The organism is Micromonospora sp. CNZ322, assembly GCF_007827755.1.
In genome coordinates this window covers 1-113,368 of record NZ_VITD01000010.1, presented here as the reverse complement: position 1 = coordinate 113,368, position 113,368 = coordinate 1, and the positions used below count along the sequence as shown (strand labels likewise).

Here is a 113,368-nt window from a genome sequence, read left to right as displayed (position 1 = left end):
GCAGCGGGGCGGGCGCCGCCGCGCCGGGGTGCTCGGTGGCGGCGGTGATCAGGACGAGGCCGGCCACCGCCGCGACCAGCGTGCCGAGTCGCAGCGGGCCGGGGAGCCGGCGGGCGTGCGCCGACTCCCAGGCCGCGGCGAGCACCGGGGCCAGGCCCAGGCTGACGATGGTGGCCACGCTGACTCCGGCCCAGGCCACGGCGGCGAAGTAGAGCGCCTGGTAGAGGCCGAGGCCGACGCCGGTGAGCAGCAGCGGTACGGGTGCGGCGCGCACTGTGGTCACGATGGTGCGGAGCCGGCCGGCGGTGCACGCCAGCAGCACGAGCGCGGCGATGGCGAGGCGGTGGAAGCCGATGCTCACCGGGCTGAGCCCGGTGCTCTCGCGCAGGAGTTGCACCGCCACACCTGTGGTGCCCCACAGCACCCCGGTGACGGTGATCTGGATCAGGCCGCTGCGGGCGGCGTGGCCGGCGGCCGAGGCGGCCGGCAGCGCGGTGCGGGTCGTGGACACGGGAGCGCTCCGAAGGGTGAGCCGTTGACGGGGACGACGTCGACGGAGCGCGTACGACAGGGTGGCCGAGCGGGGTCAGGTCACCCGGTCGGCGAGAGGCGCGGCGCTCCGCTCAGGAGCGCGGCGGGGGCAGGACGCCCAGGAACGGCCGCATGGCGACGACCGTACCCCAGCGTGGTGATCCGGTTGGCCCGCGGCCGGGCGGGCGCGGTCAGGCCGGGCGGGCGCCGACGGCGTCGCGGATCTCGGCGCCCACCGCGCCCTCGACGGCGCGGGCGCAGTGTGCGCAGCAGAAGAAGCGGCCGTTGACCTCGACACCGTGCCCGACGATCTTGACCTGGCAGTGCTCGCAGATCGGTGCCATGCGCTGGATCGCGCACTCGAACGAGTCGAAGGTGTGCACGTCGCCGCTGACGGTGTGCACCTCGAACGCCATCCAGTAGTCGTTGCCGCAGACCTCGCAGGTTGCCACCGAAAACCTCCGTTAAGTGGACAAGTACCTACAGAATCTCCCAGGTGGCCCTGACGTGGGGGCGGAACGTCGACGCCTGGCCACGGCGGCGGCGTGTCGGCCTCGGCGTGTTGCCCGTTATGCCGGGTGAACCGCCGCAACCCCCGGAGGATCACCGTGATCAAGCGCAACAAGCTCTTCGGCAACCAGACCCGGGTCACCTTCTGTCTGCCCCGCGACGTCCCACCCGGCCCGGTGAGTGTCGTCGGCTCCTTCAACGGCTGGCAGCCGGGCCGGCACGAGTTGGTGGCCCGCCGCGACGGAACCAGGACGGTGACCGTGAAGCTGCCGCCGGGGGAGCACCGGTTCCGTTACCTCGGCACCGGGGGCGTCTGGTTGGACGACGAGTCGGCCGACCAGGTCGACGACCGGGGCTGCCTGCTCCGGCTCTGAACAAGAAAACTGCCGCCATCGATGGATTTATCGATGAGAGTCTTTACTGTTAACAATGTTTAAATTACCTTGAGGGCACCTCACCGGACCTGGAGAAGGAGCTGCCCCCATGCGTCGAAGAATCACCGTCCCGCTGGTGGCGGCGGGCGCCGTCGCCGCCACCCTCACCGTCGCCGCCCCCGCGCAGGCGCACGGCTACGTCTCCGCCCCACCGAGCCGGCAGGCGCTCTGCGCGCAGGGCCGGGTGCCCGACTGCGGGCAGATCAAGTACGAGCCGCAGAGCGTCGAAGGGCCCAAGGGCCTACGCAGCTGCAACGCCGGAATCGCCCAGTTCGCCGTCCTCAACGACGACAGTCGGGGCTGGCCGGCCACCTCGGTGGGCAGCTCGCTGACCTTCACCTGGGTGAACACCGCCCGGCACGCCACCAGCAACTGGGAGTACTGGATCGGCAACACCCGGGTCGGCGTGGTCAACGGCAACGGCCAGCAGCCGGGCGCCACGGTGTCGCACAACGTCAATCTCGGCGGCTTCTCCGGCCGGCAGAAGATCCTCGCGGTGTGGAACATCTCCGACACGGCGAACGCCTTCTACTCCTGCATCGACGTGCAGATCGGCGGCGGAGGATCGAACCCGACGCCCACCCCCACCACCTCACCCACCCCACGGCCCACCCCGACCACCACGCCGACCACTCCGCCCGCGCCGGGCGGCAGTTGGACGACGGGTCGGGCCTACCAGGTCGGCGACCAGGTCACCTACGGCGGAGCGACGTACCGCTGCCGGCAGGCGCACACCGCGATCCCGGGCTGGGAGCCGCCGAACGTGCCGGCGCTCTGGCTCAAGGTCTGACCGCACACGGGTGCGGCCCCTGGTCGCACCCGTGTCGCGTGCGGCCCCTGGTCGCACCCGTGTCGCCGCCCTCGCGTGAACGGAGCAACCGGCATGCCCCGCCGTACCCCGCTGGCGTCCCTCGTTGCCGCTCTGCTGCTCACCGGAGCCTGCGCCGGATCTCCCACGTCGAGCCCGTCGGCCCTGCCTCAGCCGGCCCCCGCGTCCCCGGCCGGCTCGGCGGCGGCCGGGTCCGCAGGTGCCGGGTCCGCGGGCGTCGGGTCCGCGATCGAGGCGGACGCGATGAGCGGGATCGACGTGGTGTTTCTGAGCACCATGGTCGGGCACAGCGAACGCACCCTGCAGATCGTCCGGCTGGCCCGGGACCGGGTGCGCGACGACGCGCTGCGCACCCTGGCCGCCGCCGTCGAGGCGACCGAGGCCGACGAACTGGCCGCCATGCGCGCCTGGTTGCCCACGACCGGGCCAGGTGCCAGCGCGGCGGTACACCACCACGACGGGCACGGCGACGACGCCGCCCTCGACCGGCTGCGGACCGCGCCGGACGCGGACGTCGACCGAGTGCTGCGCGACGTGCTCGCCGACCACCAGCGATCGGCCGCCGACCTGGCCCGATCCCACGTCGGCGTCGGCCGCAACGAACGGGTCCGCGACCTGGCCCGGCGGATCGAGCAGTCCCGGACCGCCGAGGTCGAGCTGCTCAGGGGTACGGGTACGCCCTGAACACTGTCACGCGGTCACGCCCTGGGTGTCCGGGTCAGCGGGGTTCCAGCTTGATGGAGACCGAGTTGACGCAGTGCCGGGTGTCCTTCGGGGTGAAGCCCTCGCCGTGGAAGACGTGCCCGAGGTGACTGTCGCAGCGGGCGCAGCGGATCTCCGTACGCGCCATGCCGAGGGTGCGGTCCTCGATCTCCTTGACCCGGCCCGGGATGGCGTCGTCGAAGCTCGGCCAGCCGCAGTGCGAGTCGAACTTCGTGTCGCTGGAGAACAGCTCCAGCCCGCAGGCGCGACAGTGGTAGACCCCCTGGGTCTTCGTGTCCACGTACTCGCCCGTCCACGGGCGTTCGGTGCCGGCCTCCCGCAGGACGTGGAACTCCTCGGGGGTCAGTCGGACCCGCCACTCTTCGTCGGTACGGGGCAGCTCGTTGTCGTCAAGACTCACCCCTCAACGGTACGTCGAACGTCGGGGGCGTGGCATAAGGTCGCGGGATGGGTGGCACCAAGGCTGCGGCCGCCGAGGTCGAGGTGGCCGGGCACACCGTCCGGCTGAGCAGTCCGGATCGGGTGATCTTCCCGCAGCGGGGGTTCACCAAGGCGGACGTCTTCCACTACTACCTCGCGGTCGGCGACGGGATCATGCGCGCTCTGCGGGACCGACCGACCACTCTGCAACGCTTCCCCGAGGGTGTCGAGGGCGAGGCGTTCTTCCAGAAGCGGGTGCCCACCCGGGGGGTGCCGCCCTGGGTGACGACCGCGCAGATCACCTTCCCGAGCGGTCGGAACGCGGCGGAGCTCTGCCCGGCCGATCTGGCGCACGTGGCCTGGGCGGCGCAGATGGGCACTATCGTCTTCCACCCGTGGCCTGTGCGGGCCGCCGACGTCGACCGCCCCGACGAGCTGCGCATCGACCTGGACCCGCAGCCCGGCACCGACTTCGCCGACGCGGCGCGGGCCGCCGGCGAGGTCCGCGCGCTCCTCGACGAGCTGGGCGCGACCGGCTGGCCGAAAACCTCCGGCGGTCGGGGCGTGCACGTCTACCTGCGCATCCAACCCCGCTGGACGTTCACCGAGGTGCGCCGGGCCACCATCGCGCTGGCCCGGGAGGTGGAGCGCCGCAACCCCGGCCTGGTCACCACGGCCTGGTGGAAGGAGGAGCGCGGCACCCGGGTCTTCGTCGACTTCAACCAGATGGCGCGCGACCGCACAATCGCCTGCGCCTACTCGCTGCGGGCCAACGCGCGGGCCACCGTCTCGACCCCGGTCAGCTGGGACGAGCTACCCGACGTCGACCCGGACGACTTCGACCTGCGCACCGTGCCGGCCCGGCTCGCCGAGCGAGGTGATCCGCACGCCGGCATCGACGACGCACCGTGGGACATCTCCCCGCTGCTGGAGTGGGCCGAGCGGGACGCCGCCGCCGGTCAGGGCGACCTGCCGTACCCGCCGGACCACCCGAAGATGCCCGGCGAACCCAAGCGGGTGCAGCCGAGCCGCGCCAAGCGATCTCCCGACGAGGAGAACGCCTGAGCGCCGAGCTACCTGTGCTCGCCGAGCATCACAGGCAGGATCCCGGGTCCACCGCCGTGCCGATGATCGCGAAGAGCATCCGGCGGAACACGTCGACCTCGGCCTGATTGAAGCCGGCCATCGCGTTCCGCTCCGCCTCCTCGCTGGCGTGGGCGACCCGCGCCCGTACCTCCTCGCCGGTGGTCGTGATCGCCGGAATGCGCAGCCGGCGGTCGCGGGGATCGGAGTGGCGTACGACGAGATTCTTCTGTTCGAGTCGATCGAGTTGGGTCATCAGCGTGGTCTTGTCGAGCCCGAGGGTCCTGGCCAGCTCGACCTGGGTCAGCCCAGGTGTCTTGTCGAGCGCGCTCAACACGATGTAGTCCCGTAGGTGCAGGCCGTGTCTCTCGGCCTGTTCGCCGGTCACCACGTGCATCCGTTGGGCGGCGCGATGCAACAGCCAGGTGATCTCGGAGTCGAGCGACGGCGCCGGTCCAGCGGTCATCGCGCCGCACCTGACAGCAGCGGGATTCCCTCGTAGGCGCGCCGGTCGTGGGCCGGAACGACCTGCATCAGCTCGGTCAGCGCGGCCGATCGCAGGATGCCCTGTCGCACCTGTTCGGCGTCGCTGTCGGCGAGGGCCCGTAGCAGCCAGGGGCGTTCCACCCGCCGGTGGACTCCGTCCAGTTGCCAGGCCAGGTCCCCGATGAACGCGTAGCGCTGCCCGGACGGAAGGGTCACGAACGCGACCACGGACCCCGTCGTGTGGCCGCCGGCCAACGCCAGCATCAGGGAACCGTCGCCGTGGACGTCGAAGCTCGCGGAAAAGCCGAGGTACGCGGGGCCGTCGAAGGAGTATTCGCGGATCTCGTGGCCGGGCGAGACGGCGCGGAAGACCTTTCCGTCACCGTCGCTGGCGGCGTACTCGAGCTCGCCCCGGTTCATCCAGACCGGAAGGTCGAGCGAGTCCAGGCCGCTCGCGTGGTCCCAGTGCGAGTGCGTCAGGAACACCCCGCGGAGCCTGGTGCGGTCGTAACCGCTGTCATCGAGCTGCTCGTGCACGGTTCGGGCGCTCTGGAAGGGGGCGCGGGCGAACCGCGGCTGCATGGCGACGTGCGCGGCGACGTCGGCCCCGAAGCCGGCATCGATGAGGAAGTCGCCCTTCGGGTGCCGCACGAGGATGGCGGTGGCGGCGAACTGCCGCTTGTCACGGAACGAGCCACCGCGAAGGGCAAATGCCGCTCGCGTCTCGTAGGTGCCCGTGGGGAGTTGATAGATCGCCATGTCGGGTGGCGGTGTCGCCTCGGGAAGGGCAGCCGTCCACGGCTCGGGCGCAGGAAGGGTCTTCACCGCTCGATCGTACGACGTCAGATCGTCTGATGCCAGACGAAATTGCCCTGTCTGAGACTGTCGTACACCTGTTCTAAAGCCTGCCTGTGATCGACGGACGTAGCCAGGTCTAGTCCTCGTCTGACTGTTGCTCGGGCGACCACCGCCCCAGGAGCACTGCCGGTCTGCCATCGACCCCTCCATCGGCGAGCGTCGCGGCGTCGACGAGGACTCTGTGCATGACCGGCACCGGCAGGTGTGGGTTGGCGGCGGCTGCTCCGGCCGTTTCCGGATCGTCGAACAAGTCGAGCACGCGACTCGGCGACAGTCGGGGGTCACCGGCCGTCGAGTTGCGCACCTCTGGACGCGGGTCGTGGCTGAGCCGCTCGATGAGCTGCGGTGCTGCCTCGGGATCGCGGACCACCAGGGCTCGGGCCCATGGGTCCGGCGACTCTGCCAACTGGGTCAGTTCGATCCGCTGGAAGCTGGGGTGGTCGAGCAGGCGGCCTCGGGTCGCCGTCGTAGCCTCCAGGTAGGTGTAGAGCACCGCCTCGTGGGTGACGCCCGAGTGGCGTTCGCACAGCAGGAGCCGCACGGCGAAGTCGTCGTCGTCTTCCAGCACCCGGATGTGGTCGGCGGTTAGGTGGGGGTTGCAGGCGACACTGCGACGGAGCCCGGTGTGCGCCGAGCGCACGCAGCGGCTCTGGATCTCCGGGTCGCGGGTCTTGGTCGCCCAGACGGCCGGTTCGATCCGGTCGTCACGTCCGACGTGGTAGTCGATTGCCGCGCGTTGCTCCTCAGTGAGCTCGGGGCGCATCGACACGGCGAGCCGGACAGTGGGTGACGGGTCCACCGCCAGCCGGGCGACGAGGTCCGCACGCAGGTCGGGATCGGCGGCGGCGGTGCGTCGCACCCATTCGCTGTCGTCGCCGGCCCGCGCCTCGAGCTCCCGACGGTCCGGCGGTGGTTCGTCGGCCGGCGCCGTTCGTGATTCGCCCGGCCACAGCCGGGCACGCAGCTCCTGCGGCACCCACGGCGAATCGACCATGGCCAGGCCCAGCCGTGGATGCCGTTCGAGAAGTCGCTCGTACGCCCAGACAGGTAGCGCCGCCGGTAGCGTCCACGTCGACGCGAGGAGCGAGATCGGTCCCTCGGCGAGCGCCCACAGCACAGACCGTTCCGGGTCCTCAACCAGTGCGGCCCGCTGTTCGGCTGTGACATGCACCGCCTGGGCCAGGATCTTGCGCACCTTGTGGTCGGGGTGGCCGACCAGCGCCTCGAACTGCTCGTCGGTCCATTCCAGACGGAACATCAGGGCGGTTTCCACCTCCTGCAGGTGCTGCTCGACGAGCTGCCGCAACAGGTCGGCGGGGATGGCGGGGTTGCGGGCCAGGCCGCGTAACCGAGCCCGTGCCGGTTTGTTGTGGTGGGCGAGGAACGCGTCGTTGACGTACAGCGGGACCTCCAGGGGTTGGGCCATCAAGGACCTGCGAGAAGCCACCGTAGAAGGAGAACGCGCAGCTCAACAGGGCCGCCCGGCCGAGTGTTCTCGGTCGCTGCCGGCGGTAGGCTCGGATTGGCCAGCTCAACGAGCCGGACAGGCCGACCGGCGGAGCCTCGGGCGTCTGACCCAGCGGTTAGCCTGCCGTCATGGCGAGCACCGAACTGGATGAGTTGATCGTCGCGGACGCCGACGCCCTGCGCGCGTGGTTGTCGGCCAACCACGCCACGTCGCCCGGTGTCTGGCTCGCCCTGACCAGGAAGGGCGGCACGGTCACGACGCTGACCTGGCAGCAGGCGGTCGACGAGGGCCTGTGCGTCGGCTGGATCGACGGGCAGGCGCGCAAGCGGGATGAGGAGTCGTCCTGGATCCGGTTCACCCCGCGTCGGCCCCGCAGTTCCTGGTCTCAGCGCAACGTCGGGCACGTGGCCCGGCTGGAGGAGCAGGGGCGGATGTTGGCGGCTGGCCGCGCCGCTGTGGACGCCGCGAAGGCGGACGGGCGGTGGGCGGCCGCCTACGCCCCGCCGTCGGAGGCGGAGGTGCCGGCCGACCTGCTCGCCGCGGTCGCCGCCGATCCCGCCGCCCAGGCCATGCTCGACGTGCTCACCAAGGCCAACCGGTTCGCTCTCATCCATCGCCTCAATGCCGTGAAGCGGGCGGAGACCCGCGAGCGCAAGATCCGCGAATTCGTCGCCATGCTGGCCCGTCACGAGACGTTCTATCCCCAGAAGGCGAGGCCGTCGCCCGGGCCGACGTCGTCGTGAGCGGGAGTCGACGTTCCGGCAACCGATTGACTTTCGATAGATAACGAGTGAAACTCGATGCATGGTTACGGAGCATCGAGCGGTTGCCGCTCTCAGAGTTTTCCTCGTGGTGCTGTTCGGGGTCCTGGTCCTGTTTCAGACCTTCTCCCTGCCCGGACAGTTCGCCCACATGGCCGCCGAATCGCCGCAGGACGCCTACCTCCGGTGGCCGGCCACGGTCGTGGCGGTGTTCTGGGTGCTGTGCGTCCAGGTCGTCATCGTCGCGACCTGGAAGTTGCTCAGCCTGGTCAAGAGCGACCGCATCTTCACCGAAGCATCCCTGAAGTGGGTGGACGCGATCGTGTGGGCCATCGCCGCCGCGTGGGTGGTGCTCGTGGGTGTCTTCCTCTACGTGGGGTTCAACGCGGACGACCCGGGGCTGCCACTGCTGCTGTTCCTGCTGACGGTGGGCGTCAGCGTGCTGGGGCTTCTCATGGTGGTGATGCGGGCGCTGTTGAGGCAGGCCACCACCCTGCGGGCCGACATGGAAGCGGTGATCTGATGCCCATCGTCGTCCGCATCGACGTGGAGTTGGCCAAGCGCAAGATGAGCGTCGGCGAGTTCGCCGAGCGCGTCGGGCTCACCCCCGCCAACGTGGCGGTGCTGAAGAACGGCCGCGCCAAGGCGGTCCGCTTCAGCACCCTCGAAGCGATGTGCCGAGTGCTCGACTGCCAACCCGGAGACCTGCTGGAGTGGGTCGAGGAGGAAACCCCATGAAGTACGTTCTGACCGTCGCCGCCGTCCTCGTGGTCGCCCTCGGTGTCGCCGGAATCGTGCACGGGGAGGCCGACGACTCGCCGGGCCTTCAACTGCTGGGCGTCGTGCTCGTACTCGGCGCCGTGGTGTTCGGCATCCGCAACCTTAGAGGCGGCAGTTAGCCGCCCAGGCGCGCTGGCCGGCCCGAGCTGACCCCTCCCGCAATAACGATCATGTAACGGGCGCGAACCTTTCCCGGTAGGTGGCCTGTCTTGATGGTCGTCGGCCCGTCAGGGCCAGGGGAGGCGTCGGATGAAGCTGGTGTGGAGGCGGGCCCGCGAGGCGCGAGGGTTGCTGGTCGCGGCGGTGATCGCTGCCCTCGTCGCCGTCGCGTTGGTCACGGGGCTGTCCGACTACAACCGTCGGGCGGTGGACGCCGGGCAGCGGGCACTGGTCGCCGCCTCGCCCGCCGAGGAGCGCGGCCTTCTGGTCAGTGGCTCGGGTGGGCGGGACGCGGCCGAGTTCGCAACCCGGGACAAGGCGGTCCGAGCCGAGTTCGCCACCGGGCTCGGCGGCGTCCCGGTGAGTGTCACCGCCGCCCGTTACGGCACCGGCCGGGAACTGACCGGCGACCTCGGGCAGATCCCGCGTACGGCCGACGAACCGGTCTTCGCGAACCTGGCCACGCTCGCCGACCTCGCCAGCCACGCCGAGCTGACCAGCGGAGCCTGGCCCCGCCCCGGAGCGAACCCCGTCCAGGTGAGCCTGCCCGAGCGGGTCGCCGGCGCCCTCGGCCTGACCGTCGGCGAGCGCGTCCCGGTGCGCGACCGGGCCACCGAACGACGCGGGGAGTTGGTGCTCGCCGGCACCTGGCGGCCCCGCGACCCGTCGGACGCGTACTGGCTGCTGGCCCCCGGCGTGGGGGCGGGCAGTGCCGGTTCCGGCACCTCCTACGGGCCGTTCACGCTCGACCCGGCCGACTTCGCGGCCACCTTCCCGGGCTCGGTGTCGGTGTCCTGGCTGGCCCAACCGGACCTCGGCGCCGTCGACACCGCCGACCTGCCCGCCGTTCGGAAAGCCCTCACCGAGGCGGTCTCGGCCGTGCCCGAGGCTGCCCAACTGGGCAGCTCCGGGCAGACGGTGACCAAGATGCCGCAGTTGCTGGACCGGATCGGTCGCGCCGACCTGGTGGGTCGCTCGTCGCTGGCCACCCCGCTGCTGCTCATTCTGGTGCTCGCCGGGTACGCGCTGGTGCTGGTCGCCGCGCTGCTGCACGAGGACCGCCGCCCGCAGACGGCACTGCTGCGCGCCCGCGGCGCCGCCCGTCGGCAGTTGGCCGGCCTGGCCGCCCGTGAGGCGACACTGGTGGTCGCCCCGGCGGCCGTGCTCGGTCCGTTGATCGCCGGTGAGGCATTGCGGTACATCCGACCCGGCGGGTCGGGCGACCTCTCCACCGCCGGAGGCAACACCACACTGGTCTGGGCGGCGGCAGCGGCCACCGCGGCCGGCTGCCTCGTCGCCATGGTCCTCCCGGCGCTGCGTGGCGCCGGGACGTACGTCGCCGACATGGCTGCCCGATCCCGGCCGAACCGGGCCGCGGGCGTCCAACGCGCCAGCGTCGACCTGGTGCTCGTGGCGCTCGCCGTGCTCGCCTGGGTGCAGCTGCGCCGGTACGCCTCCCCGCTGGCCGGTTCGGGTGGTCAGCTCGGGCTCGATCCGCTGCTGGTCGCCGCCCCGACGCTCGGCGTGCTGGCCGGTGCCGTGCTGGCGTTGCGGGTGCTCCCGCCGCTCACCCGGTTCGCGGAGCGGTTCGTCGACCGACGCCCCTGGACCGCCACCATGTTCGGCATGTGGCAGGCCGGCCGGCGTCCCCACGCCGGCCCGGTGCTGCTGCTCGCCCTCGCCGTCGGCGGCAGCACCCTGGCCTGGTCGCTGATCAGCACCGGCGAGCGGTCCCAGGTCGAGCAGGCCGGCCACACGGTCGGCGCCGACCTCCGGGTGACCGAACGGACCGGGGGCGCCCCACCGACCCGGGCCGGTGAACTCGCCGCGCTGCCGAGCGTCGACCGGGTGCTGCCGGCGTGGCGGGACGAGATCCGGGTCGGGCGGGAGAACCTGCCGGCGACCGTGATCGGTGTCGACCCGGCCAGCGCCCCGGGCGTCGTCCGGCTCGCCGACCGCCTCGGCGACGGGTCGGCGGCGGAGCAGTACCGGAGGATGGTCGGCGCGCGGGGAGAGCCCGCCGGCGTCGAACTGCCCGCCGGGGCGCGTGAGATCACCGGCACGATCCGTACCCCGGTGAGCAACGCCGCCCGGTCGCTGAAGGTCGCTGTGACGCTGCTGGTCACCACCCCCGACGGGCTCGCCCTGCGGCTGCCGGCGGCCAACGCCGACAGCGACGGCCGGGCCACCCCGTTCACCGCGCGACTGCCCGACCTGGGCGGGGCGCGGCTGCGGCTGGCCGGCTTCGAGGCCGACGGTGGGTTGGCCGCCGGCAACTCCTACGAGCTCCAGATGGACGGGCTGACGGTGGTCAAGGGCGACGGCACGAAGCAACCGGCCGAACTGGGCGGCGACTGGGCCGTGACCGCCCTCGGGCAGGAGCCCATGCCGGTACGGACCACCGGCGCCGGGTTCGCCGCAGCGCGCGCGGTCGACGTGATCCCCGGCGGGCAGTTCGCGTACCAGCCGCCCACCCGGTTCGCTGTCGTGCCGGGCGGAGACAACAAGCCCATACCGGTGTTGATGACCCCCGGGGTCCGCAACGCGCTGAGCCTGCGCGTCGGCGACACCGTCGACCTGACCCTCTCCGGGGCGACGCTGCCGGTGCACCTGGTCGGCGAGCTGGACGCCGTGCCGGCCACCACCGGCGAGGGCGTCCTGCTGGACCTGCCGGCCGCGGTCGACGCGATGATCCGGAGCAGCGGCGCGGTGCGACCCGTACCGGAATGGTGGGTCGGCGCCGCCGACGCGAACGCCGCCGCCCAGGCGGTCAGCGCACTCCCGGGCATCACAGTGCTCAACCGGGAGGCGGCCATCGAGGCGGCCGCCGACGACCCGTACTGGCGCGGCTCGCGTACCGGCATGCTCGCCGCCGCGCTCGGCGCGGTGCTGCTCGCCCTCGTCGGCCTGATGGTGGACGTGTGGGCCACCGCGCGGCGTCGGCTCGGCGAGTTCGCGGTCCTGCACACCCTCGGCGCCACGCCCCGGCTGATGGCTCGGGCGCTGCTCGCCGAGCAGACGTTCCTCGCCGGCATCGGCGTGGGCGTCGGGCTGTTACTCGGCACCGCGGTCGGCGCGACGATGGCCCCACTGGTCATCCTCACCCCGGCCGCCGGCCGGCCGACACCCCCGGCGGCGTTCGTGCTGCCCTGGGTGCCAATCGGCCTGACAGCGGTCGGTCTGCTGCTGGCGGCGCTCGCCTTCAGCGCGTTCATCGCCACCGGCATCCGTCAGCGGGTGGCGGCGGTGCAGCTGCGAATCGGGGGAGAACGATGAGCGTCGGGGCGGCCGTCCGGCGGGTCCGGGCGTACGGGGGGCAGTTCCTGCTGCTGGCGGTGCTGACCCTGGTGGTCACGCTGCTGATCAGCGGAGTGCCCCGGCTGGTCAACCGGCTCGCCGAACAGGGGCTGCGAGCGCAACTCAACAGCGAGCCGGCCGCCCGCCGGGACATCTCGTACTCCACCAGCGTTGAGCCCGCGACGTCGCGGCGGACGGCGATGGGCGACGCCGCCGAACGGTTCGACGCCCTGGCCGCGGAGATGCCGCCGCCGGTGCGTTCGGCCGTGACCGAGCGGTGGTACAGCGTCCAGACCGCAGAGGCCCGCGTGGTCGGGCCGGACCTGGCGGCCCGCAACCTGCTGGTCGACATGAGCCTGCGGGCCATGCCCGACATTCAGGGAGCGAGCACCCTCGTCGAGGGGACGTGGCCGAGCGAGACGTACGTTCCCGACCGGCCGATCGAGGTGGCGCTCGACGTCGACGTGGCCCGCAAGCTCAACCTGCGCGCCGGCAGCCAACTGCGCATCGGCAGAACCGATGGCAAGGGCAGACTCATCAACGGTGTCCCGCTGGTGGTGACCGGGCTGTTCCGCCCCGTCGACCGCGCCAACGGCATCTGGGACGGGCTGCCACAGCTGCTGCGGATCATCGAACCGCAGGGCGATGGCCAGCCGTTCGTCATCGTCGGCGTCGTCGCGCAGTCGCCCCTCAATAAGCGGGCCGCCGAGGGCTGGCCGATCCAGTCCAACTGGCGGTACCGACTGGGCGTCGACCGGATCGACGCACGCGAGCTGGACCAGATGATCGACGGCCTGCAGGTGATGCAGCGCAACCTGCCGACGGGGCTCACCCTGACCCAGGGTGTCGACGTTCCGTTGCGCGCGTTCGCCGCCCAGATCGACGCCGTCCGGACCCTGCTCGCGGTGATCGCGGCTGGTGTCCTGGCCACCCTGGCGGGGCTCATCGTGCTTGCGGCCAGCCTTGCCATCAGACGACGTCGCTCGGAGTTCGCGCTGCTGCGCGCCCGAGGGGGTGGGGCCACCGCCGGCGCCCGGCGAAGCCTCGCCGAATCGGTGCTGGTGGTGCCGGTCGCCGCAGTGGTGGGCTGGTGGCTGGGCACCCTGTGCCCCGGTGCCCCGGATCCAACAACGCCTTATGTCATCGGCGTGACCGTGCTGGTCACGCTGGCACTGCCGTTGGCGACACTGGCCGTACCGGCCGGCGGAGCGGGGCGCCGGGACCTGATCCGGGTGCGCCCGTCGGCCCGTCGGCTCACCGTCGAGGTCTCCCTGCTGCTCCTGGCCGGGCTCGCCGCGGTGCTGCTGCGTCGGCGTGGCCTGACGCTCGGGGAGGTGGACCCGCTGCTCGTGTCGGTGCCGGTGCTCCTCGCGATCGCGGCGGCGGTGCTGGCGCTGCGCGCGTACCCCTGGCCGTTGTTGCTGGTCAGCCGGCTGGCCGCGCGGACCCGGGGCAGCGTGGCGTTCCTCGGCACGGCCCGCGCCGGCCGCGCGGCGGTCGCCGCCCCGCTGGTCGTGGTGGTGCTGGCGATCGGCACCGCGGCGTTCTGCGCGGTCGTGGCCGCCGGCATCGACGCGAGCCGGGAACGGGCTGCCGCGCAGATCGTGCCCGCCGACGCGGTGATCCGCGGGGAGCGCTTCGCACCCGACACCATCGACGAGCTGGGCCGTCTGCCGGGGGTCCGGGCCGTCACCCGGGTGCTGTACGAGGACGATGAGCGGTTGGCGTCCGACGAGGTCGGCACCGACGCCTTCATCGGGCAGACGGACGTGCTGCTGGTCGACGGCTCGGGGTTGGACAAGGTGGCCCGCGACTCCCAGGTGGACCTGTCGATTCCGGCCGCGCTGCGCACCGCCGCGCCCGGCCCGGGGCCGCTGCCGGCGATCGTCTCACCGGCGGTCGCCGCCGACCTGGCCAAGGCCGGGCTGGACGACTCCGCCTTCATCTCCGTGCAGGGCCAGCGGTACGAGTTCCGGGTGGCCGGCACCGAGGACAGTTTCCCGATGCTGGCGGCGAACGCCAGCCGGTTCGTGATCCTGCCCTGGCAGGCCCTGCCGACGCGTACCACCACACCCGTGCCGACCAGCCTGCTGATCGCCGGGGATCCGCTGGACGCCGAGGCGCTGCGCGTCGCCGGCGACCAGGGGCAGGAGCGCTACCAGCGGGACGGCACTGTCACCGGTCGGGAACGGATGATCGGAGTCACCGTCGACACCCGGGCGGAGGTCCGCCGGGATCTCGGCGAGGGCGGGGCGAACGGGGTGCTGGCCTTCGGGTTCGTGGCCGGCGCCGTCGGCGGCACCGTGCTCGGGCTGTTGGCCATCGCGTTCACCGTGCTGGCCGGCGCGCGCGCCCGGGGCCAGGTGCTGTCCCGGCTGCGCACCCTCGGCCTGTCCCGCGGGCAGTGGCGAGGGCTGCTGCTGGTCGAGTTGACCCCGCTGGTCGCGGTGTCGGTGCTGACCGGCGCGCTGGTCGGTGCGGTCCTGCCCCTGCTGCTCAACCCGGTGCTCGGCCTGTCCGCGTTCACCAGTGGTGTGCCGGTCCGGGTGGCTTTCGAGCCCAGCCTGGTCGCCGCGGTGCTCGCGCTCGGGGCGGTCGCCCTCGGCTTCGCGGTCGCCGTCGAGGCCCTGAACAACCGCCGGTTGCGCCTCGGAGAGGTGCTTCGGCTCGGAGAGGAGAGCTGAGATGACCGCTACCGCCCAGACTCCACTGGTGCCTGACCTGGCCGCCCTGCAACAGCGGGCAGCGCTTCGCGCCGCCGAGCGGGCCGGCGGGCAGGACCGCCTCCGCGGGCACATCGTCTGCGACGGCTTGGTGCGCATCTTCAAGACCGAGGGGGTGGAGGTGGTCGCCCTGCAGGGGCTCGACCTGGTCATCGACCGGGGTGAGCTGGTGGCGATCGTCGGTGCCTCCGGTTCGGGCAAGTCGACCCTGCTCAACATCCTCTCCGGCCTGGACACCCCGACCGCCGGCATCGCCCGGGTGGCCGACTACGACCTGCTCTCGCTCTCCGCCAAGCGACGGCTGAGCTACCGCCGGCAGCTGGTCGGGTTCGTCTGGCAGCAGACGGGCCGCAACCTGCTGCCGTACCTCAGCGCGCTGGAGAACGTCGAGCTGCCGATGCAGTTGGCCGGCAAGCGCAGCCGCAGGGCCCGCCGGGAGCGGGCCCGGGAACTGCTCGACCTGGTCGGTGTGGGCTACTGCGCCGACCGGCGGCCCGGGCAGCTCAGCGGTGGCGAACAGCAGCGGGTCGCAGTGGCGGTGGCGGTGGCCAACGACCCGGAGGTGCTCTTCGCCGACGAGCCCACCGGTGAGCTGGACGAGGCGACCGGCGCGGAGGTCTTCGCGGCGCTGCGCACCATCAACGCGGAACTGGGCGTGACCATCGTTGTCGTCACCCACGACCACGCCGTGGCCACACAGGTCCGCCGGACCGTCGCGATCCGCGACGGCCGGACCGCCTCCGAGGTACGCCGGACCGCGCGGACCGACGCGGACGGCAACACCGAGCTGGTCAGCGAGGAGTACGCGGTGCTGGACCGCAACGGTCGGATGCAGCTGCCCGCTGCGTTCGTCGACGCGCTCTCGCTGAAGGAGCGGGTCCGGCTCGACCTGGAGCCGGACCATGTGCAGGTACGGCCCGGCAACCGGGCCTCGGACGAGCGGGAGGCGCGGGCATGAGCCGGCAGGACATGGTGGTGACCGGTGCGGCCGGTTTCGGCGGTGTGCCCTCGGCGCACCCCGACGAGGTGGTCCGGGTCAGTGGGGTCAGCCGGACCTTCGGCCGTGGTGAGCACGCCGTGCACGCCGTGCGGGACGTGTCGTTCACGGCCAACCGGGGCGAGTTGGTCGCCATCCGAGGTCGGTCCGGGGCTGGCAAGACGACGCTGCTGAACCTGATCGGTGGGCTGGACCGGCCGGACAGCGGTCAGGTGGTGGTGGCCGGGCACGAGGTCACCTCGGCTGGGGAGGCGGAGCTGCTGCGGCTGCGCCGGGGCACCGTCGGGTTCGTGTTCCAGACCTTCGGGCTGGTGCCGATCCTCTCCGCCGCCGAGAACGTGGGCGTGCCGTTGCGGCTGGCGCAGGTGCCGGCCGCGGAACGGGAGGAGCGCGTCGCGGTGCTGCTGGAACTGGTCGGCCTGGGTGGGCACGCCGCGCAGCGCCCGTACGAACTCTCCGGTGGCCAGCAGCAGCGGGTCGCGGTGGCCCGCGCGTTGGCCAATGAGCCGGACCTGCTCATCGCCGACGAGCCCACGGGTCAGCTTGACTCGGAGACCGGTAGGTCCATCATGGACCTGCTGCGCGCGGTGGTGCACGCCCGGGGCATGACGGCCCTGGTGGCCACGCACGACCCGGCCCTGATCGACCTCGCCGACCGGGTGCTCGTTCTGCGCGACGGCCGCCTGGTCGACGGCTGACCCATCGAACTGCTGCCCGACGCTGTCCCACGCCTGCCGCGTGCGGCGGTTGAGCGGCGGGTGGCTGGGCGGCGGATGGTGGTCCGCGTTCGCTGTGGAGCTGATGTCGTCAACGAATCGCCGGACGGTGACTCGTCTACGACATCAGCTCCACAGCCTTGTACGACGGTGGGGCGAGGGAGTTCCCCTACCGCGTCTGCTTGGGCCGGTCGTGTTTGGGCCGGTCGTTTCTGGGTTCGTCGGTGCACTTCTGGCCGTCAGGAAGGGACCCGGCCAGCGGGATCAGCAGGTAGCCCAGCAGGGCGAGGAGAAGACCGGCGCCCGGCCCGGTCGAGATCAACTCGTGTTTGGCGTAGGGGTCCTCGGCCTCGAAATACCAGTACGTCCCGGTGAGGCTGCCGCAGGCGAGCACGTTGGAGATGAGCATTCCCAGGCTGGCCTGCCGCCAGACCCAGCGGGCCGGGCCGGTGTTGGCGAGCGACAGCACCGCGAACACGGCGGCGGTCACCGCGAACGGTAGCGCCCAGCCGAGCACCCTCGAACCCGCAGTGGTTTCCGTCCGGTCCAGGTAGACGCTGCGCCAGGCGGGCAGCCAGAACGCGACGACGACCAGGAGAACGCCGACCGCCAACAGCGCCGAGCCGGTCCGCCGCCATGGCGGGCGCGACGGTGCGGCGCCGGGCATCGTCGGCCTGCTCATGGCAGCGAACGTAACCCGGTCGGGGCGACTCCCACTGCCCCGCCGGGTGAACGCGACGCCGGGTCAGAGCGCGAGCTTCATGCCCTCGTGGCTGGCCACGAAGCCGAGGCCCAGATAGAAGCGGTGCGCGTCCTCGCGGGTCTTGTCGGTGGTGAGCTGCACCAGCGCGCAGCCACGCTGCCGGGCCTGGTCGACCGCCCAGGTCATCAGGTCCCGGCCCAGCCCCTGGCCACGCCGGTCGGAGCGGACCCGGACCGACTCGATCAGCGAGCGCTCGCTGCCGTGCCGGCCCAGGCCCGGGATGTAGGTGATCTGCAGGCAGCCGACCAGTTCGCCGGCCTGCTCGGCCACGATCAGCTGGTTGCGCGGGTCCGCGTCGATGGCCGCGAACGCCCTCTCGTACGCCTCGTCGACCTCGGTGAAGTCGCGGGCCTTGCCCAGGACGTCGTCGGCGAGCAGGGCGATGACGGCGGGCAGGTCAGCCCGGACCGCCTCCCGGTAGATCACGTCGCTCATGCTGGCGATCCTGGCACAGCGAAACCGGCGAATGGGTCTGTGCCGGTTGCGGGCAGCGGGCAGCATGGGGCGGCATGGAGCTAGTGCTGCTGCCGTTCCGCTGGATATACCGGGCGTTGGTGTGGTTCGCGAACTCACCCCGCACGCTGATCACCTCGTACCTGTTGATGATCGTGGTGGCCGGGGTCATCTACGGGGAGGTCGAGCAGCGCAGCCCGGCCGACGCCGTCTGGTGGGCCGTGGTGACCGCCTCCACCGTCGGGTACGGCGACATCTCGCCGACCACCTGAGCGGGCCGCACATTGGCCGCGCTGCTCATCTCGACCATGGTGCTGCTGGTCATCCCGCTGATCACCGCGCACTTCGCGAGCCGGCTCATCGTCGACGACGACGCCTTCGAGCATGAGGAGCAGGAGCAGCTCAAGGCCGACGTGCGCCGGATGCGGGCGCTGCTGGAGGAGTTGGCCACCCGGCAGGGGATCGATCTGCCCCCGCTGCCACCGGCTCAGCCCGTCAGCGGGCCGGGCAGCGCTTCCCCTCCGGTGGGACGGTCAGGTCGATCAGGTAGGCGTCGACCGCGTCGGTGATGCAGGACGTCTGCGGGTAGGCGGTGTGCCCCTCGCCCTCCCAGGTCAGCACCCGACCGACACCCAGCATCGACGCGAGTCGTGGGGTCTGCTCGTACGGCGTCGCCGGGTCGCCTGTGGTGCCGACCACCACGATCGGCGGTGCGCCGTTCGCCTTCCCGGTCGGGTACGGGTCACGCCCGCCCGGCCATTCGACGCAGCTCAGCATGCCGACCGCCAACGCCGGCCCGAACAGCGGATATTTTCCGCGCCACTCGGACTGCAACCGGCGGATCTGCTCCCGGCTCGGTTTCTCCGTCTCGTCGGCGCAGTTGATGGCCAGGTTGGCGTCGAACAGGTTCGAGTAGTGCCCGTTGTCCTCCCGGCCGGCGTACGCGTCGGCGAGTCGGAACACGTCCTTCGGGTCGCCCTCGGCGAGTTTGTCGATCGCCTGGGCCAACTCCTGCCAGCCGGATTCGGTGTAGAGCGAGGAGATGACGGCGTAGAACACCCAGCCGGCGGTGGCCTCCCGCCCGTCGGCGCCGCGTACCGGGGAGACCTTGGCCTTGTCGATGGCCGAGGTGACCGCGGCGCGGGCGTCCGGGGCGATCGGGCAGCGGCCAGCGTTCGCCGCGCACCAGCGGGTGAAGTTGGTGAAGGCCCGTTCGAAGCCGCGGGCCTGGCTCTCCGAGCCCTCGACCAGCCGCTGCTGCGGGTCGACCGCGCCGTCGAGCACCAGCGCCCGCACCCGCTGGGGGTAGAGCTGGGCGTACGTGGCACCGAGCAGGGTGCCGTACGAGTAGCCCAGGTAGGTGAGCTTGTCGTCGCCCACGGCGGCGCGCACCGCGTCCATGTCGCGGGCGGCCTGCTCGGTGCCGTACAGCGGCAACTGGTCGCCGTAGCGGTCGCCGCAACCGCGCCCGATCCGCTGGCTCAGGCCGACGAAGCCGTCGAATGCCGACTGGCTCGCCGGGTCCGGGTCGAAACCAAAGCTGGCGTCCAGGTCGGCGTCGGAGATGCACTTCACCGGGCTGGACCGGGAGACCCCGCGCGGGTCGAAGCCGACGATGTCGAAGCGCTCGGTGATCGAGGCGGGCAGCCCGCCGAACTGGGGGCCGAAGGAGAGGTAGACGGCGGTGTCGACACCGGAACCGCCCGGACCACCCGGGTTGATCACCAACGAACCCACCCGGTCGCGCTGCTTGGTGGACCGGGCGCGCAGCAGGGCGATCTCGAAGGTCTGCCCGGCGCCCGGGCCGGCGCTCGCCCCGCCGCCGGTGCCCCAGTCACGGGGCACCGCGATCCGGGTGCACTCGTAGCGCATGTTCGGTGCGCTCCGCCCGACCAACTCGTCGGGCACCTCCGGGCAGGGCCGCCAGTTCGGTGCGCTGCCGGTCGGGGCGGCCGCGCCCTCCACCTCGGTGCGCGGCGCGAACGCCGGCAGCGTGCAACCGGCGGTGAGCAGCGCGGCGACGCCGAAGGCGGCCAGAGTGCGACGGACCCGGCGGCTGGTCGCCATCCGAGGCTGGTCGGCGGTGCGGGTCACGTGGTCCTCCGGAATCGAGTCGACGGCCAGGCTACGCCGAGCCGGTGGCGGCTCGGTCCACGGTGGCCCTCGGGTCGCCGCGCAGCACCTGGTCCACGTCGAAGCGGATCGGCCGGTCGAGCTGGTCGTAGCGGCAGGATCGGGGGTCGCGGTCCGGGCGCCACCGAACGAACTGCGCGGTGTGCCGGAACCGTTCGCCCTCCATGGCGTCGTAGCCCACCTCGACCACCAACTCGGGGCGCACCGGCTCCCACTCCAGGTTCTTGGTGCCGGTCCACCGGCTGACCCCACCGGGAATGCGTTGGCCACGCTCGTGGTCGCCGTGCACCCACGGGTGCTCGCCGCCGGTGTCCCGATAGGGCGCCAGCTCGTCGAGCAACTCGGCGCGGCGGGCCATGCTGAACGACGCGCTCACCCCCACGTGGTGCAGGACCCCGGCGTCGTCGTACAGGCCGAGCAGCAGCGAGCCCACCACCGGGCCGGACTTGTGCCAGCGGAAGCCGGCCACCACCGCGTCCGCGGTGCGGGCATGCTTGACCTTGAACATCAGTCGCTTGCCCGGCTCGTACGGCAGGTCGGCCGGCTTGACGATCAGACCGTCCAGCCCGGCGCCCTCGAAGACGTCGAACCAGCGCCGCGCGGTGTCCGGGTCGGTGGTGACCTGGGTGACGTGGACTGGCGGGCGCACCCCGGCCAGCGCCTCGACCAGCCGCTCCCGGCGGCGCGGGTAGGGCTGGTCGAGCAGGGCCTCGTCACCGATCGCCAGCAGGTCGAACGCGACGAAGTCGGCCGGGGTGGTCTCGGCCAGCATCTTCACCCGGGACGCGGCCGGGTGGACGCGCTGGGCCAGCAGCTCGAAATCCAGCCGGGGCTGGCCGCTCGGCCCGTCACGCCGAATCACGATCAACTCCCCGTCGACCGCGCACCGCTCCGGCAGCTGCCGGCGGGCCTGCTCGACCACCTCGGGGAAGTAGCGGGTCATCGACTTGCCGCCCCGGCTGGCCAACTCGACCTCGTCGCCGTCGCGGAACACGATGCACCGGAACCCGTCCCACTTGGGCTCGTAGGTCACCCCTGGCGTGGTGGGCAGCTTGGGAACGCTCTTGGCCAGCATCGGCTCGACCGGCGGGTTGATCGGCAGGTCCACGCCGACCAGTCAATCAGACGGTGCCGACAGTCGTGAGGCAGATCACCGTGGATGGCGGGGCGGCGTGTCCCCCTACGCGCCGCCCGTCCCCACCGGGCGAATCAAATAACCCCAGGTCAGAGCTACTTTCGCGAGGTGTCCGAGTGGGTCTGTGACTGCTGCGGGCGGTGGCGGGTGAGCATCGAGCTGATCCGGGGCCGCTACCGCTTCCGGCTGACCCGCCGCTATCCGGAGCGGTTCGGCGGCGGCCGGAACGTGCTCGGCGAGGTCGGCTCAGTGCCCGAGTTGGAGGAGCTGCTGCGGCGGCGTACCCCGCTCACCCTGGCCGACCTGCGCGAGGCCGCCTGATCCGCGCGGCGGCCGAGGACGGTGTGTGCGGCCGGGAACCACCGGTGCCAGGCCCGGTCCGCCTCCACTGAGGAGGGACGGACGGGATCGAGCACCGGTGTCACAATTCTCCCGACGGCCTCGTCTGCACCCGTGGCGGTGCCGAGCGGCGCCGCCGGGGAGGGGACACCATGCGGTTCGAGGCCGACACCGAGATCGCCGCGGATGCCGAGCAGGTCTGGGCGGTGCTGGTCGACGTGCCCCGCTGGCCCGAGTGGACGGACTCGGTGACCCGGGCCGAGCGAGGGGAGCCGGGGCCGCTCGCCGTCGGCGCGACCGCCCGACTGACCCAGCCGAAGCTGCGGCCGGCGGTGTGGCGGGTCACCGAGCTGACCGAGCGGCGGGAGTTCGTCTGGGTTTCCGACGCGCCGGGTGTGCGGACCACGGCGGAGCACCGGCTGCTGCCGCTGCCCGACGGGCGTACCCGCGTCGAGTTGGCCTTCAGCCAGTCCGGCCCGCTGGCCGGCCTGATCGGCTGGCTGTACGGCGGGCTGTTCCGCCGCTACGTGCGAATGGAGGCCGACGGGCTCAGGCGTCGCTGCGAGCGGGGCTGACGGCCGGCTTCTTCAGCACGGCCAACGAGATGCCGTTCGGGTCCGGGCGGTGCGCCACGATCCGGTAGCCGTGCCGCTGGTACAGCCGCAGGTTGCGCGCGCTGTCCGCGCCGGTGAACAGGGTGAACCGGGCCGCCCGGCCGGCGCAGGCCCGCTCGATGGCGGTGAGCAGTTGCGCGCCGAGACCCCGCCCCTGCTGGTCCGGGGCGACCGAGAGGCGGCCGACGTGCGCGGTGTCCCCGTCCAGGTGGGCCCGCACCGAACCGACCAGACGGTGGCCCAACCTGGCGGCGAGCACGATGCTCGGGCCGGCCAGCACCGCCGCGACCTCGTCCAACGTCTCGGTCAGCGGAGGCAGGAAGGGATCGGTGTAGTGCTGCGCCTCGCTCAGGTACGCGGCCCGCTGCACGGTGAGTATCTCGCCGGCGTCCACGACACCGGCCGGGACGATGCTCGCCTCGGCGTTCATCGGGGCAGCACACCACAGCCGCCGTCGCCATCGACGGGCGGCCCGACCGCACCGGTCGTACCCTGACCCGTGTCCGGTCGAGGTCGAGGGGGCAACGGTGGCCGAGCTGACGTACCCGGAGGTGGGGTCGACCCGGCACGGGCCGCTGCCCGGCGGGTACCACCACCTGCGCCACCGGTATCCGTTGCCGGGCGGTTGCTTCGAGACCGCCGCCGACGCGGTGCTGAGCTGGCGGCTGCACCGTGCCGCCGGCGTCCGGATTCGCACCGAAGCGCCGCGGGCCGTCGCCGGTGTGCTGGTGACCTCCGGCCTCGGGGTCGGTCCGGCCCGCCTCTGGGGGCCGTGCCAGGTGGTCTGGAGCGTGGACTCGCCCACGCTCGCCGGTTTCGGCTACGGCACCCTGCCCGGGCACCCGGAGCGAGGCGAGGAGGCGTTCGAGGTCGTCCGCGACGACACCGGCGCGGTCTGGTTCGAGGTCCGCGCGTTCAGCCTTCCGGACCGTTGGTTCACCCGCACCGGAGGGCCGGCGGTTCGGGCGGTGCAGCACGCGTACGCCTGGTGGCTCGGCCGTACCCTGCGTCGGCTCTGCGTCGGTCGCTGACCGCAGTGGCGCCGGCGGGACTCAGAACCGGGCGAACGAGCGGATCGGGGCGCGCGGGCCGTACTTCGGTGCCCGGATGCCGGCTGCCTCCAGCAGCAGACACACCCGGCCCCGGTGACCTCTGAACGGCTCCAGCAGGGCCATCATCCGGGCGTCGTCGCCCCTCGGTTCGCCGGCGAGCGCCCAGGCCACCGTGTTCGGGATGTGGTAGTCGCCGACGCTGACCGCGTCCGGGTCGCCGTACGCGATCCGGACCACCTCGGCGGCCGTCCACGGCCCGATGCCGGGGATCGCGGTCAGCCGGCGGGTGGCGTCGGTGGCGTCGGTGCTGCGCTCCAGGCGGTCGGCGAGCGCGGCGGCGCGACGGAGTGTGTCGGCTCGGCGCTGCTCCACCCCGAAGGGGTGGAACACCCAGTACGGGGCCGCGGCCACGGAGGCTGCCTCGGGCGGCAGGAGCAGCGGCTGCAACGGGCCGGGAGCCGGCTCCCGGAAGTGCCGCACCATCGCCGCGTACGCCCGGTAGGCCTCCTTGCCGGTGACCTTCTGCTCGAAGACCGCGCGCAGCAGTCGGGGGAAGACCTCCCCGGTGGCGGGCATCCGGAGGCCCCGGTGCTCCCGGGCCAGCCGGGCGACCAGCGGGTGTGCCGCGGCCAGTTCGGTGAAGCCGGTCAGGTCGTCGCGTAGCCCGGCTATCGCGTCGGCGCGGGCGAGGACGTGCTCGGCGCCGGGCCCGTACCCCTCCGCGAGCAACTCGCCGCCAGCCGGTCGCAGCGCGAGCGTTGCCGGACCGTCCGGGGTGCGGGTGGCCCACCAGAAGGTGCCGGCCGCCACCCGGGCGCACGGGTCGTACGGGCTGAAGGTGAGCGCGCGGACCGACGCGGTCAGCCGGTAGCCGACCGGCGGGTGCAGCACCCTGGTAGCGGCGGGTCCGGTCGCGGTCACCCCGCTACTCTGCCAGGTCACGGTGGGGGCTGACGAGCGGCCGTACCGGTCCCGCCCGCGGTTGAGGAGCTTCGCGAGGATACGTTCGGCCGACCGTCCCGGTGTCGTTGAACCACCCGAATGGCCAGGATTATCTTGGCAAACAGGTGCATACCGCCCTTATGTCACTTTAGGCGGTGGGCCAGGTATCGATCATGTGGTTGTTTGATGGCCTGCAGGTAAACGCACTGCCCCGGGCCACCTGCGGCGGCCAACAACTCCCACTCGTGGGAGAACGCGGTCCGGCCCGGAGACCGGTGTCCCGCCGACAGCCGCCACCAGGCGGCCGCGCGGCCGACGCTGGATCGCCACGCAGTGCCAACGGGGGATCTGTGGAAGGGCATGCAGTGATGGCTGCGCGAGTCTGTGTCGAATCATCGCGAGTGGGATCTCACCCCGCTACCCGTCCGCGGGGCTGACGGGTGCCCGCTGACAAGGCGGTCGTAGCGAGCGGACGGCCCAGCGCATGATCGCCCTGAAGGTCTATCGACTCCTGCCGTCGCCGGCACGGCGGCGGCTGCTGCGTCTGCTGCCCGCGCACCGGCGGATCGGCCTGGTTCAGACGCTCTCCCGCCCGCGCGGCGGCGACACAGTGCACCCCCTCGGCGCCCGCGTGGCGGTGACCGACGGTGGCGTTCGAACCCGGGCCGAGATCGTCGCCACGGCGACGCCGTTGGAACAGTGGCACCGCAACCTCACCGCCGTCACCACCGCGCTGCACGCCGCGGGCATCGAATACCACTGCATTCGTAACGACGACCACCTGCGCAGCACCGTCGCGGTCCTCGACGACCAGCGGCCGGCGGTACAACGCCTGATCCGCTCCGCGCCGGCGCTGTCCGGCGCGGACGTCCGGGTGGTGCAGGTCCGGCCCCGTCGGGACCAACCGGACGCCGCCCCGACCGAGGTGATCCAGGTCTGCTTCCCGGTCACCGATGCCCGCGCCGGTGTGGTCCTCGGCGCCCAGTTCGCGTGCGAGATCGAGTTCTGGAGCCGGCACGGGGACATGGTCCGCGCTCCAAGGCGCAACGGGGTCGTCGACGAGGCCCCTGCCCGGGCGCAGCCGGTCCGGGTGGCAGCGGCGCTGATGAGCCACTTCGTGCCCGAGGCCGACGACCACACCTACGGCACCCGCCGGGACCTGGCCGTCCGAGCGCCGGACCGGGTCGGCTTCCCGATCGACGCCGTCTACACCTGGGTGGACGGCTCCGACCCGCAGTGGCTGAAGCGGAAGTCGCTGGCGCTCGGCGCTCCGGACGGCCCGGTGCACGCGGTCGCCGCGAACTCGTCGCGCTACCACAACCGCGACGAGCTGCGGTACTCGTTGCGGTCGTTGCACAGCTTCGCGCCCTGGCTACGGCGGATCTTCCTGATCACCGACAGCCAACTGCCGAGCTGGCTCGACCCGAGCCATCCGATGATCACGGTCATCTCGCACGCCGAGCTCTTCGCCGACCTCGGTGGCCGGTCGTCGTACAACTCGCACGCCATCGAGTCCCGCCTGCACCGCATCGACGGACTGGCCGAACACTTCCTCTACCTCAACGACGACGTGTTCCTCGGTCGCCCGCTGCTGCCGAACCACTTCTTCCACGCCAACGGGATCGCGAAGTTCTTCCCCTCGCCGGCCCAGTTCGGTCTTGGGGAGGCGAAGCCGGAGGACCCGCCGGTGAAGGCCGCCGGAAAGAACAACCGTCGGCACATCCAACGGCAGTTCGGCGTGACCATCACGCAGAAGATGAAGCACACCCCGTTCGCGCTGCGCCGCAGCATCATGCAGCAGATCGAGGGCATGCTGCCGGACGAGGTGACCGCCACCGCGCGGCACCGGTTCCGGCACCACGGCGACCTGTCCATCCCGTCGTCGCTGCACCAGTACTGGGCGTTCCTGACTGCGCAGGCCGTCCCCGGCGACATCGAGTACGAGTACGCCGACCTGGGTCACCCCTCGACCCCGGCCCGGCTGGCCGAGCTGCTGGCCCGCCGGCACCGTGACGTGTTCTGCCTCAACGACACCGACTCCGACCCTCGGTCGTTCGCCGAGCAGGAGCGGATGCTGGCCGACTTCCTGCCGCGCTACCTGCCCTTCCCCGCCCCGTTCGAGCTGCCGGACGACGTGGTGGCGGAGCGGCGGAAAGTGGGCGCGGGGGAGCTGTGGAGGCGCTCGTACCGTCCGGTGCCGGATGCCCGTCGGGGCACCCCGGTCGACGCGCCCACAATGCCCAACAACATGCTCAACACGGTCACCGACTTCAAGGCCGTCCTCGGTTCAAGAGAGCAACCGGGCCGGCGACGATCCGATCCGTCTGGGGAGCGCCATGACATCTGACCGCCGTCCGCGGTCCATGGCGGTCATGGCCCACCAGGACGACGATCTCTACTTCCTGAACCCGCTGCTCGCCAGCCAGCTGCGACACAGCGCGACACACCTGACGGTCTGCCTGACCTCTGGTGAGGCGGATGGACGTAACGCCCCCGGTGGGTCGGCGGCACACGCCGCGCTGCCGGTGGACTTCGAGGGCTTCGCCGCCGCGCGGTTCAACGGGCTCCGCTCGGCGTACGGCGAGATGGTTCTCGGTGACCGGGACGCCAAGTGGCACCGTGCGGCGATCACCCTGGGCTCGACGGCCGAGGCGGACCTTTCGACGCTGGTCGACGCGCCGTGGATCCGGTTGATGTCGCTCAACCTCTGGTGTGCGCCGCCCCCCGGCTCGCCGGTCGGAGCTGGGTCGCTGCCACAGTTGTGGACCGGCGAAGCCACTGTCACGCCCACCATGGTCCCGCTGGGTTCGCCGGTCTCCGGTACCTTCGCCTACTCTCGGGAGGACCTGATCGAGGCGCTGCTGCACCTGCTGCGCGACGTCGAGCCGACGCTGTTGTGGACGATGGACCCGGATCCCGATCGTCAACTGCACGACAAGGCGAACCCACAGCACGCCGACACCGGTAATTACTCCGACCACCTCTCCCACACGATCACCGGGCTGTTCGCACACGAGGCGGCCCAACGATGGTTCGCTGAGGGCGGTGGCAGCGCCACGATCGTCGAGGCGTTCCGCGGCTACTACGTCCGACGGTGGCCGTCCAACCTCAGCCCGGAGGCGCGGGCACTCAAGCAGCGATACAAGGACACCTACGGGTGGGCCGACGGTCGCCCCGCCGACGGACCCGTCGGCCACGGTGACCGCAAGGTCGGCGGCGATGCGATCGGCACCGGGAACGCCTCCGGAACCACGTTGCGCTATCCCGGCTCGCGGACCTGGGCGGTACCGGACCCGAACGGTGAGTTGTCGGCCTTCGCCGTGCGGGGCGGCCAAGTGGTTCACTGGCAGCAGGCTGGCTCGGGCGCGTTCACCCCGAGCCGGGTGGTTCCCGGCAGCGGGCTCCTGCCGTACGTCGCCGCGTTGGCCACCCCGAGCGGCGGCTGGCGGCTCTTCGCGGTGCGGCAAGAACTCACGGCAGTGCCCGATCGGCACGTCCGTGACATCTGGACAACCGTATTGCCCGCCGCCGGCGACGCCAGCGTTCGCTGGGAGTCGCTCGGCAACCCCGCCGGGCGAAATGCCCCGTCGGATCGACGGAACATCGGCATGCCGCACGCTGTCTCCCTGTCTGACGGGGGTGTCCTGTTGCTGGCCCGGAACGCCGGCAAGGGACTGAGCGCCCGGCTGTACGACGGGACGTCCTGGACGCAGTGGCAGGACCTCGGTGGCCGGGACATCCAGGACGGCCTGGCCGCTGTGACGTTGAACGACCACCACGTGGAGGTGCTGGCCGCCGGGCGCACTGGAATCGGACGTTGGCTGGTCTCCGTGCCGGACCTCAGCGCCGAGTACGCCCGGCTGGAGACCGAGGCGCCGGCAGGCCCGCCTGCCGTGACGCGGCTGCCCGACGGCGAGCGACTACTTCTGTTCCGGCGACGGGACTCGGCGTCCGTGCTGTCGTACCGTACGCGCGGCGGCGGCCGGGAATGGGACCTGTCGACGGCCGCTGACCTCGGTGGTCACGGCGGTCCCGGCCCGCTGACCGCTCGGTTCGTGTCCGAAGCGGGCGCGGTCCTGCTGGCGGTCCGAGACGACGCGTCCGGCTCCAGCGTCGCGTGGCTGGACCCGGCCGGCTCGACGCCCTGCCGCTGGCTCCGCGAGTCGACGCCGATTACTGGTGGCCACGCGGTGCAGGTCGACGCGTCCGGCTGCGCCGTCCTCCTGGCCGTGTCGACATCCGGCGGGCTCCTCGCCTCGCGACCGGACCAATTCGGATCGTCCTTGAACCCGATGAAGGAAGTGCCGTGAACAACACGCCGGTGGTACCGCAGCGCGCGGGAGCGCCATCCCGGGCTGCCGACGCGGCCAGGTCCGCGCCGGTGGGGAGCGCAGGGCCAGACCTCCCCGCGCTTCGCGAGGTCCTGGTCGACGGTGGACGTCGTACCGCGCACGTGCACGCCGACCTGACTCCGATCCTGGGGCGTCGGCTGAACGTCGACGCGGTGAGCGGCGCGCTGGACGAGCACGGGGTGGACTACTTCCTTGTCCGCGGCATGGACGACCGGACGCCGGTGATCGGCGTCAGTGAGGTTGATCGGCTTGCCGCGTTGAGCGCCCTGGAGAAGCTGGGCGGGGTCGAGACCTGCTACGTGAGCCAGGTTCTGCCCCGGCCGCCGATCGTCGGCGGCCTCACGGACGCGTCGGAGGCGCCGGCCTGGACCGAGCTGTACGCCGCTCAGGCGATCAAGCTGACCTGGTTCCGCGCCGACCCGACCCTCAAGCTGATCCTGGGCCCGGCGTACGGCTGCGAGATCGAGTTCTGGAAACCCGACCGGGCCGCCGGGCTGCTCCGTTCCCCCCGTCCCAACCGGATGATGCGGGCGGTGGCACTGGAGGGCACGCCGGTGCAGGTGGACGAGCATCGGCTGACCCGCCTCGCCTCGCCGGCGAAATGGCACCCGCCCCGGCGTAGCCGCGCGGAGTTCGACCGCCTGCTCCCGGACGACATCGACTTTCCCATCGACGTGGTCTACACCTGGGTGGACGGCGCGGACCCCCAGTGGCAGCAACGTCGTGCGGGCGTCCGTGGTGAGTCGCTGCACGCCGAGGCGGCGAGTGAGTCGCGGTACATCAACCGCGACGAGTTGAAGTTCTCGTTGCGATCGCTACACCTGAACGCCCCGTGGGTCCGCAACATCTACATCGTGACCGACCACCAGCGTCCGGCCTGGCTGGACCTCAGCGCCGGCAACATCTTCCTTGTCAACCACGACGAGATCTTCGCGGCCCCGGACGCCCTGCCGACCTTCAACTCGTGCGCCATCGAGAGTCAGCTGCACCGCATCGATGGGCTCGCCGAGCACTTCTTGTACCTCAACGACGACATGTTCTTCGGTCGCCCCCTGGCACCGCAGACGTTCTTCCTGGCCAACGGCAACACCAAGTTCTTCCTGTCGCAGAACCGGATTCCGCTCGGCGAGAAAACCGAGCTGGACAGCCCGGTGGACGCAATGATCAAGAACAATCGGGCCCTGATCGAGAAGCGGTTCGGCCGTACCCTCACCCAGGGCTCCCAGCATGTGCCCTATCCGTTGCGGCGCAGCATCCTCGCGGAGATCGAGCGGGAGTTTCCGGTCGAGCACGAGGCCACCATGCGCAGTCGGTTCCGCAGTGCCGACGACCTGACCATCACGTACTCGCTGCACCACTACTACGCGTTCCTGACCGGCCGCGCGCTGCCCGGGCGCGTCAACTACGGCTACGTCCAACTCGCGGTACCCGACCTCGAAGCGCGGCTGCGGCGAGCGGAGGCACGGCGGGACTGGGACACCTTCTGCATCAACGACGCCTACTCGACGTTCGCCCAACTGCAACACCAGATGACCATCCTCGAGCCGTTCATGGAGGCGTACTTCCCGGTCCCGAGCCCCTACGAACTGAGGATCTCCGGGTGAAGTTCGCCTTCCTGATCCACAACATGTACGGCGTTGGTGGCACCAATCGGGCCGTGCTGAACCTGGCCACCGCCCTGGTCGGCCGGGGGCACGGCGTGGAGATCGTCTCCGTGTTCCGCCGCACCGACGAGCCGATGTTCGCCATCGACGACCGGATCGCGCTCGTCCCGCTCCTCGACACCCGACCTGGGCGTCCCGACCGGGCCGATCCCCGGCTCCGGGAGCCGTCCCTGCTGGTGCCGAAGAGCGAGGAGTTCCACACCCAGTACAGCCGGTTGACCGACGAACGGATGATCGACTACCTGCGCTCGACCGGGGCCGACGTGATCGTGGGTACCCGGCCCGGCATCAACATGGTGGTGGCACGGCACGGCCCCGACCACGCGGTCCGCGTGGCGCAGGAGCACATGACGCAGGATCTGATCGACGACGTGCTGAAGGAGGAGATCCGGCTCTCGTACGACCGGATCGACCTGGCCTTCACAGTGACCGAGGCCGACGCCGCCGCGTTCCGATCGGGCAATCCGGTGCCACACACCCGCGTCGTGGCACTGCCGAACAGCGTTCCCCAGCCCACAGTGCCGCTGGCCGACGGGACCAACCGGATCGTGGTCAGTGCGGGGCGGCTCGACCCGATCAAGCGCTACGACCGGCTCATCGCCGCCTTCGCGCGGGTATCCGGCGATCATCCGGGCTGGAAACTGCGGATCTACGGAGATGGCCCACAACGCCCCGCGCTGGTCGCACAGATCCGCGAGTTGGGGATGTCCGACCAGGTCCAACTGATGGGCCGGCGAGAGGACATGTCCACGGAGTGGGTCAAGGGCTCGATCGCGGCGGTCTCCTCGGAGCGAGAATCGTTCGGCATGACCATCGTGGAGGCGATGCGGCTCGGCCTGCCGGTCGTCAGCACCGACTGCCCGGTCGGACCCCGCGAGATCATCCAGCACGGGGTCGATGGTCTGCTGGTCCCGATGGACGACATCGACGCGTACGCCTCGGCGTTGCGGACGCTGATGCACGACGACGATCTCCGGGCCGGCCTGGCCCGGCAGGCGTTGGCGAACGCGGCGCGGTTCGACCCGGATACGCTCGCCGACTCCTTCGCCCGACAGTGTGACGCCGTGCTGGTCGAGCGAGGCCCTGCGCTCGGGCGGCCCGAGAGGGCCGCCCGGTCGGGCAAGGGACCGCGCACCGGTCGTTCGGTGCTGGCTCGTAGCAATGAACTGGTTCGGGAACCCGATCTGGTCCGGCTGTTGGGCGATCCGGTCCTTCGCGGGATCGCGGGTAGTGACCTGGCCCGCCGGGCGAGCCTGGGCGCACTGGTGCGCCTCTCCCGCATTCGGCAGGCCCGCGCCACTTCCGCCCGATTGCAGAAGGCGATCCGGCGGCGGGCCGCCGCACCAGCCGCCGGGCCGACAGTGGACTGTCAGGTGCTGCCGGACCACGGCCTCAGCCTGAGTATCGATGCACCGGACCTCGCTGCGGGCGCGCACCTGTTGCTGCGCGACCGGGACAACGGGCACAAGGTGCGGGTGCCACTGGAAGCGCAGGACGACGGGGTGCGCCAGGTGGCGGTGCTGCCCGCCGACGCGTTGCCGGAGGGCCGCTGGAACGCGTACCTGCAGCCGCTGACGGGGGCCCGCCTCCGACTGTGCCCGGCCCGGATCGACACGCGGGTACTCGCCGGCGGTCACCGACCGGCGGATGATTCGGCCGGTGTGCACGTGGTCCGTTCGCACCTGCCGTACCGCACGGCGGACGGCTTTCTGGCGGTGCGGAGCTGGGTCCGGGCAGAGCACGCCGAGGTGCGGCGGATCGCGCTCAGCGGTGAGCGGGTGTCGATTGAGGCCGTCTGGTGCGGATCCGGCATTCCCGAGCAGGCAGTGCTCCACCGACGGGGTCACCACGAGTGCGCGGTGTCCGTGCCGGTGGTACGGACCCGCAGCGGTCACCTGCGTATCGACGTGGCTGTAGACGAGTTGGCCGCACATCGACTGGGCCGATACGAGGACTGGGATCTGTGGCTGCGGCAGGTCGGCACGGACCGTGAGGTCCGGTTGGGTCTGCTCGTCGACGACATCGTCGACAAGAAACTCGTCTACAACTACCCGGAGATCTACCTGGTGGACGATCCGGGGCTGGATCTCGTGGAGGAGGACCCGGCGCCACTGCTGAGGGTCCGCCCGTACTACACCCGCGACAGCGAACTGTCGATCGTCGTCGTCGATCGCCCATGAGCACGGACACAAGGAGAAACGAGCGGTGACCGAGTCGAAGCCCCCGCCGGGGGAGCCAGCCCGGGCGCTGGCCGAACCCACCGGGTTCGTGGAGGTGTACCGCCGGGTGCTGAGCCCGCAGACCCGGCGTGCCATCGCGACGAAGGTGAGCCCTCGGGCCCGGCACCAGCTGAAGCAGTGGGTCGCCCGGGCCGCGCGCGACGGTCACCTCTCCGAGCGCCGGGGCGAACGGCTGGCCCGCCGCCAGCCGGAGTTGCTGGCTGGCGCGGACCGGGTGGTCGTCACCGCCGACCGGGGACCCCGGGTGGCCCGGATCGGGGCGGTCACCCCCCTGATGGCACGGCTGGACAATCTCACCGCGGTGACGGCGGCGCTCGACGAGGCCGGCGTACCCCACTTCCGGGTACGCGACGAAACCCACCGCTCGTCGGTGGTCGCCGTCGACGCCGCGCACCGCGTGCGGGCGTACGCCGCACTCGCCGCCGCCTGCGGTCGGGTCCCCGGTTACGTCGGCGTGCCGGACGGTACCGGGCAGCCGGCCGCCGGCTTCGAACCAAAGTCCTGGGACCGGCTGGCCGACGCCCCGGTGGTGCGGCTGACCTGGTACTGGACCGACCCCCAGCGGCGGTTGGTGCTGGGGCAGGCGTACGGGTGCGACGTCGAGTTCTGGACCCGGGAGGGTGACACGCTCGTCGCGCCGCGACCCAACGCCGTCGCCGAACAGGTGACGGTGGCGGCGCCGCTGGTCCTCGTACCGGAGTCGCGGTTCACCGGCCTGGCGCCCGCCGCCGCGCCCGCGACCGCCTGGACCCGTCCGGAGTTCGCCGCACCCCGCCCGGACGATGTGCCGTTCCCGGTCGACGTGGTCTACACCTGGGTCGACGGCGCCGACCCGGTCTGGCTACGCCGACGGGCCGAGGTGGCCGGGGTGCCGTACCACGCGGAGGCGGCGAGCGCGGCCCGCTTCCTCAGCCGCGACGAGCTGCGCTACTCGCTCCGGTCGCTGCACATGTTCGCGCCCTGGGTACGACATGTCTACGTGGTGACCGACGACCAGGTGCCGACCTGGCTGGACCCGTCCGCCACCGGGCTGCGGGTGGTCAGCCATCGGGAGATCTTCACCGACCCGACGGTGCTGCCGACGTACAACTCGCACGCCATCGAGAGTCAGCTGCACCACATCGACGGGCTCTCCGAGCACTTTCTGTACTTCAACGATGACGTCTTCCTCGGCACCGAGGTGCTGCCCCAGGACTTCTTCCTGGCCAACGGCATCTCCCGGTTCTTTCCCTCGCCGGCCCTGGTGCCGCCGGGCCCACCCGCCGCCGGGGACATCCCGTCGTCGGCGGCCGGGAAGAACAACCGGGCGTTGATCGCGGAGCGGTTCGGCACCGTGCTGACCCAGAAGATGAAGCACATGCCGCACGCGCTGCGGCGGAGCGTGCTCCAGGAGATCGAGCAGACGTTCCCGCAGCAGTACCGGCGGACCGCGGCGAGTCAGTTCCGCAGCATGGACGACCTGTCGGTCGCCTCGTCGCTGCACCACTACTACGCGTTCCACACCGGTCGCGCGGCACCGGGGAACCTGCGCTACACCATCGCCGAGCTGTCCCACCCGGACACACCCGCCCGGTTGGCGCACCTGCTCGCCCGTCGGGATCGGCAGGTGTTCTGCCTGAACGACGCGTTCTCCGTCGAGGAGGACCTCGACGCGCAGTTGGCGCTGCTCATTCCGTTCCTGGAAACGTACTTCCCGGTGCCGAGCCCGTGGGAACGGACCTGACCCACCCCGGACACGACGGTGGCCGGTCGCGCCCTCCCCGGCGACGACCGACCACCGTGCCCTCATGGGCGACCAGGCTCAGTACGAGTAGCCCGAGCCGCCAGCGTCGTTCGAGCCGCTGTCCGCCGGCGGTGCGACAGCCTTCGGCGTGCCCTTGGGCAGGCAGCTCAGGTTCTTCTTGCCGTCCGGCTGGACCACGAACCAGGTGCCACCGACAGCCTGGCCCTTCCACTGGCCGGGCTTCTTGTCACCGATGTAGCGGTAGACCGGCCAGCCGCCGACGGTGAGCTGACGGGTGCCGTCCTGCCGGGTCACGCTGCCGACCTTGTCGTCGGAGACGCCGGTGAGCTCAGGGTTGCCGTCGGTCAGTGCCGGGGGCCACACCTCGGCGCACTTGTCGACGCAGTTCGACGACGGCGGGTCGGCGGTGTCCTTGTCGAAGCGGTATAGGATCCAGCCGTCCTGGTCGGTGACCACCTTGCCCATCCGGGCGACACTCTTACCGATCAACTTGTCGGTCAGGTCGACGTCCGCGGGCGGGGCGTCGGCGGCGGGCGCCTCCGGGGAGGCCGAGGCCTCAGGTTCAACCGTCGCGGTGGGCTCGGCCGCGGCGACGGCGACCGGCTCGGCCGCGCTCGAGTTCGCCCCGTCGTAACCCGCGGGAGCGCAGGCCGTTAGTGCGACCATCGCGCTCGCGACGATGACGGTCCGCTTCATCTGTGCCACGTGCCCTCCTCATTCTTGACAGTTCACCCATAGGTACGGCGTGCGGGCTGTCAAGGTTGAAGTAGTAACAGTGGTCAATTTCACGTAAACCGATTGAACCGTTTTCCGCCTCCATGCGTACGCCCCCGCGAGGGACCCTTCGCGCAACGACAGATCGGCGCCGGTCATTGTGACAATGACCGGCGCCGATGCGGTAACCGCGCTTACATGGGTACGGTGACCAGCGGACTCGCCACGCCGTTGGCATCCACCGACTGCACCTGGAGCTGCTTGATGTCCTTCGGCAGAGCCGACGTCGAGGCGCTCAGTTCGAGACCCTGCGGCCGGGTGTTGGTGCCATAACCGCCATCCGGCACCGACCAGGTCGAGATGACCTCGGTGGTGGCGTTCTTGCGTACCACCACCAGTCGGCAGATGCGTGGGCCGGGCAGCTTCCGCAGGCTGAAATTGATCCTGGTGCCGTAATCCTTCGTCACCAGGAACATGGTGGTCTGCACACCGGTGGTCGGGTCGGTCGCCTCGACCTGGTCACCCTCCACCTCGGTGCCGCCCACGCCCGGGCCGCTCGGCGCGGCCGTCGGCCCGCTGGTCGGCGGGTCGTTGGGCGCGCTCGGCGTCGACTCGGCGAGCACCCCCGGCGACTGCTGGTTGCCGGTCACGCTGACGAAGCCGTACCCGCTCAGACCGCCGAAGACCACCACCGCGGCGGCCGTGGCGAGCATGTGACGAAACCGGGTACGCCGCCGGTCGGCCCGGACCGCGCCGAGCGTCCGGTCCAGCAGGGCCGGGTCGGTCGCCGTCTGTTCCAGCGCCATCATCGTCTCGCCGTCGATGTCGGAGAGCAGCCCGACCACCGGCACCATCGTCTCCAACTCGGCCGCGCACGCCCAGCAGGTGGCGAGATGCTCCTCGAACCGCTCAGTGTCCTGCTCGTCGAGCACACCGAGCGCGTACGCCGCGACGTCCATGTGGTCCGGCCGGCTCATTCTGTCACCCCCCGCTCCTGCAGAGCCGTGCGCAGCGCGCGCAGCGCGTAATAGACCCTCGACTTGGCGGTGCCGAGCGGCAGGCCCAACTCCTCGGCGGCCTCCGGCACCGTCCGCCCCCGGAAGTACGTCGAGATCAGGATCTCCCGGTGCGACTGACTGAGCGTACGCAGCGCGTCCGCCACCGTCATGGTCCGCAGCACCCGGTCGGTGCTGTCCGCCTCGGCGAACGCGGTGAGGTCCCGGTCGTACGTCTCCGGCGGCCGGGCCTCCTGGCTGCGGTGCTCGTCGATGGCGATGCGGCGGGCCACAGTGACCAACCACGGCCGCAGCGAACCCTGCCCCTGGGTGCCCAGGCGGTGCGCGTTGCGCCAGGCCCGCAGCAGCGTCTCCTGGACGATGTCCTCCGCGCGCTGCCGGTCCCCCCCGGTGAGACGCATGACGAACATCAGCAACGGGCCGGCGTGCTCGGCATAGAGCTGACGGATCAACTGGTCGGAGTGGCTGGCCTCGGTCGTCGTCGCCTGATGGCGCCCGGGCGCCGGTCGCGGCGTCACCGGACCATTCTGGCGAGGCGTCGCCCGCGCGTCGACCCCCCGGGCAGACGAGGTTGACCGTGACGAGGGTCGCGCCGACAACCAGTCAGCGCGTACCGCGTCGCCATGCCAACCGGCCGCCACCGCGTGCATGCAGACCTCCGGGATGTTCCGTGACCAACACCGGCCCACGAGGTGGGCCGCCCGGTGGTACGCAGCGCTGGCCCCAGCGGATCAACAAACGACGAAAAAACTTCCCCGCCGCCGTCGAGTGGACGGTCAGCGGCGCACTGAGAACAGCCCCGGCGGTGGCGGATCGGAGCCGGTGGCGTCGGCGTCCCGCACCACCTGCGCGCCACCGACGAAGCGGTCCAGCTCGTCGCCGGCCACCACCCGGCCGGGGAACCAGTCGCCGGCAGCGCGTCTGGTCAGCTCCGGCACCGGCGGTGTGGACCGCCCGGCGACCAGCACCAGATTCCCGTACCGGCGCCCACGCAGCACCGCCGCGTCCCCGATCAGGCAGGCCTGCGGCAGCACCGAACGGACCGTGGCGACCTGCCCTCGGGCGTGCCGCAGCGGCGGGCCGTCGGCGAGGTTCGCCAGGTACCACCCGGCGGGGCGGAGCACCCGGGCCACCTCGGCCGTGTACTCCACCGACGTGAGGTGGGCTGGCGTACGCGCACCGGCGAACACGTCGGCGACCACCACGTCGTAGCTGGCCTCCCGACTGGACGCCAGCACCGCCCGGGCGTCCTCCACCCGGACCCGCAACCTGGCATCGGACGGCCACGGCAACGCCCGACGGACCAGCTCCACCAGCGCACCGTCCACCTCGGACACCCGCTGGGTCGACCCGGGCCGGGTGGCGGAGACGTACCGGGGCAGGGTCAGCGCGCCGCCACCCAGATGCAGCACCCGCAGCGGCTCACCGGCCGGTGCGATCAGATCCACGGCGGCAGCCAACCGCCGCACGTACTCGAACTCGAGGTGGGTGGGGTCGGTCAGGTCGACGTGCGACTGCGGCGCGCCGTCCAGCAGCAGCGTCCACGAGCCGGCCCGGTCCGGGGCCGGGACGAGCTCCGCCAGCCCGGTGTCCACCTGCTCGACCACCCGGTCACCCGCCCGTTTACGCCCCACCGGAACCAGTATCCGCGCTCATCGGGCGGCGCGGGCCGCGGCGGTCAGCGCGCGGTGCAGCAGCCGGGAATCGCCGAGCAGGGCCCGCAGTCGGCGCTCCAGGCCAGCGATCGGGATCAGGTTCTGCGGGGCCCGAGGATCCTTGTACGGGGTGGACGCGAAGCGCGGCAGGGTCACCAGCGACAGGTCGGCCAACTCGATCGCCGCCTCGACGGGCAGGTCGGCGGAGCACTCCACCCGAACGATGCCCGCCCACGGCGCGCCGATCGCCACCGGCAGCCGCAAATACCACGACCAACCACCCCAGGCGGTGCCGAGCCGGAACACCGGGGAGCGCTCACCCGAGGCCATACCCGTCACCACAGCGGTCAGCCGGGCATCCAGGTACTGACTGTGCTGCGTCTTGATGTAGCCGAGGGTGCGCGGCAACTGCCGACGACTGCGCAGCGGGCCGTCCACCACCAACAGGTCACCGTCGACCCGGGCGGCGTCGGACACCGCCACCTCCAACGCGGTCAGCGGGCCCTGCACGGCGGCCGGCAACTTCGCCAGCTCACCGGTGCCACCCACCCGGTGCACCGGGTAACGGATCGCGCCCGCCACCACATCCTGCGCCGACGGGCTCGCGGTGAACAGGCCCCGACCAACCCGGGTACCCGCCAACTGCGCCGCACCCCGCCCCAGGTCACACCGGACCACCCCGGCCGCGTACGAGGCGGCCAACCCGGGGAACGACAGGCCGTCGGTCTCGGCCGTCCAGATGCTCGCGTCGATGCGGCGAACCCCGTCGACCAACAACACCACGTCGGGCGCCCGCACCCCGGGGCGTACCCCGATCGCCCGCCAGTCCACGGCGGGCAACTCCACATCCGCGTCGACCTGGGCGCTGCTCGGCGCGGCCGGCCCAGCGGCGGACGCCTCGAACGACGCCCCGTACGCCGGATCCCACGAATCCACGAAGAACGCGGCGTCGCTCACCGGCCGGTCCGCTCCACGCGCGCGGACCGGGCATCCTTGCGCACCTCGAAGCGGACCGGAATCCGCTCGGCCAGCGCGGGCACGTGGGTGACCACGCCGACCATCCGATCGCCCCGGGCCGCCAGGTTTTCCAGGGTCGCCGCCACCGTGTCCAGGGTGGCGGCGTCGAGCGTGCCGAAACCCTCGTCCAGGACGATCGACTCCAGGCTCGCCGCCGTGGTGGACATCCCGGCCAACTGCTCGGAGAGCGCCAACGCCAGCGCCAGCGACGCCTGGAACGTCTCACCGCCGGAGAGGGTGCGCACGCCGCGACGCAGCCCCGCGTCGTGGTGGTCGACCACCACGAACTCGCCCTTGTCGTGCACCAGCTCGTACTGCCCGGAGGACAACTCGCGCAGGATCCCCGACGCGCCGTCGACCAGCAGGTCCAACGCCTCGGCCAGCAACCACCGCTCGAAGTTGTTGGCCCGCAGGTGCCCGGCGAGCGCGCGCGCCACCTGCGCCTCCCGCTCGTGCCCCGCCCGCTGCTCGCGCAACGTCCCGGCCTGCTCGCGACGCTCGTGCAGCCGCCGCCGGTCGGCGTCGGCCCGCTCCACAGCCACTGTCGCCGCGTGCACCGGGTCGTCGCCGACCGGCACGTCGGCGGCCGCGAAGATGCCCGCGATGGCCCGCTGCACCCCGTCGGCCAGCGACTCGGCCTCCGCCACGGCGGCGGCCCGACCGGCCCGCTCGGCGCGGCGGCGGTCCGCCTCGGCGGTCGCCCACCCGGTCAGCGCCGCCCACGCGGCGGCCACGTCGTCCCGATCGGTCGCCGGTGGGCCGAACCGGGCCAACCCGTCACGGGCGGTGTCGAAGGCCCGCCACGCCGCCCGCAGCCGCTCCTCGGCGGCGTCCACCCCGGCCCGGGCCTGCCGAGCGGTCTCGCGGCCGGCCCGGACCGCGGTCGCCGCCTCCTCCAGCGCACGCCGCAACCGGGCGTGCTCGGCCAACTCCCGGCGCAGCACGGCCGGCTCGGCCGCGCCGGAGAGCTGGCCGTCAAGCTCGGCCAGCCGGGCCTCCATCTGCTCCTGCCGGGTTCGCGCCTGTACCAGCAGCCGCTCCAGCTCCCGCGCCGCCGTGTCCCGCTCCTGAACGGTCGCCTGCGCGGCCTTGGTCGCGGCCCGCGCGGCCTTGCCCGCCGCCGTCGCGGCGGCCACCGCCGAATCGGCCGGCACCGCCGGCACCTCGGCCACCGGTTGCTCGCACACCGGGCACGCCGCACCGGCATGCAGATGCACGCGCAGACTCACCGCGAGGTCGGTGGCCTTCGCCTCCTCGTGCGCCCGGAAGGCCGCCTCCAGCTCGGCGTCGGTCCGCTCGGCGACCACCCGTGCGGCGGCCAGCGCCGCCACCGCGGCGGCATGCTCGTCATTCGCCGCGCGCACCGTCGCCCGGACCGTGTCGGCCTCGCCGGACAGCCGATCCCGATCGTCGTACGCCCGCAGTTGCAGTCGCAGCGCGCTCTCGTCACCGGCGGCGGCCAGCTCACCGCGCAGCTTGTCCTCCCGCTCCTCGGCCAGCGACACCGCGGTCGCCGCCGCCTCGGCGTCGGCCCGCGCCGCGGCGACCGCGCGAGCGACAGCGGTCACCCCGGCCGGCGCGCGCACCCCGGTCAGCACGGTCAGCTCGTCGTCCAGCGCGGTCAGCGCCGCCGCGGCCTCCCGTGCGGTGACCCGGGCCGCCGCCAGCTCCGGCACCGCCTCGGCCACCGCGGCCGCCAGCTCGGCCATCCGCTCCACCCGGGCGTCGGCCTCGGCCAACGCCTCGTCGTCCACGCCGGTCAACCCGGCGAGCACCTGGTCGACCGCCTCCAGCCGGGCCTCCGCCTGCGCGGCGCGCGCCGTCGCCTTCTTCTGCACGTCCTCGTAGACGCCGAGGCCCAGCAGGTTGACCAGGATCTGTTGCCGCGTCGCCGGCTTGGCGTGCAGGAAGTCGGCGAACTGCCCCTGTGGCAGCACCACACAGCTGGTGAACTGCTCGTACGGCAACCCGACCGCCTCCAGCACCGCCTGCTCCATCTCGGCGGGGGTGCCGGCCACCACCTCGCCGAGGTCGTCCGGGCTCAGACCGGTGTCCAGTTTGGTCACGTCGAAGCCGGCCGGCATCAGCTGCAACCCGGCGTTCGCGGTCTTCACGTTGCCCCGGCCGTCCCGGCGGACCACCCGGGTCGCCACGTAACGGGCACCGCCGGACTCGAAGACCAACCGCACCCGCGCCTCGGTCGCCGACGGCGCGAGCGCGTTCGCCAACCCTCGGGCACCACCCCAGCGGGGCACCATGCCGTAGAGGGCGAAGCAGATCGCGTCCAGCACTGTCGACTTGCCCGAACCGGTCGGGCCGATCAGCGCGAAGAAGTCGGCGTCGGTGAAGTCGACTGTGGTCTCGTCCCGGAAGACCGTGAACCCGGCCATGTCCAACCGCATCGGACGCATCAGTGCTCGACCTCCTCGAAAAGCTCGTCGAAGAGCTCCCGGACACCCTCGTCGGCGTGGCCCCGGCTGTCCAGGTAGTCGGCGAACAACTCCCGGGGCGAACGCCCCGACCGCTGGGCGATGCGCGCGCCACTGCCCGGCGCGGCCAACAGCTCCGGGTCGATCCGGATCTCCAGGGCCCGGGGGAGCAGCTCCTGGACCTCCTCGCGCAGGCCGGCCCGGGGTTGCTCCCGCACGTAGACCCGCAGCCACGCGTCCGGTGCCTCGATCTCGGCGAGCTGGGCCAGGGTGCCCCGCACCGTGCGCAGCGCGCTCGCCGCCGTCACCGGCACCTCCCGCACCCGGGCGGCGGTGCTGGCCGTCACCTCGACCATCGTCACCGAGGGGATGTTCTCCTGCTCACCGAAGTCCACGGCGAGCGGACTGCCGCTGTACCGCACCGGGCAGGGGCCCGCGACCCGCTGCGCCCGGTGCAGGTGACCCAGCGCCACGTAGTGCGCGGTAGCCGGAAAGACGGTGGCCGGAACGGCGTAGCCCAACACGGTGTGCGCGTCGCGCTCGCCACCACCGGTGGCCGCGCCGGTCACCGTCAGATGCGCGGTGACCAGGTGCACCCGGTCCGGTTCGGTGAAACCCTCGGTCAGTCGCCCCAGCACCCGGCCCAGGTGGTCGGCGTACGTCTGGTTGGTCTCCGCGGCGGTCAGCTCGTACATCTCCAACGCGCGCACCGCGTACCGCTGAGACAGGAACGGCAACGCGGCCAGCCGCCACCGCTCGCCACCGGCGGTGGTGCCGTCGATGACGTGCTCGTCCGGATTTTCCCGCACCCCGCCGCGCAGGGTGATGCCGGCGGCATCGGCCCACGGGCGCAGCGCGTCCAGCGCCGGGCCGTTGTCGTGGTTGCCGCCGATCGCCACCACGTCCGCGCCGGTCCGCCGCAGCGCCGTCAACGCCCTGGTGACCAGGCGGGTCGCCTCCGAGCTGGGCGCGGCCGTGTCGTAGAGGTCACCGGCGACGATCACCAGATCCGGCTGCTCGGCACGGGCGATCTCGATCACCCCGGCCAGCACGGCCTTGTGCTCGTCGGCCCGGGACTGCCCCTTGAGCACCTTTCCCACGTGCCAGTCGGAGGTGTGCAGGATCTTCATGGCTGTGCCGGCCCCTAGCTAGAACGGGATGTCGTCGTCGGTGCCGCCGCCGGAACCCACCACGGCGAACGGGTCGGCGGACTGGGTGATCGAGCGCAGCGTCTCCGATGGTGCCCGGCCCGCCTCGGAGACCCGGGTGGCCCAGGCCGGGAACGGGAACTCCAGGCAGAGCGGCACCGGGATGTCCGGCTGGTTGACGAACATGGTGCCTGGCTTGGCCAGCAACGCCCGCTGGCGCTGCGCGGGCGGCAGGAAGCCGTACTCCGGGCGGGACGCCTCGGCCGGGTCGAGCCGGCCGACCACCCGGATCGCCGAGTTGGTGACGATCCGCCGCTCCACCTCGCTCGCCGTCTGCTGCGCGCCGATCAGGATCACCCCGAGCGAACGGCCCCGCTCGGCGATGTCGAGCAGGACCTCCTTGATCGGCGAGGAGCCCTCCCGGGGGGCGTACTTGTTGAGCTCGTCGAGGACGACGAAGAGCAGCGGCTTGGCGGTGCCGGACTTCTCCTTGCGCTCGAACTCGCTCTTGAGCGTCACACCGACCACGAACCGCTGCGCGCGGTCGGGAAGGTTGTGCAGGTCGACCACGGTGACCTGGGCCGACTCGCTCGTGTTGATCGAGTGGGGGCGGCGGGTGGCGAGGTCACCGCGGATCAGCCGGGCCAGGTCCTTCTTGCTGCCGATCAACCGCCGGGCGAACGCGTTGACGGTGCCCAGCCCCACCGCGCTGCCCGCCCAGTCGGAGCGGGTCTCGTCGTCGTTGAGCTGATCGACGATGTGGTCGACCAGGTCGCCGTAGGAGCCGAGCCGGACCCCGTCGATGCTCACCCCGCCGTCGGCGGGCTGGGCGTAGCGGGCCAGGTGCGCGGCCACCGAGTGGACCACCATCGTGTACTGCTGGCGCTCGTCGTCGGCGTCGGCGAAGACGTACGGCAGCAGACGGTCGGTGCAGAACTCGCTCAGCGTCCAGTAGAACGAATCCACCCCGGTGAGCCGGCTGCTCACATCCGGCGTGCCGGCCGAGTCGCCGACCCGGGGTGGAGCGTAAACCCGCACGTCGGGGAAGGCGCCGGCGCTCAACCCGAGCTTCGCGTACGCCGCGCGGGTGGGATCGTCGAGGCGGGTGTTGGGGTGGTCCAGGAAGAGCAGGTCCTCACCCTTGACGTTGAAGATCAGCGCCTTGGCGTTGACCGCGTCGCCGCCCAGCACCCCGGAGCGGAAGACCGAGTAGAGCAGGAAGGTGGCGAAGCTGGTCTTGGTGGCCACCCCGGAGATGCCGGAGATGGAGACGTGCGCGCCCCGACTGCCGTCGAGGAAGTCGGCGTTGAGGTAGACCGGGACCCCGTCCCGACCCATCCCCATCGGGATGCGCCGCTCCATCCGGTCGAAGTGCAGCGCGCGGGCCCGGGCGTCGCCCTCGGCCCGGAACACCACCGCGCCCGGGGTCGGCGGCACGTACAGCTCGGGATCGACCCGGGTGGTGGTGACCTCGGCCGCCTCCTGCACCTGTGCCGGCAGCGTGCCGTCGGCGATGGCGAACACGTCGGAGTCGAACTGGGCGCCCTCGTGCCGAGCGCGGACCTGGGTCACCACCCCGGCGATCGTCACCGGCTCCCGGTCCGGCAGCTCCCGTCGCGTGACCACCACGTCGTCGAGCTGGAGGTAACTGCCGGGCGCCACGGCCGTCCAGAACTGCAACGGGGTGGCGTCGGCGGTACCCAGCACCCGCCCGACCGCCTCGCCAGGGCTGTCGAGGTCGGCATCGGTCATCGGGCGACTCGGGTCGCTCGGGCATCACGGTCGGCGCGCATGCCCTGCATCCTGCCCGAGGAGTACGACAGGTCGCCACGCGACGCGTCGGACGACACCATGCGCCGTCACACTCACGACGGTGGGTGTGTGACCGGGCGACGGCGGGTTACGGACGGGCGTGGCGGAGCAGGAGGACGCCGTCCTCGGCGGCGAGCACGTGGCGCAGTGGCAGGTGCCGGGGTGGTGCCGCGTCGCCGGCGGTGATCCGGCCGGGGCCGGGCCCGGCCAGCAGCGGCGAGACGGTGAGGCACAGCTCGTCCACCAGGTCGGCGGCGGTGAGCGCGCCGAACAGGTGTGGGCCGCCCTCGCAGAGCAGTTGGGTGAGCCCGCGGCGGTGCAGTTCGGCGAGACCGGCCGCCAGGTCGACCCGCTCGGCGCCGCAGCGCAGCACGTCGGCGACGTCGGTCAGCCCGGGCGGCGGATCGGCGTCGGCGTGGGTGAGCACCACCGGGCGGGTCGGCGCGTCGGCGAAGGCGGCCTGCGCCGGATCCAGGTCGAGCGAACCGGAGACGACCACCAGCGTCGGGTACTCGGCCAGCCCGTTGGCACGGCGCCAGGCGCGGCGGCGCTCGTTGAGCCGGACCGCCCGGTACTCCTCGTGGCGAAGTGTGCCGGCGGCCACGACCAGTGCGTCGCAGACCATCCGCAGCAGGCCGAACACCCGCTTGTCCGGCTCGCCGGAGAGCCCGGCGGAGTAGCCGTCCACGGTGACCGCGCCGTCCAGGCTGGCCACGAAGTTCATCCGCAGTCGGGGCTTGTCGGCGCGGCCGTAGAGGGCGGTCAGCGCGGCGTCGTCGAGCGGCTGCGTCGACGGCTCGGGCCAGAGCCGTCGGATCGGAATTCCGACGGTCATTCGCCGGCCGGGCCGGTGACCGGAGGGGTGGGTTCGGCGGTACGGTGCTGGCAGTCGCACCAGTTCCGGCCCGGGCAGTCGTCGTGTCGCCGGGCCCGGCACGCTCGGCAGATCATGCTCGCAGCCTAAGCCGCGGGAGGACAGGACAGCATGTCGCGTCAGATCTTCCAGCTGAAGATGTCCCTCACCGGGACCCGCCCGCCGGTGTGGCGCCGGGTGCTCGTGCCGGCCGGCTACACGCTGGACCGGCTGCACCGGGTGGTGCAGCACGCGATGGGTTGGCGGGACTGCCACCTGCACTCGTTCGAGATCGACGCGATGCAGTACGGCGAGCCGGACCCGGACGGGGAGTTGGCGTTGCACGACGAGCTGGACGTGCGGCTCGACGCGGTGCTCGGGAAGGGCAGCCGGTTCTCCTACACGTACGACTTCGGCGACTGGTGGGAGCACGACCTGGTCGTGGAGGACGCGTTGACCGCCGACCCCGACGAGCGGTATCCGGTCTGCCTGGCCGGCGAACGGGCCTGCCCGCCGGAGGGTGTCGGCGGGCCGTTGGGCTACCAGGCGCTCCTGGAAGCCCTGGACGACCGGAGCGCCACGGCCGACCCCGTCAGTTCCCGCCACGCGGTGCTGCGCGACTGGGCGGGTTCGACCTTCGACCCGTCCCGGTTCGACCCCACCCGCGCAACCACCCTCCTCCGCCACTTCTGCTGACCCGCCCGCCCCTCGGGCCCCCGCGTTGTTGATCAAGAAGTTTGCGTCAGCAGGGCTCCGTTTCCTGACCGAAACCTCTTGATCACCTGGGTGGGGCACGGGGTGTGGTTGGGGTGGGTGCGGTGTGAGTGGTCAGCGGTAACGATCTGGGAACGCTCCCAACGTCCTATTGACACTCCCGTTACCCGCCGGCAATCTCATGGGAGCGCTCCCGGAGGTGGTGTGTGTCACTCACGGACCCCGGCCCGGCGCGATGGGCACCCCCCACCACACACATCAGCCTCACCACCGGAAAGAGGGGTCAGCGAATGAGTGTCACCACGCGGCGTACCCGCCTGGCGGCCGCTGCCCTGGCCGCGATCACCGCGGTCAGCGGTCTCGCAGCCTGCGGCAACGACGACGACAAGCCTGCGGCCGGCGAGAAGCCGGCCAAGCTGGTCGTCGACACCTTCGGCGAGATGGGCTACGACGAGCTCGTCAAGCAGTACGAGAAGGACACCGGCATCAAGGTCGAGCTGCGCAAGACCGCACAGCTCGGCGAGTACCGGCCGAAGCTGGTCCGCTACCTGGCCACCGGCAAGGGCGCGGCGGACGTCACCGCCCTGGAAGAGGGCATCCTCAACGAGTTCAAGCCCAACGCGCGCAACTGGGCCGACCTCAGCCCGCTGGTCGCCGACCACTCGAAGGAATACCTGCCCTGGAAGTGGGAGCTGGGCAAGGCGCCGGACGGCCGGCTGATCGGTCTGCCGACCGACGTCGGCAGCCTCGCCGTCTGCTACCGCAAGGACCTGTTCCAGGCGGCCGGCCTGCCCGCCGAGCGCGACCAGGTGTCGGCGCTCTGGCCGGACTGGAAGGGCTTCCACGACGCCGGTCTGAAGTACAAGCAGGGCAGCGGCGGCAAGGCGTTCATCGACTCGATCACCGCCGTCTCCAACGGTGTGCTCTTCCAGGGCAACGGTGACCTGTTCTACGACAAGGAAGACAACATCATCGCGGACACCAGCCCCGCGGTGAAGAACGCCTGGGACACCGCCACCTCGATGGCGGACATCTCCGCCAAGGCGTCCACCTGGTCGCCGGAGTGGTCGGGTGGCTTCAAGCAGGGCACCTTCGCGGCCACCTTCTGCCCGTCCTGGATGCTCGGCATCGTGTCGGACAACTCCGGTCCGGCCAACAAGGGCAAGTGGGACGTCGCGTCCGTGCCGGGCGGCGGCGGTAACTGGGGCGGCTCGTGGCTCGCGGTTCCGGCGCAGAGCAAGTACCCGAAGGAGGCGGCGAAGCTCGCCGAGTACCTGACCAACGCGAAGAGCCAGGTGGAGGCCTTCAAGCTCAAGGGCCCGCTGCCCACCAACCTGGAGGCGCTGAAGAACGAGGCCTTCCTCGGCTACACCAACGAGTACTTCAGCAACGCGCCGACCGGCAAGATCTTCGGGGAGAGCGTCGCCAAGATCCAGCCGATCCACCTGGGTCCGAAGCACCAGGCGGTGAAGGAGAACGCGCTCGAGCCGGCCCTGCGGGCGTTCGAGAACGGGCAGGCCGACAAGGCCAAGGCCTGGGAGCAGTTCACGAAGGACGCAAAGACTCAGGGTGCCTTCTGAGTGATTCCCTGCCGGTGGCGTTCGGGGTTTCCCGGACGCCACCGGCCGGTCCCCTCCGCGTAGCGCCCTGCGCGAGGGCCCCCGGGCCTCGCCGGAAAAGGAAATTCGCATGAGCCTGTCGGCCACGACGGCACGGCCGTCGCCAGCAGCACCGCCTTCTCCCGACGTCGATCGCCGACGTCGACGGGGAAGGTTACTCAACCGCCTCGATGTCAAGTACTCGCCGTACCTCTACATCGCTCCGTTCTTCCTGATCTTCGGCGTATTCGGGCTGTACCCGATGCTGCGTACCGCCTGGATGTCGCTGCACGACTGGGACATGATCGGCGAGCACACGTTCATCGGCTTCGACAACTACACCCGGCTGGTGTCCGACGAGTACTTCTGGAACGCGCTGGTCAACACGTTCGGCATCTTCGCCCTGTCGACCATCCCGCAGTTGTTGCTCGCCCTCTTCCTGGCGAACCTGCTGAACCGGAGCCTCCTGCGCGCCAAGACCTTCTTCCGGATGGCCATCTTCATGCCGAACGTGGTGTCGGTGGCCGCGGTCGCGATCGTCTTCGGGATGTTGTTCCAGCGCGAGTTCGGCCTGTTCAACTGGCTGCTCAGCTTCGTCGGTGTCGACCCGGTCGACTGGGACGGGCACCGGTGGAGTTCCTGGACGGCCATCTCCTCCATGGTCAACTGGCGGTGGACCGGGTACAACACCCTGATCCTGCTCGCCGGCATGCAGGCGATCCCGAAGGACCTCTACGAGGCCGCGGAGATCGACGGTGCCAGTCCGTGGCGACAGTTCTGGCAGATCACCCTGCCCATGCTCAAGCCCACCTTCATCTTCGTGGTCATCCTGTCCACGATCGGCGGCATGCAGCTCTTCACCGAGCCCCTGCTCTTCGGCAACGGCAACATCATCGGCGGCAACCAGCGAGAGTTCCAGACGCTGGCCATGTACATGTACGAGATGGGCATCGTGAACCTGAACACCGCCGGCTACGGAGCCGCGGTCGCCTGGGCGATCTTCATGATCATCATCGTGGTGTCGCTGTTCAACTTCCTACTCGTCCGCCGCTCGGCGAAGTGAGGAGAGATCGATGATCTCGGCTTCCCAGCGCCTGTGGCGCACCAGCCCGCTGACCTACCTGGCGCTCGTCCTGGCGGCGCTGCTGTCGATCTACCCGTTCTACTACATGCTGGTGATCGGCAGTCGCAGCCTGGACAACATCAACGACGTGCCGCCGCCGCTGACCCCCGGTGGCGCGTTCGGTGACAACTTCGGGCGGGTGCTCGACAACGACGCCGCCAACTTCCTCACCGGCATGATGAACTCGATCATCGTCTCCTCGGTGGTCACCCTGTCGGTGGTGCTCACCGGTTCGCTGGCCGGGTTCGCCTTCGCCAAGCTGAAGTTCCGCGGCAGCAATGCCCTCCTGCTGGCGATCATCGTCACCATGATGATCCCGACCCAGATGGGGCTCATCCCGCTCTGGGGCATGATGCAGGACCTGGGGTGGTACGACACCCTCTACGCGGTCACCGTGCCGTTCCTGGTCACCGCCTTCGGCGTGTTCATGATGCGGCAGTACGCCAGCCAGGCGATCTCCGACGAGCTGATCGAGGCCGGCCGCGTCGACGGCGCGAGCACGTTCCGGATCTACTGGAGCATCGTGCTGCCCGCGCTGCGTCCCGCCGCCGGTGTCCTCGGTCTGCTGACCTTCATGGAGACCTGGAACTCGTTCCTGTGGCCGTACGCCATCCTCACCCCGGAGAACCCGACCCTGCAGGTCTCGCTCTCCTTCCTCTCGTACGCCTACTACACCGACTACTCCCAGGTGTTCGCCGCCACGGCGATCGGCACCATCCCCCTGGTAATCGTCTTTCTCGTGTTCGGCCGCCAGATCATCGGCGGGATCATGGAAGGTGCCGTCAAGTCGTGAGCAACCCCGCCAGCCCACCCGCCGTCGATGTCCTCGACGAGCGCCCCGGGCTGACCTTTCCACCCGGATTCCTCTGGGGGGCCGCGACGGCGGCGTACCAGATCGAGGGAGCGGCGGCCGTGGACGGCCGTGCCCCGTCGATCTGGGACACCTTCAGCCACACCGAGGGTCGGGTCGTCGCCGGACACACCGGGGACGTGGCGTGCGACCACTACCACCGCCTCGGCGACGACGTCGCGCTGATGGCCGAGCTGGGCCTGAAGTCGTACCGTTTCTCGGTCTCCTGGTCCCGGGTGCAGCCCACCGGCACCGGCGCGGCCAACCCGGGCGGCCTGGACTTCTACCGGCGGCTGGTGGACGAGCTGCTGGCCAACGGCATCGAGCCGTGGCTCACCCTCTACCACTGGGACCTGCCGCAGCCGTTGGAAGACGCCGGCGGCTGGCCGGCGCGGGACACCGCTGCCCGCTTCGCCGACTACACCACCCTGGTGGCCGACGCGCTCGGTGACCGGGTGCGCTACTGGACCACACTGAACGAGCCGTGGTGCTCCGCGTTCCTCGGCTACGGCTCGGGGGTGCACGCCCCCGGCCGCACCAACGGAGCGGACGCGGTGCGCGCCGGACACCACCTGATGCTCGGTCACGGCCTGGCCGTGCAGGCACTGCGGGCCGCCCGGCCGGCCGCCGAGGTGGGTGTGACAGTCAACCTCTACCCGGTCGACCCGGCCAGTGACAGTCCCGCCGACCGGGACGCCGCCCGGCGGATCGACGGGTTGGCCAACCGGTTCTTCCTCGACCCGCTGCTGCGCGGGTCGTACCCGGAGGACCTGGTGGCCGACCTCAGCACGGTGACCGACTTCGAGCACGTGCGCGACGGCGACCTGGCGACCATCTCCACGCCGCTGGACCTGGTCGGGGTCAACTACTACAGCCGGCACGTGGTCGCCGCGCCGGTCGAGGGCGTGGAGGCCGACCCGGCCCCCTCGTGCTGGCCGGGCAGCGAGGACGTCCGGTTCGTCACCCGTGGCGTTCCGGTCACCGACATGGGCTGGGAGATCGACGCCCCGGGTCTGACCGAGACGCTGCGCCGGGTGAACGGCTACACCGATCTGCCCCTGTACGTCACCGAAAACGGCTCCGCGTTCGTCGACTCAGTGGTCGACGGGCAGGTCGACGACGTCGATCGGCTGGCCTACTTCGATGCCCACCTGCGCGCCGCCCACGAGGCGATCGACGCCGGAGTGCCTCTGCGGGGATACTTTGCCTGGTCGTTGATGGATAATTTCGAGTGGGCCTGGGGTTACACCAAGCGGTTCGGCATGATCCACGTCGACTATGACAGCCAGGTCCGCACCCCCAAGTCCAGCGCCAAGTGGTACGCCTCGGTGATCCGGCGCAACGGTCTGGCCGCACAATAGGCTCGGGCCAGCCATCAGGACGGCCCCGGCGTCCACCTCCCGCAGGTGGCGCCGGGTCCGCCCGCCGTCGGAGGAGCAGACGATGACAACGCAGCGCACCCGGTCGCTCGGGCGCCCGACCCTCGACGCGGTCGCGGCGCGTGCCGGCGTCGGTCGGGGCACGGTCTCCCGCGTGGTCAACGGCTCGCCCCAGGTCAGCCCGGAGGCCCGGGCCGCGGTCCAACAGGCCATCGCAGAGCTGGGGTACGTGCCGAACCGGGCCGCCCGTGCGCTCGTCACCCAGCGGACCGACTCCGTCGCGCTGGTGGTGTCCGAATCCGGCGAGCGGGTCTTCACCGAGCCGTTCTTCGCCAGCATCGTGCGGGGGATCAGCTCCGGGTTGCTGGAGACGCCGATGCAGCTCTGGCTGGCCATGGCACAGTCGCCGGTGGAGCGGGAACGGGTCGAGCACCACCTCACCAACCAGCACGTCGACGGCGTACTGCTGCTGTCGTTGCACGACTCCGACCCCCTGCCGACGCTGCTGGAGGAACGCGGCCTGCCCGCCGTGCTCGGCGGCCGGCCCGCCCGCATGCTGCAACCCGGCGCCCAACCGGCCTGGTTTGTCGACGTGGACAACGTTGGCGGGGCCCGGCAGGCCGTGGAGTACCTGGCGAGGCAGGGGCGGCGACGCGTCGCCACCATCGCCGGTCCGCAGGACATGGGTGCCGGCCTGGCCCGGTTGGCGGGCTACACCGACGCGGTAAAGGCCACCGGCGCCAGCGTCAACCCCGACCTGATCGCGTACGGCGACTTCAGCGAGGGCAGCGGCGCGGCGGGAATGCGCCGGCTGCTGGAGGTCTGCCCGGACCTGGACGCGGTCTTCGTCGCGTCCGACCTGATGGCGTTCGGCGCACTGCGTACCCTGCGCGAGGCCGGCCGCCGCGTTCCGCAGGACGTCGCGGTGATCGGCTTCGACGACGCGACCATCGCCCGACAGGCCGAACCGCCGTTGACCACTGTCTTCCAGCCGGTGGAGGAGATGGGCCGGCAGATGGCCCGCCTGCTGGTGGCCCGGATCCGTGGCGAGGAGCTACCCGCCTCCCACATCCTCCTGGACACCCAACTGGTCCACCGAGCCTCCGCCTAACCCACTACCCCCCCAGTTCCCCGGACCCCCCAGGACCTGGGCACCCCCAGACCTTCCCCGGTTGATCATGAAGTTATTGCCGTGACACGCCGATGCGGAGGGCAATAACTTCATGATCAAGAAGGGTGAGCGGGTGGGGGGGTCAGGCGGGGGTGGGGGCCCAGCGGCGGAGTTCGCGCTTGGCCAGGGAGTTGCGGTGCACCTCGTCGGGGCCGTCGGCGAGGCGCAGGGTGCGAGTTTGCGCCCAGAGGGCGGCCAGTGGTGTGTCCTGGCTGACACCGGCGCCGCCGTAGGCCTGGATGGCCTTGTCGATCACCCACTCCGCCATCGCCGGCGTGCCGATCTTGATGGCCTGGATCTCGGTGTGGGCGCCCTTGTTGCCGACGGTGTCCATCAGCCAGGCCGTCTTGAGCACCAGCAGCCGGGCCTGCTCGATGCGGACCCGGGACTCGGCGATCCACTCCCGAACCACGCCCTGCTCGGCCAGCGGTCGGCCGAACGCGATCCGTTCGTTCGCGCGGCGGCAGAGCAGCTCCAATGCCCGCTCAGCCATTCCGATCAGCCGCATGCAGTGGTGGATCCGGCCCGGACCCAGCCGGGCCTGGGCGATGGCGAAGCCGGTGCCCTCGGCGCCGATCAGATTCTCCGCGGGCACCCGGACGTCGGTGAAGTCGATCTCGGCGTGCCCGCCGTGTGAACCGTCGGTGTAGCCGAAGACGGTCATGCCTCGGCGCACTGTCACCCCGGGGGTGTCGCGGGGGACCAGCACCATGCTCTGCTGGCGGTGCCGGTCGGCGGTGGGGTCGGTCTTGCCCATCACGATGAAGATCTCGCAGCGCGGGTCCATGGCCCCGGACGACCACCACTTCCGTCCGTTGATCACGTATTCGTCGCCGTCACGGGTGATCCGGGTGGCGATGTTGGTGGCGTCGGAGGACGCGACGTCCGGCTCGGTCATGCAGAACGCCGAGCGGATCTCACCCTCCAGCAGCGGCATCAGCCAGCGCTTCTGCTGCGCCTCCGACCCGAACTCGGCCAGCAGTTCCATGTTGCCGGTGTCCGGTGCCGCGCAGTTGACCGCCTCCGGCGCGAGGTGCGGGCTGCGCCCGGTCAGCTCGGCCAGGGGGGCGTACTGGAGGTTGGTCAGGCCGGCGCCGTAGCGCGGGTCGGGCAGGAAGAGGTTCCACAGGCCGCGCTTGCGGGCCTCCGCCTTCAATTCACCCAACACCGGGGTACGCGACCACGGGTCCCCGGCGGCCACCTGCTCGGCGTGCACGGCCTCGGCCGGGTAGACGTGCTCGGTCAGGAACCGGGTCAGCTCGTCGCGCAGCTCCTCGGTCCGGCTGTCGTATGAGAAGTCCATCACCGCTCCCTGGCGGCGGTCAGCCCGTGCGCGACCAGCGGTGCCACCATCTCGCCGATCCGGTCGAAGCCCTCGCCGAGCGTCTGCCCGAGCGTGTGGCGGTAGTGGATGCCCTCGCAGATCACCGCGAGCTTGAAACAGCCCAGCGCCACGTGCCAGTGCAGCGGCCCGACGTCGACATCGCTGCGTCCGGCGTACCTGTCGATCAGCTCGCTGCCGGTGGGAAAGTCGGCGCGCGGGCCGAGCCCGTCGGCGACGGGGTTGCCCGCGGCGGTGTCGCTGCCGCCGAGCACGTCCCAGTACGTCAGCAGCAGCCCCAGGTCGGCGAGAGGATCGCCGAGGGTGGCCATCTCCCAGTCGAGCACCGCGTGCACGGCGACCGGGTCGGCCGAGGCGAGGAGGTTGTCCAGCCTGAAGTCGCCGTGCACGATCCGGCCGGCGTTCGCGCCCTCCGGGGCGGTCGCCGCGAGCAGGTCACGCAGTTCGTCGATGCCGGGCAGCGGCCGGCTGCGGGAGCGGTCGAGCTGCCCGGCCCAGCGGCGGACCTGCCGGGCGAGGTAGCCCTCGGGGCGGCCGAAGTCAGCCAACCCGACGCTGGACGGCTCGACGTTGTGCAGCGCGGCGAGCGTGTCCATCATGGCCATGGCGAGGGCGCGGCGGCGCTCGTCGCCCAGCGGGTCGGTCTGCGCGCGGGTGCGGAACACCTCGCCGGGCATCCGCTCCATGAGGTAGAACGGCGCGCCGATCACCTCCGGGTCGGTGCAGAGCAGCAGCGCGCCCGGGACCGGCACATCGGTCGGTGCCAGCGCCGAGATGACGCGGAACTCGCGCGCCATGTCGTGCGCGGTCGCCAGCACGTGGCCCAGCGGTGGGCGGCGCAGCACCACCTCGCGGTCGCCGAGACGCAGCAGGTAGGTGAGGTTGGACTTGCCGCCCGCGATCAGCGTGGCACGCAGCGGCCCGACGGCCAGTTCGGGTCGGTGCGTTGCCAGATAGTCGGCGAGGCGGTCCAGGGCCAGCCCTGCCGGGGAGACGGGAACGGCCTCCGGCCGGGACGCGTCGACGGCCGGATCGCTCATCCGACTAGTTGATGGCAGCCCGCTCACGTTGTCAAGGTCAGAATTTCCGCTCGGGACATGCCCCTGCAACAGGGACGAAATGGTCAACTACCAGGCTGGGGTCAGCCTGCCGGCCGCTCTCTTGCCGGCCCGCCGAGCGGAGGGACAGACATGTTGCTGCGAGTTCGGGTCACCCTGCCGGACCGTCCGGGCACCCTCGGTCAGGTCGCCCGCACCTTGGGCGTCTCCGGGGCGGACATCGTCCAGGTGGTGGTCCTCGAACGGCTCGGCGGGCGCGCGGTGGACGACTTCACTGTCGTCTGGCCGGGCGCGGCGCGGGTGGAACGACTGCTGGCCGGCCTCGCGGCGATACCGGGGGTGCGGGTGGACGGTGTGTGGCGGGCGATCGGCGCGCCCACCACCACCGGGCAGGACGCGGAGCTGTTGGCCCAGGTCGCGGCCAACCCGGCCGACGGGTTGGCCACCCTGGTCGACGCGGTGCCGGGGCTGCTGGCCGCCGACTGGGCCGTGGCCGCCGTGGTGCCTGTCGACTGGGCCTCGCGGAGCGGGGGCGGCGGGGCGACCGTGGGGTACGCGAGCTGGCGGGCTCCCGTGCCCCTGCGGTTGCCGGAGGTGACCCCGCTGCGCGGTCGGTCGATGACCACGCCCGACGGCACCCACCACGCGATCGCGCCGTTCGGCCGGGCGGGCCTGGTGCTGGTCGTGGCCCGCGACCGCACCGAGACGCTCTCCGCCGCCGCGTTCCACAGCACCGAGGTGGACCGGCTCACCCAGCTCGTCCGGGCCTGCACGGTGATCCTCGGTGACCGGCTCGACCTGGTGGGCGCGCCCCCGGTCAGCGCCAATCCCTGAGGCGCCGCCCGTCGACCGGGCGGTCCGCAGGGCCCGGACTTGTTGATCTAGTCTCTTCGGGATGGACATCTCCACTGATGGATATCGAGCGGAGACCCCCGAGGGCGGCGGTCGCGTCCCCTCCGGTGCGCCGCGGGCCTACGAGGCGGATGCCAAGCTGCCGCCCCCGCCGGTGCCCGGACGGCGGCCGGGGATCCAGATGGCACCCACCTACGCGGACTTCGGCACCGAGCCGCCCCGTCTCGGCAACGTCGAGATCACCGGCGTGCACCGGTCCTCGGCGGCGGACGACCACCTGGCGATCAACGCCGGCGGGTCGGTCGAGTTCGAGTTCGACGTGCCCGACCCGGCCGTGGTCCGGGAGGCGTGCGTCACCCTGGTGGCGCTCGTGTCGATGCTGGCCGGAGGCCCCGGGTACGCCCCGCTCACCGTTCACCTCAACGGCCGGCCGCTGGCCGATGAGCTCCGCATCCCGAACGGTGGTGGGCTTCCGCAACGGCTGGTCTTCGCGGTCCCGGCCGAGGAGTTGGTGCCCGGCCGGAACACGATGCGGATCGCGAGCGGTGTCGACGCCCGCAGCATGCTGTGGCTCTACCGAGTCACGGTCGACCCGATGAACGCGCACGACCAGGCGGGCCTGGCCCTCGTCCGGCAGGCGGTCGCCAAGCCGGTGCTGCGGTACGCGAGCGACGCCGGCGAGGTCACCATCTTCGTCGATCGGGGCGAGCAGTCCGTCCTCGACCAGGTGGCGTGGGCCGACACGTCCGGCACCGAGTACGCGATCACGTTCGAGAAGCGACAGCGGGCCTTATACGGCTGGCGGCGGCAGCCGGGTGGAGAGCCGACGGAGTTCCGCGGCCGGCTGACCGAGCGCGGCACCGTCGCCAAGGAGGCGTGGCGCTTCGACACTGAGGAGGGCTGGGCCGGTGGCTGGCACCGCTCGGGTGACCTGCTCCTCGCGGTGGAGGTGCACGGCTGCCCGGTCACCAGGTTGGCCTGGCGGGACCTGCGCGGCAACAACGGCACGATCGCCTTCGGCGGCGGTGGATTCCTGGGCACCTACCAGCGGGTCGGGGAGGGCCCCATCGGCTACCGCGGCCGTTTCGTGTAGCGGCGGATCCGGTGACCCGCCGCGCGGGGTCGACTTCCTGAGCGCAACCCGTCACCGCCGGGCAATCGGGCGGCAACAGCGGGGGACGAGGCTGGCACCCGGGGAAGGGAGCCAACCATGACGTTGTGGCGGATCCGGGCGACGGTGGACGACCGGCCGGGTTACCTGTCGGTGCTCACGGCCAGCCTCGCGCTGCGCGGGGTCAACATCCTCACCGTGCAGGTGCAGCCCACCGAGCAGGGCGCGGTGGACGACTTCCTGGTCGACGCGCCGGACGCGCTCGACGAGGCCGAGCTGATCGCCGCCGTCGAGCGTGGTCGGGGCCGGGACTGCTGGGTGGCGCGCAGCGAGGCGCGTGGTCTGGCCGACCAGCCCACCCGGGTGCTCGGGCTGGCCAACCGGCTGGTGCGGGACCCGGACGCGACGGGCGAGGCGTTGCGGACCCTGCTCGCTGCCGACGTCGTCAGCTGGCGACCAGCGTCGGTCGGCGGCGAACGGGGGATCACCGGGGCCGACATGCTGTTGGCCGACCCGGAGGGCGGTTCGTTCGCGCTGCGCCGGGCCGCGCCCGACTTCACCCCGGCGGAGTACGCGCGGGCGCAGGCCCTGGTCGAGCTGGCCGCCACCGTGGCGCGCCGGGCCGCCGAACAGGTCACACTGGTGCTGCCCGACGGCGCGGAGGTGGCCGTCCGGCCGGCCAGCGCCCACGATCTGCCCGGCGTGGTGGAGCTGCACGAGGCGTGCTCACCGCGTAGCCGGCAGCGGCGTTACCTGGGCGGGGCGGCGCTGCCGCAGCCGGCCCGCCTGCGTCGACTGCTGGAGCCGAGCCGAGGGCTGACGCTGATCGCCAGCACCACCGGCTCCGACGGTACGGCCGAGTCGGTGGTCGCCATGGCGAACCTGCTCGGCGAGGGCGACGAGGCCGAGGTGGCGCTGCTGGTGCGGGACGACTGGCAGCGGCGTGGGCTCGGCTCGGCGTTGCTGCGCCGGGTGGTCCAGCACGCCGACCGGTCCGGGTACGCGGCGCTGGTGCTGCACGTGCAGGCCACCAACGACCCGATGCTGCGTACGCTGCACCGGCTGGGCCGGCCCGCTGCGGTGGAGCGCGACGGCGGGCTGCTCACCCTCACCGTCCCGCTCGCCGTCGCCGTGAGGGCGGACCGGAAGGGCGCGTTCTCCACGCCGCGCGTCTAGGGCCTGTTTCATAAGAGCTGGCCCTGCGGCCCTGCTCAGGGTCGGGACGGCTCGCGGCGGCCCGAGACGCAGAACCGGTTGCCCTCCGGGTCGGCGAGCACCACGTACGGCGGCTCGGTCGGGTGTGGATCGGTGGGATAGTGCCGCCAGTCGACGATCCGCGCGCCGAGGGCGAGCAGTCGGTCGAGTTCCTCGTCGAGGGGTCGGTCGCCGGCGTCCAGATCCAGGTGGAGCCGGGGGAACTCCCGCACGGGGCTCTCGCTGAGGTCCATCGCGAGGACCGCTCCCGACACCCCCGGCGGCGGCTCCAGCACGATCCACTCGTCGCCGGTGAATCGGGGCTCGCGGCGACGGTAGCCGAGGGCCGCGGCCCAGAACGTTCCCGCCCGCTCGGCGTCGGACACGCCCAGGGAGAGCTGCGCGATCAATGCCATCTCCCGACGGTACGCGCCGACGAGGTCCCCTTGTGCGCGGCGAGCGTCCACAAGAGGACCTCTCCGGTTCCGGTGCTCAGGTCGTGGGGTAGCTGTTGTAGTCGGGGAAGTTGCCGTAGAGCCGGCTGTCTCCGCCGACGGTGACGGCCTGCACCAGCAGGTCGCCGCCGACGAACGCGCCCTTCCAGGAAGCGCCCCGGCCGCCGAACGGTTCGTCCCGGTCGCCGCGTGAGCGCGGTTTGTTGATGCCCACCTTGAACGCCTGCAGGTCCACGGCGAGTTTGCCGGCCTCGTCGGTGTCGTCGCAGGCCAGCGAGGCCACCAGCGCGCCGTTGGAGGCGTTCATCGCGGCCAGCAGCTCGTCGGTGGTGTCCACCACGACGATCGTGTCGACCGGCCCGAAGGGCTCGGCGTGCATCAGCCGGGACCGTCCGGGTGGGGCGAGCAGCACCGACGGCGCCACGTACGCCGAGGTGTCCTGCCCGGGAAGGAACGGCGCGCCGGTGAGCTTGCCCCGGTGCAGTGGGATCGCGCCGCCGCGGACCGCCTCGTCGACAGTGCGGCGTAGCTCGTCGGCCTTGGCGGCGCTGATCAGCGGCCCGAAGTCCAGCTCGGGCAGCGGGTCACCGGCGGCCCAGTCGTCGCCGACGGCGAGCGGGTGACCGAAGCGGACCGAGCGGACGACCGGCAGGTACATGTCGAGGAACTCGTCGACCAGGTCGCGCTGCACGACGAACCGGGGGTACGCGGTGCAGCGCTGCTTGCCGTACTCGAAGCCCTTTCTGAGGTGCGTGGCGAGCAGGTCCCACTGGGAGAAGTTCCAGATGCCCCAGGCGTTGAGGCCCTCCTGCTCGATGAAGTGCCGCTTGTCGCTGTCGAGCAGCGCGGCGGCCACCTTGCCGCCGTTGGAGCGGCCGCCGACGAACGCCACCGCGCCGATCTCGGGTGCCCGGACCAGCACCTCGGACAACTCCCCGCCGCTGCCGGAGACGAGCGTGGCGGGCAGCCCGGCCCGGCGCATCAGCGCGTGCGCGACGGTCAGGCACACCGCGCCGCCCTGGGACGGGGTCTTGGCGATGACCGCGTTGCCGGCCAGGAGCTGCACCAACTCGGCGTGCACCAGCACGCTCATCGGGTAGTTCCACGACGCGATGTTGCTGACCGGGCCGGGCAGCGGCTCGCGGCCGTCGGCGAGCATCCGGTCGATCTCGCCCGCGTACCAGCGGACGCCGTCGAGCGCCCGGTCCACGTCGGCGCAGGCCAGCCGCCACGGCTTGCCGATCTCCCACACCAGCAGCAGGGCGAGCAGGTCGCGATGGGCGGTGAGCGAGTCCACTGCCTCGGCGACCCGGGCCTTGCGGTCGGCCAGCGGGGTCTGGGCCCAGGCCCGGTGCGCGGCGGCGGCGTGGGCGACCGCAGCGCGCGCGGTGGTCGCGTCGACCCGGGGCAGGTTGACGAGGACGGTGTTGTCCACCGGGGTGCGGACCGGGGCGGGCTGGCCGACCGCCCGCCATTCGCCCTCGACCAGGTTGCGCACTGTGGTGACGCCGTCGACCTCGGCGCCGAACGCCTCCGGGGTGGCGGCCACCGCGCGGGCCAGGATGTCGGTCCAGGCGGTGTCCTCTGCGAGTCGTAGTGCCATCGCTTCTCCTCAGGGTTGACCAGGGAGCGGCGGCGTCGACGGCACCGCTGGTGAGCGGTACTGTCTCGCGCTTCGTAGCGGGTCAGCAACAGTACGTTTGTCTGGCTGGTCGCCGAAGCGCTCGAACGGTGCAGTGATCTTTCCCGAAGCCTCGTGCTTGAGCTGCGTAAACGGCGAGCACTAATCGACACGCATCGATGGTGTGAGATGCTCCGCAATGTTACTCACGAGTACGGGAGCGATGCCGCGCGCGTGCGCCCCGGTCGGCAGGCTTCCCAACCAGCGACCCGCCCATTACATTGTCGGTTATCCATGGGAGCGCTTCCATGACCCATGGTCACACCGCCACCCCGCTGTCGCCGGTGGCCGTGCCGCCCGTACGCCGTCCCGCGTCGGTGCGACCGCCGGCGGCGCCTCCGACAGGAGTCCGCCATGCGCCACCTGACCCGGCCGTTCAGCGGCCAGCCCGGCCGGTCGCCGGCCGCCGACCAGCCCTGGCCGCGGCGGCTGCTGGCCCTCGGCGTCGCGCTGCTCACCGGCGCGTCCCTCGCGGTGACCGCGCCGCCGTCCGGGCCCGCCTCCGCCGCGCCGGCGGCGACCTACAACTACGCCGAGGCGTTGCAGAAGTCGCTGCTCTTCTACGAGGCGCAGCAGTCAGGTCGACTGCCCGACTGGAACCGGGTCTCCTGGCGCGGAGACAGCGCGCTCACCGACGGCGCCAGCGCGGGGGTGGACCTCACCGGCGGCTGGTACGACGCCGGCGACCACGTCAAGTTCGGTTTCCCGATGGCGTTCAGCGCCACCATGCTCGCCTGGGGCGCCGTCGAGTACCGCAGCGGCTACACCTCGTCCGGGCAACTGCCGCACCTGCTCAACAACCTGCGCTTCGTCAACGACTACTTCATCAAGGCGCACCCCTCGGCCAACGTCCTCTACGGACAGGTCGGCAAGGGCGACGACGACCACAAGTGGTGGGGTCCGGCCGAGGTGATGCCGATGGCGCGGCCCGCGTACAAGATCGATGCCAGCTGTGGCGGCGCGGACCTGGCGGGGGAGACGGCGGCCGCGATGGCCGCCTCCTCGATGGTGTTCCGGCCCACCGACGCCGCCTACGCGGACAAGCTGCTCGGGCACGCCCGGCAGCTCTACACCTTCGCCGACACGGTGCGGAAGGCCTACCACGAGTGCATCACCGACGCCACGAGCTTCTACCGCTCCTGGAGCGGCTGGCAGGACGAGCTGGTCTGGGCCGCGATCTGGCTGCACCGGGCCACCGGCGAGGCCAGCTACCTGACCAAGGCCGAGAGTGAGTACGACAAGCTCGGCACCGAGAACCAGTCCACCACCCGCTCCTACAAGTGGACGATCGCCTGGGACAACAAGCAGTTCGGCGCGTACGTGCTGCTGGCCAACCTGACCGGCAAGCAGAAGTACGTCGACGACGCCAACCGGTGGCTGGACTACTGGACCGTCGGGGTGAACGGGCAGCGGGTGCCGTACTCGCCGGGCGGGATGGCGGTGCTCGACTCCTGGGGCGCGCTGCGCTACGCCGCGAACACGTCCTTCGCCGCGCTGGTCTACAGCGACAAGACCACCGACACCACCCGCAAGGCGCGCTACCACGACTTCGCCGTCCGGCAGATCAACTACGCGCTCGGCGACAACCCCCGTAACTCCAGCTACGTCATCGGGTTCGGTGCCAACGCACCGAAGAACCCGCACCACCGCACCGCACACGGCTCCTGGTGGGACAGCCAGACCGTGCCTGTCGAGACCCGGCACACCCTCTACGGCGCGCTGGTCGGCGGCCCGTCCTCGGCCAACGATGCGTACAGCGACAGCCGCTCGGACTACGTGATGAACGAGGTGGCCACCGACTACAACGCCGGCTTCACGTCCGCGCTGGTCCGGCTGACCTCCGAGTACGGCGGCACGCCGCTGGCGAACTTCCCGGTCGCCGAGACGCCGGACATCGACGAGTTGACAGTGGAGACCACTGTGACGCAGGCCGAACCTCGGGCCACCGGTCTCAAGGTGATGGTCTACAACAAGTCCGCGTTCCCGGCCCGCGCGCTGACCGACGGCCGGTTCCGCTACTACTTCCGGCCCGACGGCACCGGCCCCGTGCAGGTCACCGCCGGCTACACCCAGGGCTGCCCGTCCCCGACCACCGCCAAGCAGTTCAGCGGCGACATCTGGTACGTCGAGGTGGACTGCGCCGGGCACACCATCGCCCCGGCGGGTCAGTCGCAGCACCGGATGGAGGTCCAGTTCAAGATCGGCGTGCCGGAGGGCGGCACCTGGGACCCGACAAACGACCCGTCGTACCAGGCCACCGCCGGCCCCAACCGGAAGGTGCCGCTCTACTCGGGCGCCACCCGCGTCTGGGGTGAGGAGCCGGGCCCGGTCGTGCCGGACACCACCAAACCGACCGTCCCGGGTACTCCCGTGGCGTCCAACCTCGGCCCCCGCACGGTCACCCTGACCTGGGCGCCGTCCACCGACAGCGGCGGCAGCGGCCTCGCCGGGTACGACGTTCGCGAGTTCATGGTCGGTAACGACGTGGTGGCGACCCGACGGGTCACCGAGAACTCGATCACCATCACCACGCTGCTGCCGGAGCGGACGTTCGAGTACACCATCGTGGCGCGCGACGGCGCGGGCAACGAGTCGGCCGCCTCGCCGAAGCTCAGCGTGACCACGCCACCGGCCGGCACCGCCGACACCACAGCGCCGAGCACCCCCGGCACGCCGGTCGCCTCGGCCGTCACCGCCACCGGGCTCACACTGGCCTGGACCCCGTCGACCGACAACGTGGGCGTCACCGGTTACCGGGTCTACCGCGAGGCCGGCGCCACCGATGTGCTGGTCGGCTCGCCGGCCGGCACCACCCAGGCGGTGTCCGGGTTGACCGCCTCGACGGCGTACCAGTTCTACGTGGTGGCCGTGGACGCCGCGGGCAACACCTCCGCGGCGTCCACGCCGGTCGCGGTGACCACCGCGGCCCCGCCGGTCGGCGGCACCTGCACTGTGGGGTACGCCACCACCGACTGGGGCGGCGGCTTCACCGCCAACGTGTCAATCACCAACACCGGCACCACCGCGATCAACGGCTGGACCCTGCGGTTCAGCTTCCCCGGCGGGCAGAGCGTCAGTCAGGGCTGGTCGGCGGCGATCAGCCAGAGCGGCGCGGCGGTCACCGCCACGAACCTGTCCTACAACGGCACGATCGCGGCGGGCGCGTCGGTGAGCTTCGGCTTCAACGGCACGTACAGCGGCGCCAACCCGAAACCGACCGCCATCACCGTCAACAACACCCCCTGCACCATCGCCTGACCAGCACCGTGACGAGATCTTGGACAGTTACCGTTCCGCCCGGACTGAATAGTCCCGCCCGGACGGTAACTGTCCAAGATCTGCGGTGCCGGGCCCTCCCGGGCGGACCCGGGTGGGATAGATCGGCGGGATTCCGGGCAAGCCACGGTGGTGCGAGAGTTGCTGACCGTCGGACACGGCGCGGCCGATCGGGGCCGGCTGGGAGAGTTGCTGACCGGGGCCGGGATCGCCCAGGTGGTGGACGTGCGGCGATACCCGGCCAGCCGCACCAACCCGGACGTCCGCCGCGAGGAACTCGAACAGTGGATGCCCGAGTGCGGCATCGACTACCGCTGGGAGCCGCGGCTCGGTGGACGACGACACGTCCCGGCCGGGGAGCCGGAGCCGGACACCTGGTGGACGGTCGCGGCGTTCCGGGCGTACGCCGCCCACACGCGGACGGCCGAGTTCGACGACGCGCTCGCCGAGGTGCTCGCCGAGGCGGATCGTCGAACCACCGCGATCATGTGCAGCGAGAGCGTGTGGTGGCGCTGCCACCGGCGGTTGATCGCCGACGTCGCGACGCTGGGCAACGGAGTCCCCGTGGCGCATCTGATGCCGGACGGCCGCCTCAGCCCGCACCCGCCGGCCGAGGGTGCCCGCCGACTGCCCGACGGCCACCTGCTGTGGGACGAGGCCTGAGTCACTCCACCAGGTCGTCGGCGAGCAGGTCCATCAAGAGGCCGTCGTGCCAGCGGCCGTCCGCGCCGCGCTCGTAGCGGCGCAGCACCCCCACCGGACGAAAACCGACCTTCGCGTACGCCCGGATGGCGGCGCTGTTCGCCGCGGCCGGGTCGATGGTGAAGCGGTGGTGGCCGTACTGGTCGATCAGGTGTCGGGCCAGGGTGCGGATGGCGTCACCGCCGAGGCCGGCGCCGCGCTCCGCCGGGTCGAGGAAGACGTCCAGGCTGGCGTGCCGGTAGTCCGGGTCCGCCTCGGCGTACCACTGGATCGCGCCGATCACCCGACCGTCGTGCTCGATCGCGTACACGTGCAGGTCGTCGTCGGCGAGGTCGGCGTGTACGGAGTCGGCCAGGTCGTCGCCGCCCCGCCACCACCGGCGTACCTCCGGGTCGGCCCGGATCGCGGCGAGGGCCGGCACGTCCGCGACCGTCGCCGGTCGTAGTGTCACCGCCCGCCCTCGCAGCACCGGCTCAGCCCCGGATCTCGCCGTGCTCGACGCAGACCGCCGACCAGCCCACCGGCAGCACCTGCACCTTCATCCGGCGACGGCAGTGGGGGCAGAACCGGGGCGGCTCCAACTGGCGGGCCGACGCGCAGGCCGGGTGGGCGGTAGCCGTCGCCGACTCACCGCACCGGTCGCACCACAGCTCCGTCGTCGTCATGGTCGTCACAGCGTGGCGGAAAGCGCCTTGACCGGCATCTTCAACTCGTCCAGCAGCTCCAGGTCGGCCGTCGCCGGCCGACCCAGCGTGGTCAGATAGTTGCCCACGATCACCGCGTTGATGCCGCCGAGCAGACCATCACGGGTGCCGAGGTCGCCGAGGGTGATCTCGCGACCACCGGCGTACCGCAGGATGGTGCGCGGCATGGCCAGCCGGAACGCGGCGATGGCCCGCAGCGCGTCCTTGCCCTCCACCACCGGACGGTCACCCAGCGGGGTGCCGGGGCGCGGGTTGAGGAAGTTGAGCGGCACCTCGTGCGGGTTCAGCTCGGCGAGCTGCGCGGCGAACTCGGCCCGCTGCTCGACGGTCTCACCGAGGCCGAGGATGCCACCGCAGCACACCTCCATGCCGGAGTCGCGCACCATCCGCAGCGTCTCCCAGCGCTCCTCCCACGAGTGCGTGGTGACCACGTTGGGGAAGTACGACCGGCAGGTCTCCAGATTGTGGTTGTAACGGTGCACGCCCATGTCGACCAGGTCGTCGACCTGCTCCTTGCTGAGCATGCCCAGCGACGCGGCGACCTGGATGTCGACCTCCGCCTTGATGGCGGCGACGCCCTCGCGCATCTGCTTCATCAGCCGGGCGTCCGGACCGCGGACCGCGGCGACGATGCAGAACTCGGTGGCCCCGGTCGCGGCGGTCTGCTTCGCCGCCTCGACCAGCGACGGGATGTCCAGCCAGACCGAGCGCACCGGCGAGGTGAACAGGCCCGACTGCGAGCAGAAGTGGCAGTCTTCCGGGCAGCCGCCGGTCTTGAGCGAGACGATTCCCTCGACCTCGACCTCCGGGCCGCACCAGCGCATCCGCACGTCGTGAGCGAGCTGAAGGGCGGCGGGCAGGTGCTCGTCGGGCAGGTTCAGCACGGCGAGGACGCCGGCCTGATCGAGGCCGACACCGTCACCCAGGACCTGGGTCCGGGCCTGGTCGAGGATCTCTGGCATGGCTCGTACCCTACAAGGCTCTCCGATCAGCCGGAATGGCCTGGCAGCCCGGTCGGCACCTTGCACCGAGTGGAATCGTCGGGCCGGTGGCGGCGGGTGGTAATTTCGCCCGGCGGGTGTCGGGCTGACCGGCACGCACAGCGGGGGAGGGTGACGGTGGCGGACTGGCTGGCGGCGCTCGACCGCCGCGCGGAGCTGCGGGCGAAGGCCGGGCTCACCAGGCGACTGCATCCGCGTCCGGCCGACGATCAGATGACCGATGTGGCCGGCAACGACTACCTCGGCCTGGCCACCCACCCGGACGTCATCGCCGCGGCCACGGCGGCCCTGTCGGCATACGGGCTGGGGGCGACCGGGTCGCGCCTGGTCCGGGGCTCCACCGACGCGCACCGGGCGCTGGAGGAGGACCTGGCCCGCTGGCTGGGCACCGACGGTGCCCTGGTCTTCTCCTCCGGCTACCTGGCCAACCTCGGCGCGCTGCGGGCGCTCGTCCAACCTCGGACGCTGCTCGTCTCCGACGCGCACAACCACGCCTCGCTGATCGACGGCTGCCGCATCTCCGGCGCGGAGACGGTGGTCACCCCGCACGCCGACGTCGACGCGGTAGCCGCCGCGCTCGCGGCCGCTCCCGGCCGCCCGGCGGTGGTGGTGACCGAGTCGGTCTTCTCGGTCGATGGTGATCTCGCCCCGCTGGCTCGGCTGCACGCGGTGGCCCGCCGTCACGGCGCGCTGCTGCTGGTCGACGACGCGCACGCGCTGGGCCTGACCGGCCCGGCCGGCGCGGGCGCGGTGGCGGCCACCGGGCTGGCCGGCGAGCCGGACGTGGTGGTGACCGCCACCCTGTCCAAGGCGCTCGGTGGCGCGGGTGGCGTTGTCGCCGGCCCGGCCGAGTTCGTCCGGCATCTGGTCGAGACCGGGCGCACGTTCATCTTCGACACGGCACTGCCGCCGGCGGTCGCCGCCGGTGTGCACGCCGCGCTGCGGCTCGCCCAGGCCGGCGACGACCTGCGCGCCGAACTCTCCGACCGGGTGGGACTGGCGGTCGGTCGACTGCGGGCGGCCGGGCTGACCGTCTCCGCCCCGGACGCGGCGGTGATCTCGGTGACCGCCCCGGGGCCGGAGGCGGCGACCGCCTGGGCCGCGGACTGCCGGGACCGGGGCGTCGCGGTGGGCTGTTTCCGGCCACCATCCACCCCGGACAGCCGCTCCCGCCTGCGCCTCACAGTGAGCGCGGGGGTGCCCCGGGCGGCGTTCGAGCGGGCGCTGGACGTCATCGTGGACACCGCCCCATGACCGGGTGGGCGGGGTCGGTGCTGGTCACCGGGACGGACACCGAGGTCGGCAAGACGGTGGTGACCGCGGCGATCGCGGCCGCCGCGCAGGCCGCCGGGCTGCGGGTGGCGGTGGTCAAACCGGGGCAGACCGGTACGGCCGGCGGTGAGCCCGGCGACGTGGACGCGGTGAACCGACTGGCTGCGCCGCTGACCGGCCGGACCCTGGCCAGCTACCCGGATCCGCTCGCCCCGTTGGCCGCCGCGCGGGTCGCGGACCTGCCGCCGCTGGAGTTGTACGCGGCGGTGGACGCCGTCCGTGCGGAGGCCGACAAGCACGACCTCGTGCTGATCGAGGGCGCGGGTGGGTTGCTGGTTCCGATGGGGCTGCGGCCGTCGGGGGAGCCGTGGACGATGGCCGACCTGGCGGTGTCGCTCGGCGCGCCCGCGGTGGTGGTCGCCCGCGCCGGGTTGGGCACGCTCAACCACACCGCGCTGACGCTGGAGGCGCTGGACCGTAGGGCGGTGCCGGTCGGTGTGGTGATCGGCGCCTGGCCGGCCCGGCCGGAGCTGGTGCACTGGACGAACCTCACCGACCTGGTGCCGAACCTGCTCGGCGCTCTGCCCGACGGCGCGGGCGCGATGGACCCGGGCGTGTTCCGGCGGTCCGCGCCGGGTTGGCTCACCCCGGCCCTGCATGGCGTGCTGGACGACTGGCGGGTCTGGGCCGAGGAGAGCGGCTGAACACCTGACTTTCGTCGGTGTCCGCGCAGGTCGGGCGTGGGTAGCCTGACCGCCGTGCGGATCCTCGACTTCCCGCCGCCGGCTTGGCTGCACCGGCGGCGTCGCCTGCTGCTGGACGTGCTGCTCTGGGCGGTGGTGGTCGCCCCGGTCGGCTACGCCGAGGCCAGCCCGCCCTATACGCGGTACACGTTGCCGCTGCTGGTCGGCAAGCTGCTGGTGCTGAGTGTGGCGGTGGTGGCGAGTCGACGTCAGCCGCTGGTCGCCCTGGTGCTGGCGGTGCTCGGGTCGTTGGTCGATGGCAACTTCGTGTTCGCCATTCCGGTCTTCAGTTATCTCGCCGGGCGGCGCAGCGCCACGGTGGCTCCAGCGATCATGGTCTTCGTGCTGATCACGGCCGGTGGCACCGCGCTCAACCTGGGGCTGCTCGGCGCCGGCGCGGCCACCTGGTTCCTGCTCGCCTCGGTGCTGCTCTTCGCCGCCGTGTTCCCCTGGTTGGTCGGCCGGTACCGCCGCCAGCAGCAGGAGTTGACCGACGCCGGTCGCCGGCACGTCGACGCGCTGACCCGCGAGCAGCGGGGTGCCGCCGAGCGGATCCGGCTGCGTGAGCGGGCCCGGATCGCCGGGGAGATGCACGACTCGCTCGGTCACGACCTCAGCCTGATCGCGTTGCGCGCCGCCGCCCTGGAGGTCGCCGCCGACCTGGACGACCGGCACCGGGCCGCGGCGGGGGAGTTGCGGGCCAGCGTCTCCGCCGCCACCGAGCGACTGCACGAGATCATCGGGGTGCTCCGCGAGGAGGCTGGCGCGTCGCTGCGTCCGAGCGGGGAGACCGTGCCCGACCTGGTCGACGGCGCCCGGGAGGCCGGCATGGCGGTACGGCTGGACACCGCCCCGGTGGCCGCGGACCTACCGGCGATGACCGGGCACGCGGCGCACCGGATCGTCCGGGAGGCGCTGACCAACGCGGCCCGGTACGCGCCGGGCGCCCCGGTCGACGTGCGCCTCGCCCGCGACGGTGACCGGGTCGAGGTGACAGTCGTCAACGACGCTCCGCCGGCCGGGCCGCTGCCCGCCCCGCCGTCGCAGGGCAGTGGGCTGCTCGCCCTCGCCGAGCGGGTCCGCCTCGCCGGCGGGACGCTCGACGCCGGCCACCGGGCCGACGGCGGGTTCGCGGTACGGGCGGTGTTGCCGGCCACCACGGCGCCGCCCGAGCCGATCGGGTCGGTGGCCGAGGTCGGGCCGACGTCCTGGTCCGACGAGCGACAGGGTCCGGCGGAGCGGCCGGTGGACGCCGAGCGGCGGCTGCACGACGCCAAGCGGCGGGTTCGACGCAGCCTGCTTGTGGCGCTCGTCGCCCCGGTCGGTTTCGCCCTGGTGCTCTCGTTCGTCTACTACCCGGTGGCGACCGCCGGGACGGTGCTGGACCGGGCCACCTTCGACCAGATGCGCGTCGGCGCGGCCCGGTCGGAGCTGGTCGGGCTGCCCCGGCGGCAGTTGGAACGCCCGACACCTGTCGACCGGGCCGGCTGCGAGTACTACACCGACGGCAACTTTCCCCTCGCCGCGCCGACCTGGCGGCTCTGTTTCACCGACGGCCGGCTGGTCAGCAAGGAGTGGATCGCGTAGTGGACACCGACACGACTGGGGCACCGCCGATCCGGGTGGTGCTGGCCGACGACGAGGCGATGATCCGGGCCGGTGTCCGGGCCATCCTCGCCAGCGATCCCGGCATCGAGGTGGTCGCCGAGGCCGGCGACGGGCACGCGGCGGTGGAGCTGGTCCGTGCCCACCGACCCCGGGTCGCGCTGCTGGACATCCGGATGCCGCGGCTGGACGGGTTGGCCGCCGCCGCCGAGATCCGCCGGGTCGTGCCGGACACCGCGACGATCATGCTGACCACCTTCGGCGAGGACGACCACGTGGCCCGGGCGCTCGGGCACGGGGCCAGCGGATTCCTGCTCAAGGCCGGCGACCCGCGTGAGCTGATCGCCGGTGTGCACGCCGTCGCCGACGGTGGGGCGTACCTGTCGCCGAGGGTGGCCCGCCGGGTGATCGAGCTGGGGGCCGACCGGCTGGCCCGTCGACCCGCCGCCCGGGAGCGTGCGGCCGGGCTGACCGAGCGGGAACGGGAGGTGCTTGCCCTGGTCGGGGCGGGCCTTTCCAACGCCGAGATCGCCCGCCGGCTGCACCTCGTGGAGGGCACCGTGAAGAGCTACCTGACCAGCATCTTCACCCGGCTGGACGTACGCAACCGGGTGCAGGCGGCGATCCTGGCGTACGAGGCGGGGTTGGTCGACGGCTGAGCGGGGGCCGGAAAGCCCCCGCTCAGCCGACATCGCTCACGCGTCGCGGCGGCGCAGTGCGGCCCGGCCCAGGAGCAGCGCGGCACCGGCCCACCCGGCGAGCAGGAGCAGCCCGACCAGGGGCGGGTACGGCTCGGTGTCGCCGGCCAGGAAGTGCCCGCCGGCCACGCCGGGGAACATGTCGGCGATCCGGTTCAGCACGTCGATGTCCGGCTCCTGAAGCGACAGCGGCACGATCATCAGGGTGGCGAGGAGGACGGTGAGCGTGAGCACCGCACTGCGCAACGCGGCACCGAGGCCCAGGGCGAGCACACCGATCAGCGCCAGGTAGGTCGCCACCGCCATGATGTCGCCGACCGTGTCGGCGGCCGGGGCGCTGCCCCACTCGCCGAGTACTGGCCGGGCGACCAGGGCGCCGACGCCGCCGAGCAGCAGCCCGAGCGCGAAGGTGACCGCCCCGGCGACCGCGGCCTTGGCCAGCAGTACGCGACCACGGGACGGGGTGCACTGCAACGTCGTGCGGATGGTGCCACTGGTGAACTCGGCGGTGATCGCGAGCAGGCCCAGCGCCAGCACCACGTACTGGGTCAGCTCGACCGAGTCGATGAGCACGCTGCCGACGGTGACGATCCCCCGGTCGTCGGTCGGGTCGTCGTTGGTGTTGTCGTTCGCCGCGTAGATGGCCAGCTGGCCGGCGCTGGCGGCCATCACCAGCAGCCCGGCCAGCGCCGTCCACCAGGTGCTCCGCACCGAGGAGAGCTTGGTCCACTCGGCGGCCACGGCGCCGTGACGGGTGCTGGTGCTGGTGTTGGTGCTCATCGCGCGCCACCTCCGGTCGGGCCACCGGCGTACTCGACGCTGTCGGCGGTCAGCTCCATGAACGCCTGCTCCAGCGACGCGGCGTGCGCGCTCAGCTCGTGCAGTCGTACCCCCAGTTCGTGAGCCAGGTCGCCGACCTGGTCGGCGGTGGCGCCGGTGACGGTCAGCTCGGTCCGGTCGGCCGCCTCGACGCTCGCCCCGGCGGCCGTGAGGCGCGCGGCGAGCGCGGCCAGCCCGTCCGGGTGCGGGCTGCGGACCCGGACCGCGACAGTGCTGCGGGCGATCACCTCGCCGATCGGCTCGTCGGCGAGCAGTCGCCCTCGGCCGATCACCACGAGCTGGTCGGCGGTGAGCTGCATCTCGCTCATCAGGTGGCTGGAGACGAAGATCGTCCGCCCCTCGTCGGCCAGCGAGCGCATCAGCTGCCGCACCCAGCGCACCCCGTCCGGGTCGAGTCCGTTCACCGGCTCGTCGAACATCAGCACCGGCGGGTCGCCGAGCAGCGCGCCGGCGATGCCGAGCCGTTGGCCCATGCCGAGCGAGAGTGTCCGTCCCGGCTTACCGGCGGCCCGTCCGTCCAGCCCGACGGTGTCCAACACCTCGTCGACCCGGCGGGTCGGGATGCCGTTGCTGTGCGCCATGGCCCGCAGGTGCGCCCGGCCGGACCGGGCCGGGTGGATGGCTCGGGCGTCGAGCAGCGCGCCCACCTCGTGCAGCGGCCGGCGCAACTCCCGGTACGCGCGCCCGCCCACCAGGGCCTGCCCGGCGGTGGGACGGTCCAGCCCGAGGATCATCCGCATGGTGGTGGACTTGCCGGCGCCGTTCGGGCCGAGGAAGCCGGTGACCCGACCGGGCGCGATGTCGACTGTCAACGCGTCGACCGCGACGGTCGACCCGAACCGTTTCGTCAACCCACGTAATGTGATCATGCGCTGACGCTAGGCGAGCGGCCTGCCACGCCGCCGCGCCCGAACGGCACCACCCACCCCTGACTTTCGTCAGGCCGGTGGCGGGCTGATCACCGTACGTACTGCTCCAGCAGCGCCGGGGTGAGCCCCGCCCGGTGGATCGCCTTCAACGCCGCGAGCAGGTCGTCCATCAGCGCCGGTCGGAAGTGCATCAGCAGCACGTCGCCGGGTTGGACCACCTTCTCCGGGGTCTGGTAGCGCACCTTTCCCTCGTGGACGGTCTCGGTCCAGTGGAAGACCGCCTTCGCGCCGCAGTCGTGCGCGGCCTTCAGCGTGGTGCTGTCATGCTCACCGAACGGTGCCCGGAACAGGGTGGGCCGCTTGCCGAACAGCTCCTCCAACGTGTCGGCGGCACCGCAGATCTCCTGCTTCTGGTAGTCGTACGACCGGCCGGCCAGCGAGTTGTGCGTGACGGTGTGGTTCTCCACGACCCCGCCCACCGCCTCGATCTGCCGGAAGTAGTCGGTGTGCTCCGCCGCGGCCGGCGAGTTGAGGAACATCGTCACCGGGATGCGCGCCTCCCAGATGAAGTCGATCACTCCCGGCGGGCGGGCCAGCCCACCGTCGTCGATGGTGATGAAAGCGACCCTCTGGTCGGTCGGCAGGCGGTGCCAGAACGCCGCCGAACCGGTCGTGGGCAGCGCCACCGGTTGCGGCTGCGGCGCCTCGGGAAACGTCGGCACCTGGGACACGTACCAGGCCAGGCTCTTGAACGCGGGTTTCGCGGTCGGGGACGGCGAGGCCGAGGGGGTCGATGCCGGTGCGGACGGAGTCGGCTGGGCCGCGGTGATCTGCCGAGCGTGCGCAGGATGGCTGGGACCGACTGTGCAGGCAGTCAACGCCAGCAGGGCCAGAAGCGTTACGACGGCAGGGATCCGACGGGTGGTGATGGCTGACACGCCCGGAAACATACCGAGCGGATGTCAGGATCCGGTCAGCCCGGCGGAGCGGCGGACCACGAACGCGTCCGGCATCCGGAAGGTGAGATTGTCCGGGCACCAGGGCGGACGGAGCACTGTCACCCCGTCCAGCAGCGGTGCGGCCTCGGCCACCACGACGGCCGCCTCCATCCGGGCCAGCACGTCCCCGACGCAGCGGTGCGCGCCCGCCCCGAACGCCAGGTGTCGGCGTGATCCACGCTGGCCCGGACGGAACTCGTCGGGCGACTCCACGACCGCCGGGTCCCGACCGGCGCGGCCCAGCCACAGCACGAGGCTGCTGCCCGCCGGCACCTGCGTGCCGCCCAGTGTGCTCTCCGTCGTCGCCACCCGCCGCCAGGTGACGATCGGTGGTTCCAGCCGCAACCCCTCCTCCACCACGTCGGCCACCGCGACCTCGCCGGTGCGCAGGCCGGCCCGGACCACGGGCTCGTTGGCCAGCCGGTGCAGTAGCAGGGTGAGGAACTGCGAGGTGGTCTCCTGCCCGGCGACCAACAGGAAGAAGAGCGCGCCGACCACCACGTCCGGCGGGTGCCCGGCCGCGCGCAGCTCGGCGGCCAGACCGCCACCGACGGCCGCGAAGTCACGCAGGACCCGGTGGAACCGGCCCACCTCGGCGGCGAGCGCCACCTGCCGGTCGGCGTCCAGTGGTGCCCAGAACAACTCCAGCGCGGCGCGGGCGAACTCCTTGACCGCGCCGACCGGCGCGTCCGGCAACTCGACCAGCCTGGCCAGCACCAGCAGCGGCAGGTCGGCGGCGAGGTCCGCGTACAGGTCGACCGGTTTGCCGGCGTCGAGCGCGGCGCCGATCCGAGCGACCCGGTCCCGGACCAGCGCGGTGAGCCACTGCCGCTGCGCGGCCACCCGGGCGGGGTGCAACGCCTCCGCGACGATCGCCCGGATCTGCGGATGGCTGACGCCCGAGTTGTTCGCCAGGGTCGGCGGCAGCCGGAACCGGTGCCCGGCGAGCACCCGCAGCGCGGTCACCGGCATCGGTGTCACCGCGTCCAGCGCGTTGTCCGGCCGGTAGGTGACCGGGTCGGCGAGGACCTGGCGGACCAACGCGTGCCGGGTCACGACCAGGTGGGTGCCGCCGACGTGGTCCGGCACCCGGGCCACGTCCGGCCATGCGGGGTCGGCCACCTGCGCCCAGCTGCGGAACAGCACCCGGACACGCTAGCCGGAGGCCCCCGGCAGCCCGGCCCGCAGCCGCCAGACGGTGGTGCGCTTCACCCGCACACTCTCCAGCGCCTCCGGCACCGGCACGTCGTACCCGGCCACCTCGTCGAAGCGGTCCCGGGGCAGGAACGCCCGGCCGGGGTCACCGACCAGCGCCGGCGCGCCGGCCCGGGCGGCGCGCAGCAGGAACCGCAGCACCCGGCGGGCCATCGCCTCGCTGTAGAAGACGTCTCCGGCGAGCACCACCTCGGCGTCCCCGGCATCGCCGTCGAGGATGTCACCGAACTCGGCGTCGACGCGTACCCCGTTGGCCTCGGCGTTGAGGGCGACCGCCGCCACCGCCAGCTCGTCCACCTCGACGGCCCGTACGGACGCCGCGCCGGCGCGGGCGGCGGCGATGGCCACCAGGCCGGAGCCGGAGGCGAGGTCGAGCACCCGCCGGCCGGCGACCAGCTCCGGGTGGTCGGTGACGTGGCGGGCGAGGGCCTGCCCGCCGGCCCAGGCGAACGCCCAGAACGGCGGCGGCCGGTCGCTGGAGAACTCGCCCTCGGTCAGCTCCCACAGGCCGATCGGCTCGTCCGCCTGGTGCAGCCGCACCTCGGGAACGAAGGGGACCGGGGCCAGCCGCGCGTGCAGCCGGACGAACGTGCTGGAGAGCTCGGACACGGGGTGATTCTCCCAGCGGCCCGGCTCCCGGCGTGTCGCGGGGGAGTGGTGACCGGTTCACCACGGTCGGTGAAAACCCACCCCGTCCTTGCCGTCCGGTGCGAACACACCCGTCTGGTCGGCGCGGTGCCCCGCTTCTAGCGTTGCGGGGTGGAGGCAACCGAACGGAGGACGGCGGTGGTGACGGTGTGGCGGTATGCGCTGAGGGCAGGGGTGGTGCTGGCCTGTCTGAGCGGGGTGGAGCTGGCGGTGGCCGCCCCGGCACAGGCGGCCTTCACCACCGAGATGAGCGGTCTGCCGGGACGGTTCACGGCCGGTGAGCAGGTGCGGACGATCTCCGCGGTGGTCTCGCAGACGGATCGGCGCGCCAGGTGCGCGAAGGTGCGCTGGTCGATGGTGCTCAGCGTGCAGGGCGGCCTCCGGCTCGACCAGGTGAAGATGGACCGGGTGGAGGAGACCGGCGACTTTCCGCTGGAGATCCGTACCGAAGGTGACGTGGCCCGGCTGACCGACCGGCAGCTCGACCCGGGCACGCTCTGCCCGGGCCGCACTGTTACGGCCCGCTACCGGGTGGCCTTCGCCGAGGACGTCACCCAGGGGCGGGTCACCCTCGCGGCCGAGGCGTACGACGCCAACCTGCGCCTGCTGGCCCGGCAGACCGCCACCCGCTCGGTGGTCGGGGTGGGCGGCGCTCCGACCAGTACGCCGAAGCCGACGGCGACCCCGCCGGAGCCCACCGAGTCCGCGAGCGCGCCGGCCGAGGGCGAGAGTACGGCGACGGAGGAGCCGGTCGCGGAGTACCCGGCCGAGGCCGTGCCACCGGCGGCCAACCGCCAGGTCTCGCAGTCCGGCGCGTTCGGCGTGGTGCAGGTCGCCTTCCTGCTCGGCGGGTTGCTGCTCTTCCTCGGGGTGGGGCTGCTGCTGAGGCTGCGGCACCTGACCCGGGCCGCGGCCGGGGACGCCGACGGGGGCGAGGGTCCCCCGGTGGACCGGCGATGGGAGCGCCCGGAGGTCGCTGACCCCTGGCGCCGGGCGCACCGCTGATCGAGGGCCCGCGTTGGGAACGGTCCGGCGGTCGCTGACCCCTGGCGCCGGGCGCACCGCTGATCGAGGGCAGTGGGGCCGGCGGATGTCCGCCGGCCCCACTGTGTCACTTCGAGAACGCCTGGAACTCGGCGATCCTGACCTGGCTGCGGGCCGGGCTGGCGGTCGCGCAGTCCGTCGTCGTGGCCGGGTCGTCGTCCTGCTCGCCCGCGTAGTGCGGGCCGCCGGTGCACTGGCTCGCCAGCACCTCGAGGCGCAGGTGGGTGGCGAGGGTGGTGGGTACCGCGAACGTCCGGAGGTTGATGTCGCGGCTGTACGCCCGGTACGCCCCGCCGGGGAAGGCGTCCCCCGCGCTGGTGTAGATGCGCTGCCAACGCGTCGGATCCGCGCAGTCGGTGGTCGTCGCGTTGCAGGCGGACACCGCGAACGACCGCAGGGCGGTGAGCGCGTTCTGGGCGCCGGTGTCGGCGTCGCCGGTGATCGCCGGGCGCAGCATCGCGCTGACATTCACCCGCTTGACCGTCTGCGGGGCGTCGCCCGGCAGCGCCACGGTGAGCTGCCGGCCGGCGACCCCGTCCAGGGAGGCCCAGTTCGTCGCCTCGGTGTCGTCGACGACCCGGTCCAGGTTGACCCCGTCGCCGGTGACTGTGGCGCCGGACGCGGTGGAGGCGAGGTTGCGGCTCATCCGCAGGTCGATGTACCCGTCCTGACCGGCCTTGGCGACCACGCTGAGCCGCTGGTGCCCGAACCCGGGGGCCACGGCGAGCAGGTCGTACGTGCCGGCCACCATCTCCACGGTGTCCGGGATCGGCGTCGCCGGGTCGGTGTCGGCCACCGGCACGGCCCGCGCCTCGTACGCCCCCACGTACACCCGGATCGGCGCTTCGGCGCTGTCCCCGCGCGGGCGCAGGGTGAGTGTCGCGTTGCCACCGCGCGGTGAGGCGAAACTCGGCGTCGGGTCGGTGTCGCCGGCACCGTTGGTGGCGGCGTCCCGGCCCATCCCGGAGCGCGCGAACTCGGCCCAGATCAGGTCCTGGTTCGCGCCGCCGAAGCGGAGCAGGTCGGCGGTGAGCATGTTGTCGCGCATGTCGAGCATGCTGACCTGGCTGGCGGCCTGGAGCAGGAACGAGTCGAAGACCAGCTGTGACCAGCGCCGGTTGCCCGGGCACTGATCTGCCGCGACCTTGCCCAGCGCGCAGTCGAGCTGCCGTTGCGGGGTGCCGAGGCCGTACCGCTTCACCAGGGCGGAGCGGACCCGGAAGTTGGTGGCGCCCCAGATCTCCCCGTCGGCGTGCACGGCCGGGCCGGCGGTGTTGTAGCCGATGTCGGAGTAGTTGAGCGGGCTTCGGCTCAGGTCGTAGTTGCGGATGCCGCTGACCAGGTTGCCCGTGACGTAGCCGCCGGTGATGAAGGGCGTCTCGCCGGGCGCGCGCAGCCCGTGCTGGAAGAGGTACTCGGCGGCGAGCAGGTCACCCCAGGACTCACCCATCGACCCGCCCTGGTGGCCGCTGATCCCGCTGTCCGGCCCGGCGATCATCCGGTTGGTGATCGCGTGGGTGTACTCGTGACCGATCACCGTCATGTCGTAGTCGCCGTCCACGCACGGCGGGTACGGCCCGCCGGCCTGTGGCTGCCAGAGATACATGTTGGTGGTCGGCGGCAGCCCGTCGCGCGGGGTGCCCTGGTTGGCGTTGTTCCGGTTGCCGCTCAGCGCGCCCTGCTGGGCGCGGCCCTGCTCGGCGTCACCGCCCAGGCCGGACGGGGTGAGGTTGACCGCCTGGAGGTTCCACGCCGACTCGGTGAAGCCCAGCTGGTACGACCAGTCGTGCATCCGGTTGTGCATGGCGAAGAGGTTGGCGATCGACGCGTCGGCGTCGTTGCGCTGTGCGGAGGTGAACACCGCCGGGTTGCACCGGGCCTGGTGCCACTGGTCGGTGAAGGGGTACTCGTAGCGGCGTTCCGGGCTGGTGGGAGCCGGCACGACCGGGGTGTTCGCACCCCAGGACAACACCGTGTTCGCCGAGTTGCCGCGCGAGGTGAAGGTCGGCGTGCCGGTGGCCGCGTCGACGTCCCACGGTTGGCCGGTGGCCGGGTCCCGGAAGGCGGCCTGGCAGCCGGGGGCCGGGTCACCGCACCAGCGCACCCGGGGGTCCTGCCCGGGGCCGAGGTCGCGGGGCGGGGTGGCCGGGAAGACCGCCCAGCTCGGGTTGTCGGAGTCGAAGTCGACGAGGTCCTCGCGGACCAGCACCTGCCCGGTGCTGCCATCCACGTAGCTGGTGAACGCGGCCGGGTGCTCGGTGTCCGCGCCGATCATGGTCACCTCGTAGGCGGCCCGTGGCCCGTCCAGCGGGGTGGGCACGGCCACCGACCGGATGGTGTGGCTGGCCACCGCGTCGGCGGTCAGCTTGGCGTCGGCGAGCGCGGCAGCGTACGCCTGCTCGGCGGTGCGGGTGGCCGGCGCTGGCGTGCCGGTGTTGCGGGCCAGCGAGGAGCTGACCGAGAGCACCGCGCCGTCGGCGACCGCCAGGGTGACGAGACCGTCCGGCCCGGCGGGCAGGTTGCCGAAGCGCTGCCGGAGGGTGACCACTGTGCCGCTGCCGATCGGCCGGACCAGCACCCGTTCCATGCTGGCCACCGTGGCGGCGTCCATACCGAACAGGTAGTGGTTGGCGGTCAGGTAGGCGCGGGCGGCGGCCTCCGGGTCGGCGGGCAGCCCGCTGGCCAGCCGAGCGCGGCCGGGGCCGAGCGCCTGCGGGGTGCCGAGCCGGTTCCACCGGACGTCGGGGTCGACGGCGCGGGCCAGGCCGCGTTGGCGGGCGTCGGGTGCCGCCGTACCGGTGCGGTTGTCGGCGTCGGCGGGCGCGTGTCCCTCGGCGAACGGCCCGGACCGGCGTTCGGCGGACGCCGCGCCGCCGGTGGGGGCCGCGGTGCTCACGCCGGTGGGGAGCAGCGCGGCGACAGTCGCCGTCGTCGCCAGGATGGCGATGAGCCGGCGTCGACGCCGGCTCATCGGGGGTGACCACTCCGGTTGTGGCACGGGACCTCCTCGTGGGAGAGGGATGGCCGGCGAGTCGCCGACCACAGATGCGCTGTGACGCATGCGCATCTGTGGATATCAGTCTCCCGAGGTCGCGGCAAGGTCCCGAGCCGCTATCGCGCCAACAGATCGAGATTGCTCAGTCGCTCGGCGCCCAGTCGGGGTCGCGGCCGAACGCGGCCAGTAGGTGGTCCTGCTCGTCGGCGTCGTCGGGCACCTGTACCCCGGTGTGGACCAGGTTGTTGCGCCGGTACGCGTCGATCTGGCCGGCGAACCACTGGGCGGCGGCGTGCACCGCGTCCGGGTCGAGCCGTGGCTGCGCGCCGATCGCCACCGCCACGTCCCAGCCGTGCACGAGGTGTTCGGCGAGGAGTTGCTGGAGGTACTCCATGGCCGGGGTGTCGCCGCTCGAGAGGTGCACTGTGCGATCGACAGTGCCGGGGTGGGTGGCGGCGACCTCGGCCTGCGCGGCGGCCTCCCGAGCCGTCGCGATCGGGTCGGCGCCGAGTTGGTCACCGTCGAGCCGGTCGCCGACCTCCTCGATGGTCCGGCCGGCGAGCAGCGGAACGCTCCACCGGTCCTCGGTCACCACGTGGTTGACGAGCGTGCGGACGTCCCAGTCCGAGCAGGGTGTCGGGTCGGACCACTGGCCGGGCTCGATCTGATCCACCCGGTCGATGAATTCGGCCAGGCTCCGGCGGTACGCCTCCAGGAGATCCATGCTGCCGATTGTTCCGGTCGACGGGGCGGACTGAGCCCGTTTTGCCCGGCCCGGTGTGGGGGGATCGGTGCTGGCTGACCAGCTCAGTCCAGGTCGGCCGGGTCCAGGCCGAGCTCTCGGGAGGTGACCAGCCGGACCCACTCGCCGAACTGGCGGCGGGAGATCACCCGGTCGTGCACGGCGAGTTGGACGGCGAGGCCGTCCATCACCGCGCTGATCCGCCAGGCGGCCCCGTCGGGGTCGGCGCACTGGAAGGTGCCGTCGGCCACCCCTGCGGTGATCACCGCGGCCAGGTCCTGCCGCCAGCGCAGGTCGAGTCGCCGGGAGACCTTCTCCAACTCGGGGGTACGTAGCGACTCGGACCAGCCGTCGATCCACATCGACCAGGAGGTCGCCCGCCCGGCCGGGGTGTAGAGCTTGAGGATCCGGCGGAGCTTGGTCAGCGGTGCGGCCGACGAGCGGGTCACCGCGTCGAGCCGGGCCAGATCCTGTTCGACCGCGTACGCGAAGGCCTGTGCGAGCAGCCGCTCCTTGGTGGCAAAGTGGTAGAAAACCAACGCCTGACTCACGCCCGCGGCATTCGCCACGTCCGCCGTCCGGGTGTTGGCCAGACCGCGCTCCACGATCACGTCGCAGGCGGTGCGCAGCAGGGCATCCAGGCGGATCTCGGCCGCACGTCTCGTCACGACCGTTACCGTAGCCCATCCGACTGAACACGAACAGTTACCACCGCGCGCCGATCCACGCTGTGACAGTCGGAAGCCGGACACTTCTTTCGGGTGTCGTCGGTCGTTCCACAGGGAGTGTTCGTCGAGGTCCGCTGCCCGGTGTCGAATCCCGCAGACGTCGATGGTCGAGCATGCGACGCGATGATGACGATCATTGCTGAGGAATGTCGGAGTGTGACGGTCCGTGCTGGATCCAGGAACCGGATCAGCCCCCTAGGAAGCCCGCCGCGGGTGACTCCGCTCCAGCCCCGGCCACCCGGGACGCGCCGAGGCGACCCCGAGTTGGCAGTCAAACACCCACTCGGCTAAAGTTCTCATCCGTCACCCGGGAACGTCCGGGGGCGTGCGGACGTAGCGCAGCTGGTAGCGCATCACCTTGCCAAGGTGAGGGTCGCGGGTTCGAATCCCGTCGTCCGCTCGGAGCTGCCGCCACGTATGACGGGGGCAACCTCGGTGGGGTGGCCGAGAGGCGAGGCAACGGCCTGCAAAGCCGTGTACGCGGGTTCAAATCCCGTCCCCACCTCGGCAACAAGCACGGGCGATTGGCGCAGTGGGAGCGCGCTTCCTTGACACGGAAGAGGTCACTGGTTCAAACCCAGTATCGCCCACCAGAGGAGAACGGCTCGTTACCGGAAGACCCGGTGACGAGCCGTTTCGCTTGTGGCGCCACGTCATCAGTCGACGCTGAGCCGGTAGCCGATGCCCCGGACGGTGTGCACGCGCAGGGCATCGTCGACGGCGTGCAGTTTGCGACGTAATCGCTTCACGGCTGAGTGCAGGACCGACGTGTCGCCGAGGAACGCGCAGCCCCAGACCGATTCGAAGAGCCTCTGGTACGTCCAGACTCCGACCGGTGCGGTGGCGAGTTGGGTCAGCAGGTTGCGCTCGAGTCGGGTCAGGGCCAGCGGTTCTCCGCGCCACGTCACCCGATGGTCGAGCGGGTCGATGGTGAGGTCACCGAGGTTGATCCGGCCGGCCACGCCGACGGCTGGAACGGCTGCGGCAGCGGCTGGAGCGGGGGCGGACGCGGTGGTGGGGGTGGTGAGCCGGGCCGGCCCGCTGATGACCGGCCCGCCGATCATCGCCTGCAACTCCGCGAGGTCGGTGCAGATCACCAGGGTGCCGAGTCCGTCCAGGCGCCGCACCATCCGCTCGCGCACCGACACGTCGGCGGTCACGCAGAACACGAGGGACACATCGTCGATCACTGTCGTACCTCCCCAGACGCCAGTAAAAGACAACGCTGTCTGAACCCCGTAGTCAATGGTTTCCGGCGGGCGGCCACCCCGTGATCCACTCGGGCTCGCCGGGTCGGGCGATCGCTCTCAGAAGGTCAACAGGCGGAACTCGCCCACCGGCCGGAAGCCGAGGCCGCGGTAGACCGACTCGCCGACGGCCGACGAGGTGAGGGCGGCGGTGCCGGCGCCCCGCTCGCCAGCCAGCTCGATGGCAGCCCTGGTCATGGCCGCGCCGATGCCCCTGCGGCGCTGCTCCGGCTGGGTGCCGACGAAGTAGAGGGTGACCAGACCGTGGCTGATCCAGGCGACGGCCGTCGCGACGATCCGGCCGTCATTGAGGCGGCCGGCCAGCCGGAGCACGGTGCCGTCGCCGGTGAACGCCTTCTCCCGTTCGATTGTCGCCGCCACACCGTCCGTCGGGATTCCGGACACCCGGGCATAGGCCGGGACGAACGTGGCGAGGTCGGTGGTCTCGGCGATCTGCACGCCGGCGGGAGTCGGCACCTCGGCCACCGCCCCGATCCCCACCGTCATGATCGGCATGCGGGCGACCTCCACCGCGCCGAGGGAGACCAGGCCGTCCGCGGTGCCGGCGTCGCTGTCCGGGCCGACCCACCAGATCCGGGGTACGCCGTGCAGGCGCTTCCGGGCCTCGGTGAGCGCGTCCTGTGGTGTGCGCCCGACCATCCGCAGCACGCCGTTGAGGGGTGCGTGCGGCACGTCACTGCGGTAGGTCGGGAGGTCCGGCCCTCCGGCGACACCGATGTTCCAACCGAGCAGGTACGCCCGGTGCGCGGCCAGCACCGTGTCGAGAGGCTCCATGATCTGGATCGTAACGCGGGGTCCGCACGCCTCTCGGCCAGCGGAAACGGCTGGGATCGGCGACTGTGACCGGCGGTACTTTGTCGATCGTTCCAGATAGCGGGTAGCGTTCAGCCATGGCCCGCACCCGTGAGTTCGACCTCGACGCCGCGGTCGACGCTGCCATGGACGTGTTCCGGAGCAAGGGCTACGAGGGGACCTCCATGCGGGACCTCTCCGAGGCGACCGGCCTGGGCAGCGGCTCGATCTACGCGGCGTTCGGCAGCAAGGACGGCCTCTACCTGGCGGTGCTCGACCTGTACCGGCAGCGCTACGCCACACCGATGGTCGATCTGCTGCGCTCGGGCAGCGACGCGCGGGCGGTCATCCGTGAGGTGTTCATCGGCACGGTGGACGACATCACCGGCGACGGCCGGCACCTCTCCTGCCTCATCGTCGGGGCGTCGATGGAACGGGCGCACCAGGATGTGCGTGTCGCCGAGCGGCTTCGCTCGACCACCCAGTCTCTGGAGCTGGCGCTGTACGACCTGCTCGCCGAGGCGCAGTTGCGGGGTCAGATCACCACCGACCGCAGCGCCACCGACCTGGCCGGCTTCCTTGTCACCAGCCTTCAGGGTCTGCGGGTGATGGGTGCCATCAACCCGGACCGGGCGGCGCTGACGCGGTACGCCGAGGTCGCGCTCACCTGCCTGGACTGACCGCCGGACACGGCGGGCGGCCCGTCACCCGAATGAGGAGTCGAGCATGAGAGCGGTCGGACTGCTGCGCTACGGCGGGCCCGAGGTGCTGCGGGTGGTCGAGCTTCCGACGCCGCACGCCGGCCCGGGCGAGGTCCGCATCCGGGTGCGCGCCGCGGCGGTCAACCCCGCGGACACGCTGATCCGCGCCGGTATGACGCCGGTGCGACTGCGCGGCAGCGACCCGCTGCTGCCCGGCCAGGACATCGCCGGCACGATCGACGAGGTGGGCTCCGGCACCAGTGGCGTACTCGCCCCGGGTGACCCGGTGATGGCCATGGTCAACCCGACCCGGGCGGCCGGCGGCGGGTACGCCGAATGGGTAGTGCTCCCGGAGGCCTGGGTGGTGCCCGCTCCGGCGGGCGTGTCACTCGCCGAGGCGGCCACTCTGCCGTTGAACGGGTTGACCGCCCTGCACGCCCTGGACCAGTTGCGGCTGTCGCCCGGCAGCACCCTCGCGGTGACCGGCGCGGCCGGTGCCGTCGGCGGGTACGCGGTACAGCTCGCCAAGGCCGCCGGTCACCGGGTGTTTGCCGACGCGGCGCCGGGTGACGCCGACCTGGTCGCCGCGCTCGGCGCCGACGTGACGGTGACCCGAGGTCCGGGTGTCGCCGACCGCTTCCGGGAGCATGCCCCGGACGGGGTGGACGCCGCTGTCGACACCGCGTTGCTCGGTGGCGCGTTGCTGCCCGCGGTGCGCGAGGGTGGCGCCGTGGCGCTGCTGCGCGGCGGGCCCGATCCGGTGCTGCGCGCGCAGGCCGACCAGCGGAGGATCGACATGGTGTCCGCGTACGTGCACGAGTACGACGGGCGCCGCGACAAGCTCGACGTGCTTCGGCGGCTCGCCGAGGAGGGCGCGCTGACGTTGCGGGTCGCCGGCCGGTTCCCGCCGCAGGAGGCGGCCCGCGCGCATGAGCTCCTGGAAGCGGGAGGGGTACGCGGCCGGTTGATCATCGAGTTCTGATTCCGCCGCCGGCACCAACGGAGCATGGCGGTCCACTCACCGGCGGCGATGCCTACCCGTCGTCCGCTGGGTCGCGGTGCGACGGGCCGGCCGCCTTCGACGAGACGGCCGGCCGGCCCGGAATCACGGTGATTTGGCGGCTCCGCCAGCGGTGGAGCTGGCCCGGGTCACAGCGGCGGCGCGATGTCCCGCCGCTCCTCGACCTGGCGGTACTCCACCGGCTGCTCGGTGGTGGTGACGACCTGGCGGCGGCGACCCCAGATCAGCGTGGTCATGATCAGGCCGAGCACGCCGGCGCCCATCAGGATCCAGCCGACCACGTCGAGGTTGATGCCGCCGACGCTCGCGTCCAGTGCGAAGGTGAGGATCGCGCCGAGCGCGATCAGGAAGATGCTGGTGCCGATACCCACGACAGCCTCCTTAAGGGGGTGTGGTGCGCTGTCGAGCCCTTCAGTACCCCGGCCGGGACCAGCGCAACCGCGACCGGTCAGGGTGCCGTGCCAAGCGATCTTGGCATCGGGTAGAGTTCACCTGTCGCCGGCGCTTGCCGGGGACGTGCGGACGTAGCGCAGCTGGTAGCGCATCACCTTGCCAAGGTGAGGGTCGCGGGTTCGAATCCCGTCGTCCGCTCGCGATGTGCCCCACGGGGCCACCACGGGCGATTGGCGCAGTGGGAGCGCGCTTCCTTGACACGGAAGAGGTCACTGGTTCAAACCCAGTATCGCCCACCATCTACAAGCGGATCAGATGACCCGTTACCGGATATCCGGTAACGGGTCTCGCCGTTTCCGCTTCCCGCACGGAGAGACCATCGGTCACTCGCCGGCGCGGAGCACCTCGCTCAGCCGGTCGCGTCGCCGCAGCGCCGACTCGACAGGTACGACAGTGGCGGCCGTCGCCAGCAGCGCCACGCTCACCAGGCCCAGCAGCCACCACGGCAGGACCGCCGCCGGGTCGGCGGCCTGGCCGGTGAGCAGCCGCAGGTCGAGCGGGCCGAGCGTCAGGCGTGCGAGCAGGGCCCCGAGTAGCGGGCCGTACACCGCGGTGACCACTACCGGCGGCAGCAGCTCTCCGGCGGCGACCCAGCGGGCGTCGCGTGGCCGCAGGCCGAGGGTCCGCAGCCGGGTCAGGGTCTGCCACCGCTGCGACGCACCGGCGGCGGCGGCGAGCGCGAGACCGAGCAACCCCAGCGCCAGCAGCACTCCGGCGGCCGTCCACGCCAGCCGTACCAGCCCTGCCGTGAGCGGCGCCACCCGCTGCGCCCGCAGGACGTCCGCACGCAGCACGACGTCGGAGGCGACTCCGGTGTTCGACACGGCCCGCCCCGCGCCGGGGCCGGTCACCCAGACGGTGTTCGGAACGGCGGGCAGCCCGGCGTCGGCGAGGGCCGCGGCGTCCACGATGACGACGTCGTTGACGCCGTCGACGGAGGGAGCGGTGCCGACGGCGGCGAGTCGGATCGTCGGGGCGTCGTCCGTAGGTAGCTGCAGTCGCGTGCCGGTGCGCAGATCGCCGTCACTCGAGCGGACCAGCGCTGGGACCTCCCCGGGGCCAGGACCCGGTGCCGTGAGCCGGGCCAACGCCGGCGCGTCGGGCAGCGGAGTGGTGGCCAGCAGGCGCCGGAACGCTGCGGTGTCCACGATGACCAGGCGTGGGGTGAGCAGCGTCGACTCGGTGAAGACGCGTGCGGAGTCGGTCACCTGCGCGACGACAACCTGCTCCACCCCTGGTGCGGCGGCGATGCGCTCGGCGAGTGCAGGCGTGGCGGCCTCGGCGTCGGCGCCGACGTCGAGGCGGGCGTCGGCACCGACGGTGCTCCAGGCGCCGTCGGTCACACCCCGGGTGGCGGTGGCGCCGAGGATGAGCGCGAACGACGCGAGCGCCGTGGTGCTGACCAGAACCAGCAGCGGCAGCGCACGCCCGGCCGTTGTGGCCGCCTGGGCGGCACTGAACACGGCCAGCGGGCGGCGTGAGCGCAGGGCCTGTCGGAGCGCGAACCGCGCCCCGAGGGGCAGGAGCCGGAGCAGGACGAGCGCGCCGACGAGCGCGCCCAGAGCGAGGGCGCTGACCGGCAGGATGAGGTCGCCGGTCAGCTCACCGGTGTCGCTGTCGGAGGCGACGAGCAGGAGCCCTCGCTGGTGCAGTGTGACGAAGGCGGCGACCGCGGCGATCAGGACGGCGGCCTCCACTGCGGCGCGGCGCAACTGGCCGGTGGCCCGGACCCAGCGCCGAGCGGCCGGGTTGGCGGGTTGGCGCCGGTCCCGGCTGGCGCGGGCGGCGGCGAGGGTGCCGAACGCCGGCCCGGCGAGAGCGCCGGCCAGGACCACGGGAACGGCCCAGGTCCAGGAGACGCCCGGAGCGGCGGCGCGCGCGAGCGCGAGCCCGACGGCGGCGGCCGACAGGGACACCACTGTGGACTCGATGATCAGTTCCGCACCGAGGTCGGGTAGCGCAGCCCCACGCTGCCGGGCGGCGCTCAGCACCTGGGTACGGCGGCGGACCAGCAGGTCAGCGGCGAGCAGCAGGACCAGCACCGTGGCGGTCAGTACCCCGGCGAGCAGGACGGCGGCCTGTGTGGAAGCGGCGTTGTTCCGTGCACGGGCGTCGCGCAAGGCGATGTCGAGCTGTGATTCCCACTTCAGGGATTGCTCGCGGTCGCCTGACGAGCCGGAGGTCGCCTTGAGCTTGACCACCTGGCTGGCGAGCGCCGCGGTGGCGTCCCAGGTGAGCGTGTCGGGAACGGGTGCGAAGTGGACAGCGCGGCGTAGTTGATCCTCGTCGACGGCGAGCCGGGCGTCCGGTAACGACTCGCGCGACAGCAAGCCGGCGAACCGGGTGGTCCCCACGCCGTCGGCGCCGGGCACGGGGCGCAGGAGCGCCGGGGCGAGCCGCCAGGCTGGGTCGGCGCTGTCCGCGGGTCGGTAGATCCCGCTGACCCGGACGTCCTTGTCGCGCCCCTGGCCGTCCCGGACCGGGATTCGATCGCCGGGGCCGAGGTCGAGTGCGGCGGCGTCCACCTCGGAGAGGCCGACCTGCACCGGCCAGGGCGGTCCGTCGTAGGGGGTCTCGACGTACTCGTCGGAGACGGCGGGGCCGGGCGGGCTTCCGGCGACCCAGGTCACGTCCGGGCCGCCGAGGTCACCGGCCAGGTAGGTGAACTGGAAGGTACGCGGCACGCTGCCGTCGGTAATGGTGAGGATCGGGCCGTTGACAGCGGCGAGGGGCGGGAGTAGCGCGGCGTCCAGATCGGGCCCGAGCGCCGATGTCGCCCGGGCCCGGAAGTTGTCGAGGTCCTCGGCGAGGCTGGGCATCCGGACTCTCCCGCCGGTCGGCCCGTCGTCGCGTTCCCAGTTGGCGCGTACGAGGACGTTCGAGTCGTTGCCGGCTCGGCGGACCGTGTCCTGGACGGCCTTGTCGGCGGCGGCGCGGAGCAGCACCGGCGCGGCCCCGGCGAGCAGCGCGACGGCCGCGATGACGGCCGCGGTGAGCAGCAGCGGTCCGGCGTCGGCACGGCCACGGCCGCGGACGCTGGGCCAGTGCAGCGCCGGCCACCGGCGGGTCAGCCACCGGTTCACGGGGCCACCCGCAGGTGTGCGGCGTCGGCCCGGCGGACCTGGACGGTGACCACTACGGCGACCGCCAGCATGCATCCGGCCAGCAGTACGGCGAGCAGTGCGGCCTCGGCCGGCCACGGCCAGTGTGCCTCGGTGGCCGGGACGGGCGCGGCGCCGGTTTCGGAGCGCACGAGCAGGGGAGCGGCGACGCGGGTGACGAGCGCGCCGACGACGGCGCCCGCCGCGAGCAGGGGCAGCAGAACGGCGGCGTGCTGGCCGAGCAGCACGGCCCGGATGCCGCGCCGGGACATCCCCAGGCCGCGCAGCCGCGTCACCTCGACGGCGCGGACCTGGAGGTCACAGGTGACGTGCAGGACGACGCCGGCGAGCAGCAGCAGGGCCGCGGCCGGGACGATGAGGCGCAGCGCGGCCGGCAGCCCGGCGCGCAGCGGGCCGCTGGTGAGGCGGGCGGTCTCCGCCTCGCGGGTCGCGACGGTGCCCAGGTGCAGGGCGGTGGCCCGCTCGCCGGCGCCGGGGCCGGCTGGGTGGCCGACCCACCAGGCGTCGACCGGGAACGTCAGGTCGCCGGTGACGGCACGTGCGCGGGACAGCGTGTCCAGGTCGGCCAGGACGGCGACGGCGCCGGGGGCGGACGGTACGGCCGGTACGACCTCGGTGACGACGACCGGGACGGGCGTGATGCCGACAGTGACGCTGAGCCGGCTGCCGCTCTCGGCGCCGACCTCGCCGGCGAAGCGGGCGGAGACGGCCACGGGCACCGGGCCGGGATCCGGGAAGGCGGTGGCGACGAGGGTCCGGGCGGCGTCCTCGGCGCCGCCGAGGTCGACGGTCGCGGCCATCCGCAGCGCGGTTCCCGTCGGGGTGGCGGACACCGTGACGGTCGGGTCGCTCAACCTGCTCGGGACGGGCGGCGCGGACGTGGCGGTCCAACCCGATCCGTCAGTGGGTGTTTCCGCCGACCCGGCGGGCGGCACGGTGAGTGTGACGGCTACGGCGACGCGTCCGCCGACGGAGTCGGCGGTGACCGGCAGGGCGACCGCGACGAGGCGCAGCCCGTCAGCCGTCGCGCAGGCGGGCAGCCGAAACTGCTGGCCGTCGAGCGGTACGGCGGGACCGGTGCAGGACGTGCGGAGGCCGGTCGCGTCCTGCAGCATCAGCCGGGGCGTCACGGCGAGCGGGGTGTCGCCGGCGGTGGTCCCGGTCAGGACGAGCGGGGCGCCAGCCGGAACGGCGAGGCCGGTGACCCGGGTGCGTGGTGCCAGCGTGGCACCAACGTCCGCCCATCCGCTGTCGTTGTCCAGCCGCCCGCGCAGCAGCGCGTCCGCGCGGGTGGTGTCGACGGCGACCAGGCGCGGCGCGTCGCCGGCGCCACCGAGCCATTGACCGACGGCGGTGCCACGGTTGAGGGCCGGACTCACGGCCCCCGCGGTGGCCGCGCTGACGATGGCACCGTCGCCGGCCACCGGCGCCGTGCTGAGGGTGAGTGCCAGGTCGGTGCCGACGGCGAGCGCGGCCTGGTCGCGCTGCGACTGGTGCCACGTGTCGTCGAAGGCGAGGCCGAAGGTTCCGGCCGCGCAGGCCAGCCCGACGAGCAGCCCGGCGGCGACCGCCTGTGGCCGGCGGGCGGCCTCGGAGACCGCCAGCGGAAGCGCCAGCCCGTGGGCGCGGTACGCCAGCCGGTCGGCGCCGCGAAGGGCGGGCAGTACCACCCGGAGAGCCAGGGCGGCGCCTGCGGTGAGCAGTAGCGCCGGCGCGAGCACCCGGACCGCGTCGGCGCGTGGGCTGGCGGCGGTGGGCTGGGCGTACAGCTGCCACCATCCGGCGGCGGCGAACACCGCGAGCATCAGGTCGCCGCCGGATCGGGCCAGCAGCTCGCGGCGGGTGCGCTGGTCGCCGGCTGCCGGGACGGGCCGGATCGCCAGGACGATGAGGACAGCGGCGAGCACCAGCGCGCCGCCGACGACCGCGAGGACCTGGGCACCGGCGATGGCCGGCCGGACGGTCAGGCCGGCGCCGTCCAGCGGTGGCAGGTGGGTCAGGCCAGCGTGCAGGGCAGACGAGGCCGGTATCGCGAGCGCGGCGGCGACGGCGGCGACGAGCCCGGCCTCGAGTGTCGCGGTGGCGGCGAGTTGGCCACGGCTGGTGCCCAGAGCGGACCGCACGGCGGTCTCGTCGGCGCGTATGCCAGTGGTCAGCCGGCCGGCGAGGACGAGTGCCGTCGCGGCCAGGACCCCGCCGAGGACGGCGACGGCGAGCACGACGGCGGCGGTGACGTGCCGTTGGTCGTCGGCGGCCCGCAGGGTCAGCGGCAGTTCGGAGGCGACACGTGCGAGCCGGACGCGGTCGCCGAGGGTGCCCGCCAGCCGGCCGTCGGCGCCGTCGACGGCTGCGGCCACGGTCTCCAGGTCGTGGCGTTTGCTCTGGGACAGGTCCGGATGGGCGGTGACCTCCAGCCGGTCGACTGTGGCACCGGTGGTGACCAGGTCGGCGAGGTCGACGAGGAACGGGCCGTAGGCGTTGACCGGCTGCTGGAAGCGGCCGTCCCGGTAGCCGGTGGCGGAACCGGCCGCGGCCAGCGGGTCGCGGTCCCAGCCGCGCCCCGGCAGCGGGCGTACCACACCGACGACGACCACGTCGATGGCCGGGACGGGCGCGTGGGCCAGCTCGGCGCCGAGGCGTACGCGGTGACCGGGGGTGAGGCCGAGCAGTTGTGCGGTGGACTCCAGCAGCACCGCGTCGCCAGGATGCTGTGGCCAGCGCCCGGTGATCAGCTCGCTTCGGGTCGGCAGGTCGTCCAGCCCCGACAGGTACGCCTGGGCTCCGACGGTGGTGCCCTCGGCGAGTGCGGGCGGCAGCGCCCGCAGCACCGTCGACGCCCGCGCGGTTGTCGTCACCGGGAACGGTGCGAGCGTGGAGGCCACCACGGTGCGGGTGTCGGCGGCGACGGACGGCGTGTCCGGGCCCTCGACGGTACCGGTGTAGACGGTCACGTCGACGGCGGCGGGGGCGGCGCGGGCCATGGCGACCTCCAGCGCCCGCTCGGCGGTGCGGGTGGTCAGCAGGGTGCAGGTACCCAGCACTGTCGCGCCGATCGTGACGACCCCGAGCAGGGCTGCCAGCAACGGCCACTGCGCGCGGGCGCGCCGGCTGACCAACCTCATCGTCGCGTCACCCGGCGTCCGGCACGGGAGCGTACGGCTGCCCGGCCGCCTGTTCGTCGAGCTGTCCGTCGTGGATGCGGATCACCCGGTCGGCCAGGGCCATCATCACCGCGTCGTGCGTCGACACCAGTACGGTGACGCCTTCGGATTCCACTATCCCGCGCAGCAGGGCCATCACCGACAGGCCGGTCTCGGCGTCCAGTTGCCCGGTGGGCTCGTCGGCGAGCAGAAGCTGGGGCGAGGCGGCCAGCGCGCGGGCGATCGCCACCCGCTGCTGCTGGCCGCCGGACAGCTCGGCCGGCCGTTGCCGGGCGTGGTCGGCCAGGCCGATCAGCTCCAGCAGCAACTCGACCCGCCGCTCGCGCTCGGCTGGGGCGACGCGGGCCATCCGCAGCGGTGCCGCGACGTTCTCCGCGGCCGACAGCACCGGGATCAACCCGAAGCTCTGGAAGACGTACGACACCTTCTCGCGCCGCAGCCGGGACAGGCCATCCTCGTCGAGCGCGGTGACGTCGGTGCCGTCGACGTGCACGGTGCCGGCGTCCGGGCGGTCCAGGCCGCCGATGACGTTGAGCAGGGTGGTCTTGCCCGAGCCGGACCGGCCGACGAGCGCCACCATCGAACCGGCGGCCACGTCGAACGACACGCCGTTCAGGGCGTGTACGACGGTCGGCCCGGTGCGGAAGCGCCGGTGTACGCCGCGCACGCTCAGCAGCGGCTGACTGCTCATTCGCCGCTTCCCGAGTCGGGGCGGATCGTGATGTGGTCGGGTTCCAGGGCCAGCCGGACCCGTCGGGTCAGCGCCAGCGCCTGGCGGAACTCGCGGGGCACCTGGACCCGCCCGGCCCGGTCCATCACGGCGTACTCCTCGGCGATCAGGTGCGTGTCGCCTTCCGCGTCGGTGGTGGTGCGGCGCAGCACCTCGCTGCTGGTGCGCCCGTCCCGGATCGCGACGGTCCGTTCGACCTGGCCGCTGACCTCCGGATCGTGGGTCACCACGACGACTGTGACGCCGTAGCGCCGGTTGACGTCGCGCAGCACGCCGAAGACCTCCGCGGACGTGGCGGCGTCCAGCTCGCCGGTCGGCTCGTCGGCGAGCAGGACCCGCGGCTGGTTGGCCAGCGCCACAGCGATGGCGACCCGCATCTGCTGCCCTCCGGAGAGTTGCCCGGGGCGGCGATCGGCGCAGCCGGCGACACCGAGGCTGTCCAGCAGTTCGGCCGCGCGCTCCCGGCGCTCCTTTTTCGGGGTACGGGCCGCCGTCATCGGCAGGTCCACCATCTCCCGTGCGGTCAGGTAGGGGATCAGGTTGCTCGCCGTCTGCTGCCGTACGAACCCGACGGTGTGCCGCCGGTAGTCCACCCGGTCCGCGCGGGACATCGCCAGCAGGTTCCACCGGTCGACCCGGACCCGCCCGGCGGTGGGGGCGTCGATGCCGGCCAGGATGGAGAGCAGTGTCGACTTGCCCGATCCGGAGGCACCGACGACGGCGACCAGCTCACCGCTCTCCACGGCCAGGTCCAGCCCCTGCAGTGCCTGTACCTCGATCGAACCGGTCTGGTAGATCCGCACCAGGTTTTCGCAGACGATGAGCGCGTCCCGGCCGAACTCGGGTGCCCGCGCGGATGGCTGCGGCAGGGACAGCGGTGTGCTGGACACGCCTTCTCCGTCCGGGTTGTGCGCCTCGATTGCCCGTGCTGACGCAGATTGAAGCAGTTTCGCAATCGGCGGCTCCGTTGACCATTCCCTGGGCGGCTTTCCTGCATGGTGGACGAGGGGTCGATGTGAACGACCCGACCGGTGTCTCCCGTGCACCGGACCCGGGTTCTGCCACGGGCAGATCCGCTGCCGGTGAACAGGGGTGCCCTTCGCCGGCCGGGGCCGGCACTGTGGAGCGCATGAGACTGCTGGTGCTGGGCGGTACGGGCTTCGTGGGCGGGGCCGCTGTCACCGAGGCCGTGCGCCGCGGCTGGTCGGTGACGGTGCTCAACCGAGGGCTGCACGGCACGGTGCCGTCCGGCGTACACCGGTTGCGGGGTGACCGCACCGCGCCGGACGGCCTGGCCGCGCTGGCCGGCGGCGAGTGGGACGTCGCGGTGGACACCTGGGACGGTGCGCCCCGGGCCGCCGGCGACGCTGCCCGCGCCCTGGTTGACGCGGTCGGCCACTACGTGTACGTGTCCAGCGGCTCGGTCTACACCGACCATGCGGCGGCGGGGTTGCATGAGGACTCCCCGGTGGTGGCCGCCGACCCGGGCTCCGTCGACGGCGACTACCCGCAGCTCAAGGCCGGTGCCGAGCGCGCCGTGCGGGAGGTTTTCGGTCAGCGGGCGCTGGTCGCGCGGGCCGGCCTGATCCTGGGCCCGGGCGAGGACATCGGTCGGCTGCCCTGGTGGCTACGGCGCGTCGAGCGGGGCGGGGAGGTGCTCGCCCCCGCGCCGGCCGACCTGCCGGTGCAGTACGTCGACGTCCGCGACCTGGCGGGGTGGATGCTGGACACGGGCACCCGGCGGGTGGGCGGCACGTTCAACGCGGTCGGTCGTCCGGCGCAGACCACGATGGGCGAGCTGCTCGACGCGTGCGTGGCCGCCACCGGCGCGGACGCCCGGCTGCGGTGGACCGATCCGGCGTCTATCCTCGCCGCCGGGGTGCAGCCGTGGAGCGACCTGCCGATCTGGCTGCCGCGCGGGCATCCGTACCGGGGGTTGCTGGAGCAGGACGTGACCCGGGCGCTGGCCGCCGGGTTGACCTGCCGGCCGGTGGCCGAGACCGTCGGCGACACCTGGCGCTGGCTGCGCGAGGTCGGTGCGGTTCCGCCGCGCGCCGGGCGACCGCAGCGCAGCTCGATCGGGCTGGACCCGACCGTGGAGGCCGCCGTGCTCGCCGCCTGACCGTGCCCCGGCGGGTCAGGCGGACACCACCGGCAGGTCCAGCACCTCGTCGACGCCACGTCGGGGGGTCGGCCGACCCGGCTGGCCGTACCCGATCCGCAGTGCCATCTGCGGTGTGCCGAACCGGCCCAGGGACACCCGCAGTTGTTCCCGCGCCGTGGGCACCTCGATGGGCTGGGAGAGCATCGACACGCTGAGTCCGGCATCCGTGGCGGTGAGTAGCAGGCGTTGCAGGGACTGCCCGGCGATCACCTGGTCCACGGCGGTGTTGCCCATCGAGCCCAGCACCCCCACCAGGGGTTCCGGTTCGAAGTCCCGTCCGGGGGCGCGGTCGCGCCCACCGTAGCCGCGCGTCGGGAGGACGTCCTGCGGCTCGCCCTGCGGACCTCCGGCCGAGCCGGGCACGCCGTCCGGGGTCGACTCCTGACGCAGCCATCCTTCCCGTTCGGCCCGGTACGCGGGGTCGCGCTCCAGCACCCGGTGCGCGCTGCGCGCGATCTCCCCGAACGCGGAGACCGCGCTCACCCCGATCAGCAGCTCCAACCAGCACTGCTCGGCACGGGCCGCCTCGCCGAGGCGCCACCGGGCGTCGGCCGGCACCGGGTCCGGCCAGAACGGCAGGCGGTTGCTGAACCGGCGCGGGATGGCCGCGTACAGGCTCTGCTCGGTGGGGGTGGGCCGGCGCGGCAGGTCCGGTACCAGCCGAGCCAGCAGGTCCGGCTCGGCTCGGTCGGGGCGTAGCCGCACCTGGGCTGGGCTGCCGGCCACGGCCAGGGCGATCCGCAGGTTGAACAACGCCGCGCCGCAGGCGATCCGGAGACCCCACCCGCTCGGGTCGGTCACCGGCAGCCGGCGGGTGGGGTCCGCCAGCACCTCGATGCCGCCGTCGCGCAGCCGCAGCCGCCACGGTTGGGTGTTGTGCAACGACGGTGCCCGGACCGCGTCCACGGCGGCGGTCCGTAGCTGGTCTGCGGTGTAGCCGATGTCCATGGCGGTGCTCCTCTCCCACTGGGCCGGCGGCGGGTGGTGCCGCGGTGCCGGCGTACCTTCACGGTCCATCGTTCGGTGGTCGCCGAGCAGGGCCGGACGTCCCGACCAGTCGGGTCCGAGCGCCCGCTCGCCGCGTGCCGATCGGGACTTTCGGCCCGTGCGGTGGGCAGTGGGCAGCGGGTAGAAACGAGGAATGATCCGTGTGTTCCTCCTCGACGACCATGAGGTCGTCCGCCGTGGCCTGGCCGACCTGTTGCAGAGCAGCGGCGACATCGAGGTGGTCGGCGAGTCCGGCTCGGCGCAGGAGGCGGCCCGCCGCATCCCGGCGTTGCGGCCCGACGTGGCGATCCTCGACGCACGGCTGCCCGACGGCAACGGCATCGACGTGTGCCGTGACGTCCGCGCCGTCGACTCGTCCATCAAGGGACTGATCCTCACCTCCTACGAGGACGACGAGGCGCTGTTCGCGGCGATCATGGCGGGTGCCGCCGGGTACGTGCTCAAGCAGATCCGTGGCACCGACCTGGTCGACGCGGTGCGCCGCGTCGCGGCCGGGCAGTCGCTGCTCGACCCGGCGATCACCACCCGGGTGCTGGAGCGCATCCGCAACGGCGTCGAGCAGCCGCGCGAGCTGAGGTCGCTCACCGAGCAGGAGCGGCGGATCCTGGAGTACGTGGCCGAGGGGCTGACCAACCGGGAGATCGCCGGGCGGATGTTCCTGGCGGAGAAGACGGTGAAGAACTACGTCTCCAGCGTGCTGGCCAAGCTGGGCCTGGAGCGCCGCACGCAGGCCGCCGTTCTGGCCACGCGTCTGCTCGGCAAAACGCCCTGACCCAGGGTCGCGGGGGTCAGTCGCGCAGCGGCACGGCCCAGCGCACCTCGCTGCCGTGCGGCTCGGCCGGGGCGATCGTGAAGGTGCCGTCGAGGCGGCTGGCGCGTTCGCGAAGGTTGACCAGGCCACCCCGGGCGGCGGCCGGGTCGCAGCCCACCCCGTTGTCGGTGACCACCACGGTGACCTGGCCGGCGTCGACGCGTACGACGACGTCGACGCGGGTGCACTGCGCGTGGCGGACCACGTTCGACAGCGCCTCGCGCAGCACGGCGGTGAGGTCCGGGCGGATGGCGTCCGGCACGGCGCTGTCCACCGGCCCGGTCAGGTCCAGGTGCGGCTTGAAGCCCAGCGCTTCGGCGGCCGCCTCGATCTCCGCACGGATCTCGGTGCGCAGCTCCGAGGTCATCGGCGTACGCAGCTCGAAGATCGTCCGGCGGATGTCCCGGATGGTGGCGTCCAGGTCGTCGACGGCCGCGTTGATCCGCTTGGCCACCTCGGGGCGGGCCATCGGCGCGGCGCTCTGGAGTTGCAGGCCGGTGGCGAAGAGCCGTTGGATCACCACGTCGTGCAGGTCGCGGGCGATCCGCTCGCGATCCTCAAGGACCACCAGCAGTTCCCGTTCCTCCTGGCCGCGCGCCCGTTCCATCGCCAGCGCGGCCTGCCCGGCGAGGCTGCCCAGCAGCGTCAGATCCTCCTCGCTGGCGCCACCGCCGCGCTCCGGCCGGTGCGCCACGATCAGCACACCGTGCAGGGTCTCGGCGGTGGCGAGTGGTGAGATCATCGCCGGGCCGGTGTGCAGCAGCGCCGGCCACGGCGCGGCGTGCGCCAGGTCGTCCACCTGGTCGTGCCGGCCCTCGGCGACCGCAGCGCCGAAGCTGGTGTCGACGGCGGGCAGGACCGCTCCGACGAGCGCGAGGGCCTGCTCGTCGGTGCCGTCGACCACCTCCACGGAGAACTGCTCGGTGTCGTTGTCGTAGAGCAGCACCAGTGCCAGCTCGGCCTCGGCGACCTCGCGGGCTCGGCGGGCGACCAACGCCAACGCGTCGATACGACGTACCTCGCCGAGCAGCACCGTGGTGATCTCGGCGGTGGCGGCGAGCCAGCGTTCCCGCCGGTGCGCCAGGGCGTACAGGCGGGCGTTCTCGATGGCCACGCCGGCGGCGGCGGCGAGCGCGACAACGATCTCCTCGTCGTCCTCGGTGAACTGCGCACCGCCCTTCTTCTCCGCCAGGTAGAGGTTGCCGAAGATCTGGTCCCGGATGAGGACCGGCACGCCCAGGAAGCTGTGCATGGGCGGGTGGTTGGCCGGGAACCCGTAGGAGCGGGGGTGCTGGGTGATGTCGGGCATCCGCAGTGGCCGGGGATCGTCGATGAGCAGGCCGAGCACGCCCCGCCCGTGCGGCAGGTCGCCGATCCGCTCATGCTGCTCGGGCGTGATCCCGTGGACGATGAAGTCGTGCAGCAGCCGGTCCGGGCCGACCACGCCGAGCGCGCCGTACCGGGCGCCGACCAACTCGCAGGCCGCCTGCACGATGCGTTGCAGGGTGGTGCGCAGATCCAGGTTGGTGCCGATGCCGACCACCGCGTCGAGCAGGGCCCGCAGGCGCTCCCGGCTGGTCACCACCTCACCGACCCGGACCAGCATCTCCTGCAACAACTCGTCGAGACGGACCCGCGACAGCGGGCTCAGCCCGAGCGACGGTGCCGGGGACGATTCCGGACGGGGCGGCGGCACACTGCTGGTCACCGGGGGATGGTAGCGCCGGTGCCGCTCGTCGCCAGACCCGTCAGCCGACGGCCGAGGTGTCGACCACCTGCGCGGTGGTCAACCGCGGCGTGTGCGGCGGGCCGGCGTGTGCCGGGTCCGCGATGCCCAACCGCAGCACGAGGTACGGGAAGCCGATCCCGGAGAGCAGCTGCCGCAGGGTCTGCCGGGTGCCCGGCACCTCCACCACCGCGCTGAGCGGCACCACTGACACGCCGAGTCGGGTGGCGGTCAGCCAACCGGCGGAGAGCGCCTCGCCGGCACGCAACCAGCTGTCCCGTTCGTCCTCGTCGCCGTGCAGCATCGCGTACACCGCCATCCGGTCGTGGCCCGGGCCTATCGGCAGGCTGCCGGGACGGCCGAAGTCCCGGCCCGGCACTGTGGTCTGCGCGGGCTGCTCGGGCAGCACCTCCGCCGGCAGGCCGGTGCCCGAGCCGGCCCGGCTGGTCCAGTACGCCAGCTCGGTGCGCAGCTCCGGGTCCTCGGCCTCGACGGTGTCGGCGTGCGCGGCGGTGGCGGCCAGCTCCAGCACCTGGTCACGGTCGAGGATCTGCAACCGGCAGCCCTCCGCGTTGACCGCCCGGGTGATCTCCTCGATCGCTGAGGGCGGAAGCGGCTCGTCGCTGACCGGCCGCCGGTCGGTGTGTCGCACCTGCATGCACTGCACCATGCGCATGGCGTCCGGGTCGGCCCCGGTGTGGCTGAGGTCGGTCAGCCGGGCCAGCAACTCGCTGTCGCCCGGGTCGGGCAGCCGTTCCACCACGGCGCGCCACCCCTCGGCGGCCAGCGCCAGTCGGGCGTGGTGCAGGGCGGTGCCGCAGCTGACCGCGAGCAGTCGCCCGTCGGGGTCGCTGGCGGCGAGCTGTCGGTCGGCGACCGAGCGCAGCTCCAACGCGTCGGGCAGCACCCGCCAGCGCCACGGCTGGGTGTTGTGCACCGAGGGGGCGTGGCCGGCGGTGGCGGCGGCCTCCGCCAGCGCGGTGGTCAGCTGACTTTCCTGACTCATGGTCACGACCTTTCCGTCTCTGCTCATCGTGCCGTAGGGCGCGTCGCCGCGCCCGGGTTGCCGCCTCATCCTGTGGCCTTCGCCGCTGTGCCCGCAGGGCCACAGGTCCCGATCCGGTCGGGTCGTTGGGCCCGCCGTGGCCCGCCCGCTGGGTCTGGCCGCCGCGACGATGACGCTGTCGTCAGCGTTCGCGGACCACGGCGACCGGGCAGGCGGCGTGTTGGATGAGCTGTTGACTGACCGAGCCGAGCAGCATGCCGGCCAGCCCGCCCCGGCCCCGGCTGCCGACCACTACCAGCCGCGCGTCCCGACTCGCCTCGATCAGCATCGCCGACGGGCTTGTCGACTCCAGGTCGACGGTCACCACCAGCTGGGGGAATGTTCGCCGCCACGGCTCCAGCGCCTGCTCCACGGCGGCCCGCTCGTCGGGCACCCCGGCCGCCCCGCCGGGGCCCGGTGTCCAGGCATGCAGGACGCGCAGCGGCAGCTGCCGCTGCGCCGCCCGTTCGGCCGCGAAGCCGAGCGCCACCAGCGACGGTTCCGAGCCGTCCACCCCGACCGCCACCGGGCGGCCCGACGTGTCGGTCGCGGCGCTGCCGCCCCCGTCCCGGACCACCACGACCGGGCAGTGGGCGTGCGCGGCGACCGAGACCGCCGTCGACCCGGCCAGCAGGCCGCCGAAGCCGCCGTGACCCCGGCTGCCCAGCACCAGCATCCCGGCCTCCGCGGAGCGTTCCTGCAACACCAGCGCGGGCGGCCCGTCGTACACCTCGCCGGTGATCCGCAGCCCGGGGTTTGCAGCGGTGGCGTCCGCCGCGGCCCTGCCGACCAGGTCCTCGACCTGACGGCGGGCGGTGTCGTCCGGCCACACGCCGGGCGCGACGCCCGGGCCGACCCAACTGGCCACTGTCAGCCATTCGAAGACGTACGCCAGCCGCACCGGCTGGCCGCTGTGCCGCGCCTCCTCCACGGCCCAGTCCAGGGCCAACGAGGCGTCGGTGGAGCCGTCGTAGCCGACCAGGATCTCCGCGTCGCGCACGTCGTCCTCCTTCAGGGGGTGGTCGGGTCGGTTTCGCGGATCCAGCGCCATTCGGCGACCTGGGGGTCGTCCTCGCCGTACTGGCGGGTGTAGTCGCGGGCCGCCTGTCGGGCGTCGACCATCCGTTGGCGCAGGTGCGCGGCGCTGGCGGCCAGCCCGGGAACCCGGTCGATGACGTCGATGACCAGGTGGAAGCGGTCCAGGTCGTTGAGCATCACCATGTCGAACGGAGTGGTGGTGGTGCCCTCCTCCTTGTAACCGCGCACGTGCAGGTTCTCGTGGTTGGTGCGGCGGTAGGTGAGCCGGTGGATCAGCCACGGATATCCGTGGTACGCGAAGATGATCGGCCGGTCCTCGGTGAAGATGGTGTCGAACTCGTTGTCGGTCAGGCCGTGTGGGTGCTCGGTGTCCGGCTGGAGTCGCATCAGGTCGACCACGTTGACCAGGCGCACCTTCAACGCCGGCAGGTTCTGCCGCAGCAGCTCGACGGCGGCCAGCGTCTCCAGGGTGGGCACGTCTCCGCAGCAGGCGAGCACCACGTCCGGTTCGGTACCGCCGTCGTTGCTGGCCCATTCCCAGATGCCCAGGCCACGTCGGGTGTGCTGGATCGCCTCGGTCATCGTCAACCAGTTCGGGGCGGCCTGCTTACCGGCCACCACCACGTTGATGTAGTGCCGGCTGCGCAGGCAGTGGTCCATCGTGGCGAGCAGCGTGTTGGCGTCCGGCGGCAGATAGACCCGCACCACCTCGGCCTTCTTGTTGACGACGTGGTCGATGAAGCCCGGGTCCTGGTGGGAGAAGCCGTTGTGGTCCTGCCGCCAGACGTGGCTGGAGAGCAGGTAGTTCAGCGAGGCGATCGGCTGCCGCCAGGGGATGGCCCGGGTCACCTTCAGCCACTTGGCGTGCTGGTTGAGCATCGAGTCGACGATGTGGATGAACGCCTCGTAGCTGGTGAACACGCCGTGCCGGCCGGTCAGCAGGTAACCCTCCAGCCAGCCCTGGCACAGGTGCTCGGAGAGCACCTCCATGACCCGCCCGTCGGGGGAGAGGTGGTCGTCGCCGGGCACTGTGGCGGCCACCCAGGCCCGGTCGGTCACCTCGAACGCCGCGCCCAGCCGGTTGGACGCGACCTCGTCCGGGCCGAACAGCCGGAACGTCTCCGGGTTGGCGCTGATGACGTCGCGGATCCACGGGCCGAGCACCCCGGTCGCGCCGGCGACCGGGGTACCCGGTTCGGGAACCTCCACGCCGTAGTCGCGGAAGTCCGGCAGGGTCAGGTCGCGCAGCACCACGCCGCCGTTGGTGACCGGGTTGGCGCTCATCCGCCGGTCACCGCGCGGCGGCAGCGCCAGCAACTCCTCCACCGGGGCGCCGGTCGCGTCGAACAGCTCCTCCGGCCGGTAGCTGCGCAGCCAGTGCTCCAGCTCGGCCCGGTGCGCCGGGTTGTCGCGTACGCCCGACAGCGGCACCTGGTGGGCGCGGTAGGTGCCCTCCACCTGGGTGCCGTCGACCTCACTCGGACCGGTCCAGCCCTTCGGCGTCCGCAGAATGATCATCGGCCAGCGGGGCCGTTCGACGGCGCCTCCGGAGCGGGCCCGCCGCTGAATCTCGGCGATCTCGTTCAGCACACGGTCCAGCGTCGCGGCGAGGGTCCGGTGCACCCGGGCGGGCTCGTCACCGGCCACCACGTACGGCTGGTAGCCCGACCCGCGCATGAGGTCGAGCAGATCGGCCTCGGGGATCCGGGACAGCACGGTCGGGTTGGCGATCTTGTAGCCGTTGAGGTGCAGGATGGGCAGCACCGCGCCGTCGCGCGCCGGGTTGAGGAACACGTCGGAGAGCCAACTGCCGGCCAGCGGCCCGGTCTCCGCCTCGCCGTCGCCGATCACGCAGGCCACCAGCAGGTCCGGGTGGTCGAACGCGGCGCCGTAAGCGTGGCTCAACGCGTACCCGAGCTCGCCGCCCTCGTGGATCGAACCCGGCACGTCCGCCGCGACATGGCTGGGGATGCCGCCCGGGAAGGAGAACTGGCGGAAGAGCCGGGACATCCCGGCCTCGTCGCGGGCCACGTCGTGGTAGCGCTCCGACCAGGTGCCCTCCAGCCAGGTGTTGGCCACGATGGCCGGGCCGCCGTGACCGGGGCCGGTGACCAGCATGGCGTTGAGGTCGCGCGCCACGATCACCCGGTTGAGGTGGGCGTAGATCAGGTTGAGGCCGGGGCTGGTGCCCCAGTGCCCGAGCAGCCGCGGTTTGATGTCGTCGGGGGTCAGCGGCTCGCGCAGCAGCGGATTGTCCAGCAGGTAGATCTGCCCGACGGTGAGGTAGTTCGCGGCGCGCCAGTAGGCGTCCAGCCGGCGCAGCTCGTCGTCGGTGAGGGCGCGGTGCACGTCGAGAGCGGTCTCCATCATGCTGCCTCTCGCGGGTAGGAGTGGGGCGTCCGGCGTCCAGCCTGGTCACTGCGGACGCCCCGGGTCAGGGCCGTTGGTCCCCCGTCGGGCGGGCACCAGGCCCGGTCAGCGGCGCCTCGGCCAGGCCGCGGACGACGACCACCGGGGCCGGGGAGTGGTAGAGCAGGGACTGGGCGACCGCGCCCAGCATGGCCCGGCCCGGTTCGTCGCCGCGGGCGGCGACCAGCGCCACCTGCGCGTTGCGGGAGGTGTCGATCAGCACCTCGGCGGGGTCGCCGCGTACCACGCGACACTCGGTCGGCACTGTGTTGTCCCGGCCGGTGTGCCGGGCCATTGCCTCGGTGAGCTGCTCGGCGACCGCGTCGGTGTCCTCGTCGTACTCCACCACCCGCAGGGCGAGCAGTCGGGCGTCGCGGCGGGCCGCGCACTCCACGGACCACTGCAGGGCGAGGTGCGAGCTGGGCGAGCCGTCCACGCCCACCAGCACCGGGCCCTGCGGTGGCGGCTCACGCCGGACCACCAACAGGGGGCAGCCGGCCCGGGCGGCCAACTGCACGGCTGTCGTCTCGGCCGGAACGCACTGACCGCTGCCCGCCATGCCGCTGTCGCCGACGGCCAGCAGGAAGGCGACCTCCGAGCGGCGGATGAGGGTGGGCAGCATGGAGCTCTCGACGATCTCCCCGCGTACGGTCAGCCCCGGCTCGGTCTGATGCGCGAGCTGGGCGGCGCGGGTGATCAGTTTTTCGGCCTGGTCGCGGGGTGCGGCAACGGTGTCCGCGGCGAAGGCCGCGCTCCAGTCGAAGGTGTGCAGCAGGTGCAGCGGGCGGCCGTGGTCGGCGGCCTCCTGCGCGGCCTGTTCGACGACCGGAAGGTCGAGTTCCGACCCGAGGCCGACCAGCACCGCTGCGTCGGCGGGTGCGGCCATCCGATATCACCTCCCGGGCGTCGCGCCCGGCACGACCAAGCTGTCCCTGACCGAGGGTAGTCGGATGAGCACGATGGCGCTGCGTCGTTGCGTTATCGCCCGCTCGCCCGGCTGGAGAGGACCCGGTCCCAGTCGACCGTGCGGGCCCAGTCGGCGTAGCGGTGCCAGGCGACGTCGGGGTACGCGGCGTGCAGCGCGTCGACGTCGACGAAGTCGGTGTTGTCCTCGAAACGCTGGAACATGTCGGCGATCTCGTCGCCGGCCCACTGCCGGACCTGATCCAACGGCAGTTGTCGGTACGGAATCTCACGGCCGAGCACGTCGCCGAGGATGCGGGCCGCCTCCTCGCCGGTCACCCGGTCGGAGACGACGTCGATCCGCTCGCCGACGAACCGATCGGGGTGCTCGATGGCGTGCGCGGCGAGGCCGGCGATGTCCCGGACGGTGACCTGGTCCAACGGCTTGCCCGCGGAGAGCGGGTTGGCCAGGACGCCGTCGGTGAGGCGGCTGAACCCGGTGTTCAGGACGTTCTCCATGAAGTACACCGGTCCGAGGACGGTCGCGCGTACCTGCTGCCTGCGCAGGTACGCCTCGATGTGCTGTTTGCTGTCGGCGTGGTCGATGTCGGACTCGATCGTCCGGTTGGCGCCGCGTACCGAGGAGTAGACGAGGTGCGCCTCGGCCCGCGCCGCCGCGTCGACCAGGAGGCGACCCTGGGCGATCTCCTCGTCCTTCCCGCCGGATCCGAACGGCACGGACAGTCCGAAGATCGCGTCGACGCCGTGGGCGGCGTCGGCGAGCGTCACCGGGTCGCCCAGGTCACCGGTGACGAGTCGTGCTCCCGTTGCGGACAGCGCCTGGGCGGGCGGCGACTCGGGTGAGCGGACATAGGCGGTGACCTCGTGGCCGTGCTGGAGCAGCAGATCGGCGACGGCGCCGCCCTGCTGCCCGGTGGCGCCGATGACGAGAACTGTGGTCACAGAAGGGCTCCTTGTTCGCGGTTCGGGGACGCCGCTGATCCTCTGGCCTCAACCATGGTTGAGGTCAAGCGGTACGGTCGGTCAATGCCAAGGCCCCGCACCACGTTTCACGAACTCACCGTCGGGCAGGTCGCCGACCGCAGCGGTGTCGCCATCTCGGCGCTGCACTTCTACGAGCGCAAGGGCCTCATCCGCAGCACGCGCACGGCGAGCAACCAGCGCCGGTACAGCCGCGACACCCTGCGGCGGGTCGCGTTCATCCGGGCTTCCCAGCACGTCGGCATCTCGCTGACGGCGATCCGCGAAGCCCTGGACCAGCTGCCCAGCGAACGCACGCCGACCCCCGACGACTGGGCCCGGCTGTCGGCGGCCTGGCGTACCGAGCTGGACGCGCGCATCGCGCAGTTGCAGGCGCTCCGCGACGACCTCAGCGACTGCATCGGCTGTGGCTGTCTGTCGCTGCGGGCCTGCCATCTGACCAACCCCCGCGATGTGCTCGGTCGTGAGGGCGCCGGAGCGCGCCGGTTGTTGTCGCCGCGAACCGATCACGTCAACCAGGGTTGACACGGCAGGGCTGTCAACGTATGTTGACGACATGAGTCAGGCGACAGAACTCGCGGCGGCAGCCGGCAGCACCGACCCCCGGGTCGGGCTGCGCGCCGTCCGCGCGCTACGCCGGCTCCTCGAGCGGCTCGAGGTGGTCCAGGTGGACAACGCCCGACGACAGGGCTGGTCCTGGCAGGAGATCGCCGACGCGCTCGAGGTCAGCCGGCAGGCAGTGCACAAGAAGCACGCCGGGCGACCGGCGGTCAACTCATCCTGGGAGGCGTGATGTTCGAACGATTCACCGACCGGGCGCGCGACGTGGTGCGACGGGCGCTGGAGGAGGCGCGGGTCGAGGGCCAGCGCCCCGTCGGCACCGAGCACCTGCTGCTCGCCCTGCTCGCCGACGAGGCCGGGCTGGCCAGCCGGGTGCTCGCCGACGCCGGGGTACGCGCCGACGACCTGCGCGAACGCGTCCGCCGGCACACCGCCAACGGCGGCGCGGGCCTCGGTGACGCGGACGCGGCGGCGCTGCGGGAGATCGGCATCGACCTGGCCGCGATCGTGGCCCGCATCGAGCAGTCCTTCGGCCCGGACGCGCTCCGGGAGGCGGTGCCGGCGCCGCGCCGCCGCTGGGGGCGTAAGCGGTACCTCGGCGGCCCGTTCTCGCCCCGCTCGAAGAAGGTGCTGGAGCTGTCCCTGCGGGAAGCCCTGCGCCTGCGCCACCGCCACATCGGCACCGAGCACATCCTGCTCGGGGTGCTCCGGGAGGGCAACGGGCTGGGGGCTCTGGTGCTCACCGAGTCCGGGGTCGACCTCGACGATCTGCGCCGGCGGGTGGAGCTCGCACTGCGGGCGGCGGCCTGACGGGTGAGGCATGGTTGAAACCTGTCTGTGGCACTTCCGACGCGCGCCGGTCGCCGGGTCGCTGAAGCCGTCCGGGTGCTGCACACTGGCGCCGTGGATGCTGGACAGGACAGGCGGCCCTCGGGCGGCGACGGTGGGTTGCGCTCCGCGGTGGTGGTCAACCCGGTCAAGGTCGACGATCTCGACGAGTTGCGTCGTACCGTCGACGACGCCCTGACCGCGGCCGGCTGGCCCGCGCCGCAGTGGTACGAGACGACGGTCGACGACCCGGGTCGCGGCCAGACCGAGCAGGCCGTCAAGGCCGGCGTCGACCTGGTCTTCGCCTGTGGGGGCGACGGCACCGTGATGTCCTGCGTCAGCGGGTTGGTCGGCACCGATGTGGCCCTCGCCGTGCTGCCGCAGGGCACCGGCAACCTGCTCGCCGCCAACCTGGGGCTCTCCACCGACCTGGCCGCCGGGTTGCAGGTCGCCGTCGAACGCGGCCGACGGCTGCTCGACGTCGGCGCTGTCGAGGACAAGTACTTCACAGTGATGGCCGGCATGGGCTTCGACGCCCAGATGCTCGAGGCCACCAACGAGACCACAAAGGCCCGCATCGGCTGGCCGGCGTACGTGATGGGTGCCGCCCGCCACCTACGGGACCGGCCGATGCGGGTGCAGATCCGCATCGACGACCGGCCGCCGGTGCGCCGCCGGGCCCGTTCGGTCCTGATCGCCAATGTCGGCCGCCTGCAGGGCGGCGTCACCCTGCTGACCGAGGCCGAGCCCGACGACGGCTGGCTCGACGTCGCCGTGCTCACCCCGCGCAACCTGCGGCACTGGCTCGCGCTCGGCTGGGCGGTGATCCGCCGCAGCGGCCAGGTGCCGCAGCTGGAGGTTTTCCGGGGCCGGCGGGTGGTGGTCACCAGCAACCGGGCGCAACCTCGGGAGTTGGACGGCGACCTGATCTCCCCGGGCCGCCAGCTGCGGGCGGAGGTCCGGCCGCAGGCCCTCTGGCTCTGCGTCCCCCAACCCGAGGGCGCCCCCGACCTGGCCGTCGACGCGCAAGGTGCCGGGGAGCGGGGCGAGCAGCTGATCGAGGAAGCCCGCCGTGAGTAGTACCCGGATCGTGCCGGAGACCCGGCTGATGGCCGACGAGGAGCTGTCCGCCGACGACGCCTGGCACACACTGCGCGGCCAGGGTGGCTGGCACCTGCTGCGGGACGCGTTCATCCGGTTCCGCTACGGCGACGGGTTCAGCCACTCCCGGGCCTTCGCGCTGCAACTCTGCCTCGCCGTGGTGCCCTTCCTGATCGCCCTCACCGGCCTGATCAGCGAGCTGGGCGTCGAGGAGGGCGGCCAGGTGGTCGCCGACACCGTCCTGGCGCTCACCCCCGGCCAGAGCTCGCAGATGGTCTCCGAGCTGCTCGGCGAGGGCGAACGCGTCGAGGACGCCGGGGAGCTGGCGCTCACCCTCGGTCTGCTCACCGGCCTGTTCGCGCTCACCACCACGATGGCCCAGATCGAGCGGGGCGCCAACCGCATCTACGGCGTCGAGCGGGACCGCCCGGCCCTGCGCAAGTACCTGCGGGCCGCCGTGCTGGCCGTCACCGCCGGCCTGCCCGCGCTCGCCGGCTTCCTGATCCTGGTGGGCGGCGGCGCGATGGGCGACTCGGTCCGCGAACACTACGAGTGGGGCGAACTCGCCAACGGGATCTGGGACGTGATCCGCTTCCCGCTGAGTCTCGCGCTGACCGTCGTCGCCGTGGCCGTGGTGTTCCGACACGCGCCGCGCCGCAACCAGCCCGGCCTGTCCTGGCTGCTGTTCGGCGCCGGCATCGCCACGGCGCTGTGGTGGCTGGCCAGCCTGCTGCTCGCCGCGTACGTGCGGTTCAGTGACGGTTTCGGGCAGACCTACGGCGCCCTGACCGGCATGATGGCGCTGCTGCTCTGGGCCAACCTGACCGGGATGGCGCTCTTCGGCGGGCTGTCCTTCGCCGCCCAGCTGGAGGCGCTGCGCATCGGTGTGCAGGAGCCCGCCCAACCGGACCTGTGGGAGCCCGACCCGGACCGCGCCGAGCTGTACGACACCGGTGACATGTCAGCGCTCTGACGGCACCGGCGTGTACGACGGACGCGGATCGGGTAAAGCGCCTCGCCAGACAGATAAGGGAGGTGCGGGGTGACCGCGGTCAAAGAGGTGGCTCGCCGTCCGATCGGTCATTTCGCCGAACGGAGCATTGCCGGTCTGGTGGCCGTCACCGGTGCCGGGGTGGCCTTCGGGCTGCTGTTGTTGCTCGTCCGGGTGCAGTGGAGCCCGTTGCAGGATGTCGACCACGGGCTTGCCGAGTGGTTCAACGGGCTCGTCGCCCCGCACCACGCGCTGGTCACCGTGCTCCAGGCGGTGACGGACCTGGGCGGTCGGCCGATCCTCATCTGGCTGGTCACCATCGCCGTGGTCGGGCTGCTGATCCGGCGGCAGCCCCGACTCGCCGTCTACCTGATCATCACGGGGGTCGGTGGCCTGATCCTCGACCCGTCACTGAAGACGCTTGTCGGCCGGCTCCGCCCGGTCGTGGACGTGCCGATCGCCAGCGCGCCCGGCAACAGCTTCCCGAGCGGGCACGCCCTCGGCTCGTTCGTCGCGTACGGAGCGCTGCTGCTGGTGTTCCTGCCGGCGATGGCGCCCCGCTGGCGCAAGCCGGCCATCGTCGGCGTCGGTGTGCTGGTGGCACTGGTCGGGCTGACCCGGATCGCGCTGGGCGTGCACTTCGTCTCCGACGTGCTGGCCGCCTGGCTGCTCGGGGCCGCCTGGCTGGGCGTCACCGCGTACGCCTTCCGACTGTGGCGGCGGGAGCGGGGGCGGCCGGTGCCTCCGCTGACCGAGGGCCTGGAGCCGGAGGCGGGGCACGACATCGCCCCCGCCCCGGCCGAGGAACACGTGCTGGCCCACCCCCGTTCGGCGGTGGCCGAGCTGCTGGTCGGCTGGGTGATCGTGTTCGGGGCGCTGTACGGCTTCGGCACGTACGTCAGCTACCACGCCAAGGGCACCTTCTTCGACACCCTCGACACCAAGGTGCCGCAGTGGTTCGCCGAGCGGCACACCGAGGTGCTGACCGACGTCAGCTGGTGGTGGAGCAAGTTCGGTGACACCCATGCCATCCTGCTGATCTCGCTGGTGTTCTGCCCGCTGGTGCTGGCGGTGTGGCGGCGCTGGCGCCCGGTGCTGTTCGTGGCGCTGGCGATGGTGGGGGAGTTGACCCTCTTCCTCGCGTCGGCCCGCGCGGTCGACCGGCCGCGTCCGCCGGTGGAGAACCTGGACGGGCAGATGCCCACCTCGTCGTTCCCGTCCGGGCACATCGCGGCCACGATCTGCGTCTGGCTGGCGATCACCCTCATCGTGTTCCCGCGTACCGACCGGTGGTGGCGTTGGATCTTCGTGGTGCTGGCCGTACTCATGCCGGTCGGGGTGGCCACCTCCCGGATGTACCGGGGGATGCACCACCCGACCGATTTCATGGGCGCGATCCTGCTCTCCGCGCTCTGGATCGGCTTGCTCTACCTGGTGATCCGACCGAACGAGGACCTGAAGGAAGGCAACCGACCGGCCATCGAGTCGGAGGACGTGGGCAGCCTCGACGACGAGCTGGCGCGGGCCGGCCGAGCCGACTAGGGGCCGCCGTCGTGCTGCGGGTGATGACCTGGAACATCCGTACCGGCGGCCGGGATCGCGGCGGCCTCGACCGGCTGGATCAGGTGGTCCAGGTTGTCGGCGAGCAGGCACCGGACGTGCTGGCCCTGCAGGAGTTGCGCGGCTTCGACCGGGACGGGCTGATGGCCAGCATGGCGGGCCGGGTGGGCATGATTCCCCACCTGGCCCGGTCCTGCTTCGGGCAGCCGGTGGCGGTGCTGGTCCGGCCGCCGTACCGGATCATTGACGCGGGGTCGGTGCGCCGCCCGTTCCACCACGCCGCCGCCCGCGTCGTGGTGGCCACGTCCGCCGGCCCGTTCACAGTGCTCGGCACCCACCTCTACCCGTACTCCGGGGGCCGGCGGCGGATGGAGGTCGACTGGTTGGTCGCCGCGATGCGCCGCGACCAGCGGCAGCTGACACTGGTCGCCGGTGATCTCAACTCGCTCGACCCGAGCGTCGACCACACGGTCCGGCTGGCCGGCATGCCCACCCTCTACCGGCGGCGGCACCTGCGTCGCTCCGGCGGCGCCGTGGACACCCGCGCGATCGCCCGGCTGCTCGCGGCCGGCCTGGTCGACCTCTGGCCGTCGGGCAACGTCGACGCGCCGGAGGCCGACGGCCACACCGTGCCCACCCGGCTCGGCGGGGCCGAGTTCGCCGGGATGCGGTTGGACTACCTGCTCGGCAGCCCGGCCGTGGCGCAACGCGTGCACGACTGTCGGGTGATCCGCGACGGCGCGGCGGCCACCGCCTCCGACCACTATCCGCTGCTCGCCACGCTGGAGTTGTCTTCCGGCTGACGCGTGCGGGGGCTCAGAGCACCAGGTTCAGCAGGACGGTCAGCACCACCGACGCCACGATCGAGAAGAGGATCATCAGGAGGCAGCCGAGGCCCCCGCCGAGCGGGCGGATCTCCGTGTTGCCGAAGCGCATGATGTTCACCTGTCCGTGAGTGCGGGTTGAGGGGCGAGCAGGTGCCGGATCGCGTCCGCGACGGCAGTTGGGGCGGTCGTGACCACGTTGTGCGCGGCACCGGGAACGACCACCAGGGCCGCCTCCGGCACCAGCCGGGTCGCCTCGTCCCGCCACCGTTGCGGCACGACCGGGTCGCGGTCGCCGGTCACGACGGCGGTCGGCGCGCTGACCCGGACGAGGTCCGCCTCGATCGCATTCCGCACCGAGTGCGACAGCGTGGCGAGGACCCGCCAGGGCCGGGCGTTCCAGACGTCCCGTACCAGGATCGGGGCCTGTAGCGGCGCCTCACGCAGGCTGTCCACCAGCCAACGACCGAACTGACCCCGTCGGGACCGGGCCGCCGGGTCACTTGTCGGTCCGGCCAACACCAGCGCGCGTACCGTGTCGGGGTGGGTCGCGGCGACTGAGGCGGCCACCTCCGCACCGAACGAGTGCCCCAGCAGGCAGACCGGTGGCAATTGGTACGCGGCCAGCCAGGCGGCCAGGTGGTCGGCGTGCCGACGGACGTCGTACGCGCCCCGGGGGTGTTCGGTCAGCCCGAAGCCGGGCAGGTCCGGCACGTACACCTGATGGGTGGTGGCGAGCGCGACGGCCAGCGGGGTGAGATACCGGTGCGAGACCGCCAGGCCGTGGACCAGCACCACGGGTGGTGCCCCGGTCCCCGGGTCGGCGCTGCGGCGGGTGTGGGTGCGCAGCCCGTCGACGACCCGCCATTCGCTGGTCAGCCCGCCGGCTGGCCGGGGCGCGGCCATGGCGAGCCGCAGCTCGGCCGGCCCGAACCGGCCGACGGCGCTGCGGAGGGGCGACCCGGTCGGCGGGGGCGCCGCACCTCGGTTCACAGCTCGCGCAACCGGGGCAGCAGCTGCTCCTGCGCCCAGTCCAGGAACATCGGCTGGCTCTCCCCACCGACCTGGATGATCGCCACGTGGGTGAAGCCGGCGTCGACGAACTTGCGGAACGCCTCGACGTGCGCGTCCACGTCCGGGCCGCAGGAGATGCCCTCGGCGACGTCCTCCTCGCGGACGAACTGGGTGGCGGCGGCGAAGGACTCCGGGCCGGGCAGGTCGGCGTTGACCTTCCACCCCATCCCGAACCAGCGGAACTGGTCGTGCACGATCTTGCGGCACTCCGCCTCGTCGGGGCCGTAGCAGATGGCCACCTGGCCGTAGCGGGGTTGGCCGGCGCCCCCGGCGTCGTCGTACATCTCGATGATGTGCCGGTCGGGTTCGGTGGAGATGAGGCCGTTGCCGTACTCGGCGGCCAGCGTCGCGGACTGTCGACCGGACGCGGCGATGGCCATCGGCACCGGCTGGTCCGGGCGGTCCCAGACGTAGGCGTCGGGCACGTCGAAGTGGTTGCCGGAGAAGGTCAGCGTCTCCCCGTTCAGCAACGGCCGGATGATCTGCAACGCCTCCTCGAACATCTCGTGCCGCTGCTGGACGTGCGGCCAACCGCCGACCACGTGCTCGTTCAGGTTCTCCCCGGCGCCCAGGCCGAGGGTGAAACGGCCGTCCGAGAGCGCCCCGATCGTGCTGGCCTTCTGCGCGACCACGGCCGGGTGGTAGCGGCGGATCGGGCAGGTCACGAACGACATCAGCTGCGCCCGGGAGGTGGCGTGGGCGACCGCGCCGAGCACCGACCAGGCGTACGGGGAGTGCCCCTGGGAGTCCAGCCAGGGGTAGTAGTGGTCGGACATCACCAGTTGGTCGAAACCAGCCGCCTCGGCCCGTACCGCATGGTCCACCAGCTGCTTGGGCCCGGCCTGCTCGCTCATCAGGGTGTAGCCGACGCTGACCATCCTGGTATCCCCTCTCGCTGACGGATCGTTCCCGGGATACCCCGGTGCACGGCGGTCAACCCTCCCGTCCGGTTCGGCTGCCGCAGTGCTTGACGGATCCCGGCCGTCTGCCTACCGTCGGTCTTAACCGGTTAAGAGCCGGGTGTGGCGCACATCCTGTGGTGGGGATGACCGCCCCGTGACGGCCCGCGTCCGCGTGGGCCGTTGCGGCTGTCCGGGCTGCGGGCCCGTCAACTGAACCGGTTGCGAGGACCAATCCATCGTCCTACGCTGATGCCTGCGCCGGGAGCCGGTCGCGGCTGCCGGGCTGCAGCCGCCTTCCCTGTCACGTCCCCACCCCTGTCGGGCACCGGGGGTCCTCCCTGAGGAAGGCCATGAAGACTCGACTCTCCGCCGCTGGCGCGACAGTGCTCGCGTTGCTCGTCACAGTGCTGGCGTTCGGCCAGCCGGCACACGCCGCGGCCGGTTTCTCCGTCGCTGGCGGCAAGTTGTACGACGCCAACGGCGCCGAATTCATCATGCGCGGCGTCAACCACGCGCACACCTGGTACCCGCAGCAGACCAGCTCGTTCGCCGACGTCAAGGCGCTCGGCGCGAACACCGTGCGGGTGGTGCTCTCCAGCGGCGACCGGTGGACCCGCAACACCAACGCCGACGTCGCCAACGTCATCTCGCTCTGCAAGGCCAACCGACTGATCTGCGTGCTGGAGGTGCACGACACCACCGGGTACGGGGAGCAGAGCGGCGCGATCACCCTCGACCGCGCCGTCGACTACTGGCTCAGCCTCGCCGACGTCCTCGCCGGTCAGGAGAGGTACGTCATCGTCAACATCGGCAACGAGCCGTACGGCAACCAGAACTACGCCTCGTGGGCCACCGACAACGCCAATGCGATCAAGCGCCTGCGGGCCGGCGGGTTGACCCACACGATCATGGTGGACGCGCCGAACTGGGGGCAGGACTGGTCGTTCACCATGCGCGACAACGCCGCGTCGGTCTTCGCCGCCGACCCGGCCCGCAACACCGTGTTCTCCATCCACATGTACGGGGTGTTCGACACCGCCGCGGAGATAAGCGACTACCTGGGTCGGTTCCGCACCGCCGGGCTGCCCATCGTGGTCGGTGAGTTCGGCTTCAACCACTCCGACGGGAACCCGGACGAGGACGCCATCCTCGCGTACAGCCAGGCCAACGGGATCGGCTGGCTGGGCTGGTCGTGGAGCGGCAACGGCGGCGGCGTCGAGTATCTCGACCTGGCCACCAACTTCAACCCGGCGAGCCTGACCGACTGGGGTCAGCGTCTCTTCAACGGCGTCAACGGCATCCGGCAGACCGCCCGCGAGGCCAGCGTCTTCGGCGGCACCCCTCCACCGACGACGCCTCCGCCGACCACCCCACCTCCGACGACGCCTCCGCCGACCACGCCGCCACCGACGACGCCCCCGCCGAACGGTGGCTGCACGGCGACGTACACGGTGACCAACCAGTGGCAGGGCGGCTTCCAGGGTGAGGTACGGGTGACCGCCGGCACGAGGGCGATCACCGGCTGGACCGCCGGGTGGACCTTCGCCAACGGCCAGCGCGTCACCCAGTCGTGGAACGTGGCCCTCACCAGCAGCGGAACCACGGTGAGCGCCCGCAACACGGACTACAACGGACGGCTGGCCGCCGGGGCCAGTGCCAGCTTTGGCTTCCTCGGCAGTTGGACCGGCACCAACAGCCTGCCAGTCGTGAGCTGCACGGCGAGCTGACCGTCGGACCGGTGGCCGGGTCCGCGCCGGACCCGGCCACCGGAAACCGTCCTGGTCAGTGCTCCCCGGCCAGGTTCACGATGACCACCCCGGCAATGATCAGTGCGATGCCGGTGAGCTTGGCGAGCCCCACCGACTCACCCAGGAACACCGCCCCGATTGCCACGATGGCCGCGGTGCCCAGACCCGACCAGAGGGCGTACGCCACCCCCACGGGGATCTCCTTGACGGCCTGGGCCAGCAGGAGGAACGCCAGCGCGTAGCCGCCGAGGCACGCCACCGTCGGCCAGAGCCGACTGAACCCGGCGGTGCTCTTGATCAGGCTGGTCGCCACCACCTCGGCGAGGATGGCGATCCCCAGCAGCACGTACGCCATTCGTCCCCTTGGTCCTTCGTGGTCGATGAGCCTGTCGCCACCCAGGCTAGTGCCGGCGATGTCCCCGCCCGGCCGGCCTGTCGACGTCGCGCCGATCCATGGGCGTCCGGCCGATCCGTGGTCATGCGGCGATCCGTTGGCATCCGGCCACCCGTCGCGTGGCGTCCGTGCGGCCCGTGGAGTGACGTCCGTGCGGCCTCGGCATCTGTCACAGAACGCCTTTGGAGCTGATGTCACAAACGAATCGGTTGTGGCGACGAAGCAGACTTCGCCAACGGATCAGACCCCATTGACGAGTCAGACCTCGTCATCGGATTGGCCCGGCGCCCTTCGCCCTGCGCCCTTCGCCCGGCCCGGTGGATGAATCGTTTACGGCATCAGCTCCAAAGCCGGCCCGGCACCCCACCCCACCCGCGCCAGCGCCGCTGTTGCGGGCCGCGCCGCTGTTCCTCGCGCTGTCGCCCCCGGCAGTGGCGTGGGAGAGGCTCGCAGGGTAGATCTTGGACACTATCCGTTCCGCGCTGACTGTGCTGTCCCGAGACATGTGTCAAGGGGAAGTCCCGATAGATGTGTCAGGTGTTGTTGATCAGGCTGCTCGGGTGAGGCTGATGT

103 protein-coding genes and 5 tRNA genes (1 of these 108 cut by a window edge) are annotated in these 113,368 nt (G+C 72.1%); 55 read left to right on the top strand and 53 right to left on the bottom strand.

From position 1 onward, the window contains the following. Both FB453_RS22920 and FB453_RS22915 read right to left on the bottom strand, forming a co-directional pair. On the bottom strand, positions 1-511 hold the 5' portion of the coding sequence (locus tag FB453_RS22920; protein ID WP_145793246.1) for a DMT family transporter. It extends 431 nt beyond the left edge of the window; the window shows 511 of its 942 coding nt (coding positions 1-511); the start codon lies at positions 509-511; the stop codon falls past the left edge of the window. Positions 512-722: 211 nt separating this feature from the next. Then, positions 723-983 (bottom strand): Prokaryotic metallothionein, encoded by a 261-nt coding sequence (locus FB453_RS22915; RefSeq protein ID WP_091400670.1) that lies wholly within the window; start codon positions 981-983, stop codon positions 723-725. 156 nt (positions 984-1,139) lie between these two features. Here FB453_RS22915 and FB453_RS22910 point away from each other — a divergent pair, with 156 nt between their 5' ends. The 3 genes from FB453_RS22910 (at position 1,140) to FB453_RS22900 (ending at position 2,988) form a co-directional block, all read left to right on the top strand. Continuing rightward, entirely contained in the window at positions 1,140-1,415 is a 276-nt protein-coding gene (locus tag FB453_RS22910) for an isoamylase early set domain-containing protein (protein WP_091402083.1), read from the top strand. Positions 1,416-1,524: 109 nt separating this feature from the next. Beyond that, positions 1,525-2,265: a lytic polysaccharide monooxygenase gene (locus FB453_RS22905; RefSeq protein ID WP_112584938.1), complete on the top strand. Its 741-nt coding sequence runs from the start codon at positions 1,525-1,527 to the stop codon at positions 2,263-2,265. Between the two features lie 93 nt (positions 2,266-2,358). Next, on the top strand, positions 2,359-2,988 hold the full coding sequence (locus FB453_RS22900; protein ID WP_145793244.1) for a DUF305 domain-containing protein: 630 nt from the start codon (positions 2,359-2,361) through the stop codon (positions 2,986-2,988). Positions 2,989-3,022: 34 nt separating this feature from the next. Here FB453_RS22900 and msrB read toward each other — a convergent pair whose 3' ends face one another. Further along, entirely contained in the window at positions 3,023-3,427 is a 405-nt protein-coding gene (gene msrB / locus FB453_RS22895; RefSeq protein ID WP_091400676.1) for a peptide-methionine (R)-S-oxide reductase MsrB, read from the bottom strand. 47 nt (positions 3,428-3,474) lie between these two features. Here msrB and ligD point away from each other — a divergent pair, with 47 nt between their 5' ends. After that, positions 3,475-4,512, top strand: coding sequence for a non-homologous end-joining DNA ligase (gene ligD, locus FB453_RS22890; protein ID WP_145793242.1), 1,038 nt, complete (start codon positions 3,475-3,477; stop codon positions 4,510-4,512). A gap of 28 nt (positions 4,513-4,540) precedes the next feature. On the opposite strand, the gene FB453_RS22885 is transcribed toward ligD, so the two are convergent. From FB453_RS22885 to FB453_RS22875, 3 genes are all read right to left on the bottom strand, one after another. Beyond that, positions 4,541-4,996, bottom strand: a complete 456-nt coding sequence (locus FB453_RS22885) for a MarR family winged helix-turn-helix transcriptional regulator (RefSeq protein WP_225855433.1) — start codon at positions 4,994-4,996, stop codon at positions 4,541-4,543. Further along, a complete protein-coding gene (locus tag FB453_RS22880; RefSeq protein WP_486480395.1) occupies positions 4,993-5,841 on the bottom strand; it encodes an MBL fold metallo-hydrolase in 849 nt (282 codons plus the stop codon). The genes FB453_RS22885 and FB453_RS22880 overlap by 4 nt, the downstream gene beginning before the upstream one ends. A 109-nt stretch (positions 5,842-5,950) precedes the next feature. Further along, positions 5,951-7,300, bottom strand: a complete 1,350-nt coding sequence (locus FB453_RS22875; RefSeq protein WP_145793240.1) for a hypothetical protein — start codon at positions 7,298-7,300, stop codon at positions 5,951-5,953. Positions 7,301-7,470: 170 nt separating this feature from the next. On the opposite strand from FB453_RS22875, the gene FB453_RS22870 reads away from it, so the two are divergent. The 8 genes from FB453_RS22870 (at position 7,471) to FB453_RS22840 (ending at position 16,757) form a co-directional block, all read left to right on the top strand. After that, positions 7,471-8,085, top strand: coding sequence for a YdeI/OmpD-associated family protein (locus tag FB453_RS22870; RefSeq protein ID WP_145793237.1), 615 nt, complete (start codon positions 7,471-7,473; stop codon positions 8,083-8,085). A 106-nt stretch (positions 8,086-8,191) separates the two neighbouring features. Beyond that, the gene (locus FB453_RS22865) at positions 8,192-8,626 is read left to right on the top strand and encodes a DUF2975 domain-containing protein (protein ID WP_486480394.1); all 435 of its coding nucleotides are present in this window, start codon (positions 8,192-8,194) and stop codon (positions 8,624-8,626) included. Beyond that, positions 8,626-8,841 (top strand): helix-turn-helix domain-containing protein, encoded by a 216-nt coding sequence (locus FB453_RS22860; protein WP_030336216.1) that lies wholly within the window; start codon positions 8,626-8,628, stop codon positions 8,839-8,841. Before FB453_RS22865 ends, FB453_RS22860 begins: the two co-directional genes overlap by 1 nt. Further along, positions 8,838-9,002, top strand: a complete 165-nt coding sequence (locus FB453_RS34330) for a hypothetical protein (RefSeq protein WP_181548603.1) — start codon at positions 8,838-8,840, stop codon at positions 9,000-9,002. The genes FB453_RS22860 and FB453_RS34330 overlap by 4 nt, the downstream gene beginning before the upstream one ends. A gap of 130 nt (positions 9,003-9,132) precedes the next feature. Beyond that, positions 9,133-12,318, top strand: coding sequence for an ABC transporter permease (locus FB453_RS22855; RefSeq protein WP_145793232.1), 3,186 nt, complete (start codon positions 9,133-9,135; stop codon positions 12,316-12,318). Then, positions 12,315-15,023 (top strand): FtsX-like permease family protein, encoded by a 2,709-nt coding sequence (locus FB453_RS22850; RefSeq protein WP_145793229.1) that lies wholly within the window; start codon positions 12,315-12,317, stop codon positions 15,021-15,023. Before FB453_RS22855 ends, FB453_RS22850 begins: the two co-directional genes overlap by 4 nt. A 1-nt stretch (position 15,024) precedes the next feature. Then, on the top strand, positions 15,025-16,020 hold the full coding sequence (locus tag FB453_RS22845; RefSeq protein WP_145793227.1) for an ABC transporter ATP-binding protein: 996 nt from the start codon (positions 15,025-15,027) through the stop codon (positions 16,018-16,020). 11 nt (positions 16,021-16,031) lie between these two features. Continuing rightward, complete coding sequence (locus FB453_RS22840; RefSeq protein WP_112585561.1) at positions 16,032-16,757, top strand: ABC transporter ATP-binding protein; 726 nt, start codon at positions 16,032-16,034, stop codon at positions 16,755-16,757. A gap of 187 nt (positions 16,758-16,944) precedes the next feature. Here the strand turns inward: FB453_RS22840 and FB453_RS22835 are convergent, their stop codons facing one another. Both FB453_RS22835 and FB453_RS22830 read right to left on the bottom strand, forming a co-directional pair. Then, positions 16,945-17,457 (bottom strand): hypothetical protein, encoded by a 513-nt coding sequence (locus FB453_RS22835; RefSeq protein ID WP_145793224.1) that lies wholly within the window; start codon positions 17,455-17,457, stop codon positions 16,945-16,947. Between the two features lie 63 nt (positions 17,458-17,520). Further along, positions 17,521-17,973 carry a GNAT family N-acetyltransferase gene (locus FB453_RS22830; protein ID WP_091400686.1) on the bottom strand — a complete coding sequence of 151 codons (453 nt, stop codon included), beginning with the start codon at positions 17,971-17,973 and terminating at the stop codon, positions 17,521-17,523. A gap of 74 nt (positions 17,974-18,047) precedes the next feature. Here FB453_RS22830 and FB453_RS35020 point away from each other — a divergent pair, with 74 nt between their 5' ends. Both FB453_RS35020 and FB453_RS35015 read left to right on the top strand, forming a co-directional pair. Further along, the gene (locus FB453_RS35020) at positions 18,048-18,263 is read left to right on the top strand and encodes a potassium channel family protein (protein WP_486480393.1); all 216 of its coding nucleotides are present in this window, start codon (positions 18,048-18,050) and stop codon (positions 18,261-18,263) included. 12 nt (positions 18,264-18,275) lie between these two features. Further along, positions 18,276-18,560: a hypothetical protein gene (locus FB453_RS35015; protein WP_486480392.1), complete on the top strand. Its 285-nt coding sequence runs from the start codon at positions 18,276-18,278 to the stop codon at positions 18,558-18,560. On the opposite strand, the gene FB453_RS22820 is transcribed toward FB453_RS35015, so the two are convergent. Both FB453_RS22820 and FB453_RS22815 read right to left on the bottom strand, forming a co-directional pair. Beyond that, complete coding sequence (locus FB453_RS22820) at positions 18,487-20,058, bottom strand: alpha/beta hydrolase (RefSeq protein ID WP_145793467.1); 1,572 nt, start codon at positions 20,056-20,058, stop codon at positions 18,487-18,489. The two genes, FB453_RS35015 and FB453_RS22820, sit on opposite strands and share 74 nt — an antisense overlap. 58 nt (positions 20,059-20,116) lie before the next feature. Beyond that, a complete protein-coding gene (locus FB453_RS22815; protein WP_145793222.1) occupies positions 20,117-21,232 on the bottom strand; it encodes an ATP-dependent DNA ligase in 1,116 nt (371 codons plus the stop codon). A 135-nt stretch (positions 21,233-21,367) separates the two neighbouring features. On the opposite strand from FB453_RS22815, the gene FB453_RS22810 reads away from it, so the two are divergent. Both FB453_RS22810 and FB453_RS22805 read left to right on the top strand, forming a co-directional pair. After that, positions 21,368-21,580, top strand: coding sequence for a hypothetical protein (locus tag FB453_RS22810; RefSeq protein WP_112584962.1), 213 nt, complete (start codon positions 21,368-21,370; stop codon positions 21,578-21,580). 170 nt (positions 21,581-21,750) lie between these two features. Further along, on the top strand, positions 21,751-22,173 hold the full coding sequence (locus FB453_RS22805; protein ID WP_112584964.1) for an SRPBCC family protein: 423 nt from the start codon (positions 21,751-21,753) through the stop codon (positions 22,171-22,173). On the opposite strand, the gene FB453_RS22800 is transcribed toward FB453_RS22805, so the two are convergent. Next, complete coding sequence (locus FB453_RS22800; RefSeq protein WP_145793220.1) at positions 22,148-22,642, bottom strand: GNAT family N-acetyltransferase; 495 nt, start codon at positions 22,640-22,642, stop codon at positions 22,148-22,150. The genes FB453_RS22805 and FB453_RS22800 overlap by 26 nt on opposite strands. Positions 22,643-22,739: 97 nt before the next feature. On the opposite strand from FB453_RS22800, the gene FB453_RS22795 reads away from it, so the two are divergent. Beyond that, positions 22,740-23,243: a DUF1990 domain-containing protein gene (locus FB453_RS22795; protein WP_181518633.1), complete on the top strand. Its 504-nt coding sequence runs from the start codon at positions 22,740-22,742 to the stop codon at positions 23,241-23,243. Between the two features lie 21 nt (positions 23,244-23,264). Here the strand turns inward: FB453_RS22795 and FB453_RS22790 are convergent, their stop codons facing one another. Next, the gene (locus FB453_RS22790) at positions 23,265-24,185 is read right to left on the bottom strand and encodes a DNA glycosylase family protein (protein ID WP_145793218.1); all 921 of its coding nucleotides are present in this window, start codon (positions 24,183-24,185) and stop codon (positions 23,265-23,267) included. A 505-nt stretch (positions 24,186-24,690) separates the two neighbouring features. Here FB453_RS22790 and FB453_RS22785 point away from each other — a divergent pair. From FB453_RS22785 to FB453_RS22765, 5 genes are read left to right on the top strand one after another with little or no spacing between them, the layout of a single operon-like run. Further along, positions 24,691-26,553, top strand: a complete 1,863-nt coding sequence (locus FB453_RS22785) for a stealth family protein (protein ID WP_112584972.1) — start codon at positions 24,691-24,693, stop codon at positions 26,551-26,553. Next, positions 26,543-28,516 (top strand): PIG-L family deacetylase, encoded by a 1,974-nt coding sequence (locus FB453_RS22780; protein WP_186718458.1) that lies wholly within the window; start codon positions 26,543-26,545, stop codon positions 28,514-28,516. The genes FB453_RS22785 and FB453_RS22780 overlap by 11 nt, the downstream gene beginning before the upstream one ends. Continuing rightward, complete coding sequence (locus tag FB453_RS22775) at positions 28,513-30,162, top strand: stealth family protein (RefSeq protein WP_222431390.1); 1,650 nt, start codon at positions 28,513-28,515, stop codon at positions 30,160-30,162. The genes FB453_RS22780 and FB453_RS22775 overlap by 4 nt, the downstream gene beginning before the upstream one ends. After that, a complete protein-coding gene (locus tag FB453_RS22770) occupies positions 30,159-32,402 on the top strand; it encodes a glycosyltransferase family 4 protein (RefSeq protein ID WP_145793213.1) in 2,244 nt (747 codons plus the stop codon). The genes FB453_RS22775 and FB453_RS22770 overlap by 4 nt, the downstream gene beginning before the upstream one ends. A 25-nt stretch (positions 32,403-32,427) precedes the next feature. Further along, positions 32,428-34,185 carry a stealth family protein gene (locus tag FB453_RS22765; protein ID WP_222431389.1) on the top strand — a complete coding sequence of 586 codons (1,758 nt, stop codon included), beginning with the start codon at positions 32,428-32,430 and terminating at the stop codon, positions 34,183-34,185. Between the two features lie 78 nt (positions 34,186-34,263). Here the strand turns inward: FB453_RS22765 and FB453_RS22760 are convergent, their stop codons facing one another. From FB453_RS22760 to FB453_RS22720, 9 genes are all read right to left on the bottom strand, one after another. After that, the gene (locus FB453_RS22760) at positions 34,264-34,911 is read right to left on the bottom strand and encodes a COG4315 family predicted lipoprotein (RefSeq protein ID WP_145793210.1); all 648 of its coding nucleotides are present in this window, start codon (positions 34,909-34,911) and stop codon (positions 34,264-34,266) included. A gap of 203 nt (positions 34,912-35,114) precedes the next feature. Further along, on the bottom strand, positions 35,115-35,897 hold the full coding sequence (locus FB453_RS22755) for a zf-HC2 domain-containing protein (protein WP_145793208.1): 783 nt from the start codon (positions 35,895-35,897) through the stop codon (positions 35,115-35,117). Then, positions 35,894-36,586, bottom strand: coding sequence for a sigma-70 family RNA polymerase sigma factor (locus FB453_RS22750; protein ID WP_091400696.1), 693 nt, complete (start codon positions 36,584-36,586; stop codon positions 35,894-35,896). The genes FB453_RS22755 and FB453_RS22750 overlap by 4 nt, the downstream gene beginning before the upstream one ends. A gap of 126 nt (positions 36,587-36,712) precedes the next feature. Further along, a complete protein-coding gene (locus FB453_RS22745; RefSeq protein ID WP_112584982.1) occupies positions 36,713-37,570 on the bottom strand; it encodes a spermidine synthase in 858 nt (285 codons plus the stop codon). 18 nt (positions 37,571-37,588) lie between these two features. After that, on the bottom strand, positions 37,589-38,548 hold the full coding sequence (locus FB453_RS22740) for a hypothetical protein (RefSeq protein ID WP_112584984.1): 960 nt from the start codon (positions 38,546-38,548) through the stop codon (positions 37,589-37,591). After that, positions 38,545-41,019 (bottom strand): AAA family ATPase, encoded by a 2,475-nt coding sequence (locus FB453_RS22735; protein WP_145793205.1) that lies wholly within the window; start codon positions 41,017-41,019, stop codon positions 38,545-38,547. The genes FB453_RS22740 and FB453_RS22735 overlap by 4 nt, the downstream gene beginning before the upstream one ends. Then, complete coding sequence (locus FB453_RS22730; protein WP_112584988.1) at positions 41,019-42,167, bottom strand: exonuclease SbcCD subunit D; 1,149 nt, start codon at positions 42,165-42,167, stop codon at positions 41,019-41,021. Before FB453_RS22730 ends, FB453_RS22735 begins: the two co-directional genes overlap by 1 nt. A gap of 18 nt (positions 42,168-42,185) precedes the next feature. Then, entirely contained in the window at positions 42,186-43,937 is a 1,752-nt protein-coding gene (locus FB453_RS22725; protein WP_145793203.1) for an ATP-binding protein, read from the bottom strand. Between the two features lie 148 nt (positions 43,938-44,085). Next, positions 44,086-44,832, bottom strand: coding sequence for a pyrimidine reductase family protein (locus FB453_RS22720; RefSeq protein ID WP_091400703.1), 747 nt, complete (start codon positions 44,830-44,832; stop codon positions 44,086-44,088). Positions 44,833-44,982: 150 nt separating this feature from the next. Here FB453_RS22720 and FB453_RS22715 point away from each other — a divergent pair, with 150 nt between their 5' ends. From FB453_RS22715 to FB453_RS22690, 6 genes are all read left to right on the top strand, one after another. Next, positions 44,983-45,546, top strand: coding sequence for a plasmid pRiA4b ORF-3 family protein (locus FB453_RS22715; RefSeq protein ID WP_145793201.1), 564 nt, complete (start codon positions 44,983-44,985; stop codon positions 45,544-45,546). Positions 45,547-45,854: 308 nt separating this feature from the next. Next, positions 45,855-47,144: an ABC transporter substrate-binding protein gene (locus tag FB453_RS22710; protein WP_112585001.1), complete on the top strand. Its 1,290-nt coding sequence runs from the start codon at positions 45,855-45,857 to the stop codon at positions 47,142-47,144. A gap of 109 nt (positions 47,145-47,253) precedes the next feature. Next, positions 47,254-48,225, top strand: a complete 972-nt coding sequence (locus tag FB453_RS22705; protein WP_145793199.1) for a carbohydrate ABC transporter permease — start codon at positions 47,254-47,256, stop codon at positions 48,223-48,225. Positions 48,226-48,235: 10 nt separating this feature from the next. Beyond that, positions 48,236-49,078, top strand: coding sequence for a carbohydrate ABC transporter permease (locus FB453_RS22700; protein WP_091400707.1), 843 nt, complete (start codon positions 48,236-48,238; stop codon positions 49,076-49,078). Beyond that, entirely contained in the window at positions 49,075-50,496 is a 1,422-nt protein-coding gene (locus FB453_RS22695) for a GH1 family beta-glucosidase (RefSeq protein ID WP_112736907.1), read from the top strand. The genes FB453_RS22700 and FB453_RS22695 overlap by 4 nt, the downstream gene beginning before the upstream one ends. Positions 50,497-50,578: 82 nt before the next feature. Beyond that, positions 50,579-51,625 (top strand): LacI family DNA-binding transcriptional regulator, encoded by a 1,047-nt coding sequence (locus FB453_RS22690; RefSeq protein WP_091400709.1) that lies wholly within the window; start codon positions 50,579-50,581, stop codon positions 51,623-51,625. 142 nt (positions 51,626-51,767) lie between these two features. Here the strand turns inward: FB453_RS22690 and FB453_RS22685 are convergent, their stop codons facing one another. Beyond that, positions 51,768-52,988, bottom strand: coding sequence for an acyl-CoA dehydrogenase family protein (locus tag FB453_RS22685; RefSeq protein ID WP_145793197.1), 1,221 nt, complete (start codon positions 52,986-52,988; stop codon positions 51,768-51,770). Beyond that, on the bottom strand, positions 52,988-54,067 hold the full coding sequence (locus FB453_RS22680; protein ID WP_145793195.1) for a phosphotransferase family protein: 1,080 nt from the start codon (positions 54,065-54,067) through the stop codon (positions 52,988-52,990). Before FB453_RS22680 ends, FB453_RS22685 begins: the two co-directional genes overlap by 1 nt. Before the next feature lie 150 nt (positions 54,068-54,217). Between FB453_RS22680 and FB453_RS22675 the strand changes: the two genes are divergently transcribed. From FB453_RS22675 to FB453_RS22665, 3 genes are all read left to right on the top strand, one after another. Continuing rightward, positions 54,218-54,919 (top strand): ACT domain-containing protein, encoded by a 702-nt coding sequence (locus FB453_RS22675; RefSeq protein ID WP_145793193.1) that lies wholly within the window; start codon positions 54,218-54,220, stop codon positions 54,917-54,919. A 61-nt stretch (positions 54,920-54,980) separates the two neighbouring features. Beyond that, positions 54,981-56,030, top strand: a complete 1,050-nt coding sequence (locus tag FB453_RS22670; protein WP_145793191.1) for a hypothetical protein — start codon at positions 54,981-54,983, stop codon at positions 56,028-56,030. A 117-nt stretch (positions 56,031-56,147) separates the two neighbouring features. Next, on the top strand, positions 56,148-57,224 hold the full coding sequence (locus FB453_RS22665) for a GNAT family N-acetyltransferase (RefSeq protein WP_145793189.1): 1,077 nt from the start codon (positions 56,148-56,150) through the stop codon (positions 57,222-57,224). A gap of 35 nt (positions 57,225-57,259) precedes the next feature. On the opposite strand, the gene FB453_RS22660 is transcribed toward FB453_RS22665, so the two are convergent. Then, positions 57,260-57,658 (bottom strand): VOC family protein, encoded by a 399-nt coding sequence (locus FB453_RS22660; RefSeq protein WP_145793187.1) that lies wholly within the window; start codon positions 57,656-57,658, stop codon positions 57,260-57,262. Between the two features lie 76 nt (positions 57,659-57,734). Further along, complete coding sequence (locus FB453_RS22655) at positions 57,735-59,300, bottom strand: aldehyde dehydrogenase family protein (RefSeq protein ID WP_145793185.1); 1,566 nt, start codon at positions 59,298-59,300, stop codon at positions 57,735-57,737. 432 nt (positions 59,301-59,732) lie between these two features. Here FB453_RS22655 and FB453_RS22650 point away from each other — a divergent pair, with 432 nt between their 5' ends. Both FB453_RS22650 and FB453_RS22645 read left to right on the top strand, forming a co-directional pair. Further along, positions 59,733-62,636: a glycoside hydrolase family 9 protein gene (locus tag FB453_RS22650; protein WP_486480391.1), complete on the top strand. Its 2,904-nt coding sequence runs from the start codon at positions 59,733-59,735 to the stop codon at positions 62,634-62,636. A gap of 150 nt (positions 62,637-62,786) precedes the next feature. Then, positions 62,787-63,317 carry a DUF488 domain-containing protein gene (locus FB453_RS22645; RefSeq protein WP_222431388.1) on the top strand — a complete coding sequence of 177 codons (531 nt, stop codon included), beginning with the start codon at positions 62,787-62,789 and terminating at the stop codon, positions 63,315-63,317. Between the two features lies 1 nt (position 63,318). Here FB453_RS22645 and FB453_RS22640 read toward each other — a convergent pair whose 3' ends face one another. The 3 genes from FB453_RS22640 to bioB are packed head-to-tail and all read right to left on the bottom strand — an operon-like array spanning position 63,319 to position 65,022. Next, entirely contained in the window at positions 63,319-63,825 is a 507-nt protein-coding gene (locus tag FB453_RS22640) for a GNAT family N-acetyltransferase (protein WP_112585023.1), read from the bottom strand. A gap of 4 nt (positions 63,826-63,829) precedes the next feature. Next, positions 63,830-64,030 carry a biotin synthase auxiliary protein BsaP gene (gene bsaP / locus FB453_RS22635; protein WP_486480390.1) on the bottom strand — a complete coding sequence of 67 codons (201 nt, stop codon included), beginning with the start codon at positions 64,028-64,030 and terminating at the stop codon, positions 63,830-63,832. After that, complete coding sequence (gene bioB / locus FB453_RS22630; RefSeq protein WP_112585025.1) at positions 64,027-65,022, bottom strand: biotin synthase BioB; 996 nt, start codon at positions 65,020-65,022, stop codon at positions 64,027-64,029. Before bioB ends, bsaP begins: the two co-directional genes overlap by 4 nt. Before the next feature lie 156 nt (positions 65,023-65,178). Between bioB and FB453_RS22625 the strand changes: the two genes are divergently transcribed. The 4 genes from FB453_RS22625 to FB453_RS22610 are packed head-to-tail and all read left to right on the top strand — an operon-like array spanning position 65,179 to position 69,340. Further along, positions 65,179-66,315, top strand: coding sequence for an 8-amino-7-oxononanoate synthase (locus FB453_RS22625; protein WP_145793181.1), 1,137 nt, complete (start codon positions 65,179-65,181; stop codon positions 66,313-66,315). Beyond that, on the top strand, positions 66,312-67,037 hold the full coding sequence (gene bioD / locus FB453_RS22620) for a dethiobiotin synthase (RefSeq protein ID WP_145793179.1): 726 nt from the start codon (positions 66,312-66,314) through the stop codon (positions 67,035-67,037). The genes FB453_RS22625 and bioD overlap by 4 nt, the downstream gene beginning before the upstream one ends. A 54-nt stretch (positions 67,038-67,091) precedes the next feature. Further along, positions 67,092-68,663 carry a sensor histidine kinase gene (locus FB453_RS22615; protein ID WP_486480389.1) on the top strand — a complete coding sequence of 524 codons (1,572 nt, stop codon included), beginning with the start codon at positions 67,092-67,094 and terminating at the stop codon, positions 68,661-68,663. Positions 68,664-68,722: 59 nt separating this feature from the next. Next, positions 68,723-69,340 (top strand): response regulator, encoded by a 618-nt coding sequence (locus FB453_RS22610; protein WP_238683390.1) that lies wholly within the window; start codon positions 68,723-68,725, stop codon positions 69,338-69,340. 36 nt (positions 69,341-69,376) lie between these two features. On the opposite strand, the gene FB453_RS22605 is transcribed toward FB453_RS22610, so the two are convergent. The 5 genes from FB453_RS22605 to FB453_RS22585 form a co-directional block, all read right to left on the bottom strand. Beyond that, complete coding sequence (locus FB453_RS22605; RefSeq protein ID WP_145793175.1) at positions 69,377-70,159, bottom strand: ABC transporter permease subunit; 783 nt, start codon at positions 70,157-70,159, stop codon at positions 69,377-69,379. Then, positions 70,156-71,088: an ATP-binding cassette domain-containing protein gene (locus FB453_RS22600; RefSeq protein WP_145793173.1), complete on the bottom strand. Its 933-nt coding sequence runs from the start codon at positions 71,086-71,088 to the stop codon at positions 70,156-70,158. Before FB453_RS22600 ends, FB453_RS22605 begins: the two co-directional genes overlap by 4 nt. Positions 71,089-71,177: 89 nt before the next feature. Beyond that, positions 71,178-72,026, bottom strand: coding sequence for a polysaccharide deacetylase family protein (locus FB453_RS22595; protein WP_486480388.1), 849 nt, complete (start codon positions 72,024-72,026; stop codon positions 71,178-71,180). Between the two features lie 24 nt (positions 72,027-72,050). Then, a complete protein-coding gene (locus FB453_RS22590; protein ID WP_145793169.1) occupies positions 72,051-73,232 on the bottom strand; it encodes a cytochrome P450 in 1,182 nt (393 codons plus the stop codon). A gap of 9 nt (positions 73,233-73,241) precedes the next feature. Next, the gene (locus FB453_RS22585) at positions 73,242-73,910 is read right to left on the bottom strand and encodes a class I SAM-dependent methyltransferase (protein ID WP_091400752.1); all 669 of its coding nucleotides are present in this window, start codon (positions 73,908-73,910) and stop codon (positions 73,242-73,244) included. A gap of 150 nt (positions 73,911-74,060) precedes the next feature. Here FB453_RS22585 and FB453_RS22580 point away from each other — a divergent pair, with 150 nt between their 5' ends. Further along, positions 74,061-74,954: a hypothetical protein gene (locus FB453_RS22580; RefSeq protein WP_486480387.1), complete on the top strand. Its 894-nt coding sequence runs from the start codon at positions 74,061-74,063 to the stop codon at positions 74,952-74,954. Between the two features lie 106 nt (positions 74,955-75,060). Here the strand turns inward: FB453_RS22580 and FB453_RS22575 are convergent, their stop codons facing one another. The 3 genes from FB453_RS22575 to FB453_RS22565 all read right to left on the bottom strand — a co-directional run bounded on the left by FB453_RS22575 (position 75,061) and on the right by FB453_RS22565 (position 79,398). Then, on the bottom strand, positions 75,061-77,991 hold the full coding sequence (locus FB453_RS22575) for a M36 family metallopeptidase (RefSeq protein WP_186718456.1): 2,931 nt from the start codon (positions 77,989-77,991) through the stop codon (positions 75,061-75,063). 139 nt (positions 77,992-78,130) lie between these two features. After that, positions 78,131-78,712 (bottom strand): TIGR03086 family metal-binding protein, encoded by a 582-nt coding sequence (locus FB453_RS22570; protein ID WP_145793167.1) that lies wholly within the window; start codon positions 78,710-78,712, stop codon positions 78,131-78,133. A gap of 83 nt (positions 78,713-78,795) precedes the next feature. Further along, positions 78,796-79,398: a TetR/AcrR family transcriptional regulator gene (locus FB453_RS22565; RefSeq protein WP_091400759.1), complete on the bottom strand. Its 603-nt coding sequence runs from the start codon at positions 79,396-79,398 to the stop codon at positions 78,796-78,798. A 387-nt stretch (positions 79,399-79,785) separates the two neighbouring features. On the opposite strand from FB453_RS22565, the gene FB453_RS22560 reads away from it, so the two are divergent. From FB453_RS22560 to FB453_RS22550, 3 genes are all read left to right on the top strand, one after another. Continuing rightward, a tRNA-Gly gene (locus tag FB453_RS22560) sits at positions 79,786-79,858 on the top strand. Between the two features lie 34 nt (positions 79,859-79,892). Beyond that, a tRNA-Cys gene (locus FB453_RS22555) sits at positions 79,893-79,963 on the top strand. 13 nt (positions 79,964-79,976) lie between these two features. Beyond that, positions 79,977-80,051 (top strand) — tRNA-Val (locus tag FB453_RS22550). Positions 80,052-80,114: 63 nt separating this feature from the next. On the opposite strand, the gene FB453_RS22545 is transcribed toward FB453_RS22550, so the two are convergent. Together FB453_RS22545 and FB453_RS22540 are read right to left on the bottom strand one after the other, a co-directional pair. Further along, entirely contained in the window at positions 80,115-80,588 is a 474-nt protein-coding gene (locus tag FB453_RS22545) for a winged helix-turn-helix domain-containing protein (protein WP_145793454.1), read from the bottom strand. Positions 80,589-80,765: 177 nt separating this feature from the next. Then, positions 80,766-81,500 carry a GNAT family N-acetyltransferase gene (locus tag FB453_RS22540; protein WP_145793164.1) on the bottom strand — a complete coding sequence of 245 codons (735 nt, stop codon included), beginning with the start codon at positions 81,498-81,500 and terminating at the stop codon, positions 80,766-80,768. A gap of 116 nt (positions 81,501-81,616) precedes the next feature. Here FB453_RS22540 and FB453_RS22535 point away from each other — a divergent pair, with 116 nt between their 5' ends. Beyond that, positions 81,617-82,198, top strand: coding sequence for a TetR/AcrR family transcriptional regulator (locus FB453_RS22535; protein ID WP_145793162.1), 582 nt, complete (start codon positions 81,617-81,619; stop codon positions 82,196-82,198). Positions 82,199-82,244: 46 nt separating this feature from the next. Next, the gene (locus FB453_RS22530; RefSeq protein ID WP_145793160.1) at positions 82,245-83,201 is read left to right on the top strand and encodes an NADP-dependent oxidoreductase; all 957 of its coding nucleotides are present in this window, start codon (positions 82,245-82,247) and stop codon (positions 83,199-83,201) included. 167 nt (positions 83,202-83,368) lie between these two features. Here FB453_RS22530 and FB453_RS22525 read toward each other — a convergent pair whose 3' ends face one another. Beyond that, the gene (locus FB453_RS22525) at positions 83,369-83,611 is read right to left on the bottom strand and encodes a DUF6458 family protein (RefSeq protein WP_091400768.1); all 243 of its coding nucleotides are present in this window, start codon (positions 83,609-83,611) and stop codon (positions 83,369-83,371) included. A 147-nt stretch (positions 83,612-83,758) separates the two neighbouring features. Between FB453_RS22525 and FB453_RS22520 the strand changes: the two genes are divergently transcribed. Together FB453_RS22520 and FB453_RS22515 are read left to right on the top strand one after the other, a co-directional pair. Continuing rightward, a tRNA-Gly gene (locus tag FB453_RS22520) sits at positions 83,759-83,831 on the top strand. A 26-nt stretch (positions 83,832-83,857) separates the two neighbouring features. Beyond that, positions 83,858-83,932, top strand: a tRNA-Val gene (locus tag FB453_RS22515). An 84-nt stretch (positions 83,933-84,016) separates the two neighbouring features. On the opposite strand, the gene FB453_RS22510 is transcribed toward FB453_RS22515, so the two are convergent. The 4 genes from FB453_RS22510 to FB453_RS22495 are packed head-to-tail and all read right to left on the bottom strand — an operon-like array spanning position 84,017 to position 91,596. Next, on the bottom strand, positions 84,017-86,776 hold the full coding sequence (locus FB453_RS22510; RefSeq protein ID WP_145793158.1) for an FtsX-like permease family protein: 2,760 nt from the start codon (positions 86,774-86,776) through the stop codon (positions 84,017-84,019). Beyond that, positions 86,773-89,937, bottom strand: a complete 3,165-nt coding sequence (locus FB453_RS22505) for a permease (protein ID WP_145793156.1) — start codon at positions 89,935-89,937, stop codon at positions 86,773-86,775. Before FB453_RS22505 ends, FB453_RS22510 begins: the two co-directional genes overlap by 4 nt. 7 nt (positions 89,938-89,944) lie before the next feature. Then, complete coding sequence (locus FB453_RS22500) at positions 89,945-90,667, bottom strand: ABC transporter ATP-binding protein (protein ID WP_112726109.1); 723 nt, start codon at positions 90,665-90,667, stop codon at positions 89,945-89,947. After that, positions 90,664-91,596: an ABC transporter ATP-binding protein gene (locus tag FB453_RS22495; protein ID WP_145793154.1), complete on the bottom strand. Its 933-nt coding sequence runs from the start codon at positions 91,594-91,596 to the stop codon at positions 90,664-90,666. The genes FB453_RS22500 and FB453_RS22495 overlap by 4 nt, the downstream gene beginning before the upstream one ends. A 239-nt stretch (positions 91,597-91,835) precedes the next feature. On the opposite strand from FB453_RS22495, the gene FB453_RS22490 reads away from it, so the two are divergent. Beyond that, the gene (locus tag FB453_RS22490; protein ID WP_145793152.1) at positions 91,836-92,828 is read left to right on the top strand and encodes an NAD-dependent epimerase/dehydratase family protein; all 993 of its coding nucleotides are present in this window, start codon (positions 91,836-91,838) and stop codon (positions 92,826-92,828) included. Positions 92,829-92,843: 15 nt separating this feature from the next. Here the strand turns inward: FB453_RS22490 and FB453_RS22485 are convergent, their stop codons facing one another. After that, the gene (locus FB453_RS22485) at positions 92,844-93,818 is read right to left on the bottom strand and encodes an Acg family FMN-binding oxidoreductase (RefSeq protein ID WP_145793150.1); all 975 of its coding nucleotides are present in this window, start codon (positions 93,816-93,818) and stop codon (positions 92,844-92,846) included. 193 nt (positions 93,819-94,011) lie between these two features. Between FB453_RS22485 and FB453_RS22480 the strand changes: the two genes are divergently transcribed. Continuing rightward, positions 94,012-94,650, top strand: coding sequence for a response regulator (locus FB453_RS22480; RefSeq protein WP_030488585.1), 639 nt, complete (start codon positions 94,012-94,014; stop codon positions 94,648-94,650). Positions 94,651-94,666: 16 nt separating this feature from the next. Here the strand turns inward: FB453_RS22480 and FB453_RS22475 are convergent, their stop codons facing one another. From FB453_RS22475 to FB453_RS22450, 6 genes are all read right to left on the bottom strand, one after another. After that, positions 94,667-96,340, bottom strand: coding sequence for a sensor histidine kinase (locus FB453_RS22475; protein WP_486480404.1), 1,674 nt, complete (start codon positions 96,338-96,340; stop codon positions 94,667-94,669). Positions 96,341-96,437: 97 nt separating this feature from the next. Then, positions 96,438-97,421 (bottom strand): Acg family FMN-binding oxidoreductase, encoded by a 984-nt coding sequence (locus FB453_RS22470; protein WP_486480386.1) that lies wholly within the window; start codon positions 97,419-97,421, stop codon positions 96,438-96,440. 181 nt (positions 97,422-97,602) lie between these two features. Then, positions 97,603-98,511, bottom strand: a complete 909-nt coding sequence (locus FB453_RS22465; RefSeq protein WP_486480385.1) for a universal stress protein — start codon at positions 98,509-98,511, stop codon at positions 97,603-97,605. Beyond that, a complete protein-coding gene (locus tag FB453_RS22460; RefSeq protein ID WP_145793449.1) occupies positions 98,472-100,865 on the bottom strand; it encodes a phosphoketolase family protein in 2,394 nt (797 codons plus the stop codon). The genes FB453_RS22465 and FB453_RS22460 overlap by 40 nt, the downstream gene beginning before the upstream one ends. Before the next feature lie 67 nt (positions 100,866-100,932). Next, positions 100,933-101,793, bottom strand: coding sequence for a universal stress protein (locus FB453_RS22455; protein ID WP_145793144.1), 861 nt, complete (start codon positions 101,791-101,793; stop codon positions 100,933-100,935). A gap of 92 nt (positions 101,794-101,885) precedes the next feature. Continuing rightward, the gene (locus tag FB453_RS22450) at positions 101,886-102,773 is read right to left on the bottom strand and encodes an NmrA/HSCARG family protein (RefSeq protein WP_145793142.1); all 888 of its coding nucleotides are present in this window, start codon (positions 102,771-102,773) and stop codon (positions 101,886-101,888) included. Positions 102,774-102,857: 84 nt separating this feature from the next. On the opposite strand from FB453_RS22450, the gene soxR reads away from it, so the two are divergent. The 7 genes from soxR to FB453_RS22415 all read left to right on the top strand — a co-directional run bounded on the left by soxR (position 102,858) and on the right by FB453_RS22415 (position 108,656). Continuing rightward, positions 102,858-103,337 (top strand): redox-sensitive transcriptional activator SoxR, encoded by a 480-nt coding sequence (soxR, locus tag FB453_RS22445; RefSeq protein ID WP_145793140.1) that lies wholly within the window; start codon positions 102,858-102,860, stop codon positions 103,335-103,337. A 31-nt stretch (positions 103,338-103,368) separates the two neighbouring features. Further along, the gene (locus FB453_RS22440) at positions 103,369-103,605 is read left to right on the top strand and encodes an HTH domain-containing protein (RefSeq protein WP_007457155.1); all 237 of its coding nucleotides are present in this window, start codon (positions 103,369-103,371) and stop codon (positions 103,603-103,605) included. After that, positions 103,605-104,183, top strand: a complete 579-nt coding sequence (locus FB453_RS22435; protein WP_091400793.1) for a Clp protease N-terminal domain-containing protein — start codon at positions 103,605-103,607, stop codon at positions 104,181-104,183. Before FB453_RS22440 ends, FB453_RS22435 begins: the two co-directional genes overlap by 1 nt. A gap of 93 nt (positions 104,184-104,276) precedes the next feature. Further along, positions 104,277-105,281, top strand: coding sequence for a diacylglycerol/lipid kinase family protein (locus FB453_RS22430; RefSeq protein WP_091402108.1), 1,005 nt, complete (start codon positions 104,277-104,279; stop codon positions 105,279-105,281). Beyond that, positions 105,274-106,275: a YihY/virulence factor BrkB family protein gene (locus FB453_RS22425; protein WP_145793137.1), complete on the top strand. Its 1,002-nt coding sequence runs from the start codon at positions 105,274-105,276 to the stop codon at positions 106,273-106,275. Before FB453_RS22430 ends, FB453_RS22425 begins: the two co-directional genes overlap by 8 nt. A gap of 69 nt (positions 106,276-106,344) precedes the next feature. Continuing rightward, entirely contained in the window at positions 106,345-107,835 is a 1,491-nt protein-coding gene (locus FB453_RS22420; RefSeq protein ID WP_145793134.1) for a phosphatase PAP2 family protein, read from the top strand. Positions 107,836-107,846: 11 nt separating this feature from the next. Then, positions 107,847-108,656 (top strand): endonuclease/exonuclease/phosphatase family protein, encoded by an 810-nt coding sequence (locus FB453_RS22415; protein ID WP_145793132.1) that lies wholly within the window; start codon positions 107,847-107,849, stop codon positions 108,654-108,656. A gap of 138 nt (positions 108,657-108,794) precedes the next feature. Here FB453_RS22415 and FB453_RS22410 read toward each other — a convergent pair whose 3' ends face one another. Both FB453_RS22410 and FB453_RS22405 read right to left on the bottom strand, forming a co-directional pair. Then, positions 108,795-109,670: an alpha/beta fold hydrolase gene (locus FB453_RS22410; protein WP_486480384.1), complete on the bottom strand. Its 876-nt coding sequence runs from the start codon at positions 109,668-109,670 to the stop codon at positions 108,795-108,797. Continuing rightward, positions 109,667-110,629, bottom strand: a complete 963-nt coding sequence (locus FB453_RS22405) for a TIGR03557 family F420-dependent LLM class oxidoreductase (RefSeq protein WP_145793130.1) — start codon at positions 110,627-110,629, stop codon at positions 109,667-109,669. The genes FB453_RS22410 and FB453_RS22405 overlap by 4 nt, the downstream gene beginning before the upstream one ends. 374 nt (positions 110,630-111,003) lie before the next feature. On the opposite strand from FB453_RS22405, the gene FB453_RS22400 reads away from it, so the two are divergent. Continuing rightward, positions 111,004-112,380: a cellulase family glycosylhydrolase gene (locus tag FB453_RS22400; RefSeq protein WP_145793128.1), complete on the top strand. Its 1,377-nt coding sequence runs from the start codon at positions 111,004-111,006 to the stop codon at positions 112,378-112,380. 55 nt (positions 112,381-112,435) lie between these two features. On the opposite strand, the gene FB453_RS22395 is transcribed toward FB453_RS22400, so the two are convergent. After that, the gene (locus tag FB453_RS22395; RefSeq protein WP_112585076.1) at positions 112,436-112,756 is read right to left on the bottom strand and encodes a DMT family transporter; all 321 of its coding nucleotides are present in this window, start codon (positions 112,754-112,756) and stop codon (positions 112,436-112,438) included. Between the last annotated feature and the right edge of the window lie 612 nt (positions 112,757-113,368).

What these genes read in the sequence shown, in the direction of transcription:
- FB453_RS22905 (WP_112584938.1), top strand. Translation starts at nt 1,525, where the DNA reads ATGCGTCGAAGAATCACCGTCCCGCTGGTGGCGGCGGGCGCCGTCGCC.
- FB453_RS22900 (WP_145793244.1), top strand. Translation starts at nt 2,359, where the DNA reads ATGCCCCGCCGTACCCCGCTGGCGTCCCTCGTTGCCGCTCTGCTGCTC.
- ligD (WP_145793242.1), top strand. Translation starts at nt 3,475, where the DNA reads ATGGGTGGCACCAAGGCTGCGGCCGCCGAGGTCGAGGTGGCCGGGCAC.
- FB453_RS22885 (WP_225855433.1), bottom strand. Translation starts at nt 4,996, where the DNA reads ATGACCGCTGGACCGGCGCCGTCGCTCGACTCCGAGATCACCTGGCTG.
- FB453_RS22875 (WP_145793240.1), bottom strand. Translation starts at nt 7,300, where the DNA reads ATGGCCCAACCCCTGGAGGTCCCGCTGTACGTCAACGACGCGTTCCTC.
- FB453_RS22870 (WP_145793237.1), top strand. Translation starts at nt 7,471, where the DNA reads ATGGCGAGCACCGAACTGGATGAGTTGATCGTCGCGGACGCCGACGCC.
- FB453_RS22860 (WP_030336216.1), top strand. Translation starts at nt 8,626, where the DNA reads ATGCCCATCGTCGTCCGCATCGACGTGGAGTTGGCCAAGCGCAAGATG.
- FB453_RS34330 (WP_181548603.1), top strand. Translation starts at nt 8,838, where the DNA reads ATGAAGTACGTTCTGACCGTCGCCGCCGTCCTCGTGGTCGCCCTCGGT.
- FB453_RS22855 (WP_145793232.1), top strand. Translation starts at nt 9,133, where the DNA reads ATGAAGCTGGTGTGGAGGCGGGCCCGCGAGGCGCGAGGGTTGCTGGTC.
- FB453_RS22850 (WP_145793229.1), top strand. Translation starts at nt 12,315, where the DNA reads ATGAGCGTCGGGGCGGCCGTCCGGCGGGTCCGGGCGTACGGGGGGCAG.
- FB453_RS22845 (WP_145793227.1), top strand. Translation starts at nt 15,025, where the DNA reads ATGACCGCTACCGCCCAGACTCCACTGGTGCCTGACCTGGCCGCCCTG.
- FB453_RS22840 (WP_112585561.1), top strand. Translation starts at nt 16,032, where the DNA reads ATGGTGGTGACCGGTGCGGCCGGTTTCGGCGGTGTGCCCTCGGCGCAC.
- FB453_RS22835 (WP_145793224.1), bottom strand. Translation starts at nt 17,457, where the DNA reads ATGAGCAGGCCGACGATGCCCGGCGCCGCACCGTCGCGCCCGCCATGG.
- FB453_RS22830 (WP_091400686.1), bottom strand. Translation starts at nt 17,973, where the DNA reads ATGAGCGACGTGATCTACCGGGAGGCGGTCCGGGCTGACCTGCCCGCC.
- FB453_RS35020 (WP_486480393.1), top strand. Translation starts at nt 18,048, where the DNA reads ATGGAGCTAGTGCTGCTGCCGTTCCGCTGGATATACCGGGCGTTGGTG.
- FB453_RS22820 (WP_145793467.1), bottom strand. Translation starts at nt 20,058, where the DNA reads ATGGCGACCAGCCGCCGGGTCCGTCGCACTCTGGCCGCCTTCGGCGTC.
- FB453_RS22805 (WP_112584964.1), top strand. Translation starts at nt 21,751, where the DNA reads ATGCGGTTCGAGGCCGACACCGAGATCGCCGCGGATGCCGAGCAGGTC.
- FB453_RS22800 (WP_145793220.1), bottom strand. Translation starts at nt 22,642, where the DNA reads ATGAACGCCGAGGCGAGCATCGTCCCGGCCGGTGTCGTGGACGCCGGC.
- FB453_RS22785 (WP_112584972.1), top strand. Translation starts at nt 24,691, where the DNA reads ATGATCGCCCTGAAGGTCTATCGACTCCTGCCGTCGCCGGCACGGCGG.
- FB453_RS22780 (WP_186718458.1), top strand. Translation starts at nt 26,543, where the DNA reads ATGACATCTGACCGCCGTCCGCGGTCCATGGCGGTCATGGCCCACCAG.
- FB453_RS22755 (WP_145793208.1), bottom strand. Translation starts at nt 35,897, where the DNA reads ATGAGCCGGCCGGACCACATGGACGTCGCGGCGTACGCGCTCGGTGTG.
- FB453_RS22750 (WP_091400696.1), bottom strand. Translation starts at nt 36,586, where the DNA reads ATGCACGCGGTGGCGGCCGGTTGGCATGGCGACGCGGTACGCGCTGAC.
- FB453_RS22735 (WP_145793205.1), bottom strand. Translation starts at nt 41,019, where the DNA reads ATGCGTCCGATGCGGTTGGACATGGCCGGGTTCACGGTCTTCCGGGAC.
- FB453_RS22730 (WP_112584988.1), bottom strand. Translation starts at nt 42,167, where the DNA reads ATGAAGATCCTGCACACCTCCGACTGGCACGTGGGAAAGGTGCTCAAG.
- FB453_RS22725 (WP_145793203.1), bottom strand. Translation starts at nt 43,937, where the DNA reads ATGACCGATGCCGACCTCGACAGCCCTGGCGAGGCGGTCGGGCGGGTG.
- FB453_RS22720 (WP_091400703.1), bottom strand. Translation starts at nt 44,832, where the DNA reads ATGACCGTCGGAATTCCGATCCGACGGCTCTGGCCCGAGCCGTCGACG.
- FB453_RS22715 (WP_145793201.1), top strand. Translation starts at nt 44,983, where the DNA reads ATGTCGCGTCAGATCTTCCAGCTGAAGATGTCCCTCACCGGGACCCGC.
- FB453_RS22710 (WP_112585001.1), top strand. Translation starts at nt 45,855, where the DNA reads ATGAGTGTCACCACGCGGCGTACCCGCCTGGCGGCCGCTGCCCTGGCC.
- FB453_RS22705 (WP_145793199.1), top strand. Translation starts at nt 47,254, where the DNA reads ATGAGCCTGTCGGCCACGACGGCACGGCCGTCGCCAGCAGCACCGCCT.
- FB453_RS22700 (WP_091400707.1), top strand. Translation starts at nt 48,236, where the DNA reads ATGATCTCGGCTTCCCAGCGCCTGTGGCGCACCAGCCCGCTGACCTAC.
- FB453_RS22690 (WP_091400709.1), top strand. Translation starts at nt 50,579, where the DNA reads ATGACAACGCAGCGCACCCGGTCGCTCGGGCGCCCGACCCTCGACGCG.
- FB453_RS22685 (WP_145793197.1), bottom strand. Translation starts at nt 52,988, where the DNA reads ATGGACTTCTCATACGACAGCCGGACCGAGGAGCTGCGCGACGAGCTG.
- FB453_RS22680 (WP_145793195.1), bottom strand. Translation starts at nt 54,067, where the DNA reads ATGAGCGATCCGGCCGTCGACGCGTCCCGGCCGGAGGCCGTTCCCGTC.
- FB453_RS22675 (WP_145793193.1), top strand. Translation starts at nt 54,218, where the DNA reads ATGTTGCTGCGAGTTCGGGTCACCCTGCCGGACCGTCCGGGCACCCTC.
- FB453_RS22670 (WP_145793191.1), top strand. Translation starts at nt 54,981, where the DNA reads ATGGACATCTCCACTGATGGATATCGAGCGGAGACCCCCGAGGGCGGC.
- FB453_RS22665 (WP_145793189.1), top strand. Translation starts at nt 56,148, where the DNA reads ATGACGTTGTGGCGGATCCGGGCGACGGTGGACGACCGGCCGGGTTAC.
- FB453_RS22660 (WP_145793187.1), bottom strand. Translation starts at nt 57,658, where the DNA reads ATGGCATTGATCGCGCAGCTCTCCCTGGGCGTGTCCGACGCCGAGCGG.
- FB453_RS22655 (WP_145793185.1), bottom strand. Translation starts at nt 59,300, where the DNA reads ATGGCACTACGACTCGCAGAGGACACCGCCTGGACCGACATCCTGGCC.
- FB453_RS22650 (WP_486480391.1), top strand. Translation starts at nt 59,733, where the DNA reads ATGCGCCACCTGACCCGGCCGTTCAGCGGCCAGCCCGGCCGGTCGCCG.
- bioB (WP_112585025.1), bottom strand. Translation starts at nt 65,022, where the DNA reads ATGCCAGAGATCCTCGACCAGGCCCGGACCCAGGTCCTGGGTGACGGT.
- bioD (WP_145793179.1), top strand. Translation starts at nt 66,312, where the DNA reads ATGACCGGGTGGGCGGGGTCGGTGCTGGTCACCGGGACGGACACCGAG.
- FB453_RS22610 (WP_238683390.1), top strand. Translation starts at nt 68,723, where the DNA reads ATGATCCGGGCCGGTGTCCGGGCCATCCTCGCCAGCGATCCCGGCATC.
- FB453_RS22605 (WP_145793175.1), bottom strand. Translation starts at nt 70,159, where the DNA reads ATGAGCACCAACACCAGCACCAGCACCCGTCACGGCGCCGTGGCCGCC.
- FB453_RS22600 (WP_145793173.1), bottom strand. Translation starts at nt 71,088, where the DNA reads ATGATCACATTACGTGGGTTGACGAAACGGTTCGGGTCGACCGTCGCG.
- FB453_RS22570 (WP_145793167.1), bottom strand. Translation starts at nt 78,712, where the DNA reads ATGGATCTCCTGGAGGCGTACCGCCGGAGCCTGGCCGAATTCATCGAC.
- FB453_RS22545 (WP_145793454.1), bottom strand. Translation starts at nt 80,588, where the DNA reads ATGGTGCGGCGCCTGGACGGACTCGGCACCCTGGTGATCTGCACCGAC.
- FB453_RS22540 (WP_145793164.1), bottom strand. Translation starts at nt 81,500, where the DNA reads ATGGAGCCTCTCGACACGGTGCTGGCCGCGCACCGGGCGTACCTGCTC.
- FB453_RS22535 (WP_145793162.1), top strand. Translation starts at nt 81,617, where the DNA reads ATGGCCCGCACCCGTGAGTTCGACCTCGACGCCGCGGTCGACGCTGCC.
- FB453_RS22530 (WP_145793160.1), top strand. Translation starts at nt 82,245, where the DNA reads ATGAGAGCGGTCGGACTGCTGCGCTACGGCGGGCCCGAGGTGCTGCGG.
- FB453_RS22505 (WP_145793156.1), bottom strand. Translation starts at nt 89,937, where the DNA reads ATGAGGTTGGTCAGCCGGCGCGCCCGCGCGCAGTGGCCGTTGCTGGCA.
- FB453_RS22500 (WP_112726109.1), bottom strand. Translation starts at nt 90,667, where the DNA reads ATGAGCAGTCAGCCGCTGCTGAGCGTGCGCGGCGTACACCGGCGCTTC.
- FB453_RS22490 (WP_145793152.1), top strand. Translation starts at nt 91,836, where the DNA reads ATGAGACTGCTGGTGCTGGGCGGTACGGGCTTCGTGGGCGGGGCCGCT.
- FB453_RS22485 (WP_145793150.1), bottom strand. Translation starts at nt 93,818, where the DNA reads ATGGACATCGGCTACACCGCAGACCAGCTACGGACCGCCGCCGTGGAC.
- FB453_RS22480 (WP_030488585.1), top strand. Translation starts at nt 94,012, where the DNA reads ATGATCCGTGTGTTCCTCCTCGACGACCATGAGGTCGTCCGCCGTGGC.
- FB453_RS22470 (WP_486480386.1), bottom strand. Translation starts at nt 97,421, where the DNA reads ATGAGTCAGGAAAGTCAGCTGACCACCGCGCTGGCGGAGGCCGCCGCC.
- FB453_RS22465 (WP_486480385.1), bottom strand. Translation starts at nt 98,511, where the DNA reads ATGGCGCTGGATCCGCGAAACCGACCCGACCACCCCCTGAAGGAGGAC.
- FB453_RS22460 (WP_145793449.1), bottom strand. Translation starts at nt 100,865, where the DNA reads ATGGAGACCGCTCTCGACGTGCACCGCGCCCTCACCGACGACGAGCTG.
- FB453_RS22455 (WP_145793144.1), bottom strand. Translation starts at nt 101,793, where the DNA reads ATGGCCGCACCCGCCGACGCAGCGGTGCTGGTCGGCCTCGGGTCGGAA.
- soxR (WP_145793140.1), top strand. Translation starts at nt 102,858, where the DNA reads ATGCCAAGGCCCCGCACCACGTTTCACGAACTCACCGTCGGGCAGGTC.
- FB453_RS22440 (WP_007457155.1), top strand. Translation starts at nt 103,369, where the DNA reads ATGAGTCAGGCGACAGAACTCGCGGCGGCAGCCGGCAGCACCGACCCC.
- FB453_RS22435 (WP_091400793.1), top strand. Translation starts at nt 103,605, where the DNA reads ATGTTCGAACGATTCACCGACCGGGCGCGCGACGTGGTGCGACGGGCG.
- FB453_RS22405 (WP_145793130.1), bottom strand. Translation starts at nt 110,629, where the DNA reads ATGGTCAGCGTCGGCTACACCCTGATGAGCGAGCAGGCCGGGCCCAAG.
- FB453_RS22400 (WP_145793128.1), top strand. Translation starts at nt 111,004, where the DNA reads ATGAAGACTCGACTCTCCGCCGCTGGCGCGACAGTGCTCGCGTTGCTC.
- FB453_RS22395 (WP_112585076.1), bottom strand. Translation starts at nt 112,756, where the DNA reads ATGGCGTACGTGCTGCTGGGGATCGCCATCCTCGCCGAGGTGGTGGCG.